106 protein-coding genes, 3 tRNA genes, 1 pseudogene and 1 other annotated feature (1 of these 111 only partly in view) are annotated in these 113,225 nt (G+C 53.1%); of the genes and pseudogenes, 96 read left to right on the top strand and 14 right to left on the bottom strand.

Annotation, left to right across the window (positions count from 1 at the left end; all coding sequences use genetic code 11):
- Window positions 1-422: the 3' portion of a pyridoxamine 5'-phosphate oxidase family protein gene (locus JET16_RS19075; protein WP_199618847.1), read on the top strand. 31 nt of this gene lie to the left of the window's left edge; the window shows 422 of its 453 coding nt (coding positions 32-453); its start codon lies beyond the left edge, outside the window; its stop codon occupies window positions 420-422.
- Between the two features lie 46 nt (window positions 423-468).
- Here the strand turns inward: JET16_RS19075 and JET16_RS19080 are convergent, their stop codons facing one another.
- Window positions 469-1,167: a YhcN/YlaJ family sporulation lipoprotein gene (locus tag JET16_RS19080; RefSeq protein ID WP_233531904.1), complete on the bottom strand. Its 699-nt coding sequence runs from the start codon at window positions 1,165-1,167 to the stop codon at window positions 469-471.
- A 93-nt stretch (window positions 1,168-1,260) separates the two neighbouring features.
- On the opposite strand from JET16_RS19080, the gene JET16_RS19085 reads away from it, so the two are divergent.
- Window positions 1,261-2,592: a PhoH family protein gene (locus tag JET16_RS19085; protein WP_199618849.1), complete on the top strand. Its 1,332-nt coding sequence runs from the start codon at window positions 1,261-1,263 to the stop codon at window positions 2,590-2,592.
- On the opposite strand, the gene JET16_RS19090 is transcribed toward JET16_RS19085, so the two are convergent.
- Window positions 2,584-3,084: a hypothetical protein gene (locus JET16_RS19090; RefSeq protein WP_199618851.1), complete on the bottom strand. Its 501-nt coding sequence runs from the start codon at window positions 3,082-3,084 to the stop codon at window positions 2,584-2,586. The two genes, JET16_RS19085 and JET16_RS19090, sit on opposite strands and share 9 nt — an antisense overlap.
- Before the next feature lie 99 nt (window positions 3,085-3,183).
- Here JET16_RS19090 and JET16_RS19095 point away from each other — a divergent pair, with 99 nt between their 5' ends.
- Window positions 3,184-4,434 (top strand): ABC transporter substrate-binding protein, encoded by a 1,251-nt coding sequence (locus tag JET16_RS19095; protein ID WP_199618860.1) that lies wholly within the window; start codon window positions 3,184-3,186, stop codon window positions 4,432-4,434.
- On the opposite strand, the gene JET16_RS19100 is transcribed toward JET16_RS19095, so the two are convergent.
- Both JET16_RS19100 and JET16_RS19105 read right to left on the bottom strand, forming a co-directional pair.
- Window positions 4,420-5,541 (bottom strand): hypothetical protein, encoded by a 1,122-nt coding sequence (locus JET16_RS19100; RefSeq protein ID WP_199618863.1) that lies wholly within the window; start codon window positions 5,539-5,541, stop codon window positions 4,420-4,422. The genes JET16_RS19095 and JET16_RS19100 overlap by 15 nt on opposite strands.
- A gap of 119 nt (window positions 5,542-5,660) precedes the next feature.
- Window positions 5,661-6,629 carry a hypothetical protein gene (locus JET16_RS19105; protein WP_199618867.1) on the bottom strand — a complete coding sequence of 323 codons (969 nt, stop codon included), beginning with the start codon at window positions 6,627-6,629 and terminating at the stop codon, window positions 5,661-5,663.
- A 127-nt stretch (window positions 6,630-6,756) separates the two neighbouring features.
- On the opposite strand from JET16_RS19105, the gene JET16_RS19110 reads away from it, so the two are divergent.
- The 8 genes from JET16_RS19110 to JET16_RS19145 all read left to right on the top strand — a co-directional run bounded on the left by JET16_RS19110 (window position 6,757) and on the right by JET16_RS19145 (window position 16,426).
- Window positions 6,757-7,881 carry a class I SAM-dependent methyltransferase gene (locus tag JET16_RS19110; protein WP_199618879.1) on the top strand — a complete coding sequence of 375 codons (1,125 nt, stop codon included), beginning with the start codon at window positions 6,757-6,759 and terminating at the stop codon, window positions 7,879-7,881.
- A gap of 614 nt (window positions 7,882-8,495) precedes the next feature.
- On the top strand, window positions 8,496-9,755 hold the full coding sequence (locus JET16_RS19115) for an S-layer homology domain-containing protein (RefSeq protein WP_199618889.1): 1,260 nt from the start codon (window positions 8,496-8,498) through the stop codon (window positions 9,753-9,755).
- Window positions 9,756-9,790: 35 nt separating this feature from the next.
- Complete coding sequence (locus tag JET16_RS19120; RefSeq protein WP_233531913.1) at window positions 9,791-11,413, top strand: ABC transporter substrate-binding protein; 1,623 nt, start codon at window positions 9,791-9,793, stop codon at window positions 11,411-11,413.
- Between the two features lie 237 nt (window positions 11,414-11,650).
- The gene (locus JET16_RS19125) at window positions 11,651-12,619 is read left to right on the top strand and encodes an ABC transporter permease (RefSeq protein WP_199618895.1); all 969 of its coding nucleotides are present in this window, start codon (window positions 11,651-11,653) and stop codon (window positions 12,617-12,619) included.
- A gap of 13 nt (window positions 12,620-12,632) precedes the next feature.
- On the top strand, window positions 12,633-13,559 hold the full coding sequence (gene opp4C, locus JET16_RS19130; RefSeq protein WP_199618897.1) for an oligopeptide ABC transporter permease: 927 nt from the start codon (window positions 12,633-12,635) through the stop codon (window positions 13,557-13,559).
- 48 nt (window positions 13,560-13,607) lie between these two features.
- Window positions 13,608-14,612 (top strand): ABC transporter ATP-binding protein, encoded by a 1,005-nt coding sequence (locus JET16_RS19135; protein WP_199618899.1) that lies wholly within the window; start codon window positions 13,608-13,610, stop codon window positions 14,610-14,612.
- A gap of 2 nt (window positions 14,613-14,614) precedes the next feature.
- The gene (locus JET16_RS19140; RefSeq protein WP_199618909.1) at window positions 14,615-15,595 is read left to right on the top strand and encodes an ABC transporter ATP-binding protein; all 981 of its coding nucleotides are present in this window, start codon (window positions 14,615-14,617) and stop codon (window positions 15,593-15,595) included.
- A 114-nt stretch (window positions 15,596-15,709) separates the two neighbouring features.
- Entirely contained in the window at window positions 15,710-16,426 is a 717-nt protein-coding gene (locus JET16_RS19145; protein ID WP_199618910.1) for a response regulator transcription factor, read from the top strand.
- Window positions 16,427-16,537: 111 nt separating this feature from the next.
- Here the strand turns inward: JET16_RS19145 and JET16_RS19150 are convergent, their stop codons facing one another.
- A complete protein-coding gene (locus JET16_RS19150; RefSeq protein WP_199618911.1) occupies window positions 16,538-16,771 on the bottom strand; it encodes a DUF2626 domain-containing protein in 234 nt (77 codons plus the stop codon).
- Between the two features lie 303 nt (window positions 16,772-17,074).
- Between JET16_RS19150 and JET16_RS19155 the strand changes: the two genes are divergently transcribed.
- The 44 genes from JET16_RS19155 to JET16_RS19370 all read left to right on the top strand — a co-directional run bounded on the left by JET16_RS19155 (window position 17,075) and on the right by JET16_RS19370 (window position 62,660).
- Window positions 17,075-17,728 (top strand): RsfA family transcriptional regulator, encoded by a 654-nt coding sequence (locus JET16_RS19155; RefSeq protein WP_199618913.1) that lies wholly within the window; start codon window positions 17,075-17,077, stop codon window positions 17,726-17,728.
- Window positions 17,729-17,897: 169 nt separating this feature from the next.
- Window positions 17,898-18,287: a DUF3397 domain-containing protein gene (locus JET16_RS19160; protein ID WP_325176727.1), complete on the top strand. Its 390-nt coding sequence runs from the start codon at window positions 17,898-17,900 to the stop codon at window positions 18,285-18,287.
- 17 nt (window positions 18,288-18,304) lie between these two features.
- Window positions 18,305-18,577 (top strand): late competence development ComFB family protein, encoded by a 273-nt coding sequence (locus JET16_RS19165; RefSeq protein ID WP_199618916.1) that lies wholly within the window; start codon window positions 18,305-18,307, stop codon window positions 18,575-18,577.
- A 225-nt stretch (window positions 18,578-18,802) separates the two neighbouring features.
- Window positions 18,803-20,530, top strand: a complete 1,728-nt coding sequence (locus JET16_RS19170) for a peptide ABC transporter substrate-binding protein (RefSeq protein ID WP_199618919.1) — start codon at window positions 18,803-18,805, stop codon at window positions 20,528-20,530.
- A gap of 299 nt (window positions 20,531-20,829) precedes the next feature.
- The gene (locus tag JET16_RS19175) at window positions 20,830-21,759 is read left to right on the top strand and encodes an ABC transporter permease (RefSeq protein ID WP_199618922.1); all 930 of its coding nucleotides are present in this window, start codon (window positions 20,830-20,832) and stop codon (window positions 21,757-21,759) included.
- A 4-nt stretch (window positions 21,760-21,763) separates the two neighbouring features.
- Window positions 21,764-22,705 carry an ABC transporter permease gene (locus tag JET16_RS19180; protein ID WP_199618925.1) on the top strand — a complete coding sequence of 314 codons (942 nt, stop codon included), beginning with the start codon at window positions 21,764-21,766 and terminating at the stop codon, window positions 22,703-22,705.
- Between the two features lie 15 nt (window positions 22,706-22,720).
- The gene (locus tag JET16_RS19185) at window positions 22,721-23,737 is read left to right on the top strand and encodes an ABC transporter ATP-binding protein (protein WP_199618928.1); all 1,017 of its coding nucleotides are present in this window, start codon (window positions 22,721-22,723) and stop codon (window positions 23,735-23,737) included.
- Window positions 23,734-24,690: an ABC transporter ATP-binding protein gene (locus tag JET16_RS19190; protein WP_199618933.1), complete on the top strand. Its 957-nt coding sequence runs from the start codon at window positions 23,734-23,736 to the stop codon at window positions 24,688-24,690. The genes JET16_RS19185 and JET16_RS19190 overlap by 4 nt, the downstream gene beginning before the upstream one ends.
- A 110-nt stretch (window positions 24,691-24,800) precedes the next feature.
- Complete coding sequence (gene bshC / locus JET16_RS19195; RefSeq protein ID WP_199618942.1) at window positions 24,801-26,462, top strand: bacillithiol biosynthesis cysteine-adding enzyme BshC; 1,662 nt, start codon at window positions 24,801-24,803, stop codon at window positions 26,460-26,462.
- 15 nt (window positions 26,463-26,477) lie between these two features.
- Window positions 26,478-27,740, top strand: coding sequence for an adenosylhomocysteinase (locus JET16_RS19200; RefSeq protein ID WP_199618944.1), 1,263 nt, complete (start codon window positions 26,478-26,480; stop codon window positions 27,738-27,740).
- Window positions 27,741-28,216: 476 nt separating this feature from the next.
- Complete coding sequence (locus JET16_RS19205; protein ID WP_199618947.1) at window positions 28,217-28,468, top strand: hypothetical protein; 252 nt, start codon at window positions 28,217-28,219, stop codon at window positions 28,466-28,468.
- Window positions 28,465-28,884 carry a type II toxin-antitoxin system VapC family toxin gene (locus tag JET16_RS19210; RefSeq protein WP_199618949.1) on the top strand — a complete coding sequence of 140 codons (420 nt, stop codon included), beginning with the start codon at window positions 28,465-28,467 and terminating at the stop codon, window positions 28,882-28,884. The genes JET16_RS19205 and JET16_RS19210 overlap by 4 nt, the downstream gene beginning before the upstream one ends.
- Window positions 28,885-29,019: 135 nt before the next feature.
- Entirely contained in the window at window positions 29,020-29,637 is a 618-nt protein-coding gene (locus tag JET16_RS19215) for a TetR/AcrR family transcriptional regulator (protein WP_199618951.1), read from the top strand.
- Complete coding sequence (locus tag JET16_RS19220) at window positions 29,634-30,494, top strand: ABC transporter ATP-binding protein (RefSeq protein ID WP_199618953.1); 861 nt, start codon at window positions 29,634-29,636, stop codon at window positions 30,492-30,494. The genes JET16_RS19215 and JET16_RS19220 overlap by 4 nt, the downstream gene beginning before the upstream one ends.
- On the top strand, window positions 30,491-31,213 hold the full coding sequence (locus JET16_RS19225) for a fluoroquinolone export ABC transporter permease subunit (protein ID WP_199618956.1): 723 nt from the start codon (window positions 30,491-30,493) through the stop codon (window positions 31,211-31,213). The genes JET16_RS19220 and JET16_RS19225 overlap by 4 nt, the downstream gene beginning before the upstream one ends.
- Window positions 31,210-31,941, top strand: coding sequence for a hypothetical protein (locus JET16_RS19230; protein WP_199618959.1), 732 nt, complete (start codon window positions 31,210-31,212; stop codon window positions 31,939-31,941). Before JET16_RS19225 ends, JET16_RS19230 begins: the two co-directional genes overlap by 4 nt.
- Window positions 31,942-32,018: 77 nt before the next feature.
- Complete coding sequence (locus JET16_RS19235) at window positions 32,019-33,065, top strand: DUF4349 domain-containing protein (RefSeq protein WP_199618969.1); 1,047 nt, start codon at window positions 32,019-32,021, stop codon at window positions 33,063-33,065.
- A gap of 131 nt (window positions 33,066-33,196) precedes the next feature.
- Complete coding sequence (mraZ, locus tag JET16_RS19240) at window positions 33,197-33,634, top strand: division/cell wall cluster transcriptional repressor MraZ (protein ID WP_199618971.1); 438 nt, start codon at window positions 33,197-33,199, stop codon at window positions 33,632-33,634.
- A 42-nt stretch (window positions 33,635-33,676) separates the two neighbouring features.
- The gene (gene rsmH, locus JET16_RS19245) at window positions 33,677-34,639 is read left to right on the top strand and encodes a 16S rRNA (cytosine(1402)-N(4))-methyltransferase RsmH (protein ID WP_199618973.1); all 963 of its coding nucleotides are present in this window, start codon (window positions 33,677-33,679) and stop codon (window positions 34,637-34,639) included.
- Window positions 34,640-34,721: 82 nt separating this feature from the next.
- Complete coding sequence (locus JET16_RS19250) at window positions 34,722-35,129, top strand: septum formation initiator family protein (RefSeq protein WP_199618976.1); 408 nt, start codon at window positions 34,722-34,724, stop codon at window positions 35,127-35,129.
- 38 nt (window positions 35,130-35,167) lie between these two features.
- Complete coding sequence (locus JET16_RS19255; RefSeq protein ID WP_199618981.1) at window positions 35,168-37,447, top strand: PASTA domain-containing penicillin-binding protein; 2,280 nt, start codon at window positions 35,168-35,170, stop codon at window positions 37,445-37,447.
- Window positions 37,448-37,540: 93 nt separating this feature from the next.
- Window positions 37,541-39,472: a stage V sporulation protein D gene (locus tag JET16_RS19260; protein WP_199618984.1), complete on the top strand. Its 1,932-nt coding sequence runs from the start codon at window positions 37,541-37,543 to the stop codon at window positions 39,470-39,472.
- Window positions 39,473-39,554: 82 nt separating this feature from the next.
- Complete coding sequence (locus tag JET16_RS19265; protein WP_199618996.1) at window positions 39,555-41,042, top strand: UDP-N-acetylmuramoyl-L-alanyl-D-glutamate--2,6-diaminopimelate ligase; 1,488 nt, start codon at window positions 39,555-39,557, stop codon at window positions 41,040-41,042.
- A complete protein-coding gene (locus tag JET16_RS19270; RefSeq protein ID WP_199618998.1) occupies window positions 41,039-42,439 on the top strand; it encodes a UDP-N-acetylmuramoyl-tripeptide--D-alanyl-D-alanine ligase in 1,401 nt (466 codons plus the stop codon). Before JET16_RS19265 ends, JET16_RS19270 begins: the two co-directional genes overlap by 4 nt.
- Window positions 42,440-42,474: 35 nt before the next feature.
- Window positions 42,475-43,437: a phospho-N-acetylmuramoyl-pentapeptide-transferase gene (mraY, locus tag JET16_RS19275; RefSeq protein ID WP_199619000.1), complete on the top strand. Its 963-nt coding sequence runs from the start codon at window positions 42,475-42,477 to the stop codon at window positions 43,435-43,437.
- A gap of 3 nt (window positions 43,438-43,440) precedes the next feature.
- The gene (gene murD, locus JET16_RS19280) at window positions 43,441-44,832 is read left to right on the top strand and encodes a UDP-N-acetylmuramoyl-L-alanine--D-glutamate ligase (protein WP_199619003.1); all 1,392 of its coding nucleotides are present in this window, start codon (window positions 43,441-43,443) and stop codon (window positions 44,830-44,832) included.
- Window positions 44,833-44,900: 68 nt separating this feature from the next.
- Window positions 44,901-45,992: a stage V sporulation protein E gene (gene spoVE, locus JET16_RS19285; protein ID WP_199619006.1), complete on the top strand. Its 1,092-nt coding sequence runs from the start codon at window positions 44,901-44,903 to the stop codon at window positions 45,990-45,992.
- A 203-nt stretch (window positions 45,993-46,195) separates the two neighbouring features.
- Window positions 46,196-47,101: a UDP-N-acetylmuramate dehydrogenase gene (murB, locus tag JET16_RS19290; RefSeq protein WP_199619009.1), complete on the top strand. Its 906-nt coding sequence runs from the start codon at window positions 46,196-46,198 to the stop codon at window positions 47,099-47,101.
- A 16-nt stretch (window positions 47,102-47,117) separates the two neighbouring features.
- Window positions 47,118-48,398, top strand: coding sequence for a UDP-N-acetylglucosamine 1-carboxyvinyltransferase (murA, locus tag JET16_RS19295; RefSeq protein ID WP_199619021.1), 1,281 nt, complete (start codon window positions 47,118-47,120; stop codon window positions 48,396-48,398).
- 121 nt (window positions 48,399-48,519) lie between these two features.
- Window positions 48,520-49,314: a cell division protein FtsQ/DivIB gene (locus JET16_RS19300; RefSeq protein ID WP_199619023.1), complete on the top strand. Its 795-nt coding sequence runs from the start codon at window positions 48,520-48,522 to the stop codon at window positions 49,312-49,314.
- 189 nt (window positions 49,315-49,503) lie between these two features.
- The gene (gene ftsA, locus JET16_RS19305; RefSeq protein ID WP_199619025.1) at window positions 49,504-50,742 is read left to right on the top strand and encodes a cell division protein FtsA; all 1,239 of its coding nucleotides are present in this window, start codon (window positions 49,504-49,506) and stop codon (window positions 50,740-50,742) included.
- A 21-nt stretch (window positions 50,743-50,763) separates the two neighbouring features.
- On the top strand, window positions 50,764-51,882 hold the full coding sequence (gene ftsZ, locus JET16_RS19310; RefSeq protein ID WP_199619027.1) for a cell division protein FtsZ: 1,119 nt from the start codon (window positions 50,764-50,766) through the stop codon (window positions 51,880-51,882).
- A gap of 245 nt (window positions 51,883-52,127) precedes the next feature.
- Window positions 52,128-53,054, top strand: coding sequence for a sigma-E processing peptidase SpoIIGA (gene spoIIGA / locus JET16_RS19315; protein ID WP_199619029.1), 927 nt, complete (start codon window positions 52,128-52,130; stop codon window positions 53,052-53,054).
- Window positions 53,055-53,099: 45 nt separating this feature from the next.
- The gene (gene sigE, locus JET16_RS19320; protein WP_199619031.1) at window positions 53,100-53,822 is read left to right on the top strand and encodes an RNA polymerase sporulation sigma factor SigE; all 723 of its coding nucleotides are present in this window, start codon (window positions 53,100-53,102) and stop codon (window positions 53,820-53,822) included.
- A gap of 120 nt (window positions 53,823-53,942) precedes the next feature.
- Window positions 53,943-54,725: an RNA polymerase sporulation sigma factor SigG gene (gene sigG, locus JET16_RS19325; RefSeq protein ID WP_199619034.1), complete on the top strand. Its 783-nt coding sequence runs from the start codon at window positions 53,943-53,945 to the stop codon at window positions 54,723-54,725.
- Window positions 54,726-54,903: 178 nt separating this feature from the next.
- Window positions 54,904-55,269, top strand: a complete 366-nt coding sequence (locus tag JET16_RS19330) for a YlmC/YmxH family sporulation protein (protein ID WP_199619037.1) — start codon at window positions 54,904-54,906, stop codon at window positions 55,267-55,269.
- Between the two features lie 133 nt (window positions 55,270-55,402).
- Window positions 55,403-56,269, top strand: a complete 867-nt coding sequence (pgeF, locus tag JET16_RS19335) for a peptidoglycan editing factor PgeF (protein ID WP_233531906.1) — start codon at window positions 55,403-55,405, stop codon at window positions 56,267-56,269.
- The gene (locus tag JET16_RS19340; RefSeq protein WP_199619039.1) at window positions 56,266-56,964 is read left to right on the top strand and encodes a YggS family pyridoxal phosphate-dependent enzyme; all 699 of its coding nucleotides are present in this window, start codon (window positions 56,266-56,268) and stop codon (window positions 56,962-56,964) included. Before pgeF ends, JET16_RS19340 begins: the two co-directional genes overlap by 4 nt.
- A gap of 19 nt (window positions 56,965-56,983) precedes the next feature.
- Complete coding sequence (locus JET16_RS19345; RefSeq protein WP_199619267.1) at window positions 56,984-57,406, top strand: cell division protein SepF; 423 nt, start codon at window positions 56,984-56,986, stop codon at window positions 57,404-57,406.
- 38 nt (window positions 57,407-57,444) lie between these two features.
- On the top strand, window positions 57,445-57,732 hold the full coding sequence (locus tag JET16_RS19350) for a YggT family protein (protein ID WP_267908721.1): 288 nt from the start codon (window positions 57,445-57,447) through the stop codon (window positions 57,730-57,732).
- Between the two features lie 4 nt (window positions 57,733-57,736).
- Window positions 57,737-58,519, top strand: coding sequence for a YlmH family RNA-binding protein (locus JET16_RS19355; RefSeq protein ID WP_199619041.1), 783 nt, complete (start codon window positions 57,737-57,739; stop codon window positions 58,517-58,519).
- 84 nt (window positions 58,520-58,603) lie between these two features.
- Entirely contained in the window at window positions 58,604-59,089 is a 486-nt protein-coding gene (locus JET16_RS19360; protein ID WP_199619043.1) for a DivIVA domain-containing protein, read from the top strand.
- A gap of 190 nt (window positions 59,090-59,279) precedes the next feature.
- Window positions 59,280-59,534, top strand: a binding site (T-box leader).
- 39 nt (window positions 59,535-59,573) lie between these two features.
- Window positions 59,574-62,336, top strand: coding sequence for an isoleucine--tRNA ligase (gene ileS / locus JET16_RS19365; protein WP_199619048.1), 2,763 nt, complete (start codon window positions 59,574-59,576; stop codon window positions 62,334-62,336).
- A 27-nt stretch (window positions 62,337-62,363) separates the two neighbouring features.
- Complete coding sequence (locus tag JET16_RS19370) at window positions 62,364-62,660, top strand: DUF5665 domain-containing protein (RefSeq protein WP_199619051.1); 297 nt, start codon at window positions 62,364-62,366, stop codon at window positions 62,658-62,660.
- On the opposite strand, the gene JET16_RS19375 is transcribed toward JET16_RS19370, so the two are convergent.
- Complete coding sequence (locus tag JET16_RS19375; protein WP_199619054.1) at window positions 62,657-63,397, bottom strand: TraR/DksA C4-type zinc finger protein; 741 nt, start codon at window positions 63,395-63,397, stop codon at window positions 62,657-62,659. The genes JET16_RS19370 and JET16_RS19375 overlap by 4 nt on opposite strands.
- A gap of 165 nt (window positions 63,398-63,562) precedes the next feature.
- On the opposite strand from JET16_RS19375, the gene lspA reads away from it, so the two are divergent.
- The 4 genes from lspA to JET16_RS19395 are packed head-to-tail and all read left to right on the top strand — an operon-like array spanning window position 63,563 to window position 66,940.
- Entirely contained in the window at window positions 63,563-64,063 is a 501-nt protein-coding gene (lspA, locus tag JET16_RS19380; protein WP_199619057.1) for a signal peptidase II, read from the top strand.
- A complete protein-coding gene (locus tag JET16_RS19385; protein WP_199619060.1) occupies window positions 64,060-65,001 on the top strand; it encodes an RluA family pseudouridine synthase in 942 nt (313 codons plus the stop codon). Before lspA ends, JET16_RS19385 begins: the two co-directional genes overlap by 4 nt.
- A gap of 59 nt (window positions 65,002-65,060) precedes the next feature.
- Window positions 65,061-65,774, top strand: coding sequence for a 2,3,4,5-tetrahydropyridine-2,6-dicarboxylate N-acetyltransferase (dapD, locus tag JET16_RS19390; RefSeq protein ID WP_199619063.1), 714 nt, complete (start codon window positions 65,061-65,063; stop codon window positions 65,772-65,774).
- Between the two features lie 26 nt (window positions 65,775-65,800).
- Window positions 65,801-66,940: an N-acetyldiaminopimelate deacetylase gene (locus JET16_RS19395; RefSeq protein ID WP_199619066.1), complete on the top strand. Its 1,140-nt coding sequence runs from the start codon at window positions 65,801-65,803 to the stop codon at window positions 66,938-66,940.
- A 1,038-nt stretch (window positions 66,941-67,978) separates the two neighbouring features.
- Here JET16_RS19395 and JET16_RS19400 read toward each other — a convergent pair.
- Window positions 67,979-69,148, bottom strand: a complete 1,170-nt coding sequence (locus JET16_RS19400; protein ID WP_199619273.1) for an aminotransferase A — start codon at window positions 69,146-69,148, stop codon at window positions 67,979-67,981.
- A gap of 315 nt (window positions 69,149-69,463) precedes the next feature.
- Here JET16_RS19400 and pyrR point away from each other — a divergent pair, with 315 nt between their 5' ends.
- From pyrR to JET16_RS19440, 8 genes are all read left to right on the top strand, one after another.
- Window positions 69,464-70,009, top strand: coding sequence for a bifunctional pyr operon transcriptional regulator/uracil phosphoribosyltransferase PyrR (gene pyrR / locus JET16_RS19405; RefSeq protein WP_199619069.1), 546 nt, complete (start codon window positions 69,464-69,466; stop codon window positions 70,007-70,009).
- Window positions 70,009-70,920, top strand: coding sequence for an aspartate carbamoyltransferase catalytic subunit (locus JET16_RS19410; protein WP_199619072.1), 912 nt, complete (start codon window positions 70,009-70,011; stop codon window positions 70,918-70,920). Before pyrR ends, JET16_RS19410 begins: the two co-directional genes overlap by 1 nt.
- Window positions 70,921-70,974: 54 nt before the next feature.
- Complete coding sequence (locus JET16_RS19415; protein WP_199619075.1) at window positions 70,975-72,300, top strand: dihydroorotase; 1,326 nt, start codon at window positions 70,975-70,977, stop codon at window positions 72,298-72,300.
- On the top strand, window positions 72,290-73,417 hold the full coding sequence (carA, locus tag JET16_RS19420) for a glutamine-hydrolyzing carbamoyl-phosphate synthase small subunit (protein ID WP_199619095.1): 1,128 nt from the start codon (window positions 72,290-72,292) through the stop codon (window positions 73,415-73,417). The genes JET16_RS19415 and carA overlap by 11 nt, the downstream gene beginning before the upstream one ends.
- A 4-nt stretch (window positions 73,418-73,421) precedes the next feature.
- Complete coding sequence (carB, locus tag JET16_RS19425) at window positions 73,422-76,697, top strand: carbamoyl-phosphate synthase large subunit (protein ID WP_199619099.1); 3,276 nt, start codon at window positions 73,422-73,424, stop codon at window positions 76,695-76,697.
- Window positions 76,694-77,413, top strand: coding sequence for an orotidine-5'-phosphate decarboxylase (gene pyrF / locus JET16_RS19430; protein ID WP_199619102.1), 720 nt, complete (start codon window positions 76,694-76,696; stop codon window positions 77,411-77,413). Before carB ends, pyrF begins: the two co-directional genes overlap by 4 nt.
- 39 nt (window positions 77,414-77,452) lie before the next feature.
- On the top strand, window positions 77,453-78,079 hold the full coding sequence (pyrE, locus tag JET16_RS19435; protein ID WP_199619105.1) for an orotate phosphoribosyltransferase: 627 nt from the start codon (window positions 77,453-77,455) through the stop codon (window positions 78,077-78,079).
- A gap of 511 nt (window positions 78,080-78,590) precedes the next feature.
- Window positions 78,591-79,217 carry a hypothetical protein gene (locus JET16_RS19440; protein ID WP_199619108.1) on the top strand — a complete coding sequence of 209 codons (627 nt, stop codon included), beginning with the start codon at window positions 78,591-78,593 and terminating at the stop codon, window positions 79,215-79,217.
- A gap of 286 nt (window positions 79,218-79,503) precedes the next feature.
- Here the strand turns inward: JET16_RS19440 and JET16_RS19445 are convergent, their stop codons facing one another.
- Window positions 79,504-80,499, bottom strand: a complete 996-nt coding sequence (locus JET16_RS19445) for a hypothetical protein (RefSeq protein WP_199619111.1) — start codon at window positions 80,497-80,499, stop codon at window positions 79,504-79,506.
- A 130-nt stretch (window positions 80,500-80,629) separates the two neighbouring features.
- Between JET16_RS19445 and mobA the strand changes: the two genes are divergently transcribed.
- From mobA to JET16_RS19495, 10 genes are all read left to right on the top strand, one after another.
- Window positions 80,630-81,265 (top strand): molybdenum cofactor guanylyltransferase, encoded by a 636-nt coding sequence (gene mobA / locus JET16_RS19450; protein ID WP_199619115.1) that lies wholly within the window; start codon window positions 80,630-80,632, stop codon window positions 81,263-81,265.
- 19 nt (window positions 81,266-81,284) lie between these two features.
- The gene (gene moaD, locus JET16_RS19455; protein ID WP_199619118.1) at window positions 81,285-81,524 is read left to right on the top strand and encodes a molybdopterin converting factor subunit 1; all 240 of its coding nucleotides are present in this window, start codon (window positions 81,285-81,287) and stop codon (window positions 81,522-81,524) included.
- A 39-nt stretch (window positions 81,525-81,563) separates the two neighbouring features.
- On the top strand, window positions 81,564-82,841 hold the full coding sequence (locus JET16_RS19460; RefSeq protein WP_233531908.1) for a molybdopterin molybdotransferase MoeA: 1,278 nt from the start codon (window positions 81,564-81,566) through the stop codon (window positions 82,839-82,841).
- A 38-nt stretch (window positions 82,842-82,879) separates the two neighbouring features.
- Window positions 82,880-83,404: a molybdopterin-guanine dinucleotide biosynthesis protein B gene (gene mobB / locus JET16_RS19465; RefSeq protein ID WP_199619124.1), complete on the top strand. Its 525-nt coding sequence runs from the start codon at window positions 82,880-82,882 to the stop codon at window positions 83,402-83,404.
- Window positions 83,401-83,613, top strand: coding sequence for a hypothetical protein (locus JET16_RS19470; RefSeq protein ID WP_199619127.1), 213 nt, complete (start codon window positions 83,401-83,403; stop codon window positions 83,611-83,613). The genes mobB and JET16_RS19470 overlap by 4 nt, the downstream gene beginning before the upstream one ends.
- Before the next feature lie 157 nt (window positions 83,614-83,770).
- Window positions 83,771-84,457, top strand: coding sequence for an ABC transporter ATP-binding protein (locus JET16_RS19475; RefSeq protein WP_199619130.1), 687 nt, complete (start codon window positions 83,771-83,773; stop codon window positions 84,455-84,457).
- Window positions 84,417-85,544: an efflux RND transporter periplasmic adaptor subunit gene (locus JET16_RS19480; protein WP_199619133.1), complete on the top strand. Its 1,128-nt coding sequence runs from the start codon at window positions 84,417-84,419 to the stop codon at window positions 85,542-85,544. The genes JET16_RS19475 and JET16_RS19480 overlap by 41 nt, the downstream gene beginning before the upstream one ends.
- Window positions 85,544-88,426 carry an ABC transporter permease gene (locus JET16_RS19485; RefSeq protein ID WP_199619136.1) on the top strand — a complete coding sequence of 961 codons (2,883 nt, stop codon included), beginning with the start codon at window positions 85,544-85,546 and terminating at the stop codon, window positions 88,424-88,426. The genes JET16_RS19480 and JET16_RS19485 overlap by 1 nt, the downstream gene beginning before the upstream one ends.
- A 4-nt stretch (window positions 88,427-88,430) precedes the next feature.
- Window positions 88,431-89,327, top strand: a complete 897-nt coding sequence (locus tag JET16_RS19490; RefSeq protein WP_199619141.1) for an ABC transporter ATP-binding protein — start codon at window positions 88,431-88,433, stop codon at window positions 89,325-89,327.
- Window positions 89,324-90,814 carry an ABC transporter substrate-binding protein gene (locus tag JET16_RS19495; protein WP_199619154.1) on the top strand — a complete coding sequence of 497 codons (1,491 nt, stop codon included), beginning with the start codon at window positions 89,324-89,326 and terminating at the stop codon, window positions 90,812-90,814. Before JET16_RS19490 ends, JET16_RS19495 begins: the two co-directional genes overlap by 4 nt.
- A 52-nt stretch (window positions 90,815-90,866) precedes the next feature.
- On the opposite strand, the gene JET16_RS19500 is transcribed toward JET16_RS19495, so the two are convergent.
- Entirely contained in the window at window positions 90,867-91,379 is a 513-nt protein-coding gene (locus tag JET16_RS19500) for a 2'-5' RNA ligase family protein (RefSeq protein WP_199619156.1), read from the bottom strand.
- A gap of 235 nt (window positions 91,380-91,614) precedes the next feature.
- Between JET16_RS19500 and JET16_RS19505 the strand changes: the two genes are divergently transcribed.
- From JET16_RS19505 to JET16_RS19525, 5 genes are all read left to right on the top strand, one after another.
- Entirely contained in the window at window positions 91,615-92,151 is a 537-nt protein-coding gene (locus tag JET16_RS19505) for a phosphatidylglycerophosphatase A family protein (protein ID WP_199619159.1), read from the top strand.
- An 81-nt stretch (window positions 92,152-92,232) separates the two neighbouring features.
- Complete coding sequence (locus JET16_RS19510; RefSeq protein ID WP_199619161.1) at window positions 92,233-92,397, top strand: hypothetical protein; 165 nt, start codon at window positions 92,233-92,235, stop codon at window positions 92,395-92,397.
- Between the two features lie 94 nt (window positions 92,398-92,491).
- Window positions 92,492-92,568 (top strand) — tRNA-Met (locus JET16_RS19515).
- 111 nt (window positions 92,569-92,679) lie between these two features.
- Window positions 92,680-92,756 (top strand) — tRNA-Ile (locus tag JET16_RS19520).
- Window positions 92,757-92,852: 96 nt separating this feature from the next.
- Window positions 92,853-93,251, top strand: a complete 399-nt coding sequence (locus JET16_RS19525) for a thiol-disulfide oxidoreductase DCC family protein (protein ID WP_199619164.1) — start codon at window positions 92,853-92,855, stop codon at window positions 93,249-93,251.
- 36 nt (window positions 93,252-93,287) lie between these two features.
- On the opposite strand, the gene JET16_RS19530 is transcribed toward JET16_RS19525, so the two are convergent.
- Entirely contained in the window at window positions 93,288-94,223 is a 936-nt protein-coding gene (locus JET16_RS19530) for an S-layer homology domain-containing protein (RefSeq protein WP_199619167.1), read from the bottom strand.
- A gap of 111 nt (window positions 94,224-94,334) precedes the next feature.
- Here JET16_RS19530 and JET16_RS19535 point away from each other — a divergent pair, with 111 nt between their 5' ends.
- Entirely contained in the window at window positions 94,335-95,720 is a 1,386-nt protein-coding gene (locus tag JET16_RS19535) for a Na+/H+ antiporter NhaC family protein (RefSeq protein WP_199619169.1), read from the top strand.
- A gap of 109 nt (window positions 95,721-95,829) precedes the next feature.
- Window positions 95,830-95,902, top strand: a tRNA-Val gene (locus JET16_RS19540).
- Window positions 95,903-96,100: 198 nt separating this feature from the next.
- Here the strand turns inward: JET16_RS19540 and JET16_RS19545 are convergent.
- Entirely contained in the window at window positions 96,101-96,562 is a 462-nt protein-coding gene (locus JET16_RS19545; protein WP_199619171.1) for a hypothetical protein, read from the bottom strand.
- Between the two features lie 271 nt (window positions 96,563-96,833).
- On the opposite strand from JET16_RS19545, the gene JET16_RS19550 reads away from it, so the two are divergent.
- The gene (locus JET16_RS19550) at window positions 96,834-97,319 is read left to right on the top strand and encodes an ERCC4 domain-containing protein (RefSeq protein WP_233531911.1); all 486 of its coding nucleotides are present in this window, start codon (window positions 96,834-96,836) and stop codon (window positions 97,317-97,319) included.
- Between the two features lie 115 nt (window positions 97,320-97,434).
- Here the strand turns inward: JET16_RS19550 and JET16_RS19555 are convergent, their stop codons facing one another.
- Genes JET16_RS19555 through JET16_RS19565 form a run of 3 tightly spaced genes read right to left on the bottom strand, consistent with a single transcriptional unit; the run spans window position 97,435 to window position 101,070 of the window.
- Entirely contained in the window at window positions 97,435-97,914 is a 480-nt protein-coding gene (locus JET16_RS19555; protein WP_199619185.1) for a (2Fe-2S)-binding protein, read from the bottom strand.
- Window positions 97,901-98,749 (bottom strand): FAD binding domain-containing protein, encoded by an 849-nt coding sequence (locus tag JET16_RS19560; RefSeq protein ID WP_199619199.1) that lies wholly within the window; start codon window positions 98,747-98,749, stop codon window positions 97,901-97,903. The genes JET16_RS19555 and JET16_RS19560 overlap by 14 nt, the downstream gene beginning before the upstream one ends.
- Window positions 98,746-101,070 (bottom strand): xanthine dehydrogenase family protein molybdopterin-binding subunit, encoded by a 2,325-nt coding sequence (locus tag JET16_RS19565; RefSeq protein WP_199619201.1) that lies wholly within the window; start codon window positions 101,068-101,070, stop codon window positions 98,746-98,748. The genes JET16_RS19560 and JET16_RS19565 overlap by 4 nt, the downstream gene beginning before the upstream one ends.
- Before the next feature lie 155 nt (window positions 101,071-101,225).
- Here JET16_RS19565 and JET16_RS19570 point away from each other — a divergent pair, with 155 nt between their 5' ends.
- The 11 genes and pseudogenes from JET16_RS19570 (at window position 101,226) to JET16_RS19620 (ending at window position 113,162) form a co-directional block, all read left to right on the top strand.
- Window positions 101,226-102,317, top strand: coding sequence for an XdhC family protein (locus tag JET16_RS19570; protein ID WP_199619205.1), 1,092 nt, complete (start codon window positions 101,226-101,228; stop codon window positions 102,315-102,317).
- A complete protein-coding gene (locus tag JET16_RS19575) occupies window positions 102,238-102,894 on the top strand; it encodes a nucleotidyltransferase family protein (protein WP_199619207.1) in 657 nt (218 codons plus the stop codon). Before JET16_RS19570 ends, JET16_RS19575 begins: the two co-directional genes overlap by 80 nt.
- A complete protein-coding gene (locus JET16_RS19580) occupies window positions 102,852-103,763 on the top strand; it encodes a YIEGIA domain-containing protein (RefSeq protein WP_199619209.1) in 912 nt (303 codons plus the stop codon). Before JET16_RS19575 ends, JET16_RS19580 begins: the two co-directional genes overlap by 43 nt.
- Window positions 103,760-103,951: a capping complex subunit for YIEGIA gene (locus JET16_RS19585; RefSeq protein ID WP_199619211.1), complete on the top strand. Its 192-nt coding sequence runs from the start codon at window positions 103,760-103,762 to the stop codon at window positions 103,949-103,951. Before JET16_RS19580 ends, JET16_RS19585 begins: the two co-directional genes overlap by 4 nt.
- 237 nt (window positions 103,952-104,188) lie before the next feature.
- Complete coding sequence (locus tag JET16_RS19590) at window positions 104,189-106,132, top strand: asparagine synthase-related protein (protein ID WP_199619213.1); 1,944 nt, start codon at window positions 104,189-104,191, stop codon at window positions 106,130-106,132.
- A 28-nt stretch (window positions 106,133-106,160) separates the two neighbouring features.
- Complete coding sequence (locus JET16_RS19595; RefSeq protein ID WP_407673164.1) at window positions 106,161-106,301, top strand: paeninodin family lasso peptide; 141 nt, start codon at window positions 106,161-106,163, stop codon at window positions 106,299-106,301.
- A gap of 111 nt (window positions 106,302-106,412) precedes the next feature.
- Entirely contained in the window at window positions 106,413-107,351 is a 939-nt protein-coding gene (locus JET16_RS19600) for a phosphoenolpyruvate carboxykinase (ATP) (protein ID WP_199619215.1), read from the top strand.
- Between the two features lie 47 nt (window positions 107,352-107,398).
- On the top strand, window positions 107,399-109,210 hold the full coding sequence (locus JET16_RS19605) for an ABC transporter ATP-binding protein (RefSeq protein ID WP_325176728.1): 1,812 nt from the start codon (window positions 107,399-107,401) through the stop codon (window positions 109,208-109,210).
- A 765-nt stretch (window positions 109,211-109,975) separates the two neighbouring features.
- Window positions 109,976-110,113, top strand: a complete 138-nt coding sequence (locus tag JET16_RS19610) for a paeninodin family lasso peptide (protein WP_199619224.1) — start codon at window positions 109,976-109,978, stop codon at window positions 110,111-110,113.
- A gap of 95 nt (window positions 110,114-110,208) precedes the next feature.
- Window positions 110,209-110,336: pseudogene (locus JET16_RS31160) on the top strand (ABC transporter ATP-binding protein); the annotation flags it as partial.
- 282 nt (window positions 110,337-110,618) lie between these two features.
- On the top strand, window positions 110,619-113,162 hold the full coding sequence (locus JET16_RS19620; RefSeq protein ID WP_199619230.1) for a rhamnogalacturonan lyase: 2,544 nt from the start codon (window positions 110,619-110,621) through the stop codon (window positions 113,160-113,162).
- The last annotated feature ends 63 nt before the right edge of the window (window positions 113,163-113,225 follow it).

Consider the following 113,225-nt stretch of genomic DNA (forward strand, 5'->3'; position numbering starts at 1 on the left):
AACTGATGTCGCAATTTCAGAAGGAAAGACTGGTATTGCTAAGCACCGTCGATGCGGAGCGCGGCGGTCCCTCGACGAGCGCGATTTCATGGATTTACGCCGTCAACGGGAAGCTTGTTCGTTTCGCGCTTGACGCCCGTTCCAGAATCGTAAGCAATATTCGTGCGAACGGCAGCGTGAACGTCTGTATTTTCGCGGAAGGCACGGTGCAAGCGGTGTACGGCACGGCGAAGATTGTCAAAGAAGAGCTCGAAGGCGTTCCTTTCAAGCTTGTCTGCATCGACATCGATGTCGATACGGTACGAGACGCCATGTTTTACGGCGCGCGAATTTCTGTCGAACCGGAATATGAGAAGACGTACGATAAGAGAGCGGCGGAGAAGCTGGACAACCAAGTGTTCTCCGCCATGAAGAAAGCCTAGTCATCATTCGACTAGGCTTTTTGTGTCTTTAAACGAGCTTTCGGACTTACTCGTTCCCCATCCCGGCCGCGCCGTCGGTCGCGCTTGCCGGGGGCTGATCAGCGGGAGTTTGGCGGTTGGCTTGTCCCGGACCTTGGGTGTCGCTGTTTTCCAGCGTATCTCTTGTGGAACGGTCGGCCTTGTTGGCGCCCCTCTCTTCCGTCGTTGCCCGGGGACTTGACGGGACATCCTCTCGTTCCACGGTGTCGCGCGGCAGCTGAGGGATGATCCTGCCGACGATATCGGCCAGTTCTTCGGCGAACCCATCCAGAGGGCGTCCTGCCCGGATATCTTCCCCAATTTCTTGGAGGCGGTGATTTATGTCCATATCGGCTGTGACGACGGCGTTGACGCCATACGGGTCTTTGCGGAGAGCTTCTGCAACGGCATATTTGATCGTGCCGACGCGGGACCGGTCCATGCGTCCGCCGACGTCGATTCCGACAATCGCGGTTTGGCCGAGCACGACGCAATTGGCGTTCTGCACCTCCGGCACGCTCTTGGCCAGTTGCTCCAGCCGCAGCGCCACATCGTTGGCGTCAGCGTTGCGCTCGGGAGCCGGTGCCGTCTGTTGAGCGCGAATTTGCCGGTTTTCATCCGCACGGTTCGCTTGCGATGCGGCATCCGGATCTCCAGGCGAACATGCGCTTAAGGTAAGAGCGAGGACAACCGCGGCGGCGGCGGTACCTTTTCGAGTCATCATCATTTCCGTCCTTTCCATTGCCGTTTTGCGTTAGTTTGTCCCGTTTCGTCTTCAGTATGTATTTTCTCAAGTTAGGTCATCATGGAGGGAATAGCGATGAAGAAAATCTACGTGATCGATACGAACGTCCTGTTACACGATCCGAATTCGATGTTTGCATTTGAAGACAACGACGTCGTCATCCCCGCAATCGTGCTGGAAGAGATCGATTCGAAGAAGAGGAATGCAGACGAATTGGGCCGCAACGCAAGATACGTGTCGCGGCTGTTGGACGGATTGAGAAGCAAAGGACGGCTCCATGATGGAATTCCGCTCGAAGGCGGAGGCATGTTGAAGGTGGAATTGAATCATCGCAGCTTCGCGAAGATGCAGGAGATGTTCGGCGAGATTACTGCGGACAACCGGATCTTGGCGGTGGCGTTGAATTATTTATCCGAAGAGCAGGGGAAGGAAGCGCCGAAACCGGTCGTCATCGTCAGCAAAGATACGCTTGTGCGGATCAAAGCGGACGTGCTCGGGTTGACGGCGGAGGATTACTTGAAAGACCGGACCGTGAGCCTTTCGGATATGTACACGGGCTATGTCACCGTTCATGCTCATCCGTCGGTCATCGATGAATTTTATTCGTTCCGTCAATTGTCCGTGCAATCTTTAGGGCTGAGCTTTCAGCTGTTTCCCAACGAGTTCGTCATCCTGAGAGACGAAATGGGAACGTCCAAATCCGCTCTGCTGAAGGTTAGCGCCGACGGCAATAAATTGGAGCCGCTATTTTTAAGCAACGATGCGGTGTGGGGAATTTCCGCCCGAAACGCGCAGCAGCGGATGGCGCTTGAACTGCTGTTGAACGACGACGTTCCGCTCGTGACGTTGACGGGCAAAGCCGGCACGGGAAAAACGCTGCTCGCGCTTGCGTCGGGACTTCTTAAAGTGGAGGATGAGCGAAAATACAAGAAGCTTCTCATCGCCCGGCCGGTCGTTCCGATGGGCAAAGATATCGGATATTTGCCCGGGGAAAAAGAAGAAAAGCTGCGTCCTTGGATGCAGCCGGTTTACGACAATTTGGAGTTTCTGTTCGACACGAAAAAGAACGGAGACATCGATAAAATATTGGCGGGTTTGTCCAGCATTCAAGTGGAGGCGCTCACGTATATACGCGGGCGTTCCATTCCCGGCCAATATATTATTATCGACGAAGCCCAAAACCTGACAAGACACGAAGTGAAGACGATCGTATCCCGCGTGGGCGAGGGGAGCAAAATCGTTCTAATGGGAGACCCGGAGCAGATTGACCATCCGTATCTGGACGCGTCCAGCAACGGACTCACACATGTGGTGGAACGGTTTAAGAGTGAAAACCTCTCCGGTCATATTACGCTCGAGAAGGGGGAGAGATCCCACCTGGCGCAGCTGGCCGCGGACCTATTGTAACGGCGGAAAGTCAAGCTTGCAGCGGTAGCGCCGCGCAATTCCTTCCACCGTTTCACGGAAGTGCGTGTCTATGCAGTGCAGCTCGCAGCCGTTGACCTTGAAGGAAACGATCAAATGCTCGTCGAATTGCAGTTTGGCGGGTGCGGGCTCCGCATCCGCCGGCTGTTCCGCCGAAAACCGAAAAATCGAAACCCGGTCGGCGTATACATATTTATTGCCGAATTTGCTTATGAAGCCGTAATCCTCAAACAGGCCGCCGTCCGTATGTACGGAGTCCGGCAGCAAAATGAGCGCCATCGGTTCCCAGTCGATTCTCATCTTCGCCAGAACGGCAGCGACGGCCATCCGGTCTTCCTCCGAATCGGCGACCAGAAGCTCCTTATCCCGATCGAATATAGCGGCCGCGGCGGCGACGTTCTTCACGACTTGAGCGTAGAAGCCGGGCAGCTTCCCCTCCGGCAAATGCATCATCACTCCGTATTTCATTATCATGCACATCATCTCCTGCACGTTCATCCGCTTTATTATCGCAGATATTGTAACAAAACTGAAATCCTACAAGTTTCTTCTTTCTGCTATGATTAAAATATTATGAAGAAGACATATTTGTTCGGCGCGCTCACTGTCGTCATGACTGTCGTTCTGCTGCTCGGCTTGGGATCGCCCGCGCCCGTTCCGGTCAACATGCCGTGGGGTGCGGCAGAGAAGGAAGACGAGGTGCTGCAGGAGCCCCCGCTGGCATCTCCGGTGGAATTGAATATCACTCTCAGCGTTTCGCCGGCCGAGTTCAGGCTGTTCGAACGTATAACGGACGGGTTCGAGGAGAGGAATCCTCATGTACATGTGCAGATGGAGAACATTCCTGAACAAAAGCTGTATGCACACTATTTGAAGGATACTTCTCTCGGGACGGCGCCGGACGTCATGCTTATGAAGGCCGCTTGGGTTCGTTCCTTTGCATCCGAAGGCCGCTTGCGCGCGCTCGACGATGTCGTCGCCGTAGAGCAGCAGAATCGCTGGTTCGACTCGGTTCTCGAAACGGTCAGTTGGAACGGTTACATATGGGCGCTTCCGGCGAATTGGAATCCCTACGTCATTGTATATAAGCCGCCGGCGGCAACGGGAGGAGGTCCTGCAGGCAAACCGGCGCCTTCAACCGTAACTGAGTGGCTTGACCGCTACGGAGAGCCCGCGCTTAACCGGTCGGATTATGAAAGCTGGACAGTTATTTCCGACGGGTTGGTCGTGCCCGATCAACGCCCTTCCGAAGTAGGTGCAACCGATGAGGCCGGTCAGCAGAGCTCAGACGAGGCGAAGCGGTTGACCGCGGCTTGGAATGATGGAGCGCAAGAGGCAAGCGAAGCGCTGGAAAAGGTTCTGCGGGGTGAAGCGGCATGGGCGATCGTGACTTTAAGCGAAGCGCTGCAGTTCAGCGGGGAGCGGAATGTGAAGGACGGCTCGTTAATGTTGACGCCCGTTCCGCCTCCGGCCGCCCGCGTTAACCGGACGGTTCCTCCGCTTACCGGCCTGAGTTTCGGCGTTTCACCCGTATCGCTCCATCCGGAAGAAGCTGCGAATTGGATCACGTATGTTTCGGATCGCATTCTTCAGGAGGAAGCCGCCGGAAACGAACTCGGGCCGGTTGGGTTTTCCGTGTCTGTAAACGCTTATCCGTTCCCTTCGGATACTTTAAACACGCCCGCGGCCGAAGCTGGAGAGGCGGTGTTTCCGCTCGGTATACTGCCGGTCTCCGAATTGGGAAAACTGATGGAAGCGGTCGACGCGGTTCACGCGGCTGACGAGCCGGCTGCGGATTCGCGCCGGACGTCAGTCGTTCCCTAATGCAAGAGGGAAACCATTGAACTTTAGCTTGACCTCGAGCGTTCGCACTTTTGTCTTTACCTCGGACGCTTCTAATCCCGCGAACAACCGGCCTGGGCGGAACGTTAATTCAAATTGCTCTTGCAGCGCTTTGCTTGTCGTATCTGGGAGAGTGAAGCCATTGTAATTCAACGCGGCGATTTGAAACCGAAGAAGGTTTTCCGGCTCTTGTTCCAGTACGTACCGTCCTTCGATCGTTGCCTTCTTCGAATCATGCGAGCCGAAAATTATCAATTTATTTTCCTCGAAGCGAAACGTCACCTCTTCGAACAGCCGGCTTTTCGATCTCAGGTAACCGTTGAAATCTTCTTCCGAAAGCCGAACGAATATATTCGTTCCGTCCAGCGACAGCTTGGACTCGTCGGTTAACAGATCGGCGATATCGTTCATTGCCTTGCCGAACTCCGTGAGATATGTTTTAAATAGCGGCAGTCCTTCGATTTCCCAGTCCGCCGTTAATTGCTCGATTTGTCCGGTCTGCTTCTCCCGTTCGTCTTCTGTCAGCTGCGCCAGTTTTCGGTCGAAGTCCTTCTGCAGGGCGGTCAGATGCTCTCTTTGCACCAAGCGGTCGGAAATAACGGTCTGAAGGCGTTCATGCGTCTTCTCCAATTCCGCCGACAGCCGAAGCCTCTCTTCATATGCCGCCCGGTAGCTGCGGAGTACGCGGAAATCATTCCTTACAACCGCATTCAAATAATCAAGGACGGCCAGTGCGTCGTTGAGCGAATCCATTCGAATCAACAGCAGCCACAGATGATCGCGGTTTCCCATGTAATAGGCTCTTAGCACTTTGCCGGCGGCGTCGCTCTTTTTGTCCATCACGACCTGCTGTTTCGATAATGCCGCCTCATTTTCTACGATCCGCGACTGTACCGCCTTCTCCTCTTGCTTCAATCGGGCAACTTCTTTGTCGATTTCATGGATGGTAAGCCCTTGCTGCAGCAGGGACCGGTCCGGTGCGGCAGGTTCCGCCGACGGTGCCGCATTCTCCGCCGCTGCACTCCCCAAGGCAAGCGTAAACAGCACGACCGCGCCGATCAGCCGTTTCGCCCATCTCAATTCGTTCATTCCGTTCCCCTCTTCCGCAACTGTAGGTCATCCTCATATAAAATTATCGATAAAACGTTCCCGCCATGACAGAAAAAAGCCCCGATTCCGGAAATTGCCGAAAATCGAGGCTTGTGAGGTCATTGTTGCTTTGCTGCTGCCCGGTCTGCGGCTATAAACTTCAGAAGATCGGAGAAGGGAAGCGCTTGGTCGGGAACCGGCTTTGTCATCTGAGGCTGACGGTTTACTTCGGTTTTGAGAATAGTTAACTGCACATGGCTTTCATTAGTAAACGTGACGTCGAGCGATTGTTCCGCTATAAATCCGTCGGAGTCTATCGTAACGGCGACGGTTCCGCCGGGAAGAAGCTTGGCGCTCTTTCCATTGTACTGCGTCCACTGCGTGGCGGTGTCGTTTCCGATCAGCTTCAACTCTTGCAGCTTCCCGATCGCTGCCGACCAGCCGGCTGCGAAAGCGTCGGCAATATCGTCGGCATTTTCATCGGTGACTGCGATTTCAATGCGATTCGGTCCTTGTTCGTCTTCGCTTGCCGATTGACGGACCCATCTCGCATCCGCGGCGGAAATGATGGAAGGGACCAGCGTATCGAGCGCTTTCTGCCATCCCATAACGACCGCGGGGTCGAATGGCACGGAAGATTTCAAATCGAGCGGTTTGTCGACGAGAAAATATTCGTTCTCTTTGTTCAACATTGGAATGCTGACGTACAATTTGTTATCTTGGATTAGCAGCGGCACGTTGTACGTTTGCTTTGCCGCATCGTCGCGCAAGGCGATGTCCGCTTCTACCCGAAGCGGGTCGGTATAGGCTGCGCCCTTCCAGGACAAGCCTTCTTCCGACGCCAACATTGCGGCCGCGCCTGCGAAAATAGGGGATACCGGAGGTTGTTGCGCTCCGTCGGAGTTCCATTTCACCTTCATCTTGGCTTCGAGCGCGTAGTTGGAGATCTCCCCGTTCTTGTCATATGCGGCAGCAACGGCGGACTTCCATTTGTCCCCGTCGGGGTTTTCGTTTGTGCAGCCCGTGAATAAGGCCGCGGCAGCCACCGTTATTACGGAGGCGGCGGTCAACCATCTAGTAATCGTCATTCGAACTTGTTTCCCCTTCCTGCAAAAGAACCGCATCATGAATGTAGAAATATTATATCAGGCAACCATGCCCGTTGTCTTTAAGAACGAAGGCAAGAGGCACATGGCAATTTGAGGAGGAACGGCGTTGGCTCATCCCGGCAATCAATCGTTGATCGAACGCATCCGCGCGTTGATGGAACAATGCGGCGGAGCGATTCCGTTCGCGCAATATATGAATATGTGTCTTTATGATGAGAAAGACGGCTATTACACAAAAGAAGCTGCCAAAGTTGGAAAAGACGGCGATTTTTACACAAGCGCTTACGTCGGAACGGCAATGGGATGGGCAATTGCTTCGTTCATTGCGGAAGCGGCGGAAGCGGCGCTATCGGGCGGCGGCGCGTTCACTGTGATGGAATGGGGCGGAGGAGACGGCCGATTGGCGAAAGCCGTCCTGGATACGCTTGCGGAACAGTATCCCCAAACTTATGAGCGGTTGACATTCGTTTCGGTGGATACGAGTGCTTATCATCGCATGCTGCAGTCGGACGCGCTTGACGCTTACAGGGGAAAGGTGGAAGCAATCGTTTCGCCGGCCGATCCCGCGGTCGGAGAAGCGTTGAGCCGCGGCTTCACCGTATTGTACGCGAATGAGCTGCTTGATGCCTTTCCAGTGCACCGATTGCGCAAGGAAGGCGGCGAAGTGAAAGAGATTTATGTGAGTTGGAATGAGGAACGCGGCGCGTTTGCGGAAATCACGGGACCGGTTTCCGACGTTCGGATTGTTGATATGTTAGACCGGCTGTCCGTCCGTTTGCAGGAAGGGCAGACGGCTGAATTGAATCTCGGAGCAACGGAATGGATTCGCAATCTCGGTTCGGCCGTAGTCCGCGGCGCAGTGGCTCTTATCGATTACGGCGACGTATCTTCGGAGCTCTACGCCTCGCACCGGATGGAGGGAACGCTCGTTTGCTACCGTAAGCACGCCGCGCACGGGGATCCGTACGTGTGGGTCGGCGAGCAGGATATGACCGCGCATGTCGACTTTGGACTGTGCAGGCTCTCGGCACTCGAAGCGGGATTCACCGATGTGGAGCTTCGCACGCAAAAACAATTTTTGGTGGAGCGCGGCATATTGAACCGTCTGCAGCCGCACGCGGGCACCGACCCGTTCTCTCCCGAAGCGCGAAATAACAGGGCGATCCGCCAGCTTCTATTGAGCGACGGGATGAGCGAGCTGTTTAAAGTGATGACGATGCGCAAGGGGTAGGGCACGCAGTTCACATAATGTTGAGTTAGTTGCCGTAAGCGAAGATACTTCGATAACAGGGTGGCGAACGCCGGATTTGAGCGCTGCAAGCGAAGAAACTTCGCTTACAAAAGTGGACTTCATTGCGCAGGAGGTGTTTTCTTCAAGCTTTTACTCGTCAACGGTTACATTAGCATTAATGTACTCCGTTGAGAAAAAGTAAACAATCTTCTCTGTTACTTCGATGTTGATTTGAACAACCCTCTCCAACTATGACCCACTTAACAACCCTTGTAAGCTATTTACCGCCATATTCCCCGATTTTCACACCATTTTCTGCCATTATAGCGCTTCTCCACTCTCTTTCTCGGGCTGTCTATGAATGGAAGCGTTTTTTTGAGAATTTTGTAAGGAATTCGTTAGTTTTTCGCAAGATTCAAGACAAGGAATTTGTTAATAAAATATGAAATATTATTACCTATGCTGCCATACGGGCGAACGGCTACCGAAGAAAGCTCGGATGACGGGGATTGGGGGGAATTGCCCGGCGGTCGATTATCTTTCTTCCGGAGGTTCGTATCGGCTCAGCTCATGGCGCTCTACACACTACAGAATTCTTGAAGGAGGATGCAAATTTGAACATCCGCAAAATCGCAGTTGTCGGCGCTCTATCCTTGTTCTTAACGGTCGGCAGCGCCTCCGCATTCGCCGCATCGTTGGAAGATACGATCGGACTTGCCGGTGAAGAGTCGATCAACAAGCTGGTCGCTCTAAACGTATTCTCGTCGGGCGCGAGCTTCCGTCCGGAAGATCCGCTCACCCGGGGCGAACTCGCGTACATATTGAATCAAGTATTGATGCTCGAAACTCCGTCAAAACTCCCCCAAATCAAAGACGTAGCCACCGCGAAGGGCGCAAACGCCAACATCGCCAAAGCGGTCGGCAACGGATATATTTCGTTGAACAACGGTAAATTCCATGCAAACTGGAGCGTGACTTACGGCGAGCTTAGCAAGGCGCTTGCGTACGGACTTGGCTTCAAACCGTCCTGGTCCGACCGGAAGGTGGACACGTTCTACTACCTTGAGCGCAAAGGCGTGCTCTCGATCGACACTGATCTTGACGCGAAGGTCACCCGCGAAGACGCGGCAGTGATTATCGATAATTTCCTTACAGCCAAAGGTTACTTCAACGCAGACGAAGGCGTCGTCAGCGGATTGACGGATACAGGCATCATCATCAACAACGGCTCCGCGAATGTAGAATACAAAGTGGCTAAGAATGCCGTGTTCTTTATTAACGGCGAAGGAGCCGAGAAAACTGCCTTCGGTCCGGGCACTGCCGTAGAAGTCGCGTTGAACGCGAAAGGCGAAGCCGCATATATTAACGGCGGAATTCTGGGCCTTGTGGAAGGCGCAATTACACTGTCGGACGGCAAAGTGAAAATCAATGACACTTTGAAAAATGTCAATCTCAATGCTGTTGTAACGCCGCTTACGAACAGTCCGGACAAAACGTTTACTTTCACGAACTTCGGCCTTTACAGCGCCGCGGGAGTTACATTCGGCGGCGGAGTGTATGTAAACGAAGGCACGGATGAAGTTACGATGTTGAATGTGAATATGGCGAAAGCGGAGGGCAGAGCTTTCACGGTGAGCGGTAACAAAGTGACGCTCGATTTCTCCGGAGACGCGCTCGACAATCAAACGTTCGCGGTTGCGGAAGACGCAAAGATCGTGCTTGAGACCGATGCCGAGAAGACGCTTGCACTGGCCGACCTAGCCGCTCTTCAAACTGACAACACGTTGAGCGGGACGATTGAAATCAACAGTGACGGAGTCATTACTGCAATAACGGCAAAGGCCGAGCCGAAAAAGACGGACAAGGCTGAATAAAGCACATAGAGAGGAGTATACATTCCGTGAAAAATATGATTAAGAAAATTGCAGCTGTCTCTCTTGCTACGGCTTTGGTATTCTCTGCAGTCGGAGCTACAAGCGCAGGTGCCGTCCGCGAGGGGTATGACCCGAAAAAAGCCGGCGGCAAAGTCGTATTAACTTCGTTCGCCGACCCGGTAATCTTCATATGGAACCGCGCAAGCGATTCCGCATCCAACGACTTGATGGATATGATGTTCGAACCTCTTGTCGATTCCGGTTTCAACGGCCAACCGGTTCCTGGCCTTGCGACAAGCTGGAAGTTCGATAAGAAAAACCTGACATATACTTTCAATCTTCGTAAAGGCGTTAAATGGCACGACGGCAAGCCGTTCACCGCAAAAGACGTAAAATTCAGCTTCGATATGTACATTCATCCGGATTCGCTGAATACGTACAAAGCGGATTACCAGTCGATCGAGAGTGTCTCCGTCGTTGACGATTACACCGTAAAATTCAAATTGAAAGAAAACAACGTCTTTTTCCTTGTCGGTCCTGCGAACGACGGGCTGATTATGCCGGCGCACCATTTCCCGAACGGAGTGAAAGATTATAACGCGGACAACTCCAAATTCGGCCGCAATCCGATCGGTACAGGTCCGTACAAGTTGAAGGAATGGAAGTCGGATGAGCGCATCGTTCTCGTCGCAAACAGAAATTGGTGGGCAGGCCGTCCGTATATGGATGAAGTCGTCACCCGCATTCTTCCCGACGCCAACGTAGAGGCGCTCAACTTGATCAAGGGCGACGTCGACTTCGTAGAATCGATTACCCCGAGAACATTGTCGCAGGTGGCGAAAGACAAAGACCTCAAGACGGTTACGTACGATTACGGCCGTTTCGACTATGTCGGCTGGAACAATGCAAACCCGATTTTCAAAGATAAGAAAGTGCGCCAAGCGGTGAACTACGCGTTGAACCGTCAAGCGATCGTATCGCAAATTTTCCTCGGCAAGGCGTATCCTGGAACGGGCCCGATGCATCCGAAGCTGCCGCAAGAAAACAAGAGCGTGAAGCCTTATCCGTACGATTTGAAGAAATCGGCGGCATTGTTGGCGGAAGCGGGCTGGAAGAAGGGTTCAGACGGTGTTCTTGCGAAAGACGGCAAAAAATTTGAAATTGAAGTCACTTACAACAACGGCAATGTGATCCGTCAAAAGATCGCACAAGTTCTTGCGGCCGATTTGAAGAAGCTCGGCATCAAGGCGACGGTTCGCGGCTATGAATGGTCCTTGTACCTCGATAAGTACATGAAGGGCGAGCTAGACATGTTTGTGCTTGCATGGGGCGGCTACGACGGCGCATCTTTGGAACACTACGGAATTTTCCACTCTTCCGCCATACCGAATATTGAGAAAGGCACCGCCGGCAACAACCGGATGCGCATCAACTATCCGAAAGTCGACAAAATCCTTGAGCAATATTTGACGGAAGAAGATGCGAATAAGCGGATCAAGATGTATCAAGAGCTGCATGCATTCTTGGCTGAAGAAGCTGTGGCGGCGTTCACCCACCACCCGAGAGTCACTGCCGGCATGGACAAAAACTTGATGGGCGTGAAAATTTCGATGGCCAGCCCATACTTCAACATTCACGATTGGTACTGGAAGAAATAGTTCACATGCTTCGCACCTTAGACAACTCATACCGAGCGTAACGCGACAACCTTACTGACAGCCGCTTGCGATGTAAGCCCGTCGCGGGCGGCTGTCTTATAATGTCAGAAAGTATTAGTTTTATGACCTAAACACCTTTGTGACATTGCAAGAAAAACTTCCTCTAATCGCGGTCTCGCTTCCTGAATGTACTTCGAAAAAGTTTTTCTTATTTTGCCTGAAATGAGGGGTTCAGCTTTGTTTGTATTTATCGTGCGCCGAACGCTGCAGACGATACCTCTTCTGTTTATCATATCCATCATAACGTTCCTGCTCATGACGCTCGCTCCCGGCGACCCGACCGCCATGTTTCAAAATCCGGAAGGGGAAAATAATGCGGAGAGTTTAGAAAACGTTCGCGATAAGCTCGGATTGAACGAACCTATTTACGTCCAATATTTGAAATGGTTGAAACTGATCGTATTGGAAGGCGATATGGGTTACTCGTTTCAAGACGGTCGTCCGGTGCTGACGAAAATTGTGGAGCGCATACCCGCGACATTAATATTGATGGGCACCGCGATTACATTATCGTTCCTCATCGCCATACCTATAGGCGTGTACTCGGCGGTGCGAAAATATTCCGCATTGGATAACACTTTCACCGTTTTGTCGTTCCTGGGGGTCTCGATCCCTTCGTTCTTCTTGGCATTAATGGCCATTCTTGTTTTCTCCATTACGTGGCCGATCTTTCCGGTTAGCGGGATGCGCGGCGACGATACTTCGGGTTTCGACTTTGCCGATATTGCCTACCATCTTGTGCTGCCGGCTACCGTGTTGGCTTTCGGTCTCATAGCATCTTTGTCGCGTTTCATGCGTTCCAGCATGCTCGATGTCATCAATCAGGATTTTATCCGCACCGCAAGAGCCAAAGGATTGTCCGACAACAAAGTTGTTTTGAAGCACGCGCTTCGCAATGCGCTTCTGCCAATCATCACGCTGATCGGCTTGCAGCTGCCGCATTTGCTCGGAGGCGCGCTCATTATCGAGCAAATCTTCGCATGGCCGGGCATGGGGAGACTTGCCGTCGGCGCCATATTCATTCGCGATTATCAGGTCATTATGGGAATTACCATGGTAGGTTCCGTACTTGTCGTTCTTGGCAACTTGCTTGCGGACGTGCTGTATGCCGTCGTCGACCCGCGCATCCAATACGGCAAAAATTAGTGAGGTGAAAATAGTGAGCATCCCGAATCCTGCTGCAACCCCCGCAACCGGAGCTCAAGTGCAGAACGACTGGTCGATGCAGGGCAAAATCGAGAGCCGCAGCGCGGCGATATGGAAAAGATACCGCAAAAACAAGCTGGCCGTCCTCGGATTGATCGTCATTGCAATCTATGTAATTCTGGCTATTTGCGCACCGTTATTTTCCGAATACAATCCTGAAAACTTTGATTTGATGGCAGCGGATTTGCCTCCAAGCTGGGAACATCCTTTCGGAACGGATTCGCTCGGCGGGGACGTATTTATTCGTTCGCTGTACGGCGCCAGAGTTTCCTTAACCGTCGCGGTCATCGCCATGGTCATTACGGTTGCCATAGGAGTCGTATACGGGGCGATTTCCGGTTATTTCGGAGGCATCGTAGATACAATCATGATGCGGATCGTCGACGCTTTGCAATCGATTCCTTCTTTCTTCTTGCTTCTTATTATCGCCGCTATCATGACTCCTTCCATGTGGTCAACGATCCTGGCGATCAGTCTGCTCGGATGGATGAGCATGTCGCGGATCGTGCGAAGCGAAATATTGTCTTTGCGCCAACGGGATTACGCCGCCGCGGCGCTTGCAACAGGCGAGTCGAAGCCCAGCATCATTTTTTATCACATTTTGCCTAACGCCATCGCTCCGATTATAGTCATCGCGACATTGGACGTCGCCGGTAACATCCTGTACGAAGCGACGTTAAGCTTCTTGGGTCTCGGTATTCAACCGCCAACGCCAAGCTGGGGAAATATGCTGTCTGCAGCCCAAGAGCTGGTTACGTTGACAATGTACCCTTGGACGGCCGTATTTCCGGGTCTATGCATTATGATTGCCGTGCTCTCCGTCAACTTTATCGGAGACGGCTTGCGCGACGCGCTCGATCCGAAAATGAAAGATAAGTAATGCTGAAGAAAGCAATGTTTACGTTATAGCTTCGAGGAGGACAAGCCAATGGCAGCGATTGAAACGAAACGGGCGACGTTGGTTCAAGTTACAAATTTAAAAACGTATTTTTATACGGAAGACGGCGTGGTGCCCGCGATTGACGGCGTGGATTTTGAAGTGCGCGAAGGCGAAACGCTGGCCATAGTCGGTGAATCGGGAAGCGGCAAGAGCGTTACGTCGCTATCCTTGATGCGGTTGATTCCAACCCCTCCCGGCAAAATCGCGGAAGGCGACATCACGTTTAAAGGCGAAAGCCTGCTTAAGAAGTCGGAAGCCGAGATGCGACATATACGCGGCAATAAAATATCGATGATATTCCAAGAGCCGATGACTTCGTTAAATCCGGTTTTCCGCGTTGGAGACCAAATTGCCGAAACGCTGATCCTGCATCAGAACATGAACAATCAGCAAGCTTTAGCCGAAGCGGTCGAGCTGTTGAAATTAGTCGGTATTCCCGAACCCGAGCGGCGGGTGAAACAATACCCTCACGAACTGTCCGGGGGAATGAGGCAGCGTGTGATGATTGCGATGGCGCTTGCCTGCAAGCCGGAATTGCTCATTGCGGACGAACCGACCACGGCGCTGGACGTAACGATTCAAAACCAAATTTTGCAATTGATGAAACAATTAAAAGAGACAACAAACACTTCCATTGTCTTGATTACGCACGACCTGGGGGTAGTGGCGGAAATGGCCGACCGTGTAATCGTCATGTATTCCGGTCAAGTCGTCGAGCAGGGGGACGTGTATACGATATTCGAAAATCCGAAACATCCTTATACGGAAGGGCTGCTTCGATCAATGCCCAGCCATGAGAAGCGAACGGGCAAGCTGTATGCGATCGAAGGCGTCGTTCCGAATCCGCTCAATCTCCCGCCGGGATGCCGCTTCGCGCCGAGGTGCGAATACGCGAACGATCTGTGCCGGAGCGCGATGCCGGATATTACGAGAATGAACGACGATGAGCTGGTACGCTGCTGGAAATACACGGACCGTTGGGAGGACCGATAGCCATGTCAAGCCGGGAAACGCTGTTAAAAGTAGATCGAGTAAAAAAATATTTTCCGATTCGCGGCGGACTGTTCGGCAGAGTCAAGGCGCATGTGAAAGCGGTAGACGACGTTTCTTTCGAATTATATAAAGGCGAAACGCTCGGTCTCGTGGGAGAAAGCGGCTGCGGCAAGTCAACGATCGGCAAGACGATGGTGCGGCTGCTCTCCGCTTCGGAAGGAACCGTCGAATTTGAAGGCCGAAATATTTTTCAGCTCAACGACAAAGATATGCGCCATCTGCGCAGGGACATGCAATTTATTTTCCAGGATCCGTTCTCTTCGTTGAATCCCCGGTTAAGCGTCGGCGAATCGATCGAAAGGGTTTTGAAAATTCACGGCATGGGAAACAGGAAAGAACGGGAAGAGAAAGTGCAGCAGCTTCTGGAGCTGGTAGGGTTAAGCCCGTACCATATCAGACGTTATCCGCATGAATTCAGCGGCGGACAACGGCAGCGCATCGGGATCGCCAGAGCGCTTGCCTTACATCCGAAGCTGATCGTGCTTGACGAGCCGGTGTCGGCTTTGGACGTCTCGATCCAATCCCAAGTGGTGAACCTGCTTGAAGAGCTGCAGCAGCGGTTCGGATTGACCTATTTGTTCGTATCCCATGGGTTAAACGTTGTGCGCCACATCAGCAACCGCGTAGGCGTTATGTATCTCGGCAAGCTTGTCGAGCTCGCGGATACGGACGAATTGTTCGAGCGTCCCAAGCATCCATACACGAAAGCGCTCATCTCTGCGAATCCGATCGCAAATCCGCGGCTGCGAAATCAAGAGAAGATCGTTCTGCACGGCGACGTGCCGAGCCCGATTACTCCGCCGTCGGGATGCCGCTTTCATACGCGTTGTCCTTTCGTTCAACCGAAATGCAAAGAGACGGAACCCGCTCTTACTGTGGATGCTGACGGGCATCGTGTCGCTTGTCATTTCCCGTTGAATTGACGGCATCTTTGGTAAAATAAAAATTTTTTAACATGCGGTTGAATCGAAGAGGAAATTGTGTCCAGTCCGCGAATATAAAGTACTAAATATGTGGGACCTTAGGGTGAGTTTTTCATGGATAGGAAGCTGCTGATCATTGATGAACAACCCGACCGAGGGTCGGCTTTGGAATCGCAATTCCAACGGTTAGGTATCGTCGAGCGCTGTGAGGATGGAATTTCCGGGCTCGTAAAGACTCTCCAATTCAAGCCGGACGTCATTGTCGCGAGCAGCATGGCTCCCAAATTATCCGGTGCCGAGCTATGCGAACAAATTCGCGCTTCCTCGCAATCGGTCATCATCATGCTATCGCCGGGCTCCGAAGAAGAACGGGTCGCATGCTACGATGCGGGAGCGGACGAGGTCGTGGGATGTGACATCGGCACGAGGGAAATCGCCCTAAAGGCGGCAGCTTGGCTTCGCCGATGCGTACCCTCCTCTCAGCCGGAAGCTGAAGCGACTACGCTCCATTTCGGTCCGCTGACCATGAATCAACGCACCCACAGGACGTTCGTCGGAGGGGAAGAAGTGCCCTTGACCCGCAAGGAGTTCGCAATACTTTGGATGCTTGTTTCGAGGCAGACACACATTGTGAGCCGCAATGAATTGCTGCGAATCGTTTGGAGCTATGAATCGCTCGGCGACGACCGGATGATCGACACGCACTTGAATCGTATTCGCAAGAAGCTGAGCGAGTATAACCACATCTTTACGATCAAGACGGTATGGGGCATCGGCTATAAACTTGAGAAAGTAAAGGCGGAGCCTGTACCTCGAAGCGGGACGATGTAAATACATAACGAAGAAGAGCTGCACAGAGCGGAGCCGTCCGCTGTTGTGCGGCTTTTTCTTTGCGAAATAAAAAGAGCCGCCCGGATTCGGACGGCTCTTGTTTCTGACGCTTTAAAAAGTCTCCATTCTGAAGAACGACCAATACGTAAAACCGGTGAACGATAAGATCATATACCCCCAGAACAGGAGTATGTAGGTCCGTTCGGACAAATTCATATACCCCAAGATGACGAAAGCGGCTGTTTGGAAAAAGAACAGCAACGCCATCTGAGTCATATCTCCTGCCAAAGCCATCAAGCCGATGACGAGGGTCCAAAAACCGAGAACCCGGAACATGCGCGGCATGATGCTTCCCCCTCTCTACATCGCAATCTCGCCTTCGTGTTTGCGTACCTACATGACATTATATCCGTTAAGGCCAACGGTGTAAACGATGGAACAGTGACAGATTCGGGAACTTTCGTACATGCCGATATGGTTTGTTATTACGAATGAAAATATAAGTTTCGCGGTGAATAGCGTCTCATGTATGTTCCGCCGTACTTTTGGACATACCGAATAGTATGAAATAGATTCTATGAACTCTACCATGGGCATAGAGATAAATTGTGGATCTATACCGAAATCTTGGTTAGGAGGAATAAAAGCATGTCGGCAGTACGACAAGATGCATGGAGTGCGGAAGACGATCTGATTTTGGCGGAAGTCACGCTTCGTCATATTCGCGAAGGGAGCACGCAGTTATCGGCTTTCGAAGAGGTAGGGGAGCGTATCGGCAGAACCGCAGCGGCTTGCGGGTTCCGGTGGAACTCGAGCGTTCGCAAAAAATACGATGCGGCCATTCAGATCGCGAAAGCGCAGAGGCAAAAGCGCAATCAAGTAAAAAAGCAGTCCGTTTCCGCAAACGACATGGCTACCGCATCGTCCGTCGCCACGCTGGAAATCGATGGCGGGGCGAAATGGGAAAGCGCTACGGAAGATTCTCTTTCCTTCGACGCGATCATCCGGTTTTTGCGTCAATGGAAAGGAACCCACACGGAAATCACAAGACAGCTCAAGACAATGGAAAGAGAAATGCGTGAAAAAGACGAGGAAATTTCGAGGCTTCGGGAGCAAAATGAGAGATTGTCGCATGAAGTAAACAGCGTCCAGTCCGATTACAGGATTGTAAACGACGACTACAAAGCATTGATACAAATTATGGACCGCGCCAGAAAGATGGCATTTCTACTGGAAGAAGAAGAAGAACCGAAATCGCGGTTCAAGATGGATGCAAACGGCAATTTGGAAAGAATTGAATAGGAAAGGCTTCACGCAAGCTTTTCAATCTCGCGCATAGATCCCAAGCCGTTCCAATATAGGACAGGTAAGGGATCTTTTGCGTTAAAAGGTTGCATGGTATAATGGTAATGGAGCTTCTATGTCAAACAGCGATGGTTATTGTCTATATGCGGAAAGTAGGGACCTCGCCGTGCAACTGTTAAAAGAAGGTTTCGCTTACATTTACGCTGCCTTGTCCGTTATGCCCTTCATCTCATTCGTCCTGGTTTGGTTTGCCGTTTATTTGATTAAGAAGGATAAGAAATTGGCGGTAGCGAGATCGATGGATGTATCGACGGCATTATTGGTCGGTTCCGTAACTGTCTTGTACAATGAGGTGTTCAACTCGACTTTTGGCATTTACCTGCTTCTGCTTCTATTTCTCGCGGGCTTCGGACTTCTTGGCAATATGCAGCACCGGAAGAAGGGGCGTATTGATGCGAAGAGAATATTCCGGGTCGTGTGGAGGATGGGTTTTTTGGGATTAAGTACCGCATATGTTATGCTTTCTCTCGTTTATCTCACTCAAATTTTGTTATAATTCATGGAGGGTTTCCGATGGCGGTACATAATTTGATGGAGGATATCGTTAGAAATTGCCTGAAAGAGTTGACCGCTTCCCAACCGCTCCTTACGAAGGTGCAGCCCAAATTGCTGGACGATATGATGGCCATTGCGCTCAATCGCTTGCCGCCGAAGTACGTTGCGACCGAACGGGGAGAAGTGATTGCCAAAACCCAGCTGCGCGCGCAAGTGGAAAGCGATGTGTACCGGGAACTGAGCGCGGCGATGGACAAAGTGCTGCATTCCCAGGACAAGAGAAATTCGTAACTCGTGTAAGAAACATGGAAGATTTAATCACAATAATGAAAGCGCTTGCCGACCAATGTTTTCGGGAAAATAGCAAGAATGAATTTTTCGTTATGTAAGGGTCATGTGAGAAGTGTGTTACCATACTTTACATTTTCCCAAATTTTTTATTGACCTTTTTGACCGCTGGTTGTATATTAGGGTGCGAGGTAGAAATACTATTATTTTTTGAGGAGGATCTTCCAGATGTCTAAGGGGATCAAGCGCAGCATGCTTACTTTGTTGGCCATCGTATTGATGATGGGCACCGTGTTGGCTGCATGCGGCACGAACAACGCCGGCGAGACTAAAGAACCGGCAGAAAGCACGACACCGTCCGAAGGTTCGGATAGCGAGCAAGCAACGGAAGGTTCCGGCGAGAAAGCGGATGAGCAAGTATTCCGCATGAACATTTCTACGGAACCGCCTTCTTTGGATCCACAGCAAGCTCAAGACCAAACTTCCTTTACGGTAATGGTCGGTCTTTATGAAGGTTTGACTCGCATGAACGCAGACGGCGAGCCTGAAGCCGCGGTTGCGGAATCTTGGACGACGTCCGAAGACGGAAAGAAATGGACGTTCACCTTGAAACAAGGTTTGAAATGGAGCAACGGCGACGAAGTTAAAGCAAGCGACTTCGAATATTCCTGGAAGCGTACGCTCGATCCGAAGGCTGAACCGCCTGCGCCGTACGCATATCAGTTGTACTACATTAAGAATGCAGCCGCCTACAACTCCGGCGAGATTACGGACGCAAGCCAAGTCGGCGTCAAAGCTACCGGCGACTACACGCTTGAAGTCGAGTTGGAAAACCCGACTCCGTACTTCCTGAGCCTTACTTCTTTCTTTACTTATTATCCTGTTAACCAGAAGGCTGTAGAAGCTAATCCGGCATGGGCTACGGAAGCTGCCAGCATCGTAACGAACGGTGCGTTCACGATGAAAGAATGGAAGCACAACGACGAGATCGTTCTTGTCAAAAACCCGGACTACTACGACGCTGCGAATGTCAGCTTGCAAGAAGTCCGCATGAAGATGATCGAAGAAGCTCAAACGGAATTGAACCTTTACAACACAGGCGAGTTGGATTGGGCCGGCGGTCCTAACGGCGAAATTCCGACGGAGCAAATTCCGGTATTGAAGAGCAACCCGGAAGCCAACCTTCAAATCAAAGGCATCGCTTCCACGTACTACTACAATTTCAACAACAAGGCAAAACCGTTCGACAACGCGAAAGTTCGTAAAGCACTTGCAATGGCGGTAGATCGTCAATTGCTGATCGACAAAATCACGCTCGGCGAACAGCAGCCGGCTTACGGTTTTGTTGCGGCAGGCATCCAAGGCTTGAACGAAGAGTTCCGTAAAGAACACGACGATAAGCAATATTTCGAATACAATGTGGAAGAAGCGAAGAAGCTCTTCGAAGAAGGCATCCAGGAATCTGGTTGGACGAAAGGTCCAATCACGATTACGCACAACACGGGCGAAGGCCACAAGAAGATTGCTACTGCACTTGCCGACATGTGGAAAACCGCATTTGGCGTAGAGTTCAAGATTGAGCAGCAAGAATGGGCGGTATTCTTGCAAAACCGCACAAACTTGAACTACCAGCTCGCTCGCGCAGGTTGGGGTGCCGACTACAACGATCCGATGACGTTCATCGATATGTTCACGTCCACCTCCGGCAACAACGATATCGGCTTCAGCAATGCTGAATACGATCAGCTTGTTAAAGACGCTTACGCGACGCAAGACAACGCGAAGCGGATGGAATTGATGGCAAAAGCCGAGAAGATCTTGATCCAAGACAACATGGCGATCTTGCCTCTGTACTACTACACTCGTATTTGGATGAACAAACCGTATGTGAAGGACGTTGTTATGGACTACTCCGGTAACATGGATTACACTCGCGGTTACATCGAGAAGCAATAATTTAAAAGCAAGACGTTAACATGGCGGGGTATATATAGCTTCCCTATATATACCCCGTTTTTATGACAAGTAATCGCGGTCTGGCTTCTTTGAAGGTACTTCGAAGAAGTTTTTCTTATGTTATAGAATGTTTAAGTGCACTAAAGTGTTAAAGCAGGAAAACATTCGAAGCCTAGAAAACTTTCTTTTGCACATGTCAATGGAAAGGGATGGATGGCAACATTTAAAAATAGCTTTCTCCGGTCGTTGCCGTTTACAATAAAAGGGTTGAATAGATTGCATTGTGAGGTGTTTCCGGCTTGGCCCGTTTTATATTGCAAAAAGTGTTTTTCACCTTAGTTTCTTTGTACGTCTTGGCGACGTCCACATTCGTGCTGATGAAAATCATCCCGGGTAACCCGTTTCTGTCGGAAAAGACGCCGGCCGCCATTCAAGCGCGGATTATGGCACATTACGGATTTGATAAACCGATTTGGGAACAGTACTTGAACTATATGGGCAAGCTGCTTCAGTTTGATCTCGGGATATCTATGAAATATCAGTATCGTTCGGTTGTGCAAATCATTAGCGAGTCATTCTCGTTGTCGGCCCAACTCGGCGTTGTAGCGGTAATTGCCGCCACCTTCATCGGAGTCGCATTAGGTACGATCGCCGCGTTGTATCATCGCAAGTTTTTGGACGGCTTCACGATGGTGCTTGCCGTGATCGGCGTATCCGTTCCGAGTTTCGTGCTGGCGCCGTTATTGCAGTATTATTTTGCCGCCAAGTTTCGCATTTTCCCGGTTGCGGGATTGACCACACCGGCTCATTTCGTATTGCCGACAATCGCGTTATGCGCATTATCGATCGCATTTATCGCGCGTTTAACCCGTTCCACCATGCTGGAGGTCTTGTCTTCCGACTATATAAAGACGGCGAAAGCGAAAGGCTTGAGAGGCTACGTCATTACGACCCGGCATGCATTGCGCAACGCTTTGCTGCCCGTAGTCACGTACCTCGGACCGTTGACGGCGAACGTAATCACCGGTTCGATCGTTATCGAGAAAATTTTCGGCATTCCCGGTCTCGGCCAATATTTTGTCGAAAGTGTAAACAACCGCGACTATACGATGATTATGGGGATTACGATATTTTATGGAGTCATATTGATGATTTGCCGGTTATTAACGGACATAGCTTATGTTATCATTGATCCTCGCATTAAGCTCACCGGCCGGAAGGAGGCGTAGTCGAATGGCTGAACTGAAACATAACAACAACGCGCTCACTCCCGATCGGTTTCGGAAAATATCGAAGGACGGGTTCAAAGCGGAAGCGATCGAACGCGAAAGCTTGTCCGCTTGGGCCGACATTTGGTACCGTCTGAGACAAAACCGGTTTGCAATGCTTGGACTTATTATTATTCTACTTTTAGTCGTTATGGCCATTATCGGTCCGATCCTTACGCCTTATTCGGCGATCGACAACAATTTGCTCAAGACGAACCTGAAACCGATGGAGGAAGGCCACTGGTTCGGCACCGACGATTTCGGACGGGACATGTTCGCCCGTACGTGGGAAGGGGCGAAAGTGTCGCTACAAGTAGGTGTGTACGCGGCGTTGGCCGACTTGATCATCGGCGTCATTTACGGCGGCATCATGGGTTACATCGGCGGCCGTTTAGGCGAAGCAATGAATAAAATCGCCGAAGTATTGTACGCTATTCCGAATTTGCTTATCGCTATTTTGCTTCTCGTCGTATTTGAACCGAGCTTGCTTACAATCGTTATCGCGTTGTCGATCACCGGTTGGATCAGCATGGCCTGGATTGTGCGCGGCCAAATCATGCAGTTGAAGAACCAGGAGTACGTGCTCGCTTCCCGTTCGCTCGGCGCGGGCAGCATGCGCATCTTGTTCCGCCACCTCATCCCGAATTCAATGGGTCCGATCATCGTAACGTTAACGCTGACCGTGCCTGGCGCGATATTCGCCGAGGCTTTCTTAAGCTTCTTGGGTCTTGGAGTCCAGGTGCCGTTCGCTTCCTGGGGGACGATGATCAACGACGCGCTTGCAGTAATGCAGATTTATCCGTGGCGCATCTTGTTCCCGGCGTTCTTCATTTCGTTGACGATGTTGGCGTTTAACGTGCTGGGCGACGGAATGCGCGACGCATTCGATCCGAAGATGAAACGGTAGGAGGTGGGTGTCACTGTGGAAACGATATTGGAAGTCAAAGATTTGCGCGTATCCTTTAATGTGCGCGGCGGCGAAGTAAAGGCCGTCCGAGGTGTCAGTTTCGATGTGAAGAAGGGTGAGGCGGTTGCCATCGTCGGCGAGTCCGGCTGCGGCAAGAGCGTTACGGCACAAACGATCATGCGGCTGATTCCGAATCCGCCGGGAATCATTAAGAGCGGCTCAATTAATTTTAAAGGCGAAGATTTGTTGAAGAAAACCGAACGGCAAATGGAATCGGTACGCGGCAAAGACATCGGGATGATCTTCCAAGACCCGATGACATCGCTCAACCCGACTTTGACTGTCGGAAGACAAATAACCGAAGGTTTGATCAAGCACCAGAACATGACGAAGGAAGCGGCGAAGCAGCGCGCCGTCGAGATGTTGAAGCTGGTCGGCATTCCGAACCCGGAAGCTCGCTTCTTGCAATATCCGCACCAGTTTTCCGGCGGTATGCGGCAGCGTGCGATGATCGCGATCGCTCTGGCTTGCAACCCGTCGCTTCTGATCGCGGACGAACCGACGACCGCGCTTGACGTTACGATTCAGGCGCAAATTCTCAACTTGATGAAAGATTTGCAGAAGACGCTCGGAACGTCCATTATTTTGATAACTCACGACCTTGGAGTCGTCGCCGATATGTGCGATCGCGTTGTCGTCATGTACGCAGGCAAAGTGGTGGAAACCGGCACGAAATGGGAGATCTTTAAAAACCCTCAGCACCCTTACACGAAGGGGTTGCTCCGTTCGGTACCGCGTCTGGACCAAAAGAAAGACGAAGAGTTGATTCCGATCATCGGCACTCCCCCGGATCTCATTAAGCCGCCGGAAGGCTGCGGTTTCTGCGCGCGTTGCGACTATGCAATGTCAATATGCCAGACGCAGGACGCGGCTATGACGGAATTGAGCCCGACGCATCAAGCCGCATGCTGGCTCCTCCACCCGATGGCTCAATCTGCGCAAGCGGCGGCTGGGAAGGAGAATTCTCGATGAGTCAGACGTTGTTGGAAGTAAACAATTTAACGAAATTTTTTAACGTAGGCGGCGGTAACCGGTTGAAGGCCGTCAACGATGTGAGCTTTGCGTTGAAACAAGGCGAGACGCTCGGTTTGGTCGGCGAGTCAGGCTGCGGCAAGTCGACGGCGGGGCGAACGATTCTTCGTTTGTACGAGCCTACAGCAGGCGAGGTGAAGTTCCAGGGAACCAACATCTACAGCCTTAGCGGTTCGAAGATGAAGGCGCTGCGCCGCGACATGCAGATGATTTTTCAGGATCCTTACGCGTCCTTGAATCCGAGAATGACGGTGACGGACATTATCGGCGAGGCGCTGGACGTTCACCGCTTGACGCCAAGCCGCGCGCAGCGCAAGAAGCGGGTCGAAGAATTGCTTGATCTTGTCGGGTTGAACCCCGACCACGCGACGCGCTATCCGCACGAATTTTCGGGCGGCCAGCGCCAGCGGATCGGTATCGCGCGCGCGCTAGCGGTAGATCCGAAATTCATCGTCTGCGACGAACCGATTTCGGCGCTCGACGTATCGATTCAAGCGCAAGTTGTGAACCTGCTTATGAAACTGCAGAAACAGTTCGGTTTGACGTATTTGTTCATCGCGCACGACTTGGCGATGGTCAAGCATATAAGCGACCGCGTTGCGGTGATGTATTTGGGCAAGATGGTCGAGCTTACAACGAGCGAAGAGCTGTACGCAAATCCGCTGCATCCGTACACCCGCGCCCTTCTGTCCGCGATTCCGATTCCGGATCCGGAAGTCGAGGCTGCACGCGAGCGCATCGTGTTGAAAGGCGACATTCCGAGCCCGATCAACCCGCCGAGCGGCTGCCATTTCCGTACGCGCTGCCCTCTTGCAACGGAGAAGTGCGCGAAAGAAGAGCCTGCATTCGTGGAGTTGAAACCGGGCCACTGGACGGCTTGCCACTACGCATAATAATGTTGTTTTAATAAGGAGCGGTCCGCGAGGGCCGCTCTCTGCCGTCTTTGACGGATGCGCACGCCGGGGGTACAATGAGAACGAATGGATCAGGGGGAGTCGATGTCATGCGTTATGAAATATATGAAAAGATGAAACAACCGCCGTTTGCGCGCGATTTTACACGAAATTCCGCAAGCGCCGCCGGCCGTTTCGACTACGGTCATCCGTACGGCAACGCTCATGTTTGGAAAGATCGGGCGGATTGGCTTGATCGGGCGGACAGACCGCAAGCGACCCGGGATGCCATTGCTGACGTGCTTCTTGCTTTCAACCGGAAGCACAACGATATACCCGAAGCGATCCGTTCAATCGAACGTCTTCGGGATCCGGAGACGCTGGCGGTTGCCGGCGGACAGCAAGCCGGATTGTTTACCGGTCCGATGCTCGTAATTTACAAAGCGTTGACTCTCATACAAACCGCGAAGGCAGCCCAAGAGTCGCTCGGGCGGACGGTCGTTCCGGTGTTTTGGATCGCCGGAGAAGATCACGACTGGGATGAAGTGAATCATACATATGTACTGACCTCTCAACTCGCCGTAAGTAAACTTTTGATCGGGAAGACAGATACGGATCTCATCGGAAAGCGCACGTCCGTGAGCCGTACGCCGGTCGGCGGCCAAGAGTGGGCCGATGCAATGGCAGCGCTGGAGTCGGCATTGCCCGATACGGAGTTTAAGCCGCACCTGATTAAACAACTGCAGGACATCGCGGGGAAGTCCGGGACGCTTGTCGACGCATTCGCCAAGACGATGTCCATGCTGTTCGGCAAATACGGACTCGTGCTCCTCGATTCCGACGACGACCGTTTGCGCGAAATCGAGGCGCCGATGTTCCAAGAGCTCATCCGGCACAACGAGGTTTTGAACAGCGCCATACAAACGGGGCAGCTTTCCGTCACGGAAAGCGGGTACGCCCTCCAAGCGGAAGCGGCGAAGGACGGGCTTCAGCTGTTCATGTTTCACGATGGAGAGCGGAAGCTGCTGTTTAAAGACGGAGACCGGGTCTCGGATCGCAAATCGACGGTTTCTCTTACGATGCAGGAGCTTATCCGACTCGCCGAAAATGAGCCTTCGAGCTTAAGCAACAATGCGCTTACCCGTCCGCTGATGCAGGAGTATTTGCTGCCGACGTTGGCGACCGTGCTGGGCCCAAGCGAAATTGCTTATTGGGGCGTGTTGAAAGAGTCATTTCACGCGTTCGGGATGCGTACTCCGGTCATCGTTCCGCGCCTTGAGTTTACGCTGCTCGAAGGAACGGTACAGAAACAAATGGACAAGTTCGGCTTAACGTTTGAAGATGCTGTGGAACGGCTTGAACAACGCCGTGACGATTGGCTTAGAGAGCAGGATGAGCTCGGTCTCGAAGCGCGGTTTGCGCAGACGAAAGAAGCGTTCCGGCAATTGTACGCCCCCCTCGTTGAAACCGTCAGCGAAATCAACCCGGGCCTACGAAAGTTGGGCGAGACGAATATGGGTAAAATATTGGAACAAATCGATTTCCTGGAATCCCGCTCTCTGGAGGCGCACAAATCTCAACATGAAGCGGCGCTTCGGCAGTGGGAGCGCGTCCGTCTTTCCGTTGCCCCGGGCGGCAAACCCCAAGAGCGCGTCTACAATGTCTTCCAATATGCGCTGAAATACGGACTTCCTTGGTTGGACGGTCTGATCGGGCATCCTTTCATCGACTTCAGCCGGGAGCCGCGGAGCCATTTTGTCATCTATCTATAGGAGGTTTTATTACAAATGACAACGTTAAACCGAAGCATTATCCGTGATCCGAAGCTTGCGCCCGAGGGCCGCCTCAAAATCGATTGGGTGCAGGCGCACATGCCCGTGTTGAACCGGATTCGGGAGCAATTCGAGAAAGAACAGCCTTTTAAAGGATTGAAAGTGGCGATCTCGCTGCACTTGGAGGCGAAGACGGCTTACCTGGCGAAAGTGGTGAAAGCGGGCGGTGCGGAAGTGTTTATTACGGGCAGCAACCCGCTGTCGACGCAGGACGACGTATGCGCGGCGCTCGCCGAAGACGGCGTTACCGTCTTTGCGAAATACAACCCCGACCCGAAAGAATATAAGGATCTATTGGTCAAGACGCTGGAAACGAGGCCGGATCTTATTATCGACGACGGCGGCGACTTGATCACGATTTTGCATTCCGAACGTCAAGATTTGGCGGCGCAAGTGCGTGGGGGGGCGGAAGAGACGACGACCGGAATATTGCGATTGAAATCTCTTGAACGCGAAGGCAGGTTGAAGTTCCCGATGGTGGCCGTCAACGATGCATTCTGCAAATATTTGTTCGACAACAGGTACGGAACCGGGCAGTCGGTGTGGGACGGCATCATGAGAACAACCAACTTGGTCGTGGCGGGCAAAACGGTCGTGGTCAACGGTTACGGCTGGTGCGGCAAAGGGGTTGCAATGAGAGCGAAAGGTCTCGGCGCGAACGTCGTCGTAACGGAAATCGACGCGATTAAAGCGGTTGAAGCGTATATGGACGGCTTCGCGGTCAGGCCGATGTCGGAAGCGGCGAAAGTCGGCGATATTTTCGTGACGGTTACCGGCAACAAAGACATTATCCGCGGTCCGCATTACGAATCGATGAAGGACGGGGCGATTTTGTGCAATGCGGGACATTTCGACGTGGAAGTGAACAAGCCTGAGCTCGAAGCTTTATCGGTGTCGAAACGGACGGTTCGCCGCAACATCGAGGAGTACAAGCTGAAGGACGGGCGCAGTATTTACTTGCTAGCCGAGGGGCGTCTTGTCAACTTGGCGGCAGGAGACGGGCACCCGGCGGAAATTATGGATATGACGTTCGCGCTGCAAGCGATGGCGCTGAAATACGTAAACGAGCATTACAAAGAAATCGGCGGCAAGGTCGTCAACGTGCCGTATGAGACGGATGAGCAGGTGGCCCGCTTCAAGTTGGAGTCGCTCGGGTTGGGCATCGATTCAATAACGGCGGAGCAGAAAGAGTACTTGGACTCTTGGGCGGAGCATTAATTTAGAATTAGAATTTTCCTTTCTGGAGGAGACTCGCTATGGCTTCTCTTCACATACCAATCTCACAATGCCTGAAATGGCCGGCATCAAGAAGCAGTACCATATGACTCTGGACTTTTGGCATACGATAACTGGATGAATGCGCTGCGGAACAATACATATAATCCGTTCGGCCTGCGATATTGTACGACTGTCTTTGCGGAATCGAAATGCTTTGCCGCACAATATGTCAGGCAATTGGCGGAATCTTGGGGAGAGCTTCGACGCTTGGATGAAGCGTTGTCGAAGGGATAGGGGGTTAACGCAAGGATATGTCGAACCAAAGACCGCCGTCGGGCGATGGTCCGGAGGCGGTCTTTGGTTGTATGTGACATATTCTTGTTACGGCATGATTCTTATTGAGATTCTGTTATTGAATCACGAACCGAGATTCGATAATATGTTTATAGGAGAAGGATCCCAAGGAGGGCATCGAATTGATCGAGAAAAAACAATTGACCGTCCGTTTGCCGTTGCGTGTCTTCGATTATTTAACACAAAGAGCAGAAAGTGAACAAAAAACGTTAAACGATATTATGGTGGATATCACGGAACAACACATGATGTGGCATGAAGGCGAGAAATTAATCAAGGAAATCGGAATGATTCGCGAAAGAACGCAACGGATGAGCGGAGTTCAACCAGATTCGACAGACGATATACGAAGTTTGCGGGATGGTGAAAGATGAGCCGGGTATGTCTCGATGCAAGCATTTGGATAAAAATATTAACTCAAGAACCGGGTACGGCTTTGGCCGAGAATTTGGTTATCCGTCTGCTTCGTGAGAAGGTAGAAATCATCGCCCCGACAATCATGAAAATCGAAGTAGGGAGCGTCTTGAGAAAAAAGTGGCGCAGAAAACTTCTCGATACGGAAACGCTTCATGAGCTTTGGGGAAAGTTTGTCTCCTTACCAATCGTATATGTAGACAACGGCCATCTGTATGATCAAGCCTGGGAAATCGCTGAAGCGAACGGTCTTACTCAATTGTACGATGCGATGTATCTTGCGGTCAGCGAAGGAGTTGAATATTGGACTGCTGACGAACGGCTTGTAAACTCGATAAAAACAACTCGTGTCAAAGTAAAATTGCTGAATGCATGAGTTTCAGTAGGAATCCGACGCCCGCCCCGACGAGCCGGCTATGAAAGTTCGTTGACATAACACGCTGGTGTCGCGTACACTTTTATGAATATAAAATAAAATTATTCACAATAAAATAAAAGTGGCGGTGCAAATATGCCGAAAAAGTTTACCGACCAAGAAAAAGTTCGGATTCAAGCCAAGCTGAAGGAAACCGGAAAGCGGCTGTTCGAAGCGTTAGGCTTGCAAAAAACGAGCGTCGCCGACATTACGAAGCCGACAGGCATCGCGCAAGGCTCGTTTTATCTGTTTTACGAGTCGAAAGAAGCGCTCTATTTTGAAATCGTGCAAGAGGAAGAGGAGCGTATCAGAAAACAGCTGTTCGACAGTTACTTGGAAAGCGGAACGATGACGAGAGAACGGTTTCGCCAATTTGTAAGGGAATCGGTCCGGACGATTGAGCAAAGTCCGGTATTGCGACAGCTGTACGACGAACAGCTCGTCGAAACACTGTTTCGGAAGCTCCCGCCGGAGTTGTTGGAGGCTCATTTCGCGGAAGACGCGAATGCGCTAGCGCCGTTCTTGGAGCGCGGGCGCAGAGAGGGCTGGCTCGCGGATAAAGATCCGGAGACGGTCGTCTCGTTGATTCGCTCGCTCGTGCTGTTCGTGCTCCAGAAAGAACGCATCGGCGAAAGGCATTATGAAGCGACGTTGGAATTGCTGATCGAATGCGTCGCCAAAGGGCTCATAGTTGAGAAAGGTGATCCGTTATGATTGAGGTGCGGCAATTGTGCTTTACGTACCCCGGCAAGCGCGAGCCGACGCTTCGGGGACTTGATTTCCAATTCGGCGCCGGCGAAATATTCGGTTTTTTGGGGCCGTCCGGCGCCGGGAAAAGCACCACGCAAAATATATTGATCGGTGCGCTCCAAGGATATTCGGGCAGCGTTGCAGTGTTCGGCCAGGAGCTCAGAACGTTCAAGAAGCGGGATTACTACGAGAAAATCGGCGTCGCTTTCGAATTTCCGTCGTTTTATCAACGGCTGACGGCGCTGGAAAATTTGAAGCTGTTCCGCTCTCTGTACCGCTGCCGGACCGAATCGCCGGAAGAACTGCTTGCGGATGTCGGGTTGACGGACGACGCCGGCACCCGCGTTTCCCGCTATTCGAAAGGCATGAAGATGAGGCTTAATTTTTGCCGCGCACTGTTGAACGATCCGGACATTTTGTTTTTGGACGAACCGACTTCGGGACTCGATCCGGTGAACGCGAAACGGGTGAAGGACATCATTAAGCAAAAGAAAGCGGAAGGGAAAACGATCTTCCTGACCACGCACAACATGAACATAGCGGAAGAGATATGCGACCGTGTCGCTTTCATGGCCGGAGGAACGATCCGGCTGATCGATGAGCCGAAGGCGCTTATGATCCGCGGCGGCAGCAAGAAGGCGGTCGTACGATATCGAAGAGGCGGAACGCTTTACAGCGAGGAATATGATTTGGCCGAACTCGGAACGAACGGCACATTTCTTTCTTTGCTGCGTGAAGGGACGATTGAGTCGATTCACACCTCCGAAGCGACGCTGGAGGACATTTTTATCCGTGTAACCGGAAAGGAACTAATATTATGAGACGCCTCCTTTCGGCAATTGCTTTCGAGATGAAGCTTCAGTTCCGCCATGGCTTCTATACCGCTTATATTTTGATCAGCGCCGTATATATTGCGATTCTTCGCGCCATTCCTGATGCCGGTGTCCGGAAAACCGCCGAAACGGTAATCACGTTCTCCGACCCCGCGACACTCGGCTTCTATTTCGTCGGAGGCATGGTGCTGCTGGAGAAAAATCAACGAATCTTGGATCCGTTGATGGTAACGCCGTTTACGCCGGACGAATATTTGATTTCCAAGACCGTTTCGTTGACCGTACTGTCGGCGGCGGCGGGGTCGGCGGTTCGCATCGGCGCATTCGGCTTTGAAGGGGATTGGGTTGCATTCGCTGCCGGACTGGTGTTGAGCTCGGTGTTTTTTACATTGTTCGGGATAGGAGTCGCTGTCAGATGCCATGGGGTAAACCAATATTTTATCGGGTCGACGGCTGCCTCGTTGGTGCTTTGCGTACCTATCCTGCAAACCTTGCATATATGGAATGCGCCTTGGTTTTACGCGCTCCCTTCCCACGCCTCGCTGCTGTTTATCGGTTCGTCATTCGAGCGGCTTCCGGGATGGATGTATCTTTACGGAATTAGCGTACTCTCTCTCTGGATCGCCGGTGCGTATGTATGGGCAAGGCATTCATTCGTACAGTACGTTATATTCCGTATCGGAGAAGGGAGGGAAGCGGCTCGATGAAACGGCTGCTTGCGATGGGCGGTTCCGATTTGCGGCTGACGGCGCGCGATCCGATGCTGCTGTTTATGGCGGCGGCGCCGAGTCTGCTGCTGATCATGTTCGCTTATGGCGTCCCGGAAGCGGCGGTTTGGCTTCGTGTTCGCTCCATATGGAATGCGGAACCGTTTTACCCTATAATTGCGGCTTCGGTGATGCTGCTCATTCCGCTGCTTCCCGGAACGATGGCGGGGCTTCTTATGCTTGATGAGAAAGACGAGGGCTTGCTTCAAGTATATGCCGTCACGCCTCTCGGCAAGGGAGGCTATTTTGCATACCGTCTTTCGATTCCGGCTGCAATCAGCGTATGTTATGGCGCGGTGGCGGCAATTGTCGCCCGAGGCATGGCGAACCATTCATTTGCACCGGAGGCGGTTGGAGCGGCGGTGTTGATGGTTGCGGTGCAAGCGGCTATAACCGCGTTATGTATCGCCGGGTTTGCTTCGAATAAAGTGGAGGGACTGGCGATGTCGAAATTGACGGCACTGCCTGTGATCACTCCTATTCTGCTTCTTCTGCCCGAGCCTTGGCAGATCGCCGCTTGGCCTGTGCCGGCCTATTGGACGGCGAAGACTTTGGAGTTAGCGATGCGCGGAGACGCGCCGGTTACGCTGTCCGCTGCTGCGGGTGTGGTGGTTCATGCCGTGTGGGGATATGCTTTATTCCGTTATTTTGTGCGAAAATCCGCTTGACCGGTGAAACATTCGGTACGGTTGGCATCGTCTATATATGGGAGAAAAATCTCAGCAAAAAAAAGGGGACGGGGTCAATGAAACATTGTAGACGGGCGGCGTGCATTGCGGTGGGGGTACTGGCGATCGGATGGCTTGCCGGATGCGGCGGCAGCGCCGGATCCACGAATTCGGGCGCGGCCAATACTGCAGAAATGGATTACGGCGCGGAAAGCGAGGCGAAATCGGAATCGGCAGCGGCGGCGGAAATGCCGGCTGAAACGCCGGCGGCGGCGGACATGGCGATGACGGTCAACGATCAGTATCGGGAGGCTGAATCAGCATTGAGCGCGGATTCTGCATCCGGCGCCGGGTCTGGAGCTTCGGTTGCTCCGCAACAAGGGCAAACGCAGCCTGCGCAAGGAAACCGGATGCTCATCTACACAGCGAACATGACCATGGAAGTGGAAAATTACGGGGACGCCTACACCGAAGTTCAAAATTTGATCCATTTGTCCGGCGGGTATATCGTTGGCTTTACAGAGGAGACGACGCAGTACGAGAAGACGGGATTGTTCACCATCAAGGTTCCCGCCGGCGGCTTTAACGGCTTCCTGTCCAAGCTCGAGGAGATTCCGAACCTGAAGCTGAACAGGAACCTGAAAGCGCAGGACGTTTCGGAAGAGTACGTCGATTTGGAAGCGCGGCTGCAGGCGAAACAAGTTGTCGAAAAGCGGTTGTTGGGATTCATGGAGAAGGCGAACCGGACGGACGACCTTGTGACGTTCTCCAACGAGCTTGCCCGCGTGCAGGAAGAAATCGAACGGATGAAAGGCCGAATGAGGTATTTGGAGCAAAATGTCGCATACAGCACGGTGGAACTGCGGATATATGAAAAATTAAAGGAAAAATCCGCTTCCATACTGGGGGACGGTCCGTCGTTAAGCGAACGAATGGGTAACGCCGTCCAAGGAAGTCTAAACGTGCTCGTTACTGTCTTGGAAGGCGTGCTTGTCGTTGTTGCGGGAGCGATTCCCGTAGCCGCCGCAGCCGGAATTGTCGGGATGCCGGCATATTGGCTGTGGAGGCGCCGCAGCCGAAAGCACGTTGAGAAACGAAGCGAACCGGAGCGCCAAAACGATTAACTGCATAAAATATTTTTTCGAAAAATCCTGCCATGCCGGCAGGAATTTCTTTTTTTATAGCGAATTGTGATTCAGAGTGGTGAAAAGTGGGGCGAAGTGGGGAAAAAGGGTAGACAGGTGGTGATCGTGCGATGTTTATGGGTGAATATCAACACAGCGTTGATGAGAAAGGTCGCATGATCATTCCTGCGAAGTTTCGCGAAGAATTGGGTACCTCCTTCGTGATGACCCGCGGCCTCGACCAATGTTTATTCGTATACCCGATGTCGGAATGGAAAGTGCTTGAGCAAAAGCTGAAATCACTGTCGCTCATGAAATCGGATGCGCGCGCGTTTACCCGGTTCTTCTTCTCCGGCGCGGTGGAATGCGAGCTGGATAAACAGGGAAGGGTAAACATACCGGGCAATCTTCGCGAACATGCCAAGCTGGAGAAGGATTGCATCGTCATCGGCGTGTCCAACCGCGTGGAAGTGTGGAGCAAGGAAGCTTGGGAGTCTTATTCCCAACAGTCGGAACAATCGTTTAATGAAATTGCCGAGAAATTGGTCGATTTCAATTTCGATTTGTAGAGAAGTTTTTCGCAACGGCTGTTGATAAAGGGGTTAGCAACATTGTTTATACATAGAACCGTGCTGAAGGAAGAGGCGGTCGACGGGCTTAACGTAAGAAAGGACGGCATCTACGTCGATTGTACGCTGGGCGGTGCGGGACATAGCGCTCTGATCGCCTCCCGGCTTGGACCGGAAGGGAAGTTAATCGCTTTCGATCAAGACGATCGCGCCATTGAGCACGCCCGGGGCGTATTGGAACCGTTCGGCAGCCGCGTCGTTATTGTCAAATCGAATTTCCGGAATTTATCGGACGTATTGTGCGGATTCGATGTTCCCCGCAGCGAGCAAGGCGACCCGCAGGTGGACGGAGTGCTGTTTGACCTCGGCGTATCCTCTCCCCAGTTGGATGAGGCGGACCGGGGGTTCAGCTACCATCACGATGCGGAACTCGATATGCGAATGGATACAACCGGCACGCTGACGGCTGCCGACATCGTGAACGGGTGGCCGGAGGAGCGCATCGCGCAAATATTGTTTAAATACGGCGAAGAGAAGTTTTCGCGCCGGATCGCCCGCGAAATTGCAAAGGCGCGCGAGGCTGCGCCTATTCGGACGACGGGAGAGCTGGCGGAGCTGGTGAAAGCAGGCATTCCGGCGGCCGCGCGCCGAAGCGGCGGTCATCCGGCGAAACGGACGTTCCAAGCGATACGCATTGCGGTGAATGACGAGCTCGGAGCGTTCGAGGATGCGCTTGAGCAAGCGATTCGATGCGCTGCGCCCGGCGGGCGTATATCCGTCATTACCTTCCACTCGTTGGAAGACCGTATTTGCAAGCAGGCATTTGCGAAACGGCTTGGAAGATGCGTATGCCCTCCGGATTTGCCGATGTGCGCATGCGGCGCGAAAGGGACGCTCAAATTAATCAATCGGAAGCCTATCGAAGCAAGCGAAGCGGAGCTGGAGGATAATCCGAGAGCGCGTTCCGCCAAGCTGCGGATTGCGGAGAAATTGCGAGATTATTAGAACGCCGGTTGGAAACAATTACATGGACGGGAATAGGGACGGATCAGAAGCCGTTCAATTATAATAAGGAGGCTGAGTTCTCATGTCCGCATACATAAACGGAAGTCTTGCATTGGATGAACGGCGCCGGGAGTCTGCCGCGGAAAAGACCAAGAAAGCCGTTCGGAAGAAGGTGCAGCGCGCCAAGTCGATCCCGACGCCCGAAAAATTGCTCTACTTGTTTGCGGTAATTATGTTTTGCGCGGTAGCGGGTATCGTTGTATGGCGTTATGCGATGATTTTTGAAATGAACACGCGCATCGTGCAGATAGAATCCGAGATTAGGCAGCTGGAGAAAGAAAATACGGCGTTAAAGAATGAAGTGGCCAAGCTGCAGGATCCGCAGCGTCTGATCGAAACGGGAATCGAGATGGGCTTGACGCTTCCGGACGAAATTGCGCCTTCATCGGCGCAGACCGGAGACAGCGCTGTTGCGATGGCGGAAGAATAATGAGTTCCGAAACGTCGGCCATGCAAGGTGGGGTGTTGATGAAGCAAAAAATTAGAGTGCGCTCGCTGATGCTCGGTGTAGCGTTCACTCTCTTTTTTATTGGGCTCGTTGCGAGGCTGTATTGGCTGCAAGTCGTGGAAGCGTCCTGGCTCGTCGCTCAAGCCGAGCGGATGTGGGCGACGGGAGAGAAGCTGGAAGCCGACCGCGGAACGATTTATGACCGCAAGATGCAGGTGTTGGCTGCGGATGCGGACGGCTTCACCGTCGTGGTCAATCCTCAGTTGATCAATCAACTCGGACTGGAACGTGAAGTGGCATCCGGTCTTTCCGGCGTCCTCGGCATGCCGGAGAACAAAGTCTATGAACAAGTAACCGCAAAAAATAGCGACGGAAAGCTCCTTCGCAACAGAGAGATTCGCATACAAGGATGGAAGATTCCGAAGGAAGTCGCGGATCGAGTGCGCGAATGGGAAAAACAGTTCATGGAAGAGCACGATATATTGGGAGACGACTGGGTCGGCGTCGGTCTTCGTCCGGAAAAGATGCGCTATTATCCGAAAAACTCGCTCGCCTCGCATATGCTCGGTTATATCGATAAAGACGGGCGTCCGTGGGCAGGACTCGAATCCGCTTTGGACGAGCAGCTTCGGGGGACAGACGGTTCGATTTCCTATCAGAAGGACGAGAGAGGCAATAAGCTTCCCGGAGACAAGCCGAATTTGGTCGAGCCGGTGGACGGCAAAAACGTAGTGCTGACGATCGACCAGACAATACAGCATTATACCGAACAAGCGATGAAGAAAGTGTACGACGAATACGAGCCGAAACGCATGACCGCGATCGCGGTCGATCCGAAGACGATGGAAGTGTTGGCGCTCGCCAATTACCCGAATTTTGATCCGAACAAGTACTGGGAGTACAAGGATTTCCGCAATATGGCGATCGCATCCCGCTACGAACCCGGGTCGACGTTCAAGATCGTGACGCTCACCGGTGCGGTCGATCAAGGCTTGTTCGATCCGAACGCCACATTCGATTCCGGCAGCATCAAAGTGCCCGGGCGAACGATCAGAGACCATAGACGCGGCGGTTGGGGCACGATTACGTATTTGGAAGGGCTGCTCCGCTCGAGCAACGTGGCGTTCGTCAAATTAGGCTATGAGATGTTGAAAGAAGAGAAGTTCATGGAGTATATCGAACGGTTCGGTTTTACGAGAAAGACGGGAATCGATTTGCCGGGAGAAGTGAGCGGCGCCGTTAACTTCCAGTACCCTGCCGATGTGGCCGCAGGCACATACGGACAAGGTAGAGTTCAGGTAACGCCGATGCATCAGATTAGCGCTTATGCCGCCATTGCGAACGGCGGAAAGCTTATGGAGCCTTATGTCGTAAAGAAGGTGCTGGACCCCGAAACAAATGAAGTCATTTCCGAACATAAGCCGAAGGTGGTCGGTCAAGTCGTTTCGGAACAGACGGCGAATCAAGTGAAACAATATTTGGAGCAAGTGGTTGCGGATCAGGAGAGAGGGACAGGCAGACGGGCATATATCGAAGAGTATCGCGTTGCGGGGAAAACCGGTACGGCGAATGTCGTTGTCGACGGTGGGTACGCCACGTGCGAATGGGTCGTTTCATTCATCGGATTCGCCCCGGTGGATGATCCGAGAATTGCCGTAGCCGTAATCGCCGATTCGCCGAACCTCGGCTGCGACTCCAACCGTGCAGGCGAGGTCACCGCGCCGGTATTCAAGGAAATCGTATCGCAAAGCTTGCGGTACATGGGCGTCCCGACGGAGCGCAAACCGGACGAAAAAAATCAAGCGGCCGCTGCGGCCGGCAAAGGCATTGCGCTCGCAACGGTGCCGGACCTGCACGAAATGGAGACGGCCGCCGCCGTCGAAGAATTGAAAGCCCGCGGATTTTCGGCGGACGTCATCGGTGACGGCAATCGCGTACTGGGCCAGTATCCTCCTCCGGGAGAACAACTGCCCGATTCGCCGAAAGTGTACCTGCTGACCGTTCCGAAAGAAGAGGCGGACGTGCCCGATCTTACGGGCGAAAGCTTGAGGGATGCCGTGCAGCTGTGCGCATTGCTGGGCTTGCGCTGCCAGGCGGAAGGCGAAGGATACGTCGTCGCCCAAGAGGTTGTAACGGAACGTGGCGAAACCGTTCTTAAAGTAACGTTGAAGCCGCTGCATGAGGCTCCGGACGTTTCCGGAGCGGAGCAGGAAGACGCCGGCGAAGAGACGGACGCCGCGCCAAGCGGTGAAACGGACGTCAATCCCGACGGCGGCGCTCCTCCCGCTTCTTCCGGATAGTGCAACCCGGCCCCAGGCTTGTTCTACCCTACGGTTGTCCCGAATAGTCTTGTATATAAGAGACTAGTTCGCGAAAGAAGGGGGAGGGTATTGTTGCGCGCATCCAACGTTACGCTGCGCAGGCGGCTGTACGTGATTTTTGTGCTCGGCACAATCCTTTTCATAGCGTTAATTGCCCGTTTGGGCTGGGTTCAACTGATGATGGGGCCGGAATTGACCGAAAAAGCGGAAGAATCGTGGAGGCGGGAAATTCCGTTCTCGGCGAAGAGAGGCGAAATTTGGGATCGTAACGGGGAAAGATTGGCCTATAACGTCAGCACTCCGACCGTTTGGGCGATTCCCGCGCAGGTGCGGGATCCGAAGACGACCGCCGCGCAGCTTTCCCGTGTGCTCGGAATGAGCGAAGAGAGTATCTATAAGAAGATTACCAGAAGGTCCTCGATCGAAAAAATTCAGCCGGGCGGCAGGAAAATGACGCAGCAAAAAGCGGCGGAAGTAAGAGAGCTGGAGCTCCCCGGCATCGTCGTGGCGGAGGACAACAAGCGGTTCTACCCGTACGACGGCTTGGCGGCGCACGTGCTCGGATTCACGGGCATCGACAACCAAGGGCTTACCGGCGTCGAGGCGAAATATGAAGACCGGTTGAAAGGTCACCGGGGCAACGTCGCGTTCCTCTCGAACGCGCGAGGCGACCGGATGCCGAACTCTTCCGAAAAGTACATTCCTCCGAAAGACGGACTCAATTTGCAGCTGACCATCGATAAATATATACAGACGGCAATGGAGCGGGAGCTGGACCAAGCGATGGTCAAATATCAGCCGGACCATATTATTTCGATCGCCGTAGATCCGAACACGGGCGAAGTGTTGGCAATGGCGAGCCGTCCGAACTATGAACCCGCCAACTATCAAAGCTATGCCTCTGAAGTATACAACCGGAACTTGCCGATTTGGATGACGTACGAGCCGGGCTCGACGTTTAAGATCATCACGTTGGCGGCTGCGTTGGAAGAGGGGAAAGTGAAGTTGAACGATTATTTTCACGACCCGGGCTTCATTGAAGTGGGCGGCGCGCGTTTGCGCTGCTGGAAGAGGAGCGGACACGGCTCGCAGACGTTCCGCGAAGTCGTGGAAAACTCCTGCAACCCCGGATTTGTCACAATGGGTCAACGTCTTGGCAAAGAGAAGCTGTTCCAATACATTAAAGACTTCGGATTCGGCACCAAGACGGGCATCGACCTCGCCGGGGAAGAGAACGGCATCTTGTTCAAGCTGCCTCAGGTCGGCCCGGTAGAGCTGGCGACGACGTCGTTCGGCCAAGGGGTATCCGTCACCCCGATCCAGCAAATCATGGCCGTGTCCGCCGCGGTCAACGGTGGCAAGCTCTTCAAACCTCATATCGCGAAAGCATGGGTTCACCCGGAGACGGGCGAGGTTGTCGACGAGGTGGAGCCGGAGCTTGTGCGCACCGTCATTTCCGAAGAAACGTCGAAGAAGGTTCGCGAAACGCTGGAATACGTCGTTGCCCAAGGGACGGGGCGCAACGCTTTTATCGACGGTTACCGGGTCGGAGGAAAGACGGGGACCGCACAGAAGGTCGTTAACGGCAGATATTCGGCCAACGAGCATATCGTGTCCTTCATCGGTTTCGCACCGGCGGACGATCCGAAAATCGTTATCTATACGGCCGTAGACAATCCGAAGGGAGTGCAGTTCGGCGGGGTGATTGCGGCTCCGATCGTCCAAAACATTATGGAAGACGCATTGCGGTATATGGGTGTCCCTCCCCGGAAGGACGGCGTTAAAGAAAAGTACAGATACGGATTGGACACTCCGATGGCCGAAGTTCCGGAATTGGTGGGCCGCACCGTGTCGGAAATATATGAAAGCTTGAACTCCAATTTCAGATTGGCGAAATACGGTACAGGCAACACCGTGGTGCTGCAGGAACCCAAAGCCGGGACAAAGCTGCCCCGCGGTTCGACGATTCAGATCTATTTGTCGAACGAGGAACCGAAGAATTGAAGAATTAGAGCCATCCTTGTTAGACATTCGAATTTTTGCAACATAATATAAAGACGGTAGTTTTACGAACGGAGGAAATTCCATGTTGATCCGAGAGCTCGCCTCGTCTGTTTTGCTTTCGCGCGTTATCGGCGACGAAAACACGGCGATTGCCGGCGTCACGGCCGATTCCAGGCAGGTGAACCCGGGCGATTTGTTCATATGCGTCCCGGGGTACACGGTTGACGGTCATGATTTTGCGCAAGAGGCGGCAGGAAAGGGGGCGGCGGCGCTTGTCGTTGAGCGGGAGCTGCCGGTGCCCGTTCCTCAGCTTATCGTGAAGGACGCGAGAAGGGCGATGGCCGTCATTGCAAGCAAGATAAACGGATACCCGAGCCGGGAGATGAAGGTCATCGGAGTGACGGGGACGAACGGCAAAACGACGACGACTGCCCTGATCGAGCGGATTTTGTCGGATGTGGGCTATCGAACCGGTCTAATGGGAACCATCCGCATAAAAATAGGAGATGAAATTAAGAGCTCGAAAAACACAACCGCCGACGCGCTATATTTGCAACATGCCATGAGAAGCATGCTGGAGGCCGGGACCGACTATTGCGTGATGGAAGTGTCCAGCCATGCGCTCGAGCAAGGGCGTGTGCTCGGAGTCGATTTCCGGACCGCTCTGTTCACGAATTTAACCCAAGACCATCTGGACTTTCACGGAACGATGGAAAATTACGCCGCGGCGAAGGAGCTGTTTTTCTCAAGGCTCGGCAATGCCGCGGAACCGCCGGAGAGCGGCGCCAAATTCGCAGTGCTCAACGCGGATGATCCGGCGCACGCCAAATATAAGAGAGCGACGGCGGCGGAGACGATTTTATACGGTATCGACAACGAGGCGGACGTTCGCGCGAAGAACATTCGGATGAGCGCGCGCGGCACCTCGTTTCGTCTTGAAACGTTTGCGGGACATGCGGAAATCAATATGAACCTAATAGGCAAATTCAACGTTTATAACGTATTGGGCGCCGTCGCCGCAACATTGGCGGAACGTTTGCCGTTATCAGCTATAGTAGGTTCATTAGAAAGCATCTCGGGCGTGGAAGGCCGCGTTGAACCGGTCGATGCGGGGCAGCCGTTCGCCGTGCTTGTCGACTACGCCCACACGCCGGACGGCCTTCTCAACGTATTAAATACGGTGAATGAATTCGCCCGGGGCCGCGTCATTACCGTATTCGGATGCGGAGGAGACCGCGACCGCACGAAACGTCCCGTCATGGGGAGGATTGCGGCGGAGAAGAGCGATCACGTCATCGTTACGTCCGACAATCCGCGGTCGGAAGATCCCGAGAGCATAATGCGGGAGATCGAGGAGGGCGTGCTTGCGGCCGGGCTGGACCGCAACCGCTGCGAGATGATTGCCGACAGGCGCCGCGCAATCCAAAAAGCGGTTGAAATGGCCAACCCCGAAGATGTAGTATTGATTGCGGGCAAGGGACACGAAACCTATCAAATCATCGGCGGCGTCACCTACGATTTCGACGACCGCGAGGTTGCGAAGGAAGCGATTCGAGGTGCTTCCATATGATACGAACCGGATTGCGGCAAATCATTGATTGGACGAACGGGCGCCTTTCGGCCGGCTTTCCGGAACATTCCGTTTCGAAGACGGCCGTTGCCGGCGTTTCAACCGATACGCGCACGATTGCGAAAGGAAGCCTGTTCGTGCCGCTCATCGGCGAACGATTCAACGGCCACGATTATGCGGCCGAGGCGGTTCGGCGGGGCGCAGCCGCCGTATTGTGGCAGGACAGCGAAGGCGAACCGCCTGCCGGTATTGCCGCCGTCATCGTGGACGATACGCTGCTGGCATACCAACGGTTGGCGGCGCGTTACCGGGAGAGCCTTCCGGTGAAAGTCGTCGGCGTGACGGGCAGCAACGGGAAGACAACGACGAAAGACATGCTGGCCGCCGTGTTGGCCACGTCATTTAAAGTTCAGAAGACGGAAGGCAATTTAAACAATCACATCGGATTGCCGCGAACATTGCTCGCGCTTGAGTCCGATATCGAGTTCGCCGTCGTTGAGATGGGAATGAGCGGTTTCGGCGAAATCGAGCTGCTGTCGGGCATCGCGTCGCCTGACGCCGCGGTCATTACCAATATCGGCGAAGCTCATATGCTTCAGCTCGGCTCCCGCGACGGCATCGCCAAGGCCAAGCTTGAAATTCTCGGCGGCCTGAAAGTGGGAGGGCTGTTTGTCGCTCCCGGCGACGAGCCGCTGATCGAGCGGTGGGAAGGGGACGCGAAGAAGCCGTCCGCTTACCGTAAGCTTCTTTTCGGGGAAGGCCCGGACAATGACTTGTCGCTCTCGGCCGTTCAGATCGGGCAAGGAGAGACGACATTCCTGGTGAGCGGCTCGGATCAGCGGTTTGCGATCCCTCTGCTCGGCAAACACAATGCGTTAAACGCACTGGCCGCGATTGTCGTCGGACGCGCCTTCGGTCTGTCCGACTCCGTTATCGCGAAAGGCCTGCGCGAGATGAAACCGACGGGAATGAGAATCGAGCGCATCAGCGGAAAGAACGGCGTTACGATACTGAACGATGCCTATAACGCAAGCCCGGCTTCGATGAAAGCGGCGCTTGCGCTGCTTGCGGAGACGAAATCGTACAACCGCAAGTTTGCCGTGCTCGGAGATATGTTGGAGCTCGGACCCGGCGAGATTGAGTTTCATCGGGAAATCGGCCGCGGGCTTCAACCGGAAGATGTGGATTATGTGTTCACCTGCGGCAAGCTTGCGAAAGAGATTTCCGATGCGGCGGCAGGAAATTACAGCGCCGGACGAGTCGTATGGTTCGACTCGAAGAAGGCGGTCGTCCGGCGCATTGAAGAAACGGCCAGACCCGGCGATGTCGTGCTGGTGAAGGCGTCCCGCGGAATGAAGCTGGAAGAAGTCGTGAACGGACTTCGAGAAGAAAGGTAAAAGAGGCAACCGAAGGTTGCAAAAGGGGGGATACAATGGAACTCAATCCGATTCTTTTTACTATGGGCGTGTCGTTCGCGCTCGCCGTTATCCTGGGCCCTCTGTTCATACCGATTCTGCGATGGATGAAGTTCGGGCAGCAAATTCGCCGGGAAGGACCTCAAGGCCATCAGAAGAAGGCCGGCACGCCGACGATGGGCGGCATTATTATATTGGTGGCGCTGACGCTTGCGTTCATGCGTTTTTCCATGCGCTCCCCGGAATTTTACGTGCTGCTTGTCGCTTGTCTCGGATTCGGACTCGTCGGTTTTTTGGACGATTATATAAAGATCGCTTTTAAACGGTCGCTCGGGCTGACGGCTCGGCAGAAACTGTTCGGCCAACTGCTGATTGCGGCCGTCGTTTGCGTCTTGCTTTATATGCACGGACATAACACCGATCTGCACATTCCGGGTACCGGGCTTGCCATCCCGCTCGGGTTGTTTTATTATCCGTTTATCGTCTTATTCATGCTGGGCATGTCTAACGCCGTAAATTTTACGGACGGCTTGGACGGATTGCTGTCCGGCACCAGCGCGGTCGCATTCGGGGCGTTGGCTGTTATCGCGATGATTCATACGGAACACGAATCCGCGTTTTTCTCCGCGGCGATGATCGGCGCGGTGCTTGGATTTTTAGTGTTTAACGCCCATCCCGCCAAAGTGTTTATGGGCGATACGGGGAGCCTCGGTATCGGAGGAGGCATTGCGGCCGTCGCGATCCTTACGAAGACTGAATTGCTGCTGCTTGTTATCGGCGGCATCTTCGTGATCGAAGTGCTGTCCGTCATCATACAAGTCGTTTCTTTCAAGACGAGAGGGAAGCGCGTGTTCAAAATGAGTCCCATTCACCATCATTTCGAGCTTGTCGGGTGGTCGGAGTGGAGAGTCGTCATCACTTTTTGGCTGGCGGGGCTGCTCCTGGCGGGACTTGGAATCTATATCAACGAGGGGTTGTAGCTTATGCTCCATCCGGACGGGTATAAAGACCGCCGGGTCGTCTTACTCGGACTCGCCAGAAGCGGTGTGGCTGTAGCCGAATTGTTTCATCGGGCGGGCGCTCGGGTTACCGTCAACGATAAGAAAGACCGGTCTGCATGCCCTGAAGCCGCCCAATTGGAGGCTCTGGGTATTTCTGTTATATTCGGACATCATCCGGAAGACCTCATTGACGCGGATGTGAGCCTCGTTGTCAAAAATCCGGGCATCCCGTATTCGATACAACCGATCCAACAGGCGCTTCGGCTCGGAATCCAAGTCGTGACGGAAGTTGAAGTCGCGCACCACATATGTCCTGCTCCGATCATCGGCATTACCGGTTCGAACGGGAAAACGACGACTACGACGCTTGTGCACTTGATGTTGACGGAATCCGGCAAGGATGCCGTTGTCGCCGGAAATATCGGCAGAGCGTTGACCGAGGCGGCTTTGGCTGCGCATCCGGAGCAGTGGATCGTTGCGGAGCTCAGCTCTTTTCAATTGAAAGGGACGGTCGACTTCCATCCGAGAATCGCCTGCCTGTTAAATTTGTACGAAACGCACTTGGATTATCATGAAACGATGGAAGATTACGCGGCATCGAAATCGAAGCTGTTTCGAAATCTTGCTCCCGAAGATACGGCCGTGATGAATTGGGACGACGATTATTGCCGGTCGCTGCTGCCTGAAATCAAAGCGGGCGTGCTGCCTTTTTCCTTCAAACACTCGTTGGAAAAAGGCGTATACATCGAACGAAATCATGTCGTATACGCGGACGGCAGCGGAACGTCGCATACTATAGTCCCTTTGTCGGGCATCGCGATGAAGGGCGATTTCAATGTCGAGAACGCGCTGGCCGCCGCTGCCGTCGCCTTGTCTGCCGGGGCCGATGCAGCCGCGATCGCCCGGGTGTTAAGCTCGTTCCGCGGCGTGGAGCATCGGCTGGAGTTCGTCAGGGAGTTGAACGGAGTCAGTTTCTATAACAATTCCAAGGCGACGAATCCGGCGGCGACGATCAAATCGATAGAAGCGTTCGGAGACGAGCCGATCGTTCTTATTTGCGGCGGTCAGGACCGCAAATCCGAGTTCATGGAGCTTCTGCCGGTGTTTCGCGAACGCGTGAAGGCTGTAGTTACGTTAGGAGAGACCCGTTTCAAGCTGGATCATATTGCGGAACTCGCGGGATTAACAAAGCGGAAAACCGTCGAAACTGAAGACATGCCGGAAACAGCGATCCGGCAAGCGGTGGAGGCGGCCTACGCTTTCGCGGAGCCCGGCGGTGTCGTATTGTTGTCGCCGGCTTGCGCGAGTTGGGATATGTTTCCTTCCTATGAGGAAAGGGGACGCATGTTTAAGCATTCGGTGCATACCTTGTAATAGGGGTTGTACAAGGCCGCTTTATCTTGTGCCGCCGCTACGCCACAGTGTGAAGAGGTGTGTCTCGAATGACGAAAAACCGTTCCGTGCCAGACGTATACATATTGCTGGCCACTCTAGGATTGCTTGGCATAGGCGTCGTAATGGTGTACAGCGCGAGCGCGGTATTGGCGTTCCACGAATACGGCGACTCGTATTACTACTTGAAGAGGCAGTTAATCTTTGCGGGTCTCGGACTCGTCGCGATGTATTTTGCTATGAATCTCGATTATTGGGTGCTGAAAAAATATGCGAACGTCGGATTGCTCGTCTGTTTTTTTCTGCTCGTAATCGTCCTGCTTGTCGGCACCGAGCGGGGCGGTGCAAAAAGCTGGCTTGGAGTCGGCAGTTTCGGGATACAGCCGTCGGAATTTATGAAGCTTGCCATGGTCGTCTTTATGGCGAAGCTTTTGTCGGAAAGCCAGGCGATGCTGTCGAGATTTACGACCGGGCTGCTGCCGCCGCTCGGACTTCTGGGGTTGGCTTTCGGGCTCATCATGCTTCAACCGGACCTCGGCTCCGGAGCGGTGCTTGTCGGGTCGACGATGATCATCATTTATACGGCCGGAGCGAGAATCTCCCATCTTTCCTTCTTGGCTCTTGTTGGTGTCGCGGGTTTTGTCGGGCTTATCCTTACCGCTCCTTACCGGATGGCACGGATCACAGGTTTTCTGAATCCATGGTCCGATCCGCTCGGAACGGGATACCAAATCATCCAATCGTTATATGCGATCGGGCCGGGAGGTCTCGTCGGTTTGGGGCTTGGCGCCAGCCGTCAAAAGCACAGCTATTTGCCGGAACCGCAGACGGATTTCATCTTCTCCATTGTGGCCGAAGAGCTCGGATTTATCGGAGGTTCGCTTGTGCTGTTATTGTTCTTGCTGCTCGTATGGCGCGGCATGCGCACCGCGATCACGGCGCCCGATACGTTCGGCAGTTTGCTGGCGGTCGGCATTATCGGCATTTTTGCGGTACAAGTTTTCATTAATATCGGAGTAGTCATCGGCATGCTGCCGGTTACGGGCATTACGCTTCCGCTCATATCGGCCGGTGGATCGTCGCTCACGTTGTTATTGACGGCGATCGGCATATTATTGAACGTGTCCCGCTATTCCCGGTGACGCATCGGGCCGGTCCGGCCTTGGGCTTTTTTCCATATTGAAGGAAAGTCTTATGGGCTACTGTCACACTCTCTTCGGACGGAACATACTATATCGCATGACTGAACCGTCAGAGTTGTTAGCGCCATGCTTCTTGATGAACGACCGGGAAGCAAAACCAGCAAGGCTTTCCCACAAGCAATCATAGCAAGGAGGTACGACCCGTGAAGCAGCTCATTGAGCAACTGCGTGGTTCCGAAGTCGGGGACATTTATCCGAATGAACCGCTGGCTCCTCATACGACTTGGAAAATAGGAGGGCCGTGCGACGTCCTCGTTGTCCCGAAGGGCAAGCGGGAGCTCGCGGAAACGATCCGTATCGCCGCGGAGCGCAATGTTCCTTGGACGACGATCGGGCGCGGTTCGAACTTACTCGTATCCGACAAAGGCATTTCCGGGATCGTCATCAAGCTTGGGAAAGCGTTCGACTACGTCAGGTTTGAAGACACTCTGGTCATCGCCGGGGGAGCGTATTCGTTCATCAAGCTTTCCCTCATGACAGGCAGAGAAGGACTCGCCGGCATGGAATTCGCAGGGGGTATTCCAGGCAGCGTAGGCGGCGCCGTCTATATGAACGCGGGGGCGCACGGTTCTGACGTTTCACGCATTCTGAAATCCGCCGAAGTGGTGTTGGAAGACGGACAATTGGCGGTGTGGAACGCGGAAGATTTCCGTTTCGGTTACCGGCATTCGGCATTGCAAGGGACTCGTGCGGTCGTAACGGAAGCCGTATTTGCACTCGCGCACGGGAACCGGTTGGAAATTGCCGGCGCCATCGCGGCCTACAAGGAACGGCGGCTCCGTACGCAGCCCTTTACGGAGCCGTGCGCGGGCAGCGTGTTCCGCAATCCGGAAGGCACGTTTGCCGCGAAGCTGATCGAAGAAGCCGGTATGAAAGGCACGCGCGTAGGCGGCGCGGAAATATCCGAGTTACACGCCAATTTTATCGTTAACACCGGGAACGCAACGGCGGAAGATGTGCTTGCCTTAATGAAACTGATCCAACAAACCGTTGAACAGAAGTTCGGTATTCGATTGGTTCCGGAAGTGTTGGAGGTGGGCGAGCGCTAATTCCGGAGGTGGAACATTGGAGAAACTGGTGATTGAAGGCGGGCGGCCTTTACAAGGAACGGCACGCATCGAAGGAGCAAAGAACGCGGCGCTGCCGATTCTTGCCGCCAGCTTGCTGGCGGATGGCAAAGTAAATATCGAAAATGTGCCCGATTTGCTGGACATCCATGTGATGCTGGATATATTACGCGCACTTGGCGCTCGTGCGTCCTATTCCGGCATGTCGGCGGCGGTCGACGCTTCGACGGTTCGCTCTTCCGAAATTCCCGAGGCGTTAATGAACAAGATGCGCTCTTCTATTTTTCTCATGGGGCCGCTTCTCGCGCGATTCGGGGAAGTGACCGTGTACCAGCCCGGAGGCTGCGCGATCGGAGAACGGAAAATCGACCTCCATTTAAGAGGCTTGCAAGCGCTTGGAGCAACGATAACCGAATCCGGAAACCGGATCGAATGCCGCGCGGCAAAGCTGAAAGGGGCCGATGTACTTCTCGATTTTCCGAGCGTCGGGGCTACGGAAAACATTATGATGGCTGCGGTCACTGCGGAGGGCATTACAACGATATCGAACGCGGCGAGAGAGCCGGAGATTTGGGATTTGCAGCAGTTTTTGAACAAAATGGGCTCGAAGATCATCGGCGCGGGCACGGATACGATTACCATCGAAGGGGTCAAGAAGCTGTCCCCTTGCGTGCATAAAATCATCCCGGACCGGATTGTAACGGGCACGCTGATGGTCGCGGCCGCGGCGACGAAAGGGAATATTACGCTGGAAGGCGTCGTGCCCGGACATCTCACGTCGGTCATACATGTCCTTCGCAGAGCGGGTGTTCAAATCGCGATCGACGATGATATAATGAACGTTAGCGGAGCTGGGCGTCCGCGAGCGGTTGAGAGAATCGTTACGAGCCCGTATCCTTCGTTTCCTACCGATTTGCAGGCCCAAATGATGGTGCTGCTCTCGCTCGCCGACGGCTTAAGCGTGATGAAGGAGACCGTGTTCGAGGGCCGGTATAAACATGTGCATGAGTTATGCGCTATGGGAGCCGACATCCGGATGGACGGCAATTCCGCTCTAATCAGAGGCGTACCACGATTGTACGGAGCATCGGTCGAAGCGACCGATTTGCGGGCCGGCGCAGCGTTGGTAATCGCGGGCTTGGCCGCGAAAGGCCGAACGGTCATCGATCAAATTCATCATATCGACCGCGGTTACGAATCGATTGAGAATACGTTCAACAGTCTAGGCGGCCAGATCGAACGAACGGTAACGCTGTCTCAAGATCGAATCGCTTTGTAACACATTTACTGTCCTCACATTTCGCGTCCCTTCCCAGGCTATGGGAGGGACTCCTGTTTTTCCTCCATTTGGACAAGTGTACCTTATCAAGACACCGTGAAGCTATAAGGTGGTGTTTTCCGTGAGTCAGCTTCAATCTATGCCGGTCGTTCGCGAGACGCGTCCGCGGCGAAGAGGGAACAGGAAGCTGTTATTCCTGCTTTTCGTGTTTTTTATATCGTTGATGGGCGTGCTGTTCTTTCAATCCTCCTTCAGCAAGATCCACAGGCTCGAGGTGCAAGGGTACCGGCTGCTGTCCGAGGCGGACATTTTGGAGGCGGCGGGGATAAAACCGGGAGACCATTTCTTTGCCGTCGGCGCCCGGGAGATGGAGCGGAGAATCGAACTGCTGCAAGTCGTGGATTCAGCGACCGTGGTCAAACGGTTTCCGGGCAGCGTTGAAATTTCGGTTAAAGAATATCCTGTCGTCGCATTGGAACTGAATGCCGAAGGGGCTCTTGTCGGACTGTTATCCAACGGATTCTCCGTCGCTTATGCGGAAAGCATGAACGCGGCGCCGCGGCCGCTTCTGACCGGATGGGAAGACGACAAGCTGAAGAAGAGTCTTTGCCGGGTGCTGGGAACGATTGCGCCCGAGCTGTTGTCGGACGTGTCGGAAATTCGCCCGAGCCCGAAACAAAGCTATAACGACCGGATATTGATCTACACAAGATCGCATTACGAAGTTATTACGCGTATTTCATATTTGGCCGAAAAAATTTCTCTCCTTGACGATTATGTATATGAGATGAAAAGCAGCGGCAGAACGACGGGACGCATCGTATTGCTGGAAACGGATCACGGGGAAACTTTCGAGCAGGCGCAGTCCCCGGATTCTAGCGAAGATACGGAATTGGAAAAAGAGACTATTCAATAGATTTATAACATGTTAGAATTGAAAGTATGGGTTTTGGCGACTTATCCCGCGCAAATACGGCAAATTCCATGAAAAACCTGTATAAATTGAAAGGTGAAAAAGAGGGAAAAGCAGTCTCATGTTGAATAAGTATACAGTTCTAGTCTGTTTCAGCCATCAGTCTTTACAATTGCGGGAGGTGCCAACGCTTTGAGCGGCAACGACATCATTGTGAGCTTGGACATCGGGACATCCAAAGTCCGCGCCATCATTGGAGAAGTGACGGGCGGCTCCATTAATATCGTCGGTGTCGGCTCCGTCGATTCCGAAGGAATTCGTAAAGGAGCCATCGTTGATATAGATCAGACGGTGCAATCGATTAAAAGCGCGGTGGACCATTCCGAGCGGATGGTCGGCGTTCAAATTTCAGAAGTGTTCGTCGGTATTTCCGGGAACCATATCCAATTGCAATCCAGCCACGGCGTAGTCGCGGTTTCGAACGAAGACCGGGAGATCAGCACGGAAGATATCGAACGGGTGCTGCAGGCGGCGAAGGTGATCGCCCTTCCGCCCGAACGTGAAATAATCGGAATCGTTCCGAAGCAATATATCGTTGACGGCTTGGAAGGCATACAAGATCCGCGGGGCATGATCGGGGTCCGCTTGGAAGTCGAAGCGACGGTCATCACCGGAGCAAAGACTTCGATACATAACTTGATCAGATGCGTGGAGAAGGCTGATCTCAAAGTTGCCGGCCTCATCTTGATGCCTTTGGCAACCGGATACATGGCGCTGTCCAAAGACGAGAAGCAGCTGGGCACGGTGCTTGTGGATATCGGCGCCGGCGCAACTACGATTTCCGTCTTCCAAGGCGGCAATTTGACAGCCACTTCCACGCTGCCGATCGGCGGAGAGTTTATTACGAACGATATCTCCATCGGGCTGCGCACGCAGTTCGAGATTGCCGAGAAGATCAAATTAAAGTACGGCTGCGCATTTATCGAAGACGCCGCCGAGGATCAGACTTTCAAAGTGACCCGCATCGGTTCGAACGTTGAGAAAGAATTTTCGCAAGTGGATTTGGCCAGTATCATCGAGCCCAGGGTTCAGGAAATATTCGAACTGATTAAGGCGGAAGTCAAGCGGTTGAAGCCGAACGGGGATTTGCCCGGAGGTTACGTGTTGACCGGAGGCGCCGCATCGATGCCCGCGATCCTGCAGGTTGCGCAGTCGGTATTGGACACTTCGGTTCGCATTGCGATTCCCGATTACGTCGGCGTGCGCGATCCCGCATATGCAAGCGGCGTCGGCATCATTCCTTACGTCGCCAAGTATCTGCGCTCAAGAAGCATGGTCTCCGTTAAGAAAGCGCCCGGCCGTAAATCGGCTTCGCCGGACAAGCCGGGTCTGATCGAACGGTTCAAAAATTGGTTCAACGAGTTTATTTAGTGGCAAGGGGGAGACTTTAGCATGTTGGAATTTGACATTGACATGGACCAATTGGCGCAAATTAAAGTGATCGGCGTAGGCGGCGGCGGAAGCAACGCGGTCAACCGCATGATCGATAACGGCGTCAAAGGCGTTGAATTTATTACTGTAAATACGGACGCGCAAGCGCTTCACTTGGCAAAGTCCGAAGCGAAGCTGCAAATAGGTGATAAATTAACCCGAGGACTTGGTGCCGGTGCAAACCCGGATGTAGGCAAGAAGGCTGCGGAGGAGTCCCGCGACATCATCACCAACGCGCTGAAAGGCGCGGACATGGTGTTCGTTACGGCCGGAATGGGCGGCGGTACAGGTACGGGCGCGGCTCCGGTTATCGCGGAAATCGCGCGCGAATGCGGAGCGTTGACCGTCGGAGTCGTAACCCGGCCGTTCACCTTCGAGGGACGCAAGCGCCAAGCGCAAGCGGAAATCGGCATAGCGGCGCTGAAAGAGAAAGTGGATACGCTTATTATTATTCCGAACGACCGGCTGCTTGAAATCGTCGACAAGAAGACGCCGATGCTCGAAGCATTCCGCGAAGCGGACAACGTGCTTCGCCAGGGCGTTCAAGGCATCTCCGACTTGATCGCGGTTCCCGGTTTGATAAACCTGGACTTCGCCGACGTCAAGACGATCATGACCGAACGCGGTTCGGCGCTGATGGGCATCGGCCGGGCAAGCGGCGAAAACCGGGCCGCGGACGCGGCTAAGAAAGCGATCATGAGCCCGCTGCTCGAAACGTCCATCGAAGGCGCGCGGGGAGTCATTATGAACATTACCGGCGGCGCCGACCTCAGCTTGTACGAAGTGAACGAAGCGGCGGAAATCGTGATCGCGGCTGCGGATCCTGAAGTGAACATGATCTTCGGCGCGATTATCGACGAAAACTTGAAGGAAGAAATTAAAGTGACGGTCATCGCAACCGGATTTGAACATAAACCGGGGCAACCCGCGGCACGCAAGCCTTCAGCGGCACCTGAACCGCATCAGGAGCAGCGCTCGTCTCACCTGCGTCCGTTCAATTCGGGCAATACCGCCGGCGGAGATCAACTGGATATTCCGACCTTCTTGCGGAACCGTAATAAGAACTTGTTGGACGATTAGTACGGAAAATAAAGCCTTGCTTGGCGATTTTACTTTGCGCCCTGCGAGGTTTTTTTGCTGTCTAAGGGCTTTTGAAGACGAGTTAACCTATCCAATAAGCTGGTTATGCTGACTAACGATATATTCGACAAAAAAACCGATGTTTTTACAGCACAATTAGACAGACTTTGGGCAAGGATTTCGTTATACTAGCTTTCGTGGACGGTATGGTACTCGCCCGGCAACGGATGGAGGCGAGGTCAATTATGGTCGTGTACGTGGATATCGTTTTTCTCACTAACTTCGTTCTCGATTTTGGACTTCTTCTCGCAACGGCGCACGTGCGCAAAATTAAGCCGAACCTATGGCGAGTCGGATTCGCTTCGCTCATCGGCGCTTCGTATGTGATCATGATGTTCATACCGGCGTTATCTTTTTTTTACACGTTTGTAGTAAAATGTTTATTTTCCGCCGCCATGATTATGACGGCTTTCGGCTATAAAACTTTAGGCCGATTCGGCGGAACGTTGGCGGCATTCTACGGCGTTAACTTCGCGGCTGCGGGAACGATATTGGGCATTCACTATGTCACGCGCTCGCCCAACGACATTGTAAACGGGATCGTATTCTCGCAAACCGGCGGAGCTATGCATACACTTGGCATCAGTATGTGGTTCGTGTTATTTATGGCCGTCCTCGGCATACTGTGGTTCCGGTTCGTTCACTCCGGGGCGAAGCGGCGCGAGACGAAAGCGCAGTTTCTGACGGAAGTGGAAGTGACCATCGACGAGACAACGATCCGATGCCAAGGACTGATCGACACGGGAAATCACTTGTATGACCCGCTGACGCGTACGCCTGTCATGGTTATGGAAGCATCCTTGTGGGGACGGTTCGTGCCGGAGGAGTGGCTCGAAGCGATCCGTTCGGGGGAAGCCGATGCCATCATTTTGCGATTGGATGAAGAAGGAGAACGCGAGACGTTTCCATGGCGGGATCGTATACGGCTCGTGCCTTACAGGGGAATTAACGGACGAAGCCGATTTATGCTGGCGCTTAAACCGGACACCGTAACGATAATACGAAGCGGTACGCGGACGGAAGTCGACAAAGTGCTGATCGGTCTGGACGGAGGACAACTCAGTTCGGAAGGAGCCTATCAAGCGATCGTGCATCCGGCTTTGGTAGGATGAGGACGGAACCGGACATGCAACACAAGATTCCGAGGGGGAACATGTATGCTGCTGAAATGGAAGCTTATGATGACGATATGGTACTACCGCTTATTGTTCTTGCTTCGCTTAAAGAGCGAAGAAATTTATTATATAGGCGGCAGCGAAGCCCTTCCTCCGCCCCTCACCCGAGAAGAAGAGGAGTACTTGCTCGGCAAGCTTACGACCGGCGATGCCGCGATACGCGCGATGCTCATCGAACGGAATTTGCGTCTGGTCGTATACATAGCGAGGAAGTTTGAAAATACGGGAATCAATATCGAGGACTTGGTGTCGATCGGCACGATCGGCCTGATCAAGGCGGTCAATACGTTCGACCCGGAAAAACGCATCAAACTGGCGACGTATGCATCCAGATGCATTGAGAACGAAATTCTTATGTATTTGCGCAGAAACAGCAAGCTTCGCACGGAAGTGTCGTTCGACGAGCCGCTGAACATCGACTGGGACGGAAACGAGCTTCTGCTTTCCGACGTATTGGGTACGGAGAACGATACGATCTACCGAAATATCGAAGAACAAGTGGACCGCAAGCTGCTTCAGAAGGCTCTCGATAAATTGACCGAACGGGAACGGATCATCATGGAGCTCAGGTTCGGACTGCAGGACGGAGAAGAAAAGACGCAGAAAGACGTGGCGGATATGCTCGGAATCTCGCAATCGTACATTTCGCGGTTGGAAAAGCGAATTATCAAACGGCTCCGTAAAGAGTTTAACAAAATGGTGTGAAATCAACGTTTTTACCCGATGCCCAGCACTTGACTTTTTCGTTGGATTCGTTCAAGAATATTCTCTCATCCCTCGGAGATACTGACTCGTAACGTCTCTCCTTGGGAGGTATTTACAGCAATGACCCGCAACAAAGTTGAGATTTGTGGTGTGGATACTTCAAAACTGCCGGTGTTGACCAACGCCGAGATGCGCGAACTGTTTGTCGCACTCCAGCAGAACAATGAACGTTCCGCTAGGGAGAAACTGGTCAACGGAAACCTGCGTCTGGTGCTTAGCGTCATTCAGCGGTTCAACAACCGTGGCGAATTCGTTGACGACCTGTTCCAAGTGGGTTGCATCGGCTTGATGAAAGCGATCGACAACTTCGATTTAGGCCAGAACGTCAAGTTCTCGACATACGCCGTACCCATGATTATCGGCGAGATTCGGCGGTATTTGCGGGACAATAACCCGATTCGCGTATCCCGGTCGCTTCGTGACATCGCTTATAAGGCGCTGCAGGTGCGGGACAGCTTGACGAACAAAAATTCCCGCGAACCAACCATTCTTGAAATATCGAGGGAATTGAACGTACCGAAGGAGGATGTCGTATTTGCGCTAGATGCGATTCAAGATCCGGTATCGCTCTTCGAGCCGATTTATCAGGACGGCGGCGATCCGATTTATGTAATGGATCAAATCAGCGACGACAGAAGCAAGGACGTTTCCTGGATTGAGGAAATTGCATTGCGTGAAGCGATGCGCAAGCTTAACGAGCGCGAGAAGATGATACTTTCCATGCGGTTTTTCGAAGGGAAAACGCAGATGGAAGTGGCCGAAGAGATCGGCATTTCGCAGGCGCAAGTGTCGAGGCTTGAAAAATCCGCAATCAATCAAATGCAAAAGCATGTGAAAACATAATACGATTATCGATGCCCGACATGCCGGTAAACGCCGGCGTCTCGGGCATGTTTTTTATGCGGCTCGAACAACAGCGGCAATTGTCCGCAAAGAGGGACACTTTTTAGTAAACCGAAGCATATAGTGTAAAGATAGGCGGATATACCGCGCCAAACCTAAGTTGCGTGGTGAGGCTTAAATGAAAATTTCGGACTTTCAAACGAAGGATGTCATTAATATCGTCGACGGCAGAAAGCTTGGACAAATCAGCGATTTGGAGCTCGATTTGCGGGGCGGGCGGATCGACTCGATCGTCGTGCCGAGTCCGGCAAGGTTTTTCGGGTTTTTCGGCGGCGGCGCCGACCTCGTGATTCCATGGCGTTCGATTGTGAAGATCGGGGCGGACGTCGTGCTCGTGAGGATGGATGATCCGCGGGCGTACAGACCGGGCGAAGACGATGCCGAACCGAAAAGCTATCGGGAACGGGAACGAGATCGGGATCGGGATCGGGACCGTTATGACAGGGAACGCGAACGGGACCGGGACCGGGACGTGTACCGGTAACGTGTTTATATCGATCGTTAATCCGGTGTACGGACGAGGGGGGCTTAGGCCGTGCTCCTGTTCGTATGCCGGTTCTTTTTGTGCTAAACTAATGAGCAGATCTACCGGGTTTTCAAACGGGAGGGGAACGCGAATGGCAAACACACGTATGAATAGTGAACCTTTCGCTCACGGGGAACGGAATACCGATTGTTCAGTGTTGTTCCTGAACGAATGGATGGAACGATTTCCGTGGCTGAGCGCCGGATTTACGACCCGTCGCGGAGGAGTGAGCCGGGAGCCTTGGAATACGCTCAATTGTGCCCTTCACGTCGGCGACGCTCCGGAAGACGTTGCCGCCAACCGCATTCGTACGGCCTCCGCCGCGGGGTTTGAATTCGATGCATGGACGTGCGCGGAGCAGGTGCACGGCAGCGATATAGGCATAGTGACGAAAGAGCATCGGGGTGCGGGAAAAATGAGCCGCGAAGACGCCATAGCAGCAAAAGACGGCCTTATAACGAAAGAGCCCGGCATCATGTTAACGGCTTTCTTCGCCGATTGCGTCCCGTTGTGGTTCGTCGACCCCGATCATCGGGCAATCGGCATTGCGCATGCGGGCTGGAGGGGTTCCGTTGCGGATGTCGCAGGGAAGACGGTCGAAGCGATGCGCAGCATATTCGGCTCCGATCCTTCCCGAATGGCGGCCGCCGTCGGGCCTTCCATCGGTTCTTGCTGCTACGAAGTCGACGATTATGTGATCGATCAAGTGAAAGCGGCCGGAGAAATTTCCGGGGACGTGTTCGTTCCCGCATCCGTCCCGGGCAAGTATATGCTGAATTTGTCGAAATATAATGCAAAAAAAATAGCAAAAGCAGGAATTTTGGCGAACCGTATCGAAATAACAGGGTACTGCACAAGTTGTCATACGGACTTGTTCTTTTCGCACCGGAAGGAAGGCGGGAAAACAGGCAGAATGGCTGCATGGATTGCAATACGGGAAGAGGTGACATCGGGATGACGCAACCGCTGCAGCAAGCAATCGCAGAAGTGCAGCTCCGCATCGGGAACGCTTGCGCTCGAAGCGGACGCGACCGGAACGATGTGAATGTCATTGCCGTCACAAAGTACGTGTCACTGGAGCGAACAAGGGAAGCATTACAGTCGGGATTGACTCACGTCGGTGAAAATCGTTGGCAAGACGCCAAAGATAAGTGGGAACATATCGGAGCGTACGGTCATGGCACGTGGCATTTTATCGGTCACCTGCAAACGAACAAAGTGAAGGACGTCATCGGGAAATTTCACTATGTACATTCGTTGGACAGGTTGTCGCTCGCCGAAGAAATCCAGAAGAAGGCCGCAAAGCTTGGTCTAGTCATTCCTTGTTTCGTTCAGCTGAACGTCTCGGGTGAGGACACAAAGTTCGGCTTGCCGCCTCGGGAGCTGTTTGTTTTTCTAAAACAGATCGCCGAATTTCCCAATATTGAAGCGGTAGGACTCATGACGATGGCTCCTCACGAGGAGAACGCGGAGCTTACGAGGCCGGTGTTCCGGGAATTGCGCAGACTGAGGGACGAGGCCAACGAACGGATGGCATATGGCAAACCGTTGACGCATTTGTCGATGGGCATGTCCAACGATTTCGAAATTGCAATCGAAGAAGGAGCGACATGGATTCGTTTAGGGTCCGTGCTGGTGGGTAAAGATGGATAAAGAGCTGGAGGGGAATCGCATGGGTGTAATGAACCGTTTTATGAATTTTTTGGGCTTGCAGGAAGAAGAGGAAATTATCGAACGGGAACAAGCGTATGATACTAATGGGGAACCCGAAGAACACGCCGGGGAAGTCCGTAAAGTTAAAAATAACGTTGTAAGCTTGCACTCCCAGAAAACATCGAAGCTTGTGTTATGCGAGCCGAGAAACTACGAAGAGACGCAAGACATCGCCGATCATCTTCGCATGCGCAAGGGAGTGCTTGTGAATTTGCAGCGCGTGCGGCCGGAGCAAGCGATGCGCATCGTCGATTTTCTGAGCGGCACGGTGTACGCGCTTAACGGCGCGATTTCCAAGGTCGGTCCGAATATTTTCCTGTGTACGCCGGATTCGGTGGAAATTCAAGGAACAATAACGGATATGGTAAACGACAACGCATAATATCATCATCATCATCATCTTGGAGAGGTGGTTCACCTTTGGCTGGAAATATAGCCTTAGAATATCAAATTTTGCAATTCGTCGATGTCATTTACACCATCTATTTTTATATGATCATCGCGTACGTGCTGCTTTCTTGGGTGCCTAACGCGAGGGACAGCTTTGTCGGTAAATTGCTGGGACGGTTTGTGGAACCGTATTTATCCCCGTTCCGCCGTTTCATTCCCGCCATCGGCGGCGTAATCGACATTTCTCCGATCGTGGCGATTTTTGCCCTGCAATTTGTAAAGATGGGCATCTTTGCGATCATCGGATGGCTTCTGTGATAAGATGAAACCGCAGTTGTACGAACATTTCCATCCCGACGAAAAGCCGCTCGTCGATAAGGCGGCCGAATGGGTGGAGGACGCATCACGGCACCACAAAACGAAGAGAACCGATTTTTTGGATCCGAGGCAGGCATACATACTTTCCGCATTGGCCGGTCGCGACGGCGGAGTTGCGCTGCGCCTTGACGGCGGTTATGAAGAAGCGGAACGGATGAGAGCCATCGTAGCGCCCGGTTACGCAGATCTTCAGTATGAGCCGATCGGCATCGACGTGCTCTCAATAACAAGCGGCGACCCGGGTGTAATCGAATTGCAGCACGGCGATTACTTGGGTGCTTTGCTGGGGTTAGGCGTCAAGCGCGACAAAATCGGAGATATCCATGTGCATCAATGGGGCTGCCATATTCTCGTTGCTGAGGAAATGGCGCCTTTCTTCTCTTTGCACCTTTCACAGGTGGGGCGTGTCAGGGTGCAGACGGAAGATTTGCCCGCCGGCCGGCTTCGGCCGGCCGCGCAGCAGTTGGACGAGATGTTTTGCACTGTGGCGTCACTTCGGTTGGATGGGGTCGTCAGCGAAGTAACGCGGCTTTCCCGAGCGAAAGTGCTGCCTCCGATCCAGAACGGCCGCTGCAAAGTAAATTGGAAGCTGGAAGACAATCCGTCCCGTCAATTAACCGAAGGGGACGTTGTCTCTCTTCAAGGGTTCGGGAGATTTAAGCTGTTGGCCGTTGAAGGGTTGTCGAAGAAGGGGCGCATTCGTCTAAAAATCGGGAAATTTGTGTAATAAAGAAGGAATCGCGCGGAACGCGTCGAACTAAATTGCAAGCTGCATATCGCTCATATTTTACAGTACTCAGGAGGTGCTTCTATGCCGTTAACGCCGCTCGATATTCACAACAAAGAGTTCAGCAGACGACTTCGCGGTTACGACGAGGATGAGGTTAACGAATTTTTAGACCAAATCATTAAAGATTATGAGGCGCTCATCCGCGAAAATAAAGAACTGCAATCCCAAATGCAATCGATGTCTGAGAAGCTCGGGCATTTCTCCAACATCGAAGAGACGCTTTCCAAGACGATCATTGTGGCACAGGAAGCGGCGGATGAAGTCAAATCGAACGCAAAGAAGGAAGCGCAGCTGATCATCAAGGAAGCGGAGAAGAACGCGGACCGCATCATCAACGAATCGCTGGCGAAGTCGAGAAAGATCGCGCTGGAAACCGAGGAGTTGAAGAAGCAGGCTTCCATCTATAGAACAAGATTCAAGACATTGATCGAAGCGCAGCTGGAGATGCTTCACCAGGATAGCTGGGACTCTTTGGAATCTTCTCCGACGCTCATTTCTAAAGATTGATAATTATAACATTGAAATTCATGAAGTTTCATGCAGAACTAGTTAATTTCAATGTTGAAACCTAACCTCCCTTTATTCGCGGTCTAGCTTCCTTGAATATACTTCGATAGAGGTTTGGTTATAGGCAGCAGTACACTTGACTTTGGAGACAGCGGACTGTAAGATATTCTGTAATTATTATTTCTCATATCGAAATTTGATGACGGGAAAGAGTAAGCTGTTGTCTTGTTCCCCAGAGAGTTGGCGTATGCTGAAAGCCAATGTGCAAGAGATAGCCGAACATCATCCCTGAGAAGTAAAGCCGAACCTTCAAGTAAGCTTTACCGGGTTTCCGCCGTTACAAGGAACACGTATGTCGGTACGTTGATGAGAGCCATGTTCGATCGTTCGTTCAATAAGATCGCATGGAATTAGGGTGGTAACGCGAGTAGATCTCGTCCCTTTCGGGGCGGGATTTTTTTGTTTAGAAAAGGAGTGGGTACACATGGATTACGGCAAAACGCTAAATTTGCTCCAAACCGACTTTCCGATGAGGGGCAATTTGCCGCAAGCGGAACCGAACATGCAGAAGCATTGGGCGGAGACGAACATTTACGAACAAGTGAAAAATAAACGCAAAGGGAAACCGAAATTCATACTTCACGATGGCCCTCCCTATGCGAACGGCGACATTCATATCGGCCATGCGCTCAACAAAGTGTTGAAGGATATCGTCGTTCGGTTTAAATCGCTTCAAGGCTTCGACGCGCCTTTCGTTCCCGGTTGGGATACGCACGGATTGCCGATCGAACAGGCGATTGCGAACAGCGGACGCGCAGACCGGAAGAAAATGTCCGCGCTGGATTTCCGCAAATTATGCGCGGAGTATGCTTTGGAATGGGTAGAAAAGCAAAAAGGTCAATTTCAGCGGCTCGCCGTCCGCGGAGATTGGGATAGCCCGTATATAACCCTCAATCCGAAATACGAAGCGCAGCAAATCCGATTGTTCGGCGAAATGGTGAACAAGGGGTATATTTATAAAGGTTTAAAGCCTGTTTACTGGTCGCCGTCTTCCGAGAGCGCTCTTGCCGAAGCGGAAATCGAATACCGTGAAAAGACGTCCCCGTCGATTTATGTCGCATTTGAAGTGAGGGACGGCAAAGGGAAGCTTCCTGCGGACGCTGCCGTTGTCATTTGGACGACGACGCCTTGGACCTTGCCTGCTAATCTCGGTATCTCAGTGCATCCCGATTTCGACTACGTGTTGGTGGAGGCAGACGGCCGGAAATTTGTAGTGGCGGAAGGGCTTCTCGAAAGCGTTGCGAAAGAAGTCGGCTGGGAAGAGACGAAGATTATCGACCGGATGAAGGGAACCGCTCTAGAGTACGTTCTTTGCAAGCATCCCTTCTATGATCGCGATTCGCTTGTCATGACCGGGGAGCACGTTACGCTGGAAGCCGGCACCGGCTGTGTACACACGGCTCCTGGCCACGGAGAAGAAGACTTCGCCATCGGGCAAAAGTATAATATCGGCGTCTTGAGCCCGATCGACGATCAGGGTCATTTCACGTCGGAGGCTCCGGGTTTCGAAGGTCAATTCTACGACAGCGCCAATAAGGCGATCACCGAAAAATTGAAACAATCCGGACACCTTCTTCACTTGGGCTTTATTAAGCACCAATACGCGCACGACTGGCGTACGAAGAAACCTGTCATCTTCCGGGCTACCGAGCAATGGTTCGCATCTATCGATGCGTTCCGAGAGGCTATGCTTGAAGAAATCAAGAATGTGGAATGGACTCCGAATTGGGGCGAAATCCGCCTTCACAACATGATTGCGGACCGGGGCGATTGGTGTATTTCCCGGCAACGCGTTTGGGGCGTGCCTATTCCGATCTTCTACTGCCGGCAATGCAACGAACCGCTTGTGAATGAATCGACGATCGGTCACGTTGCGGCGATGTTTGAAACCGAGGGCTCGAATGCGTGGTTCAGCCGGTCTGAAGCGGAGCTGCTCCCGACCGGGACGGCGTGCGGAAAGTGCGGGCATGGCGAGTTCCGCAAGGAAACCGACATTATGGACGTTTGGTTTGATTCGGGCTCCAGCCATATGGCGGTTTTAGATACAAGAGAAGACCTTCGCTCGCCGGCGGACATGTACTTGGAGGGCTCCGATCAATACCGCGGCTGGTTCAACTCTTCTCTTATAACGTCCGTAGCCGTCAAGGGACACGCACCTTATAAGGCGGTATTAAGCCACGGGTTTACGTTGGACGGCGAGGGCCGGAAGATGTCGAAGTCGCTCGGCAACGTTGTTGACCCGCTGAAAGTATGCAACACGCTCGGTGCGGATATCCTACGGTTGTGGGTGTCGTCCGTCGATTACCAACAGGATGTGCGGTTATCGGACGGCATTTTGCAGCAAACCGCGGAAGTATACCGAAAAATCCGCAATACGCTGCGCTTTTTTCTAGGCAACCTGTCCGGCTTCGATCCGAAGAACGATCGTTTCGCACCGGAGCAGTTGTCCGAATTGGACCGGTATGCGCTCATCCGATTGGAGCGTTTGAAAGACCGGGTTCTGAAAGCTTACGAACGTTACGAATTCCATACCGTATACCAAGCGGTGCATCATTTCTTGGCGGTGGAAATGAGCGCGTTCTACCTCGACATCATGAAGGACCGTCTGTATGCGGACGCGACGCGCGATCCGCTGCGGAAGCAGACGCAATACGTGATGTATGAGTCCCTTGTAACTATCACACAGCTCATCTCCCCCGTGCTGCCGCATACGGCAGATGAAGTCTGGAAATATATCCCGGGCGTGGAAGAGCCGAGCGTTCAGTTAACCGTATACTCTCCGGTGAATGAGAAAGTATTTGACGAGAAGCTGGAGAAGAAATGGGAGAAACTGATCGATGTTCGCGACGAAGTGTTGAAAGCGTTGGAAGAAGCCCGTAAAGGCAAAATCATCGGAAACTCGTTAAGCGCGCACGTTCACTTGTATCCAAGCGTTGAAACGGCCGAGTTATTGCGGCAGTTCGACGATTTGCCGAAGCTGTTTATCGTGTCCGATGTGACGGTGCACGACAGCAACGATGAGACGCCTGAAGGAGCGACGGTCCTCAAAGGTTTGGCCGTTCGCGTCGATGTGGCGGATGGAGAGAAATGCGAGCGCTGCTGGATCGTAACCCCTGAAACAGGCACGAATGAGAAGCATCCTACGTTGTGCAATCGTTGCGCGGAGGTCGTGGAGCAGCTCTCATAAACGCAAAGCGGAGTAAGAGGTGAGCGTATGGAAACGATGGACAACATGGAAAAACAAATGCACCGAATAGCCGATCATCTCGAAAGGGCTCAACTGGCCGAGTACGTGCAGCTGCTCAACTCTCCGAGAAAGTTGATCGTTAGCAACATCATCGCAGGCACGGCGCGAGGTGTGGGTATAGCGTTGGGCTTCACGATTTTTTCGGCTACCATCGTTTATGTACTTCGCCAGCTCGGCGCGCTGGATTTGCCGATCATCGGGCACTACATCGCCGAGCTGTTGGAGTCGGTACAAGCGCAATACGACGGCGGACCGCTATACTAAGTGGTTCCTAAATCATCTTCGTCCACGTACTCGTCCGGTTCCAGCAATCCGTATCCTTCACGGTGCGACAAATATTTTCGATATTCGCTGTTTCGCATAAAGGTTGCGTTGTTTCCGTAAATATCGGTAGCCAAGAAGCTCTCGATCGGTTCGACGTAACCTTCGTTTTCATCGGCTTCTATATACATTTCGTTGTAATCGTGAACGCTGCGCATGTCTTGCATGTCGGGCGTGTTGGACGTACCCCATCGTTCAACGATTTGCCACGCGTCTTCGCCGTCGAACGAGTTGGCCTGTCCGTCCCTGTCGGAATGCATCGCCGGGCGGAGAAATTGCTCTTCCCGCGGACGGCGAAACGACGTATCGTCATCCGGCGTGTGCTCAATGCAATATTCGGCGGAAGGAAGCGCTTCAAGGCGCTCGTAAGGAATGGGACGGCCGCATTCTGCGCACTTGCCGTACGTTCCTTCGTCCATTCGCTGCAATGCCGATTCGGACTTTTCGAGTTGGTGCTCAAGCAGTTCGGTCAACGCCAAGTCTTTCCCTCGTTCAAACAGTTCGGAGCCGACATCGGCGGGGTGATTGTCGTACAATGATAATTCCCCAAGCTGGGCGCCCATCGGTTCGGCCATGCCGAATTTTTCGGATTGCCGCAAATGGCTGCGGAGTTCGTCGCGTTCCTGTTCTAACTCCCGGCGAAGCCGGTTCAGTTGGTTTTCGTTTAATGCGGACGGCATCGTTGACGTTCCCCCTTCTTCGTTTTCGGTACGATTATGTTTTGCGGTAACAGGGTGTTTTACATGAGGGAAATGTTAACGGGAAGGGCACGACGTGGACGGTTTGGGGAATGCTATGGTACAATGACGCTTGGAAAAAAAGCGCCCGAATAGGAGGCCTCATACGTGATCTATTGGCTGTTGGCGCTTGTCGTCTTGGTGTTGGATCAATGGACTAAGCGCTTGGTTGTGAACAACATGGAAATCGGGCAATCGATTCCGGTGCTCGGGGATTTCTTTACCATTACATCGCACCGGAACCGGGGCGCGGCATGGGGGATTCTTCAGGATCAGCGCGTGTTCTTTATCGTCGTTACCGCAGTTGTGGTGACAGGAGTCGTCTGGTACTTGATTCGCACCATCCGGCAAGGTCGCCGGTTGCTCCCTTTGGCTTTGTCGTTATTGCTCGGCGGAGCTCTCGGAAATTTTATCGACCGCGTGCTGTATGGGGAAGTCGTGGATTTCTTGCATTTCTTCTTTGACTTCCGGGCGATCGGCATCCCGTTCGTTTACGATTATCCGATCTTTAACGTCGCGGACTCCGGCATTGTGGCAGGCATTATTTTGATTATCGCGGACACGCTGCTCGCGGGACGCCGGGAAAAATCGGGGGTAAGCGTACTATGATCGCATCGGCGGACGATGGGGATACGATTGTAGTTTCGGTTGAAGAGGAACATATGAATGAACGTATTGACAAAATGCTGACCGAATACGTTCCGGACGATGTATCGCGTTCGCAGCTGCAGGATTGGATTCGCGACGGACTTGTCACCGTGAACGGGAGCGCCGTAAAGCCGAATTACAAACTTTCCGCCGGGGATGAAATCGTCGTTCGCATTCCGGAACCGGAGGTCGCGGAAATCGTTCCCGAACCGATACCGCTTGATATCGTATACGAGGATTCGGATCTCATAGTGGTGAACAAGCCCAGAGGAATGGTCGTTCACCCGGCCGCGGGACATCCGGGAGGAACGCTTGTGAACGCGCTGATGTATCATTGCCGCGATTTATCCGGCATTAACGGGCAATTGCGTCCCGGCATCGTGCACCGCATCGACAAGGATACATCCGGCTTGCTGATGGCGGCGAAGAACGATCTTGCGCATGCGGGATTGGCCGAGCAGTTGAAGGAGCACACAGTAACGCGGAAGTATATTGCCGTTGTGCACGGCGAGCTCGCTCATGACCAAGGCACGATCGACGCGCCGATCGGACGCGATCCGAACGACCGGAAGCTGTTCACGGTTACCGACCGGGGGGCGAAGCATGCGGTCACTCATTTCGTTGTGTTGGAGAGGTTCGCCGATTATTCGCTGCTGGAGCTTATGCTCGAGACGGGACGTACGCATCAAATTCGCGTGCACATGAAATATATCGGACACCCGCTAGCAGGGGATCCGGTGTACGGGCGCGCGAAGGGGCGCACCATGCGCGTCGGCGGACAAGCTTTGCATGCTGCCGTGCTCGGGTTTACCCATCCGCGCTCAGGCGAACGGTTGACGTTCGAGGCACCGATTCCCGGGGAGATGCAGGAGTTTATCGAGGAGCTGCGGTTGTTGTAAGTTGTCAAACGGTGCGTTTGCACCAACTACATAAAATCTTATTTCTGGAGGGCACACTCATGAACGAAACGATGGAAATTATTAATTTTATCAAGAACAGCAAAAAAGTGACCCCGGTGAAAGTGTATTACAAAGGATCTTTGGAGAATGGCGCACGCGGCGAATCGGTTAAAGTGTTCGACTTCGGCGGCGATAACGGCGGGGTAGTGTTCGGTTATTTGGACGAAGTGCAAGCGCTGCTTGACGCGAATAAAGATTCGATCGAGTATTACGAGATTGAAAACGACCGCCGCAATTCGGCGATTCCGCTGCTTGATCTGAAAAACATCAACGCGCGGATTGAACCGGGAGCGATCATCCGCGATAAAGTGACGATCGGCGACAATGCGGTCATCATGATGGGAGCGGTCATCAACATCGGCGTCGTCATCGGCGATGGCACGATGATCGACATGAACGCCACGCTCGGAGGCAGGGTACAAGTCGGCAAAATGTGCCACGTCGGAGCTGGCGCGGTGCTCGCCGGCGTCATCGAACCCCCTTCGGCGCAGCCGGTCGTAATCGAAGACGATGTCGTGATCGGTGCGAATGCCGTTATTTTGGAAGGCGTTCGCGTCGGCAAAGGAGCCGTTGTCGCCGCAGGCGCGGTCGTTGTGGAGGATGTGCAGCCGTACACGGTCGTTGCGGGAGTTCCGGCACGGGTTATCAAACAGGTGGACGAGAAGACGAAGTCGAAGACCGAAATCATTCAAGAACTTCGCAATTTGAAATAATTTTTTTTCGAGGGGCGAAACACCTCATGGGGGCAGCCGGCACGTTCGTCGACATTCGGAGGAAGCTACACCGCATACCCGAACCGGGTTTTCAGGAATTTAAAACACAAGCGTTCATCCTGGATTACGTTCGTTCGATGCCGGGAGAGCGGTTGGAAGTGAAGACGTGGCGGACAGGCGTGCTGCTTCGTGTGAAGGGGCGCGTCGGCGGCCGAACGATCGGCTACCGCGCCGACATGGACGGTCTTCAGATTGAAGAGGATACGTCTTATGATTTCCGCTCGGAACATATGGGCTTCATGCACGCGTGCGGGCACGACATGCATATGGCGATCGCGCTCGGTGTGTTGACTTGGTTGGTGGAGCACCCGATTGACGATGATGTAGTGATCATTTTTCAACCGGCTGAAGAAGGTCCAGGCGGGGCGAAGCCGATGATGGAGAGCGATGAGTTCCAGGCATGGCGTCCGCATTTGATCATGGCGCTGCACATCGCACCGGAATACCCGGTCGGAACGATCGCGACCCGTCCGGGTATCTTGTTCGCGAATACGTCGGAGCTGTACATCGATCTGCAAGGCGTCGGCGGCCATGCGGCGTTTCCGCACCGGACGAACGATACGATTGTGGCGGCCGCTTCGCTTGTTATGCAGCTGCAGACGATCGTTTCGCGCAACGTGAACCCGCTCGATTCGGCGGTCGTGACGCTGGGCGTCATCCGGGGCGGAACGCGGCAAAACATTATCGCCGAAACCGTCCGGCTCGAAGGGACGATCCGGACATTGTCGGAAGCGTCGATGACTGCGGTGAAGTCGCGGATCGAAGCGCTCATTCGAGGAACGGAAGCCGGGTACGGCGTTACGGCAAAGCTCGACTATGGGTCGAATTACTATCAAGTGTACAATACGGAGCGAGAGACCCGTGAGTTTATGGAATTCGTGCGATCCGAGCTGTCCGACATTCGCATGGTGGAATGTACGGAGGCGATGACGGGCGAAGATTTCGGTTACTTTCTGAAGGACATTCCCGGTTTCATGTTTTGGCTCGGTGTCGACACGCCGTACGGGCTTCATCACGCCAAAATCGAGCCGGACGAAGGCGCGATCGATACCGCCATCCGGGTCGTCACATCATATTTGGAACGCCTAGGCAACCCCGCATCGTGATGCGGGGTTGTTTGTTTAAAGAAAATCATGAGTATTCGCGAGGTTACATTCGTTACTTACTGTTGGATTGAAGGAGCACTCGGAAGTGCTGGGAATTATGCGTGAGTAGGAGACTAATTTCTCCGTACAGGCGGGGTCGAAATCGTTGGCGTTTCGTCAAGCTGATGCCGGCGTGCGACGGTTATGAGGCTCGAAAACGGGTCCATGGGGCGAAATAGCCGGAGAAACTCCGGTTACGCGGCTAGAAAACTGGGCCACGGGGTGAAATCGCCGGAGAAACTCCGCTTGCAGGGCTCGAAAACGGGGCCAGGGGGAGAAATAGCCGGAGAAACTCCGGTTACGGGGCTAGAAAACGGGTCCATGGGGCGAAATAGCCGGAGAAACTCCGGTTACGAGGCTAGAAAACAGGGCCACGGGGTGAAATAGCCGGAGAAACTCCGCTTGCAGGGCTCGAAAACGGGGCCACGGGGTGAAATAGCCGGAGAAACTCCGGTTACGGGGCTCGAAAACGGGGTCACGGGGTGAAATAGCCGGAGAAACTCCGGTTACGGGGCTAGAAAACGGGTCCACGGGGCGAAATAGCCGGAGAAACTCCGGTTACGGGGCTAGAAAACGGGTCCACGGGGTGAAATAGTCGGAGAAACTCCGGTTACGGCGCTCGAAAACGGGTCCATGGGGCGAAATAGCCGGAGAAACTCCGCTTGCAGGGCTCGAAAACGGGGCCACGGGGTGAAATAGCCGGAGAAACTCCGGTTACGGGGCTCGAAAACGGGGTCACGGGGTGAAATAGCCGGAGAAACTCCGGTTACGGGGCTAGAAAACGGGTCCACGGGGCGAAATAGCCGGAGAAACTCCGGTTACGGGGCTAGAAAACGGGTCCACGGGGTGAAATAGTCGGAGAAACTCCGGTTACGGCGCTCGAAAACGGGTCCATGGGGCGAAATAGCCGGAGAAACTCCGCTTGCAGGGCTCGAAAACGGGGCCACGGGGTGAAATAGCCGGAGAAACTCCGGTTACGAATCCCAACTCGCCTACGAATTAATCGTTTTCGCTCAACCCGGCGGCAAACGTCTCCATGCGCGACAGGGCTTCCCGGAGCGTATCCATGGAACACGCATATGAGAGGCGAATGTAACCTTCGCCGAGAGCGGTAAATGCGTTGCCGGGCACCACCGCCACCTTGTGCTCGTCCAAGAGCCGGTGCGCGAATGTAACCGAGTCCAACCCGAACTTGCGAACGGATGGAAACAAGTAGAACGCGCCCTCCGGCTTAACGACGTTAAATCCGGCCGCGCGCAGCCGCTCCAATGCAAAATCCCGCCGTCTGCGATACTCCTCGCGCATCGGCCGCGCGTCGTCCGCGCCCGCGGTCAACGCTTCAATGGCGGCGTATTGGCTGATCGAGCTGGCGCATGTCACGTTATATTGATGCACTTTCAATATATGCTGCGCTATATAAGACGGGGCGAATGCGAATCCGATCCGCCAGCCCGTCATGGAGTGCGACTTGGACAGGCCATTCACGACGATCGTCCGTTCCCCCATGCCCGGCATGGACGCAATGGAAACGTGCCCTCCGTCGTCATATACCAATTCGCTGTATATTTCATCGGATATGACAAACAATTCGCGGCGGGATAACAGATCTGCGAGCTCGGCCACATCTTCGCGCGACAGCGCGACGCCTGTCGGATTGGAAGGGGAGGCGAGAATAACGCAGCGGGTACGCTCCGTCAGAAGCGGCTCCAATACGTCCGCGGTCAATTTGAAGCCGCTTCCCGTTACATCGGCGTATACCGGAGTCGCCCCGCATAGCCGTATAATCGGTTCGTATCCCGGATACACCGGCCCGGGCAGCACCACTTCGCTGCCCGGCGCCAAGACGGTCCGCAGCGCGATGTCGATCGCCTGGCTTGCTCCGACGGTGACAATGACTTCATCGGAGGCCCTGTACTCCAAGCCGTATTTTCTCTTCACGAATGCGCATGCGGCTTCGCGCAATTCCGGCAATCCTGCGTTCGGCGTATAAACGGTCTTTCCTGCGTCCGCCGCCTTTTTCGCCGCTTCCACTATATGTCCGGGCGTCGGAAAGTCGGGCTGTCCGATCGTTAACGACAATACGTTTTTATATTGAGCAACGCGATTCGCCATCTGGCGAATGCCCGAAATCGCAATCGATCGTACGCTCGGATTGATGAGATGTTCCAACATGAATCGAGACACCTTCCTAAGGGAAATAATAATCATCATAGCAAAAACGGTTCCCGCGAACCACATAAAATTGATTGACTTCGTTAAGGTTTCATGTCATAATTTCTCTAATTGCATAGCACCTTTAAAAACAGTCCCGTGAGGCTGGCAAGGTGACCGGAAAGTTTTGGCGACGGTATATGACGCGCGCTGCCCAAGACCGGCTTGTCCTGTGAGACATGCCGTCTGTAAGAAGGGTTATTTGCAATACGCGCGACCGGCCGGGTCAAACGAACAACCACTCCTTGTCCTGCCTGGGCAAGGAGTTTTTGTATGGTCACGAAGACGACTTTATTGGACGAAACGGCAATTCGCCGGGCGCTCACGCGCATCGCTCACGAGATACTGGAAAAAAATAAAGGTGTCGCTGACTGCACGTTTATCGGGATTCGCACTAGAGGCATATACCTGGCTCGTCGAATCTCGGATAAAATTGCGGAAATCGAGGGAGAGTCCGTACCCGTCGGCGATATCGACATTACGAGCTACCGCGACGATCTGGGCGGCGATTCGGTGCGCGGCCGGTCACGGTCCGTGGACTCGTCGCTAGTGGCCGGGCGCAAAGTGATCCTGTTTGACGATGTGCTCTACACCGGGCGAACGGTGCGCGCAGCGATGGATGCGTTGATCGACGGGGGAAGGCCGCAGATGATTCAATTGGCCGTGCTGATCGACCGCGGACACCGGGAACTGCCTATTCGCGCCGACTACGTCGGCAAAAATATTCCGACGTCCAAGCTGGAATCGATTGAAGTGAGCCTGACGGAAGTGGACGGGAAAGACGAAGTTACGATAACGGGAAAAAGGGGAGAATCCTAATGTCGACGCTGCAGTTGGATCAAAGGAAACATCTGATCGGGCTTCGGGGAATGCCGAAAAGCGAAATATTGTCGATTCTCGATCGGGCATCGCACTGGGAGTCACACCCGGTAACGATTACGAACACGCTGAACGGTTACTTCGTCGCGAACATGTTTTTCGAAAACAGCACCCGCACCCGGTTCTCTTTCGAAGTAGCGGAGAAACGGCTCGGCGCGGAAGTGCTCAATTTCACCGCGGCGGTGTCGAGCGTGCAGAAGGGCGAATCGATCTACGACACGGTCCGGACGCTCGAATCGATGGGTATCCACGCGGGCGTCGTACGCATCAAGGCGATCGGAGTCATGCAGGAGCTGGCCGACCGGGTTAGGGTGCCCATCATTAACGCCGGCGACGGCAACAACGAGCATCCGACGCAAGCATTGCTGGATTTATATACGATGAGGAAACATTTCGGCACGCTTGAAGGGTTGACGGTGTCGATCATCGGCGATATCAAACATTCCCGAGTCGCACGGTCAAACTTATGGGCGTTGCGGGAAACGGGAGCGAAGGTGCAGTTTTGCGCTCCGGAAAATATGACCGCGCCGGAATTGGCCGAATACGCTCCGTTCGTGGCAATGGAAGAAGCGCTGAAGGCCGATGTCGTCATGATGCTGCGGGTTCAGCTCGAGCGGCATGAGGACGGGCTGTTCCGCTCCGCCGAACAGTATCGGGAAGCGTACGGATTGACGGCGGAGAGGGCAGCGAGGATGGCGCCGCACGCGATCATCATGCACCCGGCGCCGGTCAACCGCGACGTGGAAATCGACGACGAGCTGGTCGAATGCGGAAAATCGAAAATTTTCGAACAAATGGCGAACGGTGTCCCGGTCAGAATGGCGGTATTGGAGCGGGCGCTGCTCGGTTGACGGGCGGCGGGAACATAATAAGCGGATATAAAATAGAGAGGGGACGAGTTTCGGATGGGAGTATGGCTGGTAAACGGTAAACGGGCGGTAAACGGAAGCGGAGAGCTTCGGCCCGCAGCGGTGTTGATTGAAGACGGTATTATTCAAAAGGTTGTCGACTCGCCGGAAGCGGCGGATTTGACGGACGGACATACGACGATCGACTGCGGCGGAAGGCTGATAACTGCGGGGCTGATCGATATGCACGTTCATCTGCGCGACCCCGGGTATGAATATAAGGAAGATATTAAGAGCGGAACGCAGTCGGCTGCGCGCGGAGGCTTCACCACGATCGCCTGCATGCCGAATACGCGGCCGGTGCTCGATAAGCCGGAAACGGTGAAATACGTCGTGGACAAAGCGGCGGAAGCAGGCGCTGTGAGGGTGCTCCCGTACGGGTGCATCTCGATCGGCGAGCTCGGAAGAGAGTTGACGGATTTCGAAGCGCTGAAGAACGCCGGCGCCATCGGATTTACCGATGACGGCGTAGGCGTGCAGACGGCGGGAACGATGAAGGAAGCGATGCGCCGCGCTGCGGCTCTGGGCTTGCCGATCGTTGCGCATTGCGAGGACGATTCGGTCATCGAAGGCGGATCGGCGGTGACGGAAGGCGAGTTCGCGCGGAAGCACGGGCTGAAGGGCATCCCGAACGAGTCCGAAGCGATTCATGTCGGGCGGGACATTTTGCTGGCTGAGGCGACAGGCGTTCATTATCACGTGTGTCACGTGTCGACGGAGCAATCGGTCCGCTTGATACGGCTGGGCAAGGCGTCGGGCGTGAACGTCACGGCCGAGGTGTGCCCGCATCACCTGCTTCTTAGCGACGAGGACATTCCGGACAGCATGGATGCAAACTGGAAAATGAATCCTCCGCTTCGCACTCCCAAAGATGTGGAAGCGATGATCTCGGCGGTGGAGGACGGGACGATCGACATTATCGTAACGGACCATGCGCCGCATAGCGAAGAGGAGAAGGCTCGGGGGATGGACCGGGCGCCGTTTGGCATCGTCGGATTGGAAACGGCTTTTCCGCTCATGTATACGAAGTTTGTGGCGACGGGCCGGTGGACGCTTCCGTTTCTGCTGGAGAAGATGTCCAAGCGTCCGGCGGAGCTGTTCGGATTAAACGGCGGGTGGTTGGATGCCGGCGCGCCGGCTGACGTTACGGTGATCGATCTGGAGGAAGAACGCGCAGTGCAGCCGGAAAAGTTCGCAAGTAAAAGCCGGAATACGCCTTTTGCCGGTTGGAAGCTGCAAGGCTGGCCGGTATTGACGATGGTGAACGGCAATGTGGTTTGGTCAGAACTTACGAAAGAAGGGAGCGGCGTCCATGCAGGCTAAATTATTGTTGGATGACGGAACATTGTTTACGGGCGAATCGTTCGGCGCCGAAGGCCGGCAAGTCGGCGAGGTCGTGTTCAATACGGGAATCACAGGGTATCAGGAAGTACTGAGCGACCCGTCGTACTGCGGGCAAATCGTAACGATGACATATCCGCTGATCGGAAATTACGGCATTACGCGCGACGACTTCGAGGCGGTCCGTCCGTTCGTACACGGTTTCGTCGTGCGCCGCCATGAGGAAGTGCCGAGCAACTGGCGCGCTCAATACAGCTTGGGAACGCTGCTGAAAGAGTACGGCATCGTGGGCATCAGCGGCATCGATACGCGCATGCTGACCCGGAAAATCCGCAGCGCAGGAACGATGAAGGGTATCATTGCGGCGGGAGACGTCTCCGTGGAGGAGCTTCGCGCCCAGATGAACGCTACGCACGAGATTCACGATCAAGTGTCCCGCGTATCGACGCGCAGCGTTTACAACTCGCCCGGAAATCAGGAGCGGGTCGTGCTTGTCGACTTCGGCTCGAAGAGCGGCATCCTGCGTGACTTGACGCGGCGGGGCTGCGACGTAGTCGTCGTCCCGCACGATACGACGGCGGAACAAATTTTGCGTCTTCGTCCCGACGGGGTGCTGTTATCCAACGGCCCCGGCGACCCGAAGGATGTACCGCAAGCGGTCGAGACGATCCGCAAGCTGCTCGGCGTGCTGCCGGTGTTCGGCATCTGCCTCGGGCATCAATTGTTCGCGCTGGCGTGCGGCGCCGATACGGCAAAGCTGAAGTTCGGGCATCGCGGGGGCAACCATCCGGTGAAAGACCTTGCGTCCGGACGCTGTTACATTACATCGCAAAACCACGGGTACACGGTGCAAGAACAGTCGCTCGCGGGCACCGGTCTCATTGTAACCCACATTAATAATAACGATGGAACGATCGAGGGATTGCGGCATGAGAATCATCCCGCCTTCTCCGTGCAGTACCATCCGGAAGCGTCCCCTGGCCCGTACGACTCGAGCTACTTGTTCGACGAATTTCTGACGATGGTGCGGGAGTTCAAGGCAGGTCTTCCGAAAATACCGCGTCAAACCGAAATGCAGCTAGAAGCACGGGGGGTGTAACGAAATGCCGAGAAACGAGAAAATTAAGAAAATATTGGTCATCGGTTCCGGTCCGATCGTGATCGGGCAGGCGGCGGAGTTCGATTACGCCGGCACGCAAGCTTGCCAAGCGTTGAAAGAAGAAGGGTACGAGGTTGTTCTCATCAACAGCAACCCGGCCACGATCATGACCGACACGAACATTGCGGACAAAGTATATATCGAGCCGATCACACTCGACTTCGTCGCGGGCATTATCCGCAAGGAGCGTCCGGACGGATTGCTGCCGACGCTTGGCGGCCAGACCGGCTTGAATATGGCGGTGGAGCTCGCGAAGAACGGCATTCTCGACAAAGAAGGCGTCAAGCTGCTCGGCACGCAGCTGACCGCGATCGAGATGGCGGAAGACCGCGATTTGTTCCGGGACTTGATGCGCCGGTTGGAGCAGCCGGTTCCGGAAAGCGTCATCGTAACCACCGTCCCCCAAGCGCTTGAGTTTGCTCGCGAGATCGGCTTCCCGATTATCGTCCGCCCCGCGTATACGCTCGGCGGCAGCGGCGGCGGCATCGCGCAGACGGAAGAAGACTTGGTTGAAATCGTGACGACCGGCATTCGCTACTCGCCGATCGGCCAATGCTTGGTCGAACGAAGCATCGCCGGTATGAAAGAAGTCGAGTACGAAGTGATGCGGGACGCGAACGACAACTGCATTGTCGTCTGTAACATGGAGAACATCGATCCGGTCGGCGTCCATACGGGAGACAGCATCGTCGTCGCGCCGAGCCAAACGCTCTCTGACCGCGAGTACCAGATGCTGCGCGCCGCATCGCTCAAGATGATACGGGCGCTGAGCATCGAAGGCGGCTGCAACGTGCAGTTTGCGCTCGATCCTCACTCTTACCAATACTATGTGATCGAGGTCAATCCGCGCGTGAGCCGTTCGTCGGCGCTCGCGTCGAAGGCGACCGGCTATCCGATCGCGAAGATGGCCGCGAAAATCGCGATCGGCTACACGTTAGACGAGTTGATCAACCCGGTGACGGGCCAGACGTACGCTTGCTTCGAGCCGACGCTCGACTATATCGTATCGAAAATTCCGCGCTGGCCGTTCGACAAGTTCATCAACGCCAACCGGAAGCTCGGCACGCAGATGAAGGCGACGGGCGAAGTGATGGCAATCGGCCGTACGTTCGAGGAATCGATCCATAAAGCGGTACGTTCGCTCGAGATCGGCGTACACCGCTTATATTTGAAAGACGCGGTCGGCTTGGACGACGAGACGATGAAGACCCGCTTGACGAAGCCGGACGACGAGCGCTTGTTCCTGGTGGCCGAAGCGTTTCGCCGCGGTTGGGATTTGCTCGAGCTGCAGGAGCTGACGAAAATCGATTGGTGGTTCCTGCGGGGCATTGAAGGAATCGTGGCGTTCGAAAACAGGCTGCGCGTGGAAGAGTTGACCCCGGGCTTGCTGCTCGAGGCGAAGCGCAAGGGGTTCACCGACCGCGCGATCGCGGAGCTGCGCAGAGAAGGCGGATTCGCGGAGTACGTCTCTGAATCGGATGTGCGGGCACTTAGGAAGAATGAGAGCATTTTGCCGGTATATAAAATGGTGGACACGTGCGCGGCGGAGTTTGAAGCGTCGACACCGTACTACTACTCGACATATGAGCAAGAGAACGAAGTGACGAAGAGCGACAAGCAGAAAGTGATCGTGCTCGGATCGGGACCGATCCGGATCGGACAGGGCATCGAGTTCGACTATTCCACGGTGCACGCCGTCTGGGCGATCCAAGACGCGGGTTACGAAGCGGTCATTATCAACAACAATCCGGAGACGGTATCGACGGACTTCAATACGTCCGACCGGCTGTACTTCGAACCGCTGTTCTTTGAAGACGTGATGAATGTGATCGAGCAAGAGAAGCCGGTCGGCGTCATCGTTCAGTTCGGCGGACAGACGGCGATTAACCTGGCGGGTCCGCTCGCGCGCGCGGGCGTTCGCATTCTCGGTTCGGACCTCCAGTCGATCGACACGGCGGAAGACCGGAAGAAGTTCGAAGCGCTGCTGCGTTCGCTCGAAATCGCACAGCCTCAAGGAAGCACAGTGACTTCGGTGGACGAAGCGGTCGGAACGGCGTCGAAGCTCGGCTATCCGGTGCTCGTGCGTCCGTCCTACGTGCTCGGAGGCCGGGCGATGGAGATCGTTTACTCCGATGAAGAGCTGCTCGGTTACATGGAGCAAGCGGTCAAGGTGAACCCGGATCATCCTGTGCTCATCGACCGGTACATGCTTGGCAAGGAAGTGGAAGTGGACGCGATTTGCGACGGCGAGACGGTGCTTATTCCGGGCATCATGGAACATGTGGAACGCGCGGGCGTGCATTCGGGCGACTCAATCGCGGTATATCCGCCGCAAACGCTGTCCGTCGAGATGAAAGCCCAAATCGTAGAGATCACGACGAACATCGCCAAGGCGCTCAACGTAATCGGGTTGGTGAACATCCAATTCGTCATCTACCGCGGCAAAATTTACATCATCGAAGTGAATCCGCGTTCCTCCCGGACGGTGCCGTTCCTGAGCAAGGTAACGGGCGTGCCGATGGCGAACGTCGCGACGAAGGTGATACTTGGTTCTAAGCTGGCGGATTTGGGATACGCTTCGGGCTTATGGCCGGAGGATGATTTCGTGTCGGTGAAGGTGCCGGTGTTCTCGTTCGCAAAGCTGCGCCGCGTCGACACGACGCTCGGTCCGGAGATGAAGTCGACCGGCGAAGTGATGGGCCGGGACCGCTCGTTCGCGAAAGCGTTGTTTAAAGGGCTCGTCGGTTCCGGGATGAAAATTCCGATGTCCGGCAACATTATCGCAACCGTTGCGGATAAAGACAAAGATGAAGCCATCGATATTTTCCGCGGCTTTGTAGAGCTCGGCTATCGCCTGGTGGCGACCGGAGGAACGGAGAGAGCGCTGTCCGAAGCGGGATTGCCGGTTGAGCATGTGCATAAGCTGAGCGAAGGCAGCCCGAACATCGTCGATATGATCCGCACGGGTCAAGCGCAGTTTGTGATCAACACGCTCACGAAAGGAAAGGCTCCGGAGCGCGACGGCTTCCGTATCCGCCGAGAAGCGGTGGAGAACGGCGTCGTATGTATGACGTCGCTTGACACGGTACGGGCGCTTCTGACGATGCTGCAGGCGATCAACTTCTCATCGAGCTCGATGCCCGGGTTCGTAGGCTCAGCCGGAGACGGAGCCAGAGACGGAGTCTCCGAACGGCGGGCGCTGCAGGAGACGTTAAAATGACGAAAGTTGAGCTTGCGGAACGCGTCATGGTGGCGTTGGACGTCCCTGACGCCGATGCAGCATTGCGGTTGGCGCGGCAGTTTGAGGGCATCCCGTGTTGGATGAAAATCGGGATGGAGCTGTTTTATGCGGCGGGACCGTCGGTCGTTCGCGAGGTTAAGGCGCTCGGTGTGCGAGTGTTCCTTGACTTGAAGCTGCACGACATTCCGAACACGGTGCGCGGGGCGTCTCGGTCGGTCACCCGTTTGGGCGTGGACATGTTTAATGTGCATGCGGCCGGCGGATCGGCGATGATGCGTGCGGCTGTCGAAGGGGCGGCGGAAGGCGCTGCCGGCAAGGGACGTTTGCCGCTCATCATTGGCGTCACCCAGCTGACTTCGACGGATGAACGCATGTTGAACGGCGAAATCGGCATCCCGGGATCGATCGACGACGCGGTCGTACGATACGCCCGGATGGCGCATTCGGCAGGCTTGCACGGTGTTGTTGCGTCGGCGCGCGAAGCGGCGGCAGTGAAATCCGCTTGCGGAAGCGGCTTTCTAACGATAACGCCGGGCATTCGGCCCGCCGGGGCAGACGCGGCCGATCAGGCCCGCGTCGTGACGCCGCGCGACGCCCTCGCCGACGGGTCCGATTATTTGGTGATCGGACGTCCGATCACGGCGGCTCCGGACCCGCGGTCCGCGCTTGAGCGCATACTCGCCGAACTTGCCTAGTAACATATGAATGGCGGTTATTGATAAGGGGGAAATCGAATGCTCGAACAAAAAATCGCGGAAGCGCTTCTGTCCATAGGCGCCGTCAGCTTGCGCCCGGACGAGCCATTCACGTGGACAAGCGGTCTTAAATCGCCGATCTATTGCGACAATAGGCTTACGCTTTCCCACCCGCGTATACGTGATATGATCGCGGAAGGCTTCGCCTCGGTTATACGGGAGAGATTTCCGGATGCGCAGGTCATCGCCGGCACGGCCACCGCGGGTATTCCGCACGCGGCTTGGGTCGCACAGAAGCTTGATTTGCCGATGATATACGTTCGCGATAAAGCGAAAGGACACGGCAAACAAAATCTGATCGAGGGCGAGCTGCAGCCGGGAAGCCGGACGATCGTCATCGAGGATTTGATTTCCACCGGCGGCAGCTCCTTGAAAGCCGCGCAAGCGGTGAACGAAGCGGGAGGGAAGGCGTTGGCGGTGCTGGCCATCTTCTCGTACCAATTCGATAAGGCGGTCTCGGCGTTTCAATCGAACGGCATCCCGCTGCTTACTTTGTCCAACTATTCGGCGCTTCTGGATGTGGCGGTCCGCACCGGACGAATCCGCACCGAAGACGTCGAATCGCTCCAAGCATGGCGCAAGCAACCTGAGACGTATGGAAAGTAAAACTTCAAACGTACGGAATGTAAACTTCAAACGTACGGAATTACTTTAAACGTACGGAAAGTAAACTTCAAACGTACGGAAAGTAAAACTTCAAACGTACGGAAAGTAAAACTTCGCTCGCGCGAAGTTTTTATTTTTTATCCGCCGACCGCTCGTTTATAAAATCTTAGTCAGCCATAGTCAGTAAAACCTGTTTATTAGTCAGGCTGACTCGTTATATTTGTCAGGAAAGGCGACTAATGCGTGCAAAATCCGCGCTTGACCGGCAATTTAGTCAGGTTTATTCGTTCTATTAGTCGCCTTTCCTGACTTTAGGTAAGTGGGTTTTCCGTAGACAAGGTGACGCTGGAGCTACTTCGCCTTTATAGTGGAAGTTTTTCACGTTGCATGGAGGTGGTGTCACCTGCAACATCAGTGTGGCGGTGTTTTCTAAGCTTTATCGTCTAGTCCCGCGGCCTTCCTGTTCCACAGTGGAACACGGTGGTTCACGAATGAACTGAGTAGTGCCGGAATGGAACAAGAGGCGGAGTACGCGGCCTTCCTGTTCCACAGTGGAACACGGTGGTTCACGAATGAACTATGTAGTGCCGGAGTGGAACAAGAGGCGAGGTGCGTGTCTCTCCTGTTTCAGAGTGAAACACGGTGGTTCACGAATGCACCACGTAGTGCCGGAGTGGAACAAGAGGTGGAGTACGCGGCGTTCCTGTTCCACAGTGGAACACCGTGGTTCACGAATGCACCACGTTGTGCCGGAGTGGAACAAGAGGCGGTGTGCGCGGCCTTCCTGTTCCACAGTGGAACACGGTGGTTCACGAATGAACTGAGTAGTGCCGGAATGGAACAAGAGGCGGAGTACGCGGCCTTCCTGTTCCACAGTGGAACACGGTGGTTCACGATTGAACTGAGTAGTGCCGGAATGGAACAAGAGGCGAGGTGCGTGTCTCTCCTTGATGCTAGAATTTACTTTGGACACGGAGAACCGAGAGTGGAACAAGTGGAATTGGGTCGGTTGAAGAGCATTTCTAACAATACTATAGCCGAAGAAGCAGCTTGGGGAAAAACCTCTCCCGCGCCTTCGCTTGGGCTACGTCCTCCATCAAAACAAAACCAATCTTTTATCCATCGTCCCGATGTATAATCCTACCTGCTCAGCCAAACCTGACATATCGGCGCCGGCAGCAAGATAAGCCAATTATAAGCCTGGCGATTAATTGTGAGCAACAGACTTAAATGCTGTTAGCGAAAAGTCTTCGGTTACACACGGTCGCGAAAGCCGAATGCAGACGCTTAATCTGAAATCAATAGTCCGCAATAAATCGACAGCCTCAACAATGATCCTATCTTCCACCCGGGGAAGGTCAAATAAACCTTTGCCGCCAGCGCAGGCCAACGATGCAGCCCGCCGCCGGCCGCACCGGCACACTCTACGCAAACCGGTAATACAACAGGATCATCGTGCAAAGCGTGAACAAGAAGTTCAAGCTTACGAACACAATCTGGTCGATGACCGACTTGTGGATCTTGATCGGCGGGTTATAAAAGCTCGTTCCTTCGATGATAAACAAAACAAGAATGATATGAGGCATCAGGTGGCCGACGATTTCCACCCATCCGAACAGCGTCGTCGTCATAATGAAAATACCTGTCAAGATCATGGCGAGAAAACGATTCAGCACACCCACCACGAGCAAATAACCTACGACAAATTCTATAAACGCCGATATGCTGATGAAGACGCCGGCCGGAAACCCGAACGTCGGCACGCCGTATCGTTCCACGATATCCATGCTCATGCCCGGGAACACCCATTTTTCTACCGCCACCCAACATAAAGACAGCCCTGTGCCGAGGTACAAAAAAGGCATGCCGAATGAGCGGAAACGCGTGTTTTGGAGGAAGAGCGCGATCGCGACGGCAACGTAAAATCCGTAATCCAGCATATGGAATGCACCGTATTCGGTCACGCTGACCGCAAACAATATCGCAATGGCGATTGCCGCCGCTTGCGTCGCCAAGCCGTACGGAACGAGCAGCAGCACGGCAGCCGCGACGCCTATGTACATCTGAACGTCCGTCACTTCGATTTCCGGAGCGAAAACCGCACCGGTCCATAGTTGAATGAGCAGCGTGACCGCTGTGCCGAACCGCAATACCGGGAACGTGAACTTTCGATACCCGTCGAAGCGCGCTTCCATCCTGATCACCGGCTTCGTTTTTGCCAACGACAAGTCCAGCTGCGGCAGCAAACCCAGTATTACGGCGGCAATCAGCGCAACCGTTATAAACAGCGGAGACAAGACGACATCCAAAGATTCTTTCTGAGGCGCCTCCGCGCCGTGGAACCATTTCACATGGGCGAAAGCTTTTAACGGCAAAAGCATCAATATGAAACAGCAAATGAATAATGCCGAACGTTTCATGTGTACGCACCTCTCATGGGCAAATAGTCGTTACTATCGTCTGCAAACATTCAAGACAACATGTACCACAATACCGGCCAAAATGCTATGATAAAAAGAGTGTGCAACCGCGTGAGAAAGGGGAATCCTCGTGGAGCTCGGCGCAATCATACTGGCAGGCGGCAAAAGCTCGCGGATGGGCGAGGATAAATGGCTGCTCCGCTTCGGCGGGCAAACCGTACTGGAACGCATCGTAGATACCGTACTTCCCTATGCAGACAGCTTGTCGATCGTACTTGAATACGTCGAAGGCGAGGATCGGTCCAATAAGCTTCCAGCTTCTATTGCCGCAAACCAAAGCATCTGCGTCATACGCGACGAGATGCCGGAAATCGGTCCGTTAGCGGGTATATACGCAGGCCTTCGAAGCTCGCAGACGGAGTATAATCTTGTGATCGCGGGAGACATGCCGTTCCCGTCGTGGCCGTTGGCGCAGCGGCTGCTCACGGAGTGCAGGCAACGCGGGGCGATGTGCGCGCTGCCGGAGCTCGATGGCCGATGGCATCCGATGTTTGCGGTGTACCGGAGCAGCGCTGCGGACGGTCTGGCGCAATATATACGCCAAGGCGGCCGCAAAGTAACGGACTGGATGCGCACTTTGGCTCCCGCGGTCATTGGCGAACACACCGTTCAACAAATCGACCCGGCGGGCATCGCTTTATTTAATATGAACACTCCTTCGGATTATGATACCGCGCTGCGGCTCTTCTCCTCCGAAAAAAAGTGATCGTGGAGGTTCGACACCTATGAAAATATTGTTGTTTGCAGGTTTGGCGGAAGCGGTGGGAGAGCCGTCTTTCGAAGCGGACGTGAAGCTTCCGGCCAGCGTTTCCGAACTGAAAGCGGCCCTCGTTGCGGCTTTTCCGTCAACGGCGGACATTGTGGACAGCTGTTTCGCGGCGATCAATCAGTCGTATGCCGATGATGAAGCGATTGTCCGAGAGGGCGACGAAGTGGCGTTTATTCCTCCGGTCAGCGGGGGATAACAATTCTGACATTTATACAGCATGGCGGAGGCGAATAAGTTGAACGACGAGCGGAAACAACGGCGGTTCGGCCGAAAAGCGATAAGCGTGGAAGAGGCGCGGCAGGCGGTGCTCCGGCACGCCGAGCCGGTTTCGATCGAAACGTTAGGTCTCGTTGACGCGGTTCGAAGACGCGCCGCCGAAGACGTGTTCGCCCCCGAGCCGGTACCGCACTTCCGCCGTTCCGGTATGGACGGCTACGCGATCCGCTCCGGAGACACGAAGGACGCCTCTTCGGCGAATCCCGTCGCTTTCAGCGTCATTGACAACATTCCGTGCGGAACCGTCCCCCGGGAAGCGATCGTTTCGGGAGCGGCGGCGCGCATTATGACCGGAGCCATGGTTCCGGACGGGGCGGACGCGGTCGTCATGCTGGAGATGACCGAGCCGCGCGAAAACGGAGATGAAACGGTCATCTCCGTGAAGCGGCACATCCCGAGCGGGGCGAACGTTTCGGCGGTCGGTTCGGACTTGATGCAGGGTGAACCCGTTATCCGGCGGGGAGAGCGGCTCGGTCCGGCCGAAATCGCGGTACTGGCAGCGGTCGGCAAACCTGACGTTACCGTGTTCCGAAGACCGAAGGTGGCTATTCTTAGCACGGGAACGGAGCTGCTGGCGCCCGGCGAACCGCTTCAACCCGGTAAAATCCGCAACAGCAACTCCTACATGCTGGCTGCGCAAACGGCGAACGCCGGCGGGGAGCCGGCAATCATCGAAAGCGTTCCGGACCGGCTGGACATTGCCGCCGGCACGATTCGCCGGTTAATGGAAACGGATGACTGCGATCTTCTCATTACGACCGGCGGCGTTTCCGTCGGGGACTACGATATGATGACGGATTTTCTATATGAATGGCAGGGAGAGCTGCTGTTCAACAAGATTATGATGCGTCCCGGCAGCCCAACCTCTGCGGCAGTGTTTAACGGTAAGCTGCTGTTCGCGCTGTCCGGAAACCCCGGCGCTTGCTTCGCCGGCTTCGAGTTGCTGGTTCGGCCCGCAATTAAGAAGATGCAGGGCGCTGCCGATCCCGGCCCCGCCTCGATCAAGGCTGTACTCGATGCGGATTTTCCGAAAGTGAACGCATATACACGGTATATCAGGGGTAAGCGCCGTGTGGAAGACGGATCGGTATTCGCGGCGCCTGTCGGCGAGGACCGGTCGAGTATGCTTGTTCCCGGGTTGGGAGCCGACTGTTTTATCGTTATTCCCCCCGGCGGACAAGGGGTTGCAAGGGGAACATTGGTGGATGTGCTGCCTTTTGACGATGGAAAGGGTTGAAGGTTATGCGGCGAGACCGGCCGGCGGTCGTACAAATCGTGGGTTATAAAAAAACGGGCAAAACGACGCTCGTCTGCCGGCTTGCCGAACGGTTCACGTCCGAAGGCTTGCGGGTGGCGACGATCAAGCACGACGCGCACGGGTTTGAGCCCGACGTGCCGGGTACGGATTCGTGGAAGCACCGGCAGGCGGGCGCGCTTTGGTCGGCGGTCGTTTCGCCGGAGCGTACGGCATTCTTTGAAGAGAAATCCGCGGATTTGGACGAATTGCTCCTTCGAATGCAGGAGGCCGATGTCGTATTGATCGAAGGGTTTAAAGGGAAGCCGTACCCTAAATTGGCCCTGATCCAATCCGTTGAACAGAAGGAAATTCTTGACGGTCTGGAATCGGTTTTCGGCATCGTTACGTGGGCCGACCGGAATGACGAGTGGGTGTCGGGGCTCGGAAGCGGGCGGGGATTGCCGGTTTATTCGTTTGATGATTTAGAATCGATAGTCAGGGCGATAAAAACAAATACTATGAGGGAGGCGGTAACTGAAAATATATCGGAGGAGACGTTATGAAGAACAGGTTTTGGCTGTTTACGGCCTTGATTGCGATTGTCTCTACCCTTGCGGGCTGTGCGGGAAGAGGCTCCCAACAAGACATTCAACGGCACGGGTATGAACAGCAAGGATCGACACAGAACGACCCGGCGCTCCATAATCCCGCGCTGCAGCCTCCGGGGAGTCCGGATTACTTGAATTACGGCTCCGGCAAAGCGAGGAAGTAGCGCCTCGCAAATATCGAACGATTTTTAATGCGGCCGCCTTCGGGCGGTTTACTTTTTTTCAAAAATTTTTCAGTCCAAGCTTGTAACTTTTCACCTATCACTTGCGTCATACATTTAGCGTCAAAAGGTACATAGATGGAAAAGAGGGGAAACGGAGATGGATTCAGAGGAACGGCTGTTGACCGTCGCCGGAGTCGAGCGCACGTTCCATGTCGGGGGACAGAGCATCCATGTGCTCAAAGGCATCGATATGCATCTGCTTCCGAATCAACTGGTGATGTTGAAGGGGCGCTCCGGTTCCGGTAAGACGACGCTGCTCAACATGTTGGGGGGACTTGACGTTCCGTCCGAAGGGGAGATCGTATTCCGCTCACACCCGTTCCACAAGTTGGGCGACGATGCGCGGACGGAAATACGGCGAAAGGAAATCGGCTTTATCTTTCAGTCGTTCGCTTTAATGCCCCTTCTGTCCGCATGGGAAAATGTGGAGTTATCGCTTCGCATGGCCGGCATCCACAAAGGGGAATGGAAAACGCGGGTAGCCCATTGCATGGAGTTGGTCGGACTGGGCAAGCGGGTGCACCACCGCCCTTTCGAGCTGTCGGGCGGCGAGCAGCAGCGCGTCGCCATTGCGAAAGCGATCGCTCACCGGCCGGTGTTGTTGCTTGCGGACGAACCGACCGCGGAGCTCGATTCGCAGATGGGCGCGCAAATTATGGCGGTGTTCAAAGACATCATCGCGACGGAAAATGTAACGATTTGCATGACTACACACGACCCTACGATTTTGGAGGTTGCCGATCATGTATATGAAATGGTGGACGGAAAATTCGCCGCATCGTAACCGGAAAACCCGTGCGGCGATCGCGTTGCTTCTGACGGCAACGGTTGCGTTCGCCTCCGGTTGCTCGCTGTTGCCGAAGGAAGACGATGAAGAAGTACTGCCTACGATTACTCCTCCGAAGCTGTCGGAGAAGCCTACGTACGAAGTGAAGACGGAATCGATCGAGCAGAATGTGCAGGGCATCGGAAAACTCATGTCGATGCAAGAAGAGATATTGTTCTTCACATCCAACACGAACGCAACCTCGGGTGATTCCCGGGTGAAGGAAGTATACGTGGAGACGGGCGAACAAGTGGAGGCCGGCCAGCTGATCGCCGAGCTTGACGTGACGGATAAAGAACGCGATCTTCGCCGCAAGCGCTTCGAGTTCCGCAAGGAAGAGCTTGCGATGATCGAGGTGCTGCGCAAAGCGGACGAATACGAGCCGGAAGAGCTGGAACAGCGTAAAATCGACTTCGAGCTCAAGCGCACCGAATTGACCGATTTGGAAGAAGAGATCTCGAACGCGAAGCTCACGGCGCCGTTCTCCGGTACGATCGTGACGATGTATGTGAAGAAGGGCTCCACGGTCAAAGCCTACGATCCGGTGGCCGTAATCGCCGATTTGACGAAATTGACGGTTGCCGCCGAATTCGGGAGAGACGATCTCAAAGAAATTGCGGTCGGCATGGATGCGGTCGTATCCATTAACTCCGCCGGCTCGCATCAAGGAAAAGTGGACCGTCTCCCGACGCAGGAATCGAACAACAACAACAACGGAGGGGGTTTCCCGGGAGGAAATCCGGGCAACGGACAACAACCCCAACAAGATTCAATCGAGAAGTATTTGCTCGTAAAGCTGGATAAATGGCCAGAGGGTCTAACGCGGGGCACACCGCTGAGCGTCTCGGTCATCACGAACCGGAAAGAAAACGCGGTCGTCATTCCGCCGGCGGCGCTCCGGTCATACAACGGCCGAAGCTACGTGCAGGTCGTGGACCAAGAAGGGAACAAGCGGGAGGTCGACGTTGAGGTCGGACTGCAAACCGCAACGCAGGTGGAAATCGTGAAGGGGTTAACTCCCGGGCAGAAAGTAGTGGGCAGATAATGGGCGGCGTGTTGTTGCTGCGGTTTATTTTCCGCAAGATGTGGAACACCCGGTGGCTCACCTTGTCGACGCTTGCAGGGCTGATTATCGCGGTCGCTTTCTCGACCAGCATTCCGATGTACGCCGACGGAGCGTTGAAACGCGTCGTGTCTTCTTCGCTTCGGGAGAAGAGCGACGGATTCCCCGCGGGTTCGCTTCTGATGCGGTATCAAGCGACCGGGAGCGCCCGCGCGGATCTTGCATCGTTTCACGACGTATCCAAATATATAGCGGAAGACGTGCCTAAACAAATCGGCTTTGAGTATGCTGCATTCGTCCGCGCCATATCGTTGCGGGGAGCGCAGCTTCAGGCGGTGGACCCGGAGAAGGTGGACCCGAGCAAGCGCAGGCAGATGACGATCGCCGCGATGAACGGGTTTGCGGAGCAAGTGGAATTTACGAACGGAAGAATGCCGGCCGGCGAAATGAAAGACGGAATCATTGAAGCCGCCGTGCTGGAAGAAGGAGCGCTGCGCAATTATTTCCGGGTAGGCGACGAATTTTGGTACCCGGCCTATGGAAGCGACGAACGGCTTAGGGTTCGCGTAGTCGGAACGTATCGCCCGTCGGACGATACAAATCCGTATTGGTATCAAGGGCTCGAAGGACTTGTCAATACGCTGGTCGTCGACGAAGGGCTCTTTATCGGAGAGCTGCTGGAGAAGCGCAAGCTTCCGCTTAATCTCGCCACTTGGTACTATGCTTTCGATTTGCGGGAAATTCAAACAAGTCAGCTGTCCCCTCTATCGGGCACGCTGTCTCGGTTGGACATTGATTTGTTCCAACGGATGAAAGACACGAAGGTCGATATTTCGTTTCAGCCGATGCTGGAGGAGTTTCGCCGGCAGAGCATTCAATTGCAACTGCTTTTATTTACGCTCGCCGCTCCGATGATCGCTATGGTGTTCTACTATATTTCAATGAACGCAAAGCAATCGCTGGACCGCCAGAAGAGCGACATCGCGGTGCTAAGAAGCCGAGGCGCGGGCACCAAACAAATAATTTGGATGTACATTCTCGAAGGGTTAATCCTGGGCGGGATCGCTCTAGTCATCGGGCCGATGCTCGGATGGTTCATGGCGAAATCAATCGGCTCGTCCAGCGGCTTCCTTACGTTCGTCGACCGGAAATCGATACCGGTGGGCTTCGGGACGGATGCGATACTGTACGGACTTGCGGCTGTTTTCATTGCGATTCTTTCGAGCGTTATTCCGGCCGTGTTGTTCGCGCGGTCGTCGATCGTAGGCTTGAAGCAGCAGATGGCGCGAGCTGAACGGGCGCCGGTGTGGCAGCGGTTTTTCTTCGATATCGTATTGCTGGGAGTCGCCGGTTACGGTTGGTATTTGATCCAAGAACGACAGATCATCTCGCTTCAAACCGGAATGACGTCGGACCAGCTGCAAGTGCAGCCGATGCTGTTCTTTGTGCCTGCGTTGGCGATCTTTTCGTTGGGACTGTTTTTCCTCCGCGTATTCCCATGGATATTGAAGCTGTTGAACCGTGCCGGACGATTTTTCCTGCCGGTGCCGCTTTATTTGACGCTCACCCAATTGTCGCGTTCGTCGAAATCATATTATCCGCTTATGCTGTTGTTGATTTTGACATTGGGGCTTGGCGTGTACAATTCGGCGGCGGCGCGCACGATCGATCAAAATTCGACGGAAAGAACGCTGTACCAATACGGATCGGATGTAATCATTCAGACCGTATGGGAAGGGTATGCCGAATTCGCTCCACCGCAGCAGAGCGGAGGGAACGGCGGGCAGAACGGCGGGGGCAACGGCGGCGGCAACGGCGGCGGTCAACCCGGCGGTCAACCGGGAGGCGGGCTGCCTCCACAGCAAATATTGTACGTGGAGCCGCCTTTCCAAGTGTTCAAGGAGCTGCCCGGGGTTCAACAGGCGGCGCGGGTGCTGCAGACGAAAGGCAACGTCGTCGTATCCGGCAAATCGATCGGTCAAGGCACCGTTATGGGGATCGTCAACGATGAATTTGCCGAGGTCGCATGGTGGCGCAACGATCTGTATCCCGCACATCCGTATCAATACTTGTATTTGCTTGGCATGTACGAGCAAGCGGTCATCATTCCCGAACGGATCGCCGACAAATATCAATTAAAGCCGGGAGATCTCATCTCCATCAGCATGCAGGGAAGCTTGATCGAATTCGTCGTTGTCGGCATATTGCCGTATTGGCCAAGTCAATATCCGGACGAAACGCCGTTTTACATCGCAAACCTTGATTACATTTACGATCAAGTGCCGCTCATCCCGTATGAGGTTTGGCTTAAGATGGAAGACGGCGCAAAGACGACGCCGGTGATAGAGGAGCTGCAAGAAAAGGGCATCGGTATTGCAACGGTGAAGGATGTGCGAATCGATCTCGTGTCTCAGAAGAAGCATCCGGCCCGCGGCGGGGTGTTCGGTATATTAAGCCTCGGCTTCTTGGTCTCGGCCATCGTTTCATTGATCGGTTACATCTTATATTGGTTCTTTAACTTGTCCAGCAGGGTCGTACAATTCGGCGTGCTGCGCGCGATGGGATTGTCGCGTAAAGGGTTGACAGGCATGCTGCTGCTTGAACAGCTGTTCACGGCCGGATTGTCGATCGGCCTCGGCATATTGATCGGCCGTATCGCAAGCGTTCTGTTTCTTCCTTTCCTGCAAACGACGGAAAGCGCAGCGAAGCAAGTACCGCCATTCCGCGTCGTATTCGAGGCATGGGATACGGTGCAGATATACATTGTCGTAGCCGTCATGGTCGCGTTCGGCGCGATGCTGCTAATGGCGCATATCCGCAGGCTGCGCGTGCATCAAGCCGTTAAACTCGGAGAGGAGCGGTAAGGCCATGATTCATTGCGAAGGGCTCGTAAAAATTTTCAAAACGGACGAAATCGAAGTGGTCGCGCTCCAAGGCTTGAATTTGACGGTGGAGCGCGGCGAGATGATGGCCATTATCGGAAACAGCGGCAGCGGGAAATCGACGTTCTTGAACATACTGGGCGGCCTTGACCGCCCATCGGCGGGAATCGTAAAAGTCGGCGACTGGGACTTGCTTAAGATTACCGACGACCAATTGGTGGAGTACAAACGCAATACCGTAGGCTTCATCTGGCAAAACAATGCGCGAAACCTGCTGCCGTATTTAACCGCTCTTGAGAATGTAGAGATGCCGATGATGTTGAGCGGGAAGCTCGATCGGCCGTATGCGAAGCAGCTGTTGGAGTGGGTCGGTTTGAAAGACCGGATGAACAACAAACTTCAGCAGCTGTCGGGGGGAGAACAGCAGCGGGTGGCCATCGCCATATCGCTGGCGAACCGTCCGTCGCTCTTGCTTGCGGACGAACCGACCGGTTCCGTGGATACAGCGACCTCGGACCGCATCATGAACATCTTCCGGACGTTAAACCGAGAGCTGGGTGTAACGATCGTCATCGTAACGCACGATTTGTCGTTAGCGGGAAAAGTGGACCGTGTCGTAGCTATTCGCGACGGATTGACCAGCACGGAATTTATTAAGCGCAACCCTGAGCTCGATTCTCACGTCTATAATGATGACAATATTTCCCGATCCCGATTGCGGGAGGAACATGAAGAGTACGCCGTGGTCGACCGGGCGGGGCGGCTGCAAGTGCCGAAAGAATATTTGGAGGCGCTGCGCATCGGAAACAAGGTGTCGCTCGAGTTCGACGGGGAACGAATTATTATTAAGGCACCTAAACATTTGGAGGGAGCACAATCATGACGTCTCACAAACAAAAATCCGGGTTCATCCGCACGGCGGCCGCCGCGCTCGCAACGGTGCTGTTCTTATCCGGCGTCCTTGTTGCCTGTTCGCCGTCAAACACGCCGGCGGACAACACCGAACGCGTATTGCGCATTGCGACGACGCAAGGGTACGGTGCGGAGGATGAATGGTTCCGCCAGCAATTCACGGAGCTGTTCGAATTTGCAAATCCGAATATTACGATCGAGATTATCCCCGCCGTCGATTACAGCAAACAAAGGTTCAGCACCGAACCGATGAAGCCGGAAGAGCAGCCGGATGTGATGGAGGAATTGAAGAAGCTGCTGGAAGGCGACAATCCTCCGGATCTCGTGATGGTCGATTATCAGCAGCTTCCCCAGCTCATCAACGAGAATTTGCTGGCGCCGCTCGACCCGCATATCACGAAAGACAAGTTCGACACTTCGAAAATCGTGCCGACCGTTCTTGACGGAATCAAGGACGTGGCGACAGACGGCAAATTGTATGCTCTTGCACCGCTGTTTAGCTCGTCGGCCATATTTTTCAATAAAGGAATATTTGATGAAGCCGGCGTGGGTTATCCGGAGGACGGCATGACTTGGCAGCAAGTGTTCGATTTGGCGCGTCAAGTGTCTAACGGCGAAGGAGCAAACCGTAAATACGGTTTTTCTTTCACGACCTATAAAGGCGGCGATTCGTTCTGGGAGTCGCAGGTTTACACTCAGCCGCTTGAGCTGCGGTATTTTGACGAAACCGGCGAAAAAATGACGGTAGACAGCGACCGGTGGGAAAATGTATGGAAAACGCTGGCCGATTTACGCAAACAAGATATTATTCCGGGGCCTCCGAAGCAGGAAGAGCAGCCCCAAAATTACAGACCCGGACCGTTCGAGTACGACAACTTCTTGTCCGGCAATGTGGCGATGGCGATCTCCAGCTACTATTACATCAATGAATTAATCAATGCGCAAAAGGCGGCGGAAACGAACAGCGAAATCAAACCGGTGCAATGGGACGTCGTAACGCTGCCCGAGCATCCGGATGCTCCGGGCATCGGCGGATACATCTATATGCAAGGTCTCATGGGGATTAATGCAAAGGCGCAAAACCCCGAAGACGCATGGAATTTCATCAAGTTTATAAACGGCGACGACTGGGCGCGGTTGAAATCCCGCAGCCAAGGAACTCTAGTCTCCAATATGGATCATCTCCAGCCGAAAGAAGGCATGGATTACAATATTTCAGCATTCTATAAGTTGAAACCGGCTCCGTTGACCGACGATTCGGAGATTTACCGCAAATACAACAACATCTATATGGTTCAAGAAATCGGGCGTCAAAAGTTCCAAGAGGTGCTTGACAACAAGAAGGAAGTTCGCCAGGCGCTTAAAGAATGGCAGACCGAGGGCGACGCCATGCTGAAACAGATGAGGGAAAATCCGGATGCGATGCAGCCGGGGTTCGAAACAAAAATTGAACATTAAACAACGGAAAGCCGGGAGGACATTGAATCTGTCTCTCCGGCTTTCCTGGTTGTTACCCGCGGAATAAGAATGTCTGGTGAACGGTCCAAGCGCCGTTTTCCGTTTGATAGAGAAGATGAAGGCGATCTACCGTGAAGTTGAAATCAAGAGGAATCGGCCTGAGGCTGGACAATACGTCATGCATTTCATCGTCGCCCAAATCCTGTCCGACGGTCAGGTGGGGGTTGTATGAATATTTAATATTTTTCTCCTCCAATACTCCGGAGCAGACGGTCCGGTACATCGACACGAACGGACTTGGATCTTCCAACGCCATGTAAATAACATTGGCTACCGGGTAAAATGAAGAAAATCGGTTGATTCTCACGGCGAACGGCTGCGTATTCGCCGTAACCTCTTCCAGATGCCGTACCGCCTCGGCTAACTTGCGTTCATCCCATTCTTCCGCTTCGCGAACCGTCATGTGCGGTTGAATCAGGCTGTAATGGGGGTCGAACCGCTTGCGATGACTGTTCGCTTCATCCTGCACAACTTTCGGAGGGAACACCGCGATACCGAATTTCATATTTTAGCCTCCTCGTAACACGATTGGTACCTATATTATACCGTATCATAATTCTTTCATAAGGAGAAATTTGCTGTATCGTGTTATAACCAAACCTTCATCGTAGTACTTTCAAGGAGGCAAGACCGCGATTAAAGGAAGGTTTGGTTTGAACATTGAAATGATCCAGTTCTGCATGCATCTTCATGCATTTCAATGTTATAATGTTCTTACCGGAGAGGGGGAACCCGACATCATGAAAGGATCCATTCACAGTAAAGTAGTTCACGATGCGGCATTGCGGAAGCTGCATGACCGTGGAGTTAAACTGGAGGATATTGCCGAAATCGTATATGAGATGCAATGTCCTTATCATCCGAATTTAACGATGGATATTTGCATGGAGAGCGTACGGAAAGTATTGGAGAAGCGTGAGCTGCAGCATGCTCTCTTGGTCGGAATAGAGCTTGACGAGTTGGCGGAACGAGGCTTGTTGTCCCAGCCTTTACAACAATTAGTGGAGGCGGATGAAGGACTGTTCGGCTGCGACGAGACGTTGGCGCTCGGGTCTGTGCTCGGGTACGGAAGCATAGCCGTTACCACTTTCGGCCATCTGGATAAGCATAAAATCGGCATTATCAAGAAATTGGATACGAAGAAGGGCAACGGCATCCACACGTTCTTGGACGATATGGTCGCGAGCGTCGCTGCTTCCGCCGCGGGGCGCATCGCGCACAGATATCGCGACGAATTGGAGCGGGAAGCGGAAACTGCCGCCGGTCGGGAAGAGTAAGCGAAAGATCAGCTTGCATGGAACATCCGTAAGCGGGGAACCCTGAGGTCATAGGGATCTTGCGCACGGGAGGTTGAATTCATGGGCTGGGTATACTGGGGCAAGCTGTACAACACCAAGTTCCAAGCGGGCTGTCTGGCGAAACGCATGGAAGAGGATTGGTGGATTTACGGCTATGAATGCCCCCAGATCGTAGAAATTTTCCGATCCAGGAAAGGCAGATACGGTGTTCGCTACATTATGTAATATTCGTGATTTTAAGAAAAAAGTTCAAAAACCCATTGACTTTCTTTGCTGAATTTTATATATTTATATATGTTCACTTTTTGGTTCGAACTGTCGCGGGGTGGAGCAGTCCGGTAGCTCGTCGGGCTCATAACCCGAAGGTCGTAGGTTCAAATCCTGCCCCCGCAACCAACTTTCGTTATTTAATTATTCATGCGGGCCTTTAGCTCAGTTGGTTAGAGCGGTCGGCNTAGGTTCAAATCCTGCCCCCGCAACCAACTTTCGTTATTTAATTATTCATGCGGGCCTTTAGCTCAGTTGGTTAGAGCGGTCGGCTCATAACCGATTGGTCGGGGGTTCAAGTCCCTCAGGGCCCACCAACTTAACATGAATATCGTATTGAAAATGGGAAATCCTCTAACCTTCCGATCGAATGGGAGCGTGGAGGATTTTTGTGTAGTTGAGGTGGTTCGCGAATGGGGCAATCGATTGTCCTCTATGACGGAGTTTGCAATTTGTGCAACGGAGTCGTCGCTTTTACGCTGAGGCGCAACCGGAAAGCCAGCCTCAAATATGCGGCGCTGCAATCGGACGCCGGAAGAGCGATTTTGCGGCGGTGCGGGCTCGAATCCATTCCGACGGATACCTTTATTTTTGTCGAGAACGGTAAGCCGTACGTGAAATCAACAGCCGCGCTTCGTCTGGCCAAGCATCTGGACGGGGGATGGCGCTTCGCATATTGTTTTATTATTATCCCTCGATTTGTGCGGGACTCGGTCTATACATTCGTTGCTAAAAACCGGTACAGATGGTTCGGGCGGCGAGAGGCGTGTTTGCTGATGAGGCCGGAATACCGGGAGCGCTTCTTGAACTGAAGAAGTCCGCACTCTGCGGTGCGGACTTCTTCGCTGCTAATTGACTTGTTGGATTTCGACGTCTTTAATGTTGCTTCCCACATAAACATGTGCCTTCGCTTCGGTGATCACTTGCGCGTACATGCGTCCCGGTTCCGGATAGCGCAGTTTGTATTTCACGACGGCTTTCTCTTCACCGGGGAATTCGATGCCGACAATGGCGATTCCGTATCCGGGGTTCGGTTTTTCTCCCCAGTTCAAGGTGACCTTTTGGATATCGCCGGTTACGGTCTCGAGCGTCACGTTTACCTGTTCATTGGACGCCGGATCGTCCGGATTCGGCGAAGGCTGTTTCTGTTCTTCGTTCTCTTTCACGAAACGAATCGCATGATGCAGCATAACGGCGGCTTCCGCTCGAGTAACCATACCTTGCGGTCGGAAATTGCCGTCCTTGTCGAGTTCGGCAATTTTCGCAATAAGGGCTCTCTGGATCGTTTCCATATAACCGTCCGTTATTTTATCCGCATCTTTAACTTCGACGAACAGCTCGACCCAAGCGTAATCGCCTTTCGTATAGACCGCGATCATCAGCAATTTGACGAACTGCTCCCGGGTTACCGGGGTGCCCGGCTTCACGTCTTTGTCGATCGGTACACCGTTGAGATGTGCGGCAACGAAAGCGGACGCGTACCAAGCGTTGTTCGGAATATGCGTGAAGTAATCGCTTGCTTCCGGTTTTTTCACGAACCGGAAAGCATTGAGATTAAGATCCAAGCCTTTCACGATCAATGCAACCGATTGTTCAATGGTCATCATTTTTTTCGGGGCGAAAAGCCCTTTTCCTATACCGTTTATTTTGCCTTCTTTGTGCAGCTGTACGATCTTTTCCTTGCCTGCCACTCCTTGCAGATCTGAGAAAGCCAGCGCTCCGGAAGCGAGCGTGCAGATCGAAACGACAACGGTCAATAACACCGCTAACCATCTTTTGAACATAAACGCAAACCCCACCTTTACATAATAGTATTTCGGATAGTTCCTGTCATTATTGACGCCGGTCCGCATCAATTTGTTGCAGCAACATAAGTCGAGGAGAAGATGAAAAGAATGAATTCATGGAAACTTGGCGCTATCGTAGTATTCACCGTTGCCGGACTTGCCGCCGCATATGTAACGCATATTCCATTAGTAGTGGGATTTTCGGGCGGTTTGCTCGTGCTTTCGTTGACGGTAATGCGCGATTTAGGGATCGGTACGCGCAGATTGTTTTCCATGATGGCGGAAGGCGTCGCACATACGAAAGAAGTCGTGTGGATTTTGCTGCTTGTCGGACTACTGATCCCGTCTTGGACGGCCAGCGGTACGATCGCTTTCCTTGTTGACGCCGGTTTGCGTTTGCTATATCCGGAATTTCTGCTCACGTTCGGATTTTTGTTCGCGGCTGGGTTCGCCTTGACGTTGGGTACTTCTACGGGGACGCTCAGCGCCGTCGGCATTCCGCTTATGGGCGTCGCCGCGCATATCGGCGTGCCGCTGCCTATGATGGCGGGCGCTTTGTTATCCGGCGCTTTCGTCGGGGACAGGACGTCGCCGTTTTCCAGCGCGCATCGCCTTGTCGCTTCTTCCGCGGGGGTTCCGGCCGCTTCCCTATTCCGTATTCTACTGCCGACAAGCTGCGCCGCATTCGTGCTCTCTTCGTTATTATACGGCATTTTGGACTGGGTGGGGGATTGGGGCACGGGAGCAATTGCATTAAGCGGCGGTCGTTCCGGCTTTGTGCTGCATCCGTTGTTGGCAATTCCTCCGGTGCTGCTGCTCCTGGCGAACGTGTTCCGATTGCAGACAAAATACGCGTTTATAGCGGCGATCGTCTCCGCGCTGGCACTAGGATTTGCGCTGCAGGCAGGGGATTGGCGCGATTGGATCGTCTGGCTGTGGGAAGGCTATACCGCGTCTGCTTCAAGTGAAGGCGCCGCCGGCATCGGGGGGAAGGGCGTCGTCGATATGATCGATCTAGTCGCCCTCATCGCGCTCGCAGGCGCCTATAACGGCATATTGGAGAAGACGAATTTGATCATGCCGATAGCAAGACGGTTGCTTGGCGGGGAGTCCGCTACTTTGGCGAGCATGACGGCACGGGCAGGCTTGTTCGGATTTGGTCTCGGCGTCGTGTCGTGCACGCAGACGCTGCCGATCATGATGACGAGCCGCAATTTGGCCGGAGTTTGGACGGAGCGTTACAGCAACGAGCACCTGGCACGCGTTACAGCGGACACCAGTCTGCTGTTCGCGGCGCTCGTTCCTTGGAACATGCTTGCGATTCTCTGCGGAACGATCGTGGGTGTGCCTGCCGAGCAATATGCGCTGTATGCGTTCTTTGTGTGGCTGCCGCCTCTGCTCACCTACGGTTGGTCGGTGTGGCTCGGCCGCAGGAGCGGGGCGGCGGCTGCCGGTGTGCAGACGGGAGCGCGGAATCGGGCTGCCGGCACGTAAAAGTGTTACATTATTTTCCTAAATATTTTTGGAGCGGCAAATGGGAGCGGCAAATGGGTTGACTTCGGGACATGAAGCTGATATTATCATATTTGTCGCTGCAAAATACGACCTGTTAGCTCAGCTGGGAGAGCACCATCTTGACAGGGTGGGGGTCAGTGGTTCGAGCCCACTACAGGTCATTCATATCAAACAAAGAAAAAGCCTTATATATCAAGGCTTTTTCTTTTTTTTTAGGATTTTTCAAAAAGGTTATTTAATGCACGGAGAATGTAATGGGATGATTTGGGATGAAAGCGGCACGATATCGGCACCAGCTAATGACACAAAAAAGACGCCTTATGGCGTCATTTCGTTTTATACAGTCTTTACCATCCTAATCATTTCATGGATGGTTTGCTCCGATCAATGACTCGATTTTTGTGTTTACTAATTTGACCAACAAAATGGGAAAATTCGGGCAAATAAACTTTGCCTCCACCAACTAAAAGATAACCGCCGTTTGTGACAAAACCGACTCTTTCGTTTGAAATAAGAGTAATTTCACAGCGGGTAGGACCGCCTTTAGGAGCAGGTTCAGTGTAAGGTGTTATATCTTCTTTCTTTATTTTACTTAGTATGGTAACAAGCGTTTTTATTTCGTCCCTGGTTAGAACTACCCCATAACAGCAAGACCATTTTATTTGAGCACTTTGGATTTCCTCTGCTGAGAAATTAAAGAGTTGTATTTTGGGTCGAATGGCAGAAATGGTCGCCTCATCTTCATGCGCAAACACCGAGCTATCACTAAATCCGGCGATTCCTGAAAGAGAAAGGAAAGTCAGTACAGCAAGTCTGAGCATGGCTATACCCCAATCTTTTTTGGGATATTATTTCCCAGCATCTTTGAGCTATTCTGCCCGTTTGTTAGAAAAATTAGCTGCTATCGAGTCACCGATCCGAAAAACATGTTGCCCACGAGCGTTGTTGCTGCGCAAATGTTTCCGTCCCTCGAAGCGAACATCAAAATGTGTGATTCTTGGACATTTATGGGGAATAATACCCTAAAAAAGTGAGGCGGTGTATGAAGTGACTCTCGCCTTTCGATTTACTGATACAGAGCTAAAGAAAATTATGTCCACACTGACTATTCTTGTGGATACACGTGAACAAGCAAACGACCACATAACAGCCTACCTGGACAAAAAGAAAGTCGCCTATGAATCCGTTAAATTAGATGTGGGTGACTACAGCGCGAAAATACCCGCGAATCCCGAATTGGGCATTGTGAGAGATCTGTACCTGCCCGCGGCAATCGAACGTAAAAACTCCGTCGATGAGCTCGCCCAAACGATCAAAACTGAATCGCGGTGGGAGCACGAGCTGGTACGAAGCAAGGAACTGGACTTTTTCACGGTTGTGGTTGAAGGGTCGTACGTCGACCTCGTGAATGGAAACTATCGAAGTCAATACAATAGTAAAGCGTTACAAGCTCGGATTAAAAGTTACGAGGCACGATTTCGATTTACAACTGTGTTCGTACCAAAAGAACTAAGCGCCCATTATATCCACACGGAGTTGTACTATCGGGCGAGGCACGAATTAAGGAATCTCGGATAGGAGTCTGGACGATTTGGTGATATAACGTAAGCGCCAATGAGAAAATGAGATCGAAAGCCCCGCTCCATTGGATTTGTCCAGGCGGCAGGGCTTTTGCGTATCAGGTGTGGAGTATTCATCCTTGTTGCTGCATCGCAGTTAGAGCGGCGGCCAATGCCGCTTTTACGGCATCCTCGATCTCCTTATACCCCGTGCAGCGGCAGATGTTCGATTCGAGCCATTCTTTAATGGTCATGTCATTCGCGTAAGGGTATTTTTTGATCAAAGCATGCGCATTCATGATAAAGCCCGGCGTGCAATACCCGCACTGAAATGCAAATTTTTCGACGAATTCCGCTTGCAGTGCCGTATAGTTCAAACCTTCTACCGTCGTGATCTTGGCGCCTTGCGCTTCAACGGCCAGCATCAAACAGGATTTCATCGGGTTTCCATCGACGTCAATCGTGCAAGTGCCGCAGTCCCCATGCAGGCATCCGGGTTTCGCCCCGGTCAGTCCCAGCTTCTCCCGAATCACGTATAATAAGGTATCCGCGTTCCTGACGGTAACCGACCGGGATTCGCCGTTCACCTCTAAGGTTATTTCAGTTGTGTGCATTCGTTTCACCTTCCAGTGCCTGCAGCACATCAAGCAGCGTATTTTTCAATACAAATATGCGGTATTCCGGAGAGCCCTCCACATCGTCCGAGACCGGCCTGGGCAAATGTTGAATCGCCCGCTCGATTCTAGCTTCCGGATTTAACCGGGTATCGTTCAAGCACTCCTCAATCCTTTCGTCGCGAAAAGGAAAACGGCAAACTCCGCTGAAAGAAACGCGGATTTTATCTTCTTTTTTCAGAGCCGCAACCGTGATCAAAGGATAACCGACATCCCACTGTCTTCTTTTTTTAATGCAATAATAAGGTAACCCGAGATACTCTGACGGTGTAATCAACTGTAAAAGGAGTTCCCCGGCTTCCAATTGCGGACGCTTGTCGAAAATCGAGTTCAACGGAATTCGCCTTCTCCCGTTAGTTCCCGCGACGACGACATCGGTATCCGCTATCAAGAGCGGAAGCGCGGCTTCCCGATAATAAATTTGCGCGCATATGTTGCCTCCCAACGTAATCTTGTTTCGCGCAGTATGGTCGGCGATCTCGCCAACGGCTTGGCCAAGCAGCGGAAAGAGGTTCGATTCCTGAAGCTTGGTAAGAGTGACCGCGGCCCCCATTACCAGTTCATTCCGGTCCAACCGCAATGTATGGCATTCCGCAATGCCTTTGATGTCGATAACGGCTTCGGTATACACTTCGCTTAATCTTCCGAGCGTGATGATTTCGGTGCCCCCGGAGTAATAGACCGGCTGCTTTCCCTGTGCATGCAAAGACCGGTACAGCTCTACGGCTTCCTCAGCGGTGGAAGCCTTAAAATACGCAAAGTCATAAGGTATCATTGGAGGCCTCCCGACTGCTTGGTCTTCCATATCAACTCCGGAACGAGCGGCAGCTGATTCAACTGAACTCCCGCGGCGACAGACAAACAATTGGCCAGCGCGGCAGGCATTCCGATCAAGCCGTGTTCCCCGATGCCGCGTGCGCCGTAAGGGCCGTCGCTATACGGAGTTTCCACAAATTGTACAACATATTCCGGATGCTCTCCGTAATGCGGCGGGACGTATGTGCGCAATCGCGGATTGAGCACTTTGCCTTCACTGTCGAAGATGAACGTTTCCCGTCCCGCAAATCCGATACCCATACTCATGGCGCCCATTACTTGTCCCACTGCGGCTTTATGGTTCAGCACCTTCCCGATATCGATAACGGAATACGCCTTGAGAATTTTATAGGTAAAATCTCTAGTGTCAAACTCAACCTCAATTCCTTGCGCGCCCACCGTCCATTCCGGGCCGGGTCTCCCGGCTCCGGTCTCGGAATCCAGATGCGTAATATGCTTGAACATAAAGCTCCCCGCAGACATAACCTGTCCGCCGATCGAATAGCCGTTCGGAAACTTGTGGCCGTAGGCGATATCGGATATCTTGCAGGCTATCTCCGGATTGTCTCTTACGTACACTTTCCCGTATCCGACCTCCAAATCGTCGGGAGAACAAACCAATGCGCGTGAAGTGATATCCTTCAATCGCCGGATGAGATCGTCCGCCGCTTGCAGAACGGCTCTTCCGGCCATATAGGTGCCTCTGCTGGCGACCGTTTTCCAGTGCTCCGGCATTGTTTGCGTATCCACTTCCATGCGGACATGGACTTTACTTACATCCATCTTCAATCTTTCCGCAAGGATTTGCGCAAGAACGGTTTTCGTCCCCGCTCCGATCTCCACCAGGCCCGACATCAGGTTCAAGCTTCCGTCCGGGTTAAACGTCAATATCACCCCGGAGCTGGCATTCGAATCGATCGTCGAAGTTTTCCAAATGCAGCTGATTCCTTTTGCACGTACCTTACGGTCATTGATCGGAATATACCTTCCCTCGTCCCAATTCATCAATGCTTTCAGCTTTGTTATGCACTCGGGCAAATTCCCGACGCTGCTGCCATGGAGAGCGTCTTGAGTAGGTGTGGTTTGTCCGGATACGATCGCGTTTTTCATCCTTAGCTCAAGAGGATCCATTCCCAGCTTTTCGGCCAGAACGTCCATTGTTCTTTCAAATGCGAACAACACTTCGGAATGGCTGAAGCCCCTGTAGGCGGTCGCATAGGGATGATTTGTATATACACAAAGCGAGTCGCACCAAATATTTTCGATATAATACGGTCCGGTGCAGGATACGGCTCCGGCGCGGGTAATTGTTGCGCCTTTATCCGAATAAGCGCCGGAATCAAACAAATAAAACAGCTTCGCGGCTTTTAATTTGCCGTCCTTCGCGCATCCCAGCTTTACGGTCGCCTCAAGTCCTATATGTACGGGAGACGCGATCATATCTTCCTCCCGCTCGTTAAATACCTTTACAGGTCTTCCGCCCGCCGCCTTTGAAGCCAAATATGCGATGATTTCCAACTGGGTAGGCACTTTGCCGCCGTAGGCGCCGCCTACCAGAGGGGCTGTCACGATAATGCTTCCGGCATCGATGTTGAAATATTCGCTCATCAATTTCTTGATCATATAAGGCGATTGAGAGGAAGAGGAGATGAGAATATGCCCGTCCGGACGAATTTCCGCGGTTGCGCACCGGGTTTCCATCGCGGCATGGTCGGAAGGGCCGAACGAGAATGTGCACTCCACCGTCACTTCGCTTTCCTTCCAGCCAATCTCCATATTGCCTTTGCGTATCTTGATCCGGTTTGCGATATTGGTACCCGGTTCCGGATAAACGTGTTGGATCTTCTCGTACTGCGCCAAATTCTCGTGAACGAGCGGAGCGCTCGCTCTTATTGCATCGGAAGGAGAGTTGACTACGGGTAACGGCTCGTAGTCGATCTTTACCAGCGTCGCGGCTTTCTTGGCCAAGTGGGGAGTGTCCGCGACTACGACCGCAACCGGTTCGCCGTAATAACGAACCTTCCCGAATGCAATGGGCGGACGGTCATGAGTTTCTTCGCCCGTGAGCGGAAAATCCGCTTGTCCCGTTACGACGGCGCGTACGCCGGACGCTTTCTGCGCCTCCGATATGTCGATCGCATTTATTTTTGCATGAGCGTACGGACTGATGATCAGCTTTGCATGCAGCATAGCCGGGGTTTGGTAGTCATCCGTATATTTTGCAGCGCCGGTTACCTTGTCGAGGGCTTCTTTTCTATAAATGCTATCTCCAATCGTCATCTGCCGAATCCCCATATTCATTATGTAGTGGAACATATCCAAGCGGTATTATTTCCATTTAACACCAGTCATATCCGGTCAAGATTGGTTCTTGGTTTTATTGAGACGCAAATGGATATATTGGATAACAATGCGATTCATCAGCGGGGTGTGCCATGAGAGACGTATATGACGTATTGGACGCGCTATCGAACACTAACGGACCGAAACTGCTGGCCACAATTGTTCAGGTTGACGGTTCGGCTTACCGTAAAGAAGGTACGATGATGTTCATATCGGAAGACGGCAAGCGGGTGGGGCTTTTAAGCGGCGGATGTTTGGAAGAAGACGTTGCGCAAAGAGCTCCGCAAGTTTGGGAAGAAGGCGTTTCCCGAACCGTCGTTTACGATATGAGCGCCGAGGACGATTTGTCATGGGGACAAGGCCACGGCTGCAACGGCGCCGTACATGTGCTGATGGAGCCGGTGGACGGCGTGCTGACGGAACATATGAATGCGCTGCGGCGTGAGCTGAACGAAGGAAAACCGGTCCTCCATGTCAAAAGGCTGTCCGAACAGCGAACTGTCACCGATTATTTGTTTTATTCCGGCACCGGCCGTTGGTTCGGCAAGTGGAGCGGAGCGCTACCGCCTCATACAGACCGGTTGTTTGCAATTCGGAAGGCAGGGATCATTCGGCTTCACCAACCGTCGCAACAATTGTTTGTCCAAATCTTCGAGCCAAAACCGCGTCTTATTATTTTCGGCGCGGGTCCGGACGCTAAGCCTCTTGTCGGTTTTGCCGCCGGAGCGGGGTTCAATGTTGTCGTCGCAGATTGGCGGCCGGCATATTGCAACCACATCCATCTCCCTGAAGCCAATGAATTTGTGCTCGGTTCGCCGGACTCGATTGCAGCGGATTATCCGTTCTCGAAGCGCGATTCCGTGATCGTCATGACGCACCATTTTCAGAAAGATCAACAAATTATGCATGCCTTGCTCTCTAAAGAGCTGCAGTATATTGGAATCTTGGGGTCGAGGGTACGTACCGAGCGGCTGCTTAGAGGGGCGATCCCGAGGCGGCTCCGTTCGCCGGTAGGGCTTCCCATCGGAGCCGAAGGCCCGGAAGAAATAGCGATAAGCATACTTGCGGATGTCATCAAAGCAGCACGTCTAAGGAGCCGAGGCGATGATTTGGGGAATATATTTAGCGGCCGGCCGAAGCAGAAGAATGGGCAAGCCCAAATTATGTTTGCCGGTCGGAGGTAGACCGCTTGGCGGCATTGCGTTGGAAGCGGCGGCGGCATCGCAGCTGAACGGTATAACCGTTGTGACACAAGCGGAGGATTCCCTGGAATGGATTCCCGCCTTCATGTTCGACAACCCTTACCGCCGGGGATGGGACCACGTCGCCTGCGAAGCATCTCATGCCGGCATGTCCGAATCGATAAAAGTCGGATTACTGCACGCACAAAGTTTACAGGCGCAAGCCGTTGTCATACTTCTGGCGGATCAGCCGTTTGTGACGGCGCAGCTGATAGATCACATCATTAATATGTATAAAAATGGAAATAAAGCTTTCATTGCCGCCGGTCATAACGGTATCCCCCGGCCCCCGGTATTGTTTGACTCTTGCATGTTCCCGGACCTCTTTCGGCTGCAGGGCGATGATGGAGCGCGCCGGATAATAAGGGACAACGGCGGGAAGAAAGGCATCACGGCCAATTGGCATGACGGGAAATGTTTCATCGATATCGACACGCAGAATGATTATGAATCCTTACTTTGCGAGGAGACGGTTAGATGGAAAACAACGGCATCATTTCCGCGACGGATCTTACGATGATCGTTACGGCAACTATTGCAGGAACGCTGGCGCGAGCGCTTACCATCAAGCAGGATTACAGACAATATCCAAGCCATCCGAACGGATATTTGATTCATTTTGTAACGGGAGCGTTGGCAGCTACGTTGGGTGCTTTCATTGTTCCTACATTAATGAGCAAAAACTTCGTCGCCGTCACCTTCCTTTCATTGGCGATTCAACAATTTCGGGAAGTGCGGAAGACCGAGAGAGAAAGCTTGCGGGACTTGGAAGGAACCGAGTTTACGATTCGCGGCGACTCTTACATGGACGGTATCGCCAAAACGTTCGAAGCGCGCAATTACTTCGCATTGTTAGTCGCCTTCATAACGAGTGTGACCATGCAGCTCTTGAATCTGCCCGTTTGGATCGAAGTTGCCGCCGGTTCGCTGGCTGGTCTATTATTATTCGTTTTCCTCCGGCGATTTACCAAAGGCAAGCAAGTTAAAGATATCGCGACCGTATCGCAAGGGAAAATCGAAATCAAAGGTTCCGAGCTTTATGTGGACGGGCTGCTCGTAACCAATGCCGCGGGAGAAGAAGAGGCAAAAAAGTTTTTCCTGGAGGAAGGCATTGCCGCCGTTATTCATCCCCGTGAGCCGCATCTCCGCATCGTTCTGGAGCATTTCGGCCAACGCCAGGCGATGTTGTTTGAAGCCGCAAGGGCGATAGGGAAGAAGCGGTACAGCTTTCAAAATTTGATGGAGGGCAAAGTGATCATCGCATTGGTCCCTATCGTGCATAACTTCGAGCTCATGAAAGAGACCGTCTTGAATACTCCTTTGCTTGAAAGCGTAAAGAAAACTCACCGGTTAATGAACGTGAACGTAACGGGAGGAAAGACGAAATGAGCCAACAATTTCAAGGTATTTTAGCTTTTGTGACTACCGATAAAAACCGGTACTTGGGAGGCCGGCCGCTTGCGCTTCTCGCAAAAGACGAAGCGGAAATGTTGGAACTAGCGACAACTGTTGCCAAAGCCTTCTTGGCTGACATCGTACAGTTTCCGACCGGGGATTATATGGTGATTAAAAAATAGTGGATAACACTATTTATTGACAGGAGATTACACTTTTTTGCCGTGCTTCCGGCCCTATGCCGGCAGCTGTTTTTGTTATTCGCTCTGATAGATTAGTAGTAGTACATTGAGTAGATTCATTGAAATGCGTATTGTGATAGGATTTAAAAAAATAAATGTAGCAGGTACCCTCTCATTTTTGAATAGCTTTCCGAATTTTCTAAATAGTAGAGAAACTACCCGGAGATAGGAGAAAAAATGAGTGCGATAGCCGGAATATTACATTATACCGAAGAACCTGTTACCGTCGAAACGATCGAAAATATGATGCGGGCTTTGCAAAAGTATCCTGCCGACGATGTGCGGGTTTGGCATAATCGTTCCATATTTTTGGGCTGTCACGCGCAATGGGTCACACCCGAATCGACTCATGAACGGCTGCCCTTTTACGATAAACAGCATAAGCTGGCCATTACCGCGGACGCGATCATCGACAACAGGGAGGAGTTGTTTAACCGGTTACAGGTTGAGCATTTCCGGCGGAAGCGGATGACGGACAGCGAGTTAATATTAGCGGCGTATCTCAAATGGGGAAAGGAAGCTCCGAATTACTTGATAGGCGACTTCGCTTTCATCATTTGGGACGAGCGGAACCGCCGCCTGTTCGGCGCGAGAGATTTGATGGGAAGCCGAACGCTGTATTATCATCGCGATCCTCGTCGGTTTGCTTTTTGCACGGTGATGAATCCGCTATTCACGTTATCAGGTATCAAGAAGGAACTGAACGAGACCTGGCTGGCGGAGTTTCTCGCAATCCCTGTCATTTTAGATACGATCGATGTTCATTCCACGGTGTTTCGCGGCATCGAACAAATTCCTCCGGCACATTCGGTTACGGTGGCGGACGGAAACGTCGCAGTGGAACGATACGGGACATTCGTGCCGTCTTCCGGGAAGCTCAAGCTAAAAACAAACGGCGAATACGAGGAAGCGTTTCGCGAAGTGTTTCGTGAAGCTGTTAAATCGAAGCTTCGGACATACCGGAAAGTCGGCGCGAGCTTAAGCGGAGGGCTGGACTCGGGGGCTGTCGCAAGCTTTGCTTCAAACCCGCTGCGGGAGGAAGGAAAAACGTTACATACGTACAGTTATGTCCCTCCTGCGGATTTTGTCGATTGGACTTCGAAAACAATGGCGGCCGACGAGAGTCCCTATATCGAGGCTACTGTTAAACATGTAGGCAATATCGCGCATAACTATTTGGACTTTCCGGACCGAAACTCTTTTGAAGAAATCAATGACCTGCTTGAGTTGATGGAGGCGCCGTATAAATTTTTTGAAAATTCGTACTGGATTAAAGGGATGCTCGAGCAAGCGCAAAAGCACGGAGTCGGTATTTTGTTGAATGGCGGAAACGGAAATTACAGCATCTCATGGGGCCCCGCGCTTGACTATTACGCTCAACTCCTAAGAAGGCTGCGATGGATGCTTTTTTACCGTGAGCTCAAGCTCTATAGCAGAAATATGAGAGTCGGGAGATCCCGGCTGCTGCCCGTCATCGGCAAACTGGCATTTCCTTCACCGGTTCCGGCATTGTTTACGAAGCAGAAACCGGGGCCGCAAAAACCGCTCTTAGTCCATCCGGATTTAGCGCAGCGAACCAACGTCTTCGAAAAGCTTAAGTATCATGACGTCGGATTGACAGAGTCATCGATGGACGAATTCGCGGCAAGAATATACCAGTTTGAAAGCTTGTCGATGCTAAACCATCAAGGAACGTCTTCGACCAAGCTATCGTTACGGTATGCCGTCAGGGAAAGAGACCCGACCGGTGATCCGAGGGTCGTTCGATTTTGCTTATCCGTGCCTGCCGAACAGTATGTCCAAGACGGAATGGACCGTTCTCTCATTCGAAGGGCGACCCGAGGCTATTTGCCCGATGAAGTACGGCTCAATCTTCGCGTTCGGGGTGTGCAAGGGGCGGATTGGATTCATCGAATGACTCCGTCGTGGAGCGAATTTACGGAACAAATTCACGAGCTTTGCCGCGATGCCGCCGCTTCGTCATTGTTAAATGTGAATCAAATCAAACAATCGCTTTCGAAAATCGGCAGCTCGCCGAAACCTGACTGCGCCTTTGATCCGGATACAAGGTTATTGATGCAGGGCTTGGTTGTTTACCGGTTCATACGGCAATACCTATAGCGGACAAGCTTGAAAGGAGGTGAGACGAATGACAATGAAAAAGGATTGGCAGCAACCGATGTTGGAAGTTCTTGATGTCAGCGAGACTATGGGTGGACCAAACGGGATGTACCCTGACAGAAACGGCAAAGGCACTAATAATGGTCACCCTCATGCTCCTGACTCCTAGGATCACCTTCGGGTAATCCCGCAATTGCATGGCCCTTATACAATTAACGTATAAGGGCCCTTCCTTTCTAATAAGAGCAATGCCGAAAGACGAGAGAGAGGGGCAAGCAAGATGATACAAACGGGCAAACCGGCCGTGTATACAGCTTTTGGGCTCGGAATAGCTAGTGAATTATCCCTGCCGGAGCTGCCGCAAGCAGCCGGGCAAGCGTTCGAAGCGGATCTGGAAATAATAGCGGGGGAATTGTCGGGAGTTTGGGAGGAATACGGATCTCCTGACGATTACTACGCTTTCACCGATAATCAAATTTTATTTCATGCGCCCGGCATTGCAATCTATAGTATTCGCGATGGAAAACAAATCATCGTTTCTCCTGTTGCCGGAGCGGAACAAAAACTCATCCGGCTATACTTGCTCGGAACATGTATGGGCGCAATATTAATTCAGCGAAAGACGCTCCCTCTCCATGGAAGCGCGGTCGTTATTAACGGAAAAGCATATGCTTTCGTCGGAGATTCCGGAGCAGGCAAATCGACGCTTGCCGCTGCCTTTCTACATAGCGGCTTTCCGCTTCTTAGCGATGATGTGATTGCGGTGTCGTTCGGTCGGGATGGAAAAATCCCGCTTATTGTTCCTTCTTACCCGCAGCAGAAGCTTTGGGAGGAAAGCATCGTGAGATTGGGGATGGCAACCGATCATTACGATCCTTTTTATGCTTCCAAATATGCCGTACCCGTATCGTCCAAGTTTTGCCGCGAAACCGTTCCTTTAGCAGGTATATTCGAGCTGGCTAAGGCGGACCGGGACCAACCGGAAATCGAATGCTGCCAAGGTCTTGAGCGTCTGCCGATTTTGCGAATGCATACGTACCGTAATTTTATGATCCCGCATACGGCAGGGGAGCGGTGGCATTTCTCGACCGTCACGAAGATCGTGAGTCACGCAAGTATATATAAGCTGCGCAGGCCATCCGCCGGATTTTCGGTTCACGAGCTGGTAACCCTGGTTTTACATACCGTGCAAGAAGCTGAGAGCGTCATTCGCGGATGAAACACGGATTACTATATTCGATGCGGAAGTTAAGGAGCGATTCGTCAGTGGCGCCAGTACTCGTATATCTGAAAAAATTGCATTCCTTTGCCGGGATAAAGCTGTATATTTGCTTGATCGGGATGATGGTTATAAGCTTGCTGGAAGGAGTCGGAATTTTCCTGCTCGCTCCTTTGCTGAGTCTGATCGGCGTTCTGGATTCGCTGTCGGCAGGAATACCATTCCTTTCTACAGTACTCGAACCGCTGCAAGGACTGCCGTCTTCATTGAAATTACCCGTTATACTCGCAATCTTCCTTGTACTGCTTATCGGCCAAGGACTCTTGCAGCGTTATTTGACCATCTTAAACTCTGAAATTGAGCAAGGATTTATCAGACACTCAAGGCTGGAGATTTATCAGGCGTTATTGCAGTCGAACTGGTCGTTTTTCCTGAAAAAGAGTAAATCGGATTTTATCCATATTGTTACCACGGAACTGCCTCGTGTCAGTTTCGGGGTGTTTATGCTCTTGCAAATTGTTACAACGTTCCTGTTTACCTTGGTCCAGATCGGATTTGCGTTATGGTTGTCGGCGAAGCTGACGATTCTTGTATTGATTTGCGCTTTGGCGCTCTCCGTCTATTCGCGTAAATTCGTGAAGAAATCAAGAACGATCGGGCACGAAACGACCGAGTTGATGCAAAGTTATATGGCCGGGATGACCGATCATTTCAACGGCATCAAAGAAATCAAAAGCAATATGATGGAAAAACAGCATCTGGCCTGGTTCCGCATGATTTGCGGCCGGTTGGAGCAAAATATCGTTCAATTTACGAGACTGCGATCCGCTTCCCAGTACTATTATAAAGTAGCTGCGGGACTGCTCATCGCTTTATTTGTGTTTTTATCCTTTCAAGTGTTTCATGTGCAAGCCGAGTCCTTGATTTTTATCGTCATTATTTTTTCGCGGCTGTGGCCGAAGTTCTCGATGCTGCAGTCGAATTTGGAACAGATGGCCCAATCCGTTCCCGCATTCAAGAGCTTATTCGATCTGAAACAAGATTATGAAGCCGCTCAAGAACTTGAGTCGCTCGATCTTCCTGATCAGGAAAATACGGTGCGTATTGATGAAGGATTTGAATGCCGCAACATTTTCTATCGTTATGACCGGAATCATTCCTCATATGCACTTCAAGATATAAACCTGCATATACCGGCGAATCGCATGACGGCCATTGTCGGAAAATCCGGCGCAGGGAAAAGCACCTTGATCGATATCGTGATCGGACTCATTCAGCCCGAGAAGGGACAGGTTTCCATTGACGGAAAACCGCTTGCCGGCAGCGACTTCTTTGCCTTAAGGAGAGCCGTCGCTTATATATCGCAGGATCCGTTTCTATTTCACGCGAGTATTAAGGAGAATCTGTCAATCGCCGCACCGGGCGCAAGCGAGGAACAAATGCGCGAGGCATTGAGGTTCGCTAACGCGGAACAATTCGTTAACAATCTCCCTCACGGATTGGATACGGTTGTAGGAGATCGTGGGGTAAGATTATCGGGAGGCGAACGGCAGCGCATCGTTCTGGCAAGGGCCATCTTGCGGAAGCCTTCCGTCCTCATTCTGGATGAAGCCACAAGCGCTTTGGATAGCGAAAATGAAACGATAATTCAAGAAGCGCTGGACCGGCTGAAGGGAAGCATGACGATAATCGTTATCGCCCATCGGTTATCCACGATCCGAAATGCGGATCAGATCGTTGTGTTGGATAATGGGAAAATAACCCAAATTGGCGGATTTCAGCAGCTTTCCAAGGACCCCGATGGACTGTTCGGCAAGCTGCTGAGCTGCCAAACGAAAGTGAGTGCTATACGTCGTTGAATATGGATCGTTGGAGTAGTGTTATCAATTTTTTATGAAAATATTGGTAGATTGGCAATGGTGCATTCAGTAGATTCGAACAATTCTGAATTTTGGTAGATTTAAAGAAAATCGTAAGCAGGAGGGATGATTGATGAGACGACGATTTATGCTTTTTTTTTTTGCGGAGTTTTGCTGCTGACTGTACTTTTGCCATTTCAGGCAGCCGCCGCCGGGTCCGATTATACCATTAGTAAAGCGGAGTTATCCGCTGAAGGCGTTGTTTATACCTTGTACGGATGGCCCATGTTGACGCAGTATTGGAAGGACGGTCCGGTTCAAAATAGTCAGGAAAGACGGAAAGTCCCGTGTGCTACGCTCACGGGGCATTTCTTTTTGTACATTTAGTAGATTCATTGAAATGAGTATTGTAATAGGATTTTTTTTAAAAAAAAGTGCAGATACCCTCTCATTTTTGTAAAGCTTTCCGAATTTTATAAATAGTAAATAAACTACCCGAGATTGGACAAAAATGAGTGCGATAGCCGCAGGCAGCTTTACTGACCTGTTACGCGGAAATAGATCACCCCGAATCGTGTTCGATTCGATGGAGGCGCCTTATAAATTTTTTGAAAATTCTTACTGCTATATGGTAGCGTCATACGAAGTATGAATTTCCATATGAGGTAGTATGAACCAACGAGTAAGGGGGAATTCAGGGAGAGGATTGGGTCATCGCATTCTTCCTTTAAGGAAGCCGTTTATCCTTGAAAGGAGGTGATACATATGGAAAACCAAGCGAAGAAGGAATGGGAATCACCGGCACTCGAAACGCTGAATGTAAGCGAAACGATGTACGGAAAAGGCACGACGCATATCGACTTTGTCACGACGGACGATATGGACATCTATTCTCCGAGCTGAGTTCCCATGGGGCTGGCCCTAATACAATCCATTACGGATTGTATTAGGGTTCTTCTTTTATTCATGAAAGGGGCTGACGACATGCTATCCGCAGTATTGGAGACCGTTGGGTTCGATTATCGGGGGAGTATGGCAGAGTATCGTCTTGGCAAGGGCCGTCTTGCGCAAGCAACCGTCCATCCTCATTCTGGATGAAGCCACCAGCGCCCTGGAGAGATCCAATACCGGGAGCATGCCTTCCCATATGTTGTTCGCCATTTACTAAAATTCCGTTGGAATTGAATAGAGGAGAATAGTCCCGTGAGGCATGCCGCTCACCGGACTTTTTCTTTTATTGAAGAGAAAATCACTGATTTTTAAATAAAAAGGACTGATTTTTATATTACGATTTCACGCTTGTAAAATTATAGTTTATGTGGAAAAGCGAATCTATTAAAAGTCTGGGGGTGCCCGGCAAGTATTTTGTAAGCGTAATCAACATTACTATCAAGGAAGGTGGAGCACGTTGACTTTCAAGAAATCAACAACCGCTAAGAAGGTATTGGCCGCAGCGCTTGCCGTGCCGCTCGTTCTCACCGGAAGTACCGGCGGATCCGCCGCCGCGGCAAGCAACAGTCAAGCCGTGCAGCTCGAATACCTTGACAGAGGATTGGTCGCAGCATCGACATCCGAAGGCGTGTTCCTGAGCTGGAGGCTGTTAGCCAATGAAGTAACGGGCTATTCCGAGGCCGGGTTGACAGGCGCAAACTTCAACGTCTACCGCGACGGGGTAAAGATTGCGACCGTGGAGGACAGCACGAATTACTTGGATCGGGAAGGAACCGCCGCATCCAAGTACTACATAGCCGCGGTCGTTGGCGGGAAGGAAGCGGACCAAAGTGCCGAAGTAACCCCTTGGGAACAAGCTTATTACGATTTGCCGCTAATGAAGCCGGAGGACGGTGTGACGCCTGCGGGCGAAGCCTACACCTATCACGCTAACGACATGAGCGTCGGCGACGTCGATGGCGACGGGCAGTATGAATATTTCGTGAAATGGGAACCGTCAAACTCTAAAGATGTGTCGCAAGTCGGATATACCGGCAACACGTATATCGATTGTTACAAGCTTGACGGAACGCTGCTGTACCGGATCGATCTCGGAGTGAATATCCGCTCGGGCGCTCACTATACTCAATTCATGGTTTATGACTTTGACGGAGACGGAAAGGCCGAATCCATGTTCAAGACCGCTCCGGGCACAAAGATCGTCAAATTCGATCAAGAAGGGCAAATCGTCTCGGAAAAGCACATTACGATGCCTCAAGAGGATATCGACGCCGGGTACGGCCACAATGACGACTATCGCATGAGCAGGAAAGATTATTATGAACATATTGTAAAGATGTTCATGGGTTGGCACGAGCATGAAGAAGTCGTGAACGGCCATTGGCCGGCAACGCTCGAAGAATGCTTCGGAATCGAGAAGCGATACGATTATCCGTTGTCCAGGGAAGATGCAGAAAGCTTGACGGACTACTTCATGGATACGTACGCTCCTAGCAGAAGCGGCCGCAACAACCTCAGAGCGTTCGAGGGCTTTATTCTGGAGGGGCCGGAATATTTGACCGTATTCGACGGCGCGACGGGAGCCGAGCTGGAGACCGTTCACTATAAGCCGGGCCGCCATGACGACGGGTTAATGTGGGGCGACTATGCGATGTCGCGCATCGAGCCCGGCAACCGGGTAGACCGCTTCTTGGCCGGCGTGGCTTACTTGGACGGCGAAAAACCTTACGCCGTCTTCGCCCGCGGATATTACACCCGTTCGACGCTTGTTTCATATAGCTGGGACGGGCAGCATCTTTCCGAGAAATGGTTTGTCGACAGCGGCTGGACGATCATGAGCAATCCGTTTAACGACGGACCTCATGGAAGAGACGGAACGGATCCGCAATTCGGAACCATCACCACCCAAGGCGCCCACTCGTTAAGTGCGGCGGACGTTGACGGTGACGGCATGCACGAGATCGTGTACGGATCCGCAACAATCGATCACGACGGCACTTTATTGTACAGCTCGATGGATGTGATGCCTCCGGAAAGCGCGGCACCCGGCACGATCGCCCGTCTCGGACATGGGGACGCGATGCATGTGACCGATATCGATCCGGACAGACCCGGTCTTGAAATATTTATGGTTCACGAAGGCGGCCGATGGGCGCCGTACGGCTATACTTTGCGGGACGGTGCGACAGGCGAAGTCATTTACGGAGGGTATACCGGCAGAGACACCGGACGGGGGATGGTCGGTGATATCGATCCGGCGTATAGAGGCCTGGAAACGTGGGCCGTCGGCTTGTGGACGGCGGACGGCGAACGGATCGATACGAGAGCTCCCGGGACGAATATGAACATCAAGTGGTCGGCGGATATGACAACGCAAATCGTTGACGGCGCGAGAGAAAGCACTCCCGTCATTGTTGACTGGAAGAAGGGCACGCTGTTAACGGCGACGGGAACAAGAACGAACAACTATACGAAGGGCAACCCTTGTTTAGTTGCGGATGTGTTTGGCGATTGGAGAGAGGAGCTCTTGGTGCGCACGGCCGATAGCTCGGCGATTCGCATCTATCTTAGCACCGAGGTAACGGACCGCAAACTGTACACGTTGATGCACGATCCCCAGTATAGAGCGGAAACCGCCCGGCAAAACACGACCTATAACCAGCCGGCCTACACAAGCTTCTACTTTGCATCCGATACCGACTGGGCACGCGTGCCGGTTCCAAAGCTGCGGATGCCGGGCGTCATGTCCGTATTGGAGCAGCTTACGGACGATTATGCGGCAGCCGGTGAGATCGCAAAGCCTGTCATTCCTCAACTAACCAATGCCTTGAACCAGTCGAAGCATCACTTGGAAAAGGTATCCATGGAAGATGCCGCGAAGTTCATGGAGAGATATTTATCCGATATCGATAAGTATGCGAGCCGGGACGAGATTTCCGCCCGTGCCGCGAAGAACTTGTCATATCATGCCAAGATGCTGCTCGCGATGTGGGAACATTGAGACGGACGGCCGCCCTTGAACATGTGAACTGTGACCTTGTTGGTGGACAGTTTGAAGAAAGCC

This window comes from Paenibacillus alkalitolerans (genome assembly GCF_016482785.1).
Taxonomy (GTDB): Bacteria; Bacillota; Bacilli; order Paenibacillales; family YIM-B00363; genus Paenibacillus_AE; species Paenibacillus_AE alkalitolerans.

Coding starts and splice junctions, on each gene's coding strand:
- JET16_RS19375 (WP_199619054.1), bottom strand. CDS start 63,397: ATGCCGTCCGCATTAAACGAAAACCAACTGAACCGGCTTCGCCGGGAG.
- JET16_RS19210 (WP_199618949.1), top strand. CDS start 28,465: ATGAGCCGGGTATGTCTCGATGCAAGCATTTGGATAAAAATATTAACT.
- JET16_RS19165 (WP_199618916.1), top strand. CDS start 18,305: ATGGCGGTACATAATTTGATGGAGGATATCGTTAGAAATTGCCTGAAA.
- JET16_RS19510 (WP_199619161.1), top strand. CDS start 92,233: ATGGGCTGGGTATACTGGGGCAAGCTGTACAACACCAAGTTCCAAGCG.
- JET16_RS19135 (WP_199618899.1), top strand. CDS start 13,608: ATGGCAGCGATTGAAACGAAACGGGCGACGTTGGTTCAAGTTACAAAT.
- spoIIGA (WP_199619029.1), top strand. CDS start 52,128: ATGGTCGTGTACGTGGATATCGTTTTTCTCACTAACTTCGTTCTCGAT.
- ileS (WP_199619048.1), top strand. CDS start 59,574: ATGGATTACGGCAAAACGCTAAATTTGCTCCAAACCGACTTTCCGATG.
- JET16_RS19330 (WP_199619037.1), top strand. CDS start 54,904: ATGAAAATTTCGGACTTTCAAACGAAGGATGTCATTAATATCGTCGAC.
- JET16_RS19445 (WP_199619111.1), bottom strand. CDS start 80,499: ATGAAACGTTCGGCATTATTCATTTGCTGTTTCATATTGATGCTTTTG.
- moaD (WP_199619118.1), top strand. CDS start 81,285: ATGAAAATATTGTTGTTTGCAGGTTTGGCGGAAGCGGTGGGAGAGCCG.
- JET16_RS19145 (WP_199618910.1), top strand. CDS start 15,710: ATGGATAGGAAGCTGCTGATCATTGATGAACAACCCGACCGAGGGTCG.
- JET16_RS19585 (WP_199619211.1), top strand. CDS start 103,760: ATGAGCCAACAATTTCAAGGTATTTTAGCTTTTGTGACTACCGATAAA.
- JET16_RS19085 (WP_199618849.1), top strand. CDS start 1,261: ATGAAGAAAATCTACGTGATCGATACGAACGTCCTGTTACACGATCCG.
- JET16_RS19250 (WP_199618976.1), top strand. CDS start 34,722: ATGTCCGCATACATAAACGGAAGTCTTGCATTGGATGAACGGCGCCGG.
- JET16_RS19395 (WP_199619066.1), top strand. CDS start 65,801: ATGGGGGCAGCCGGCACGTTCGTCGACATTCGGAGGAAGCTACACCGC.
- JET16_RS19590 (WP_199619213.1), top strand. CDS start 104,189: ATGAGTGCGATAGCCGGAATATTACATTATACCGAAGAACCTGTTACC.
- pyrF (WP_199619102.1), top strand. CDS start 76,694: ATGACGAAAGTTGAGCTTGCGGAACGCGTCATGGTGGCGTTGGACGTC.
- JET16_RS19580 (WP_199619209.1), top strand. CDS start 102,852: ATGGAAAACAACGGCATCATTTCCGCGACGGATCTTACGATGATCGTT.
- JET16_RS19360 (WP_199619043.1), top strand. CDS start 58,604: ATGCCGTTAACGCCGCTCGATATTCACAACAAAGAGTTCAGCAGACGA.
- JET16_RS19415 (WP_199619075.1), top strand. CDS start 70,975: ATGGGAGTATGGCTGGTAAACGGTAAACGGGCGGTAAACGGAAGCGGA.
- JET16_RS19575 (WP_199619207.1), top strand. CDS start 102,238: ATGATTTGGGGAATATATTTAGCGGCCGGCCGAAGCAGAAGAATGGGC.
- bshC (WP_199618942.1), top strand. CDS start 24,801: ATGCGTTATGAAATATATGAAAAGATGAAACAACCGCCGTTTGCGCGC.
- JET16_RS19180 (WP_199618925.1), top strand. CDS start 21,764: ATGGCTGAACTGAAACATAACAACAACGCGCTCACTCCCGATCGGTTT.
- JET16_RS19550 (WP_233531911.1), top strand. CDS start 96,834: ATGTCCACACTGACTATTCTTGTGGATACACGTGAACAAGCAAACGAC.
- JET16_RS19545 (WP_199619171.1), bottom strand. CDS start 96,562: ATGCTCAGACTTGCTGTACTGACTTTCCTTTCTCTTTCAGGAATCGCC.
- JET16_RS19530 (WP_199619167.1), bottom strand. CDS start 94,223: ATGTTCAAAAGATGGTTAGCGGTGTTATTGACCGTTGTCGTTTCGATC.
- pyrE (WP_199619105.1), top strand. CDS start 77,453: ATGCTCGAACAAAAAATCGCGGAAGCGCTTCTGTCCATAGGCGCCGTC.
- JET16_RS19600 (WP_199619215.1), top strand. CDS start 106,413: ATGATACAAACGGGCAAACCGGCCGTGTATACAGCTTTTGGGCTCGGA.
- JET16_RS19150 (WP_199618911.1), bottom strand. CDS start 16,771: ATGCCGCGCATGTTCCGGGTTCTCGGTTTTTGGACCCTCGTCATCGGC.
- JET16_RS19225 (WP_199618956.1), top strand. CDS start 30,491: ATGAGACGCCTCCTTTCGGCAATTGCTTTCGAGATGAAGCTTCAGTTC.
- JET16_RS19170 (WP_199618919.1), top strand. CDS start 18,803: ATGTCTAAGGGGATCAAGCGCAGCATGCTTACTTTGTTGGCCATCGTA.
- JET16_RS19610 (WP_199619224.1), top strand. CDS start 109,976: ATGGAAAACCAAGCGAAGAAGGAATGGGAATCACCGGCACTCGAAACG.
- JET16_RS19090 (WP_199618851.1), bottom strand. CDS start 3,084: ATGATAATGAAATACGGAGTGATGATGCATTTGCCGGAGGGGAAGCTG.
- JET16_RS19105 (WP_199618867.1), bottom strand. CDS start 6,629: ATGACGATTACTAGATGGTTGACCGCCGCCTCCGTAATAACGGTGGCT.
- JET16_RS19555 (WP_199619185.1), bottom strand. CDS start 97,914: ATGCACACAACTGAAATAACCTTAGAGGTGAACGGCGAATCCCGGTCG.
- sigG (WP_199619034.1), top strand. CDS start 53,943: ATGACCCGCAACAAAGTTGAGATTTGTGGTGTGGATACTTCAAAACTG.
- JET16_RS19470 (WP_199619127.1), top strand. CDS start 83,401: ATGAAGAACAGGTTTTGGCTGTTTACGGCCTTGATTGCGATTGTCTCT.
- JET16_RS19475 (WP_199619130.1), top strand. CDS start 83,771: ATGGATTCAGAGGAACGGCTGTTGACCGTCGCCGGAGTCGAGCGCACG.
- JET16_RS19410 (WP_199619072.1), top strand. CDS start 70,009: ATGTCGACGCTGCAGTTGGATCAAAGGAAACATCTGATCGGGCTTCGG.
- JET16_RS19370 (WP_199619051.1), top strand. CDS start 62,364: ATGGAAACGATGGACAACATGGAAAAACAAATGCACCGAATAGCCGAT.
- JET16_RS19190 (WP_199618933.1), top strand. CDS start 23,734: ATGAGTCAGACGTTGTTGGAAGTAAACAATTTAACGAAATTTTTTAAC.
- JET16_RS19345 (WP_199619267.1), top strand. CDS start 56,984: ATGGGTGTAATGAACCGTTTTATGAATTTTTTGGGCTTGCAGGAAGAA.
- ftsZ (WP_199619027.1), top strand. CDS start 50,764: ATGTTGGAATTTGACATTGACATGGACCAATTGGCGCAAATTAAAGTG.
- JET16_RS19355 (WP_199619041.1), top strand. CDS start 57,737: ATGAAACCGCAGTTGTACGAACATTTCCATCCCGACGAAAAGCCGCTC.
- JET16_RS19440 (WP_199619108.1), top strand. CDS start 78,591: ATGGAACAAGAGGCGGAGTACGCGGCCTTCCTGTTCCACAGTGGAACA.
- JET16_RS19490 (WP_199619141.1), top strand. CDS start 88,431: ATGATTCATTGCGAAGGGCTCGTAAAAATTTTCAAAACGGACGAAATC.
- JET16_RS19215 (WP_199618951.1), top strand. CDS start 29,020: ATGCCGAAAAAGTTTACCGACCAAGAAAAAGTTCGGATTCAAGCCAAG.
- murD (WP_199619003.1), top strand. CDS start 43,441: ATGCTCCATCCGGACGGGTATAAAGACCGCCGGGTCGTCTTACTCGGA.
- JET16_RS19385 (WP_199619060.1), top strand. CDS start 64,060: ATGATCGCATCGGCGGACGATGGGGATACGATTGTAGTTTCGGTTGAA.
- JET16_RS19265 (WP_199618996.1), top strand. CDS start 39,555: ATGTTGATCCGAGAGCTCGCCTCGTCTGTTTTGCTTTCGCGCGTTATC.
- JET16_RS19570 (WP_199619205.1), top strand. CDS start 101,226: ATGAGAGACGTATATGACGTATTGGACGCGCTATCGAACACTAACGGA.
- JET16_RS19495 (WP_199619154.1), top strand. CDS start 89,324: ATGACGTCTCACAAACAAAAATCCGGGTTCATCCGCACGGCGGCCGCC.
- JET16_RS19485 (WP_199619136.1), top strand. CDS start 85,544: ATGGGCGGCGTGTTGTTGCTGCGGTTTATTTTCCGCAAGATGTGGAAC.
- JET16_RS19500 (WP_199619156.1), bottom strand. CDS start 91,379: ATGAAATTCGGTATCGCGGTGTTCCCTCCGAAAGTTGTGCAGGATGAA.
- JET16_RS19140 (WP_199618909.1), top strand. CDS start 14,615: ATGTCAAGCCGGGAAACGCTGTTAAAAGTAGATCGAGTAAAAAAATAT.
- JET16_RS19120 (WP_233531913.1), top strand. CDS start 9,791: ATGATTAAGAAAATTGCAGCTGTCTCTCTTGCTACGGCTTTGGTATTC.
- mraY (WP_199619000.1), top strand. CDS start 42,475: ATGGAACTCAATCCGATTCTTTTTACTATGGGCGTGTCGTTCGCGCTC.
- JET16_RS19565 (WP_199619201.1), bottom strand. CDS start 101,070: ATGACGATTGGAGATAGCATTTATAGAAAAGAAGCCCTCGACAAGGTA.
- JET16_RS19560 (WP_199619199.1), bottom strand. CDS start 98,749: ATGATACCTTATGACTTTGCGTATTTTAAGGCTTCCACCGCTGAGGAA.
- JET16_RS19155 (WP_199618913.1), top strand. CDS start 17,075: ATGTCGGCAGTACGACAAGATGCATGGAGTGCGGAAGACGATCTGATT.
- JET16_RS19270 (WP_199618998.1), top strand. CDS start 41,039: ATGATACGAACCGGATTGCGGCAAATCATTGATTGGACGAACGGGCGC.
- sigE (WP_199619031.1), top strand. CDS start 53,100: ATGCTGCTGAAATGGAAGCTTATGATGACGATATGGTACTACCGCTTA.
- carB (WP_199619099.1), top strand. CDS start 73,422: ATGCCGAGAAACGAGAAAATTAAGAAAATATTGGTCATCGGTTCCGGT.
- spoVE (WP_199619006.1), top strand. CDS start 44,901: ATGACGAAAAACCGTTCCGTGCCAGACGTATACATATTGCTGGCCACT.
- JET16_RS19100 (WP_199618863.1), bottom strand. CDS start 5,541: ATGAACGAATTGAGATGGGCGAAACGGCTGATCGGCGCGGTCGTGCTG.
- JET16_RS19230 (WP_199618959.1), top strand. CDS start 31,210: ATGAAACGGCTGCTTGCGATGGGCGGTTCCGATTTGCGGCTGACGGCG.
- JET16_RS19535 (WP_199619169.1), top strand. CDS start 94,335: ATGAATTCATGGAAACTTGGCGCTATCGTAGTATTCACCGTTGCCGGA.
- JET16_RS19595 (WP_407673164.1), top strand. CDS start 106,161: ATGACAATGAAAAAGGATTGGCAGCAACCGATGTTGGAAGTTCTTGAT.
- pgeF (WP_233531906.1), top strand. CDS start 55,403: ATGGCAAACACACGTATGAATAGTGAACCTTTCGCTCACGGGGAACGG.
- JET16_RS19220 (WP_199618953.1), top strand. CDS start 29,634: ATGATTGAGGTGCGGCAATTGTGCTTTACGTACCCCGGCAAGCGCGAG.
- JET16_RS19255 (WP_199618981.1), top strand. CDS start 35,168: ATGAAGCAAAAAATTAGAGTGCGCTCGCTGATGCTCGGTGTAGCGTTC.
- JET16_RS19080 (WP_233531904.1), bottom strand. CDS start 1,167: ATGATGATGACTCGAAAAGGTACCGCCGCCGCCGCGGTTGTCCTCGCT.
- dapD (WP_199619063.1), top strand. CDS start 65,061: ATGAACGAAACGATGGAAATTATTAATTTTATCAAGAACAGCAAAAAA.
- carA (WP_199619095.1), top strand. CDS start 72,290: ATGCAGGCTAAATTATTGTTGGATGACGGAACATTGTTTACGGGCGAA.
- JET16_RS19200 (WP_199618944.1), top strand. CDS start 26,478: ATGACAACGTTAAACCGAAGCATTATCCGTGATCCGAAGCTTGCGCCC.
- JET16_RS19480 (WP_199619133.1), top strand. CDS start 84,417: ATGTATATGAAATGGTGGACGGAAAATTCGCCGCATCGTAACCGGAAA.
- JET16_RS19340 (WP_199619039.1), top strand. CDS start 56,266: ATGACGCAACCGCTGCAGCAAGCAATCGCAGAAGTGCAGCTCCGCATC.
- JET16_RS19505 (WP_199619159.1), top strand. CDS start 91,615: ATGAAAGGATCCATTCACAGTAAAGTAGTTCACGATGCGGCATTGCGG.
- mraZ (WP_199618971.1), top strand. CDS start 33,197: ATGTTTATGGGTGAATATCAACACAGCGTTGATGAGAAAGGTCGCATG.
- JET16_RS19095 (WP_199618860.1), top strand. CDS start 3,184: ATGAAGAAGACATATTTGTTCGGCGCGCTCACTGTCGTCATGACTGTC.
- JET16_RS19235 (WP_199618969.1), top strand. CDS start 32,019: ATGAAACATTGTAGACGGGCGGCGTGCATTGCGGTGGGGGTACTGGCG.
- pyrR (WP_199619069.1), top strand. CDS start 69,464: ATGGTCACGAAGACGACTTTATTGGACGAAACGGCAATTCGCCGGGCG.
- JET16_RS19525 (WP_199619164.1), top strand. CDS start 92,853: ATGGGGCAATCGATTGTCCTCTATGACGGAGTTTGCAATTTGTGCAAC.